Source organism: Pseudomonas sp. NPDC098740, from assembly GCF_044760065.1.
Taxonomy (GTDB): domain Bacteria; phylum Pseudomonadota; class Gammaproteobacteria; order Pseudomonadales; family Pseudomonadaceae; genus Aquipseudomonas; species Aquipseudomonas rossensis.
Map to the genome: position 1 here is coordinate 1 of NZ_JBIWAM010000017.1, position 103,819 is coordinate 103,819.

General features: G+C 59.9%; 68 protein-coding genes and 7 pseudogenes. 47 read left to right on the top strand and 28 right to left on the bottom strand.

What is annotated here, in order from left to right:
* Positions 1–162 precede the first annotated feature (162 nt).
* Positions 163–843 (bottom strand): LLM class flavin-dependent oxidoreductase, encoded by a 681-nt coding sequence (locus ACIQU2_RS20235; protein WP_403143567.1) that lies wholly within the window; start codon positions 841–843, stop codon positions 163–165.
* A gap of 514 nt (positions 844–1,357) precedes the next feature.
* Between ACIQU2_RS20235 and mrdA the strand changes: the two genes are divergently transcribed.
* Positions 1,358–3,250, top strand: a complete 1,893-nt coding sequence (gene mrdA / locus ACIQU2_RS20240; RefSeq protein ID WP_347802759.1) for a penicillin-binding protein 2 — start codon at positions 1,358–1,360, stop codon at positions 3,248–3,250.
* 12 nt (positions 3,251–3,262) lie between these two features.
* Here mrdA and ACIQU2_RS20245 read toward each other — a convergent pair.
* Positions 3,263–3,817 (bottom strand): annotated as a pseudogene (locus tag ACIQU2_RS20245) (substrate-binding domain-containing protein); the annotation flags it as partial.
* Here ACIQU2_RS20245 and ACIQU2_RS20250 point away from each other — a divergent pair.
* From ACIQU2_RS20250 to ACIQU2_RS20290, 9 genes and pseudogenes are all read left to right on the top strand, one after another.
* Positions 3,779–3,958 (top strand): annotated as a pseudogene (locus ACIQU2_RS20250) (hypothetical protein); the annotation flags it as partial. The pseudogenes ACIQU2_RS20245 and ACIQU2_RS20250 sit on opposite strands and share 39 nt — an antisense overlap.
* A gap of 32 nt (positions 3,959–3,990) precedes the next feature.
* Positions 3,991–4,173, top strand: a pseudogene (locus ACIQU2_RS20255) (MFS transporter); the annotation flags it as partial.
* A 24-nt stretch (positions 4,174–4,197) separates the two neighbouring features.
* A pseudogene (locus ACIQU2_RS20260) lies at positions 4,198–4,317 on the top strand (hypothetical protein); the annotation flags it as partial.
* Positions 4,310–4,580 (top strand): annotated as a pseudogene (locus ACIQU2_RS20265) (transposase); the annotation flags it as partial. The pseudogenes ACIQU2_RS20260 and ACIQU2_RS20265, both read left to right, overlap by 8 nt.
* Positions 4,581–4,706: 126 nt before the next feature.
* Entirely contained in the window at positions 4,707–5,732 is a 1,026-nt protein-coding gene (locus ACIQU2_RS20270) for a histone deacetylase family protein (protein ID WP_403143569.1), read from the top strand.
* 224 nt (positions 5,733–5,956) lie between these two features.
* On the top strand, positions 5,957–7,861 hold the full coding sequence (locus ACIQU2_RS20275; RefSeq protein WP_403143571.1) for a sigma-54-dependent Fis family transcriptional regulator: 1,905 nt from the start codon (positions 5,957–5,959) through the stop codon (positions 7,859–7,861).
* Positions 7,861–9,579, top strand: a complete 1,719-nt coding sequence (locus ACIQU2_RS20280; RefSeq protein WP_403143573.1) for an ABC transporter ATP-binding protein — start codon at positions 7,861–7,863, stop codon at positions 9,577–9,579. Before ACIQU2_RS20275 ends, ACIQU2_RS20280 begins: the two co-directional genes overlap by 1 nt.
* Positions 9,569–10,246 (top strand): S8 family serine peptidase, encoded by a 678-nt coding sequence (locus ACIQU2_RS20285; protein ID WP_403143575.1) that lies wholly within the window; start codon positions 9,569–9,571, stop codon positions 10,244–10,246. The genes ACIQU2_RS20280 and ACIQU2_RS20285 overlap by 11 nt, the downstream gene beginning before the upstream one ends.
* Positions 10,243–11,532 (top strand): FAD-dependent monooxygenase, encoded by a 1,290-nt coding sequence (locus ACIQU2_RS20290; protein ID WP_403143577.1) that lies wholly within the window; start codon positions 10,243–10,245, stop codon positions 11,530–11,532. The genes ACIQU2_RS20285 and ACIQU2_RS20290 overlap by 4 nt, the downstream gene beginning before the upstream one ends.
* 136 nt (positions 11,533–11,668) lie before the next feature.
* Here ACIQU2_RS20290 and ACIQU2_RS20295 read toward each other — a convergent pair whose 3' ends face one another.
* On the bottom strand, positions 11,669–13,159 hold the full coding sequence (locus ACIQU2_RS20295; RefSeq protein WP_403143579.1) for an aldehyde dehydrogenase family protein: 1,491 nt from the start codon (positions 13,157–13,159) through the stop codon (positions 11,669–11,671).
* 286 nt (positions 13,160–13,445) lie between these two features.
* Between ACIQU2_RS20295 and ACIQU2_RS20300 the strand changes: the two genes are divergently transcribed.
* The 5 genes from ACIQU2_RS20300 to peaD all read left to right on the top strand — a co-directional run bounded on the left by ACIQU2_RS20300 (position 13,446) and on the right by peaD (position 18,718).
* Positions 13,446–13,700 (top strand): DUF1652 domain-containing protein, encoded by a 255-nt coding sequence (locus ACIQU2_RS20300; protein ID WP_347802751.1) that lies wholly within the window; start codon positions 13,446–13,448, stop codon positions 13,698–13,700.
* A gap of 425 nt (positions 13,701–14,125) precedes the next feature.
* Complete coding sequence (peaA, locus tag ACIQU2_RS20305; protein ID WP_403143582.1) at positions 14,126–15,706, top strand: quinohemoprotein amine dehydrogenase subunit alpha; 1,581 nt, start codon at positions 14,126–14,128, stop codon at positions 15,704–15,706.
* A 95-nt stretch (positions 15,707–15,801) separates the two neighbouring features.
* Entirely contained in the window at positions 15,802–17,232 is a 1,431-nt protein-coding gene (gene peaB, locus ACIQU2_RS20310) for a quinohemoprotein amine dehydrogenase maturation protein (RefSeq protein ID WP_076028106.1), read from the top strand.
* Between the two features lies 1 nt (position 17,233).
* Positions 17,234–17,557, top strand: coding sequence for a quinohemoprotein amine dehydrogenase subunit gamma (gene qhpC, locus ACIQU2_RS20315; protein WP_347802749.1), 324 nt, complete (start codon positions 17,234–17,236; stop codon positions 17,555–17,557).
* A 42-nt stretch (positions 17,558–17,599) separates the two neighbouring features.
* Positions 17,600–18,718: a quinohemoprotein amine dehydrogenase subunit beta gene (peaD, locus tag ACIQU2_RS20320; RefSeq protein WP_403143585.1), complete on the top strand. Its 1,119-nt coding sequence runs from the start codon at positions 17,600–17,602 to the stop codon at positions 18,716–18,718.
* Positions 18,719–18,869: 151 nt separating this feature from the next.
* Here the strand turns inward: peaD and ACIQU2_RS20325 are convergent, their stop codons facing one another.
* Positions 18,870–19,271, bottom strand: coding sequence for a lysozyme inhibitor LprI family protein (locus ACIQU2_RS20325; protein ID WP_403143587.1), 402 nt, complete (start codon positions 19,269–19,271; stop codon positions 18,870–18,872).
* Between the two features lie 57 nt (positions 19,272–19,328).
* Positions 19,329–19,727 (bottom strand): GFA family protein, encoded by a 399-nt coding sequence (locus ACIQU2_RS20330; RefSeq protein ID WP_403143589.1) that lies wholly within the window; start codon positions 19,725–19,727, stop codon positions 19,329–19,331.
* Positions 19,728–20,005: 278 nt separating this feature from the next.
* On the opposite strand from ACIQU2_RS20330, the gene ACIQU2_RS20335 reads away from it, so the two are divergent.
* The 3 genes from ACIQU2_RS20335 (at position 20,006) to ACIQU2_RS20345 (ending at position 21,735) form a co-directional block, all read left to right on the top strand.
* The gene (locus ACIQU2_RS20335) at positions 20,006–20,494 is read left to right on the top strand and encodes an SRPBCC family protein (protein ID WP_282480961.1); all 489 of its coding nucleotides are present in this window, start codon (positions 20,006–20,008) and stop codon (positions 20,492–20,494) included.
* Positions 20,495–20,501: 7 nt separating this feature from the next.
* Positions 20,502–21,302 (top strand): aminoglycoside phosphotransferase family protein, encoded by an 801-nt coding sequence (locus ACIQU2_RS20340; RefSeq protein ID WP_403143591.1) that lies wholly within the window; start codon positions 20,502–20,504, stop codon positions 21,300–21,302.
* 181 nt (positions 21,303–21,483) lie between these two features.
* Complete coding sequence (locus ACIQU2_RS20345; RefSeq protein ID WP_403143593.1) at positions 21,484–21,735, top strand: hypothetical protein; 252 nt, start codon at positions 21,484–21,486, stop codon at positions 21,733–21,735.
* A gap of 103 nt (positions 21,736–21,838) precedes the next feature.
* Here ACIQU2_RS20345 and inhA read toward each other — a convergent pair whose 3' ends face one another.
* Positions 21,839–22,534 (bottom strand): isonitrile hydratase, encoded by a 696-nt coding sequence (inhA, locus tag ACIQU2_RS20350; RefSeq protein WP_403143595.1) that lies wholly within the window; start codon positions 22,532–22,534, stop codon positions 21,839–21,841.
* 90 nt (positions 22,535–22,624) lie between these two features.
* Between inhA and ACIQU2_RS20355 the strand changes: the two genes are divergently transcribed.
* A complete protein-coding gene (locus tag ACIQU2_RS20355) occupies positions 22,625–23,608 on the top strand; it encodes a GlxA family transcriptional regulator (RefSeq protein ID WP_403143597.1) in 984 nt (327 codons plus the stop codon).
* On the opposite strand, the gene ACIQU2_RS20360 is transcribed toward ACIQU2_RS20355, so the two are convergent.
* The 4 genes from ACIQU2_RS20360 to ACIQU2_RS20375 form a co-directional block, all read right to left on the bottom strand.
* On the bottom strand, positions 23,577–24,479 hold the full coding sequence (locus tag ACIQU2_RS20360; RefSeq protein ID WP_347802742.1) for an alpha/beta hydrolase: 903 nt from the start codon (positions 24,477–24,479) through the stop codon (positions 23,577–23,579). The genes ACIQU2_RS20355 and ACIQU2_RS20360 overlap by 32 nt on opposite strands.
* 48 nt (positions 24,480–24,527) lie before the next feature.
* Positions 24,528–24,905 (bottom strand): hypothetical protein, encoded by a 378-nt coding sequence (locus tag ACIQU2_RS20365; protein ID WP_403143598.1) that lies wholly within the window; start codon positions 24,903–24,905, stop codon positions 24,528–24,530.
* Positions 24,906–25,239: 334 nt separating this feature from the next.
* Positions 25,240–27,066 (bottom strand): glycoside hydrolase family 15 protein, encoded by a 1,827-nt coding sequence (locus ACIQU2_RS20370; RefSeq protein ID WP_403143599.1) that lies wholly within the window; start codon positions 27,064–27,066, stop codon positions 25,240–25,242.
* Positions 27,059–27,859 carry a glucose 1-dehydrogenase gene (locus ACIQU2_RS20375; protein ID WP_403143601.1) on the bottom strand — a complete coding sequence of 267 codons (801 nt, stop codon included), beginning with the start codon at positions 27,857–27,859 and terminating at the stop codon, positions 27,059–27,061. Before ACIQU2_RS20375 ends, ACIQU2_RS20370 begins: the two co-directional genes overlap by 8 nt.
* Positions 27,860–28,122: 263 nt before the next feature.
* On the opposite strand from ACIQU2_RS20375, the gene ACIQU2_RS20380 reads away from it, so the two are divergent.
* The 6 genes from ACIQU2_RS20380 to ACIQU2_RS20405 all read left to right on the top strand — a co-directional run bounded on the left by ACIQU2_RS20380 (position 28,123) and on the right by ACIQU2_RS20405 (position 55,101).
* A complete protein-coding gene (locus ACIQU2_RS20380; RefSeq protein WP_347802738.1) occupies positions 28,123–29,295 on the top strand; it encodes an MFS transporter in 1,173 nt (390 codons plus the stop codon).
* 170 nt (positions 29,296–29,465) lie between these two features.
* Positions 29,466–30,200 (top strand): alpha/beta fold hydrolase, encoded by a 735-nt coding sequence (locus ACIQU2_RS20385; protein ID WP_347802737.1) that lies wholly within the window; start codon positions 29,466–29,468, stop codon positions 30,198–30,200.
* A gap of 266 nt (positions 30,201–30,466) precedes the next feature.
* Positions 30,467–41,455 carry an amino acid adenylation domain-containing protein gene (locus ACIQU2_RS20390; protein WP_403143602.1) on the top strand — a complete coding sequence of 3,663 codons (10,989 nt, stop codon included), beginning with the start codon at positions 30,467–30,469 and terminating at the stop codon, positions 41,453–41,455.
* Positions 41,455–53,217, top strand: coding sequence for a non-ribosomal peptide synthase/polyketide synthase (locus ACIQU2_RS20395; RefSeq protein ID WP_403143603.1), 11,763 nt, complete (start codon positions 41,455–41,457; stop codon positions 53,215–53,217). The genes ACIQU2_RS20390 and ACIQU2_RS20395 overlap by 1 nt, the downstream gene beginning before the upstream one ends.
* Before the next feature lie 179 nt (positions 53,218–53,396).
* Positions 53,397–54,353: an alpha/beta hydrolase gene (locus ACIQU2_RS20400; RefSeq protein ID WP_403143605.1), complete on the top strand. Its 957-nt coding sequence runs from the start codon at positions 53,397–53,399 to the stop codon at positions 54,351–54,353.
* Between the two features lie 385 nt (positions 54,354–54,738).
* Positions 54,739–55,101, top strand: coding sequence for a DUF6124 family protein (locus tag ACIQU2_RS20405; protein WP_403143607.1), 363 nt, complete (start codon positions 54,739–54,741; stop codon positions 55,099–55,101).
* Between the two features lie 236 nt (positions 55,102–55,337).
* Here the strand turns inward: ACIQU2_RS20405 and ACIQU2_RS20410 are convergent, their stop codons facing one another.
* The 5 genes from ACIQU2_RS20410 to pvdM all read right to left on the bottom strand — a co-directional run bounded on the left by ACIQU2_RS20410 (position 55,338) and on the right by pvdM (position 63,529).
* On the bottom strand, positions 55,338–57,803 hold the full coding sequence (locus ACIQU2_RS20410; protein WP_403143608.1) for a TonB-dependent siderophore receptor: 2,466 nt from the start codon (positions 57,801–57,803) through the stop codon (positions 55,338–55,340).
* 298 nt (positions 57,804–58,101) lie between these two features.
* Positions 58,102–59,751, bottom strand: a complete 1,650-nt coding sequence (locus ACIQU2_RS20415; RefSeq protein ID WP_403143610.1) for a cyclic peptide export ABC transporter — start codon at positions 59,749–59,751, stop codon at positions 58,102–58,104.
* A gap of 216 nt (positions 59,752–59,967) precedes the next feature.
* A complete protein-coding gene (locus tag ACIQU2_RS20420) occupies positions 59,968–60,846 on the bottom strand; it encodes a formylglycine-generating enzyme family protein (protein WP_403143612.1) in 879 nt (292 codons plus the stop codon).
* 22 nt (positions 60,847–60,868) lie between these two features.
* The gene (locus ACIQU2_RS20425; RefSeq protein WP_403143614.1) at positions 60,869–62,149 is read right to left on the bottom strand and encodes an aminotransferase class V-fold PLP-dependent enzyme; all 1,281 of its coding nucleotides are present in this window, start codon (positions 62,147–62,149) and stop codon (positions 60,869–60,871) included.
* 30 nt (positions 62,150–62,179) lie between these two features.
* Positions 62,180–63,529: a pyoverdine-tailoring dipeptidase-like protein PvdM gene (gene pvdM, locus ACIQU2_RS20430; RefSeq protein WP_347802729.1), complete on the bottom strand. Its 1,350-nt coding sequence runs from the start codon at positions 63,527–63,529 to the stop codon at positions 62,180–62,182.
* A 280-nt stretch (positions 63,530–63,809) separates the two neighbouring features.
* Here pvdM and ACIQU2_RS20435 point away from each other — a divergent pair, with 280 nt between their 5' ends.
* Positions 63,810–65,429: a PvdJ/PvdD/PvdP-like protein gene (locus ACIQU2_RS20435; RefSeq protein WP_347802728.1), complete on the top strand. Its 1,620-nt coding sequence runs from the start codon at positions 63,810–63,812 to the stop codon at positions 65,427–65,429.
* Positions 65,430–65,568: 139 nt separating this feature from the next.
* Here the strand turns inward: ACIQU2_RS20435 and ACIQU2_RS20440 are convergent, their stop codons facing one another.
* From ACIQU2_RS20440 to ACIQU2_RS20450, 3 genes are read right to left on the bottom strand one after another with little or no spacing between them, the layout of a single operon-like run.
* Positions 65,569–66,963 carry an efflux transporter outer membrane subunit gene (locus ACIQU2_RS20440; RefSeq protein WP_347802727.1) on the bottom strand — a complete coding sequence of 465 codons (1,395 nt, stop codon included), beginning with the start codon at positions 66,961–66,963 and terminating at the stop codon, positions 65,569–65,571.
* 7 nt (positions 66,964–66,970) lie between these two features.
* Positions 66,971–68,944: a MacB family efflux pump subunit gene (locus tag ACIQU2_RS20445; protein WP_347802726.1), complete on the bottom strand. Its 1,974-nt coding sequence runs from the start codon at positions 68,942–68,944 to the stop codon at positions 66,971–66,973.
* A complete protein-coding gene (locus ACIQU2_RS20450; protein WP_347802725.1) occupies positions 68,945–70,117 on the bottom strand; it encodes an efflux RND transporter periplasmic adaptor subunit in 1,173 nt (390 codons plus the stop codon).
* 441 nt (positions 70,118–70,558) lie between these two features.
* On the opposite strand from ACIQU2_RS20450, the gene ACIQU2_RS20455 reads away from it, so the two are divergent.
* The 13 genes from ACIQU2_RS20455 (at position 70,559) to ACIQU2_RS20515 (ending at position 88,433) form a co-directional block, all read left to right on the top strand.
* Complete coding sequence (locus ACIQU2_RS20455) at positions 70,559–71,041, top strand: sigma-70 family RNA polymerase sigma factor (protein WP_046048427.1); 483 nt, start codon at positions 70,559–70,561, stop codon at positions 71,039–71,041.
* A gap of 146 nt (positions 71,042–71,187) precedes the next feature.
* Positions 71,188–72,525 carry a SidA/IucD/PvdA family monooxygenase gene (locus ACIQU2_RS20460; protein ID WP_347802724.1) on the top strand — a complete coding sequence of 446 codons (1,338 nt, stop codon included), beginning with the start codon at positions 71,188–71,190 and terminating at the stop codon, positions 72,523–72,525.
* 523 nt (positions 72,526–73,048) lie between these two features.
* Positions 73,049–75,751, top strand: a complete 2,703-nt coding sequence (gene mgtA / locus ACIQU2_RS20465; RefSeq protein ID WP_403143618.1) for a magnesium-translocating P-type ATPase — start codon at positions 73,049–73,051, stop codon at positions 75,749–75,751.
* A 259-nt stretch (positions 75,752–76,010) separates the two neighbouring features.
* Positions 76,011–76,424, top strand: a complete 414-nt coding sequence (locus tag ACIQU2_RS20470) for a response regulator (RefSeq protein ID WP_347803897.1) — start codon at positions 76,011–76,013, stop codon at positions 76,422–76,424.
* 110 nt (positions 76,425–76,534) lie between these two features.
* Complete coding sequence (locus ACIQU2_RS20475) at positions 76,535–77,161, top strand: response regulator transcription factor (protein WP_347803898.1); 627 nt, start codon at positions 76,535–76,537, stop codon at positions 77,159–77,161.
* A gap of 12 nt (positions 77,162–77,173) precedes the next feature.
* A complete protein-coding gene (locus ACIQU2_RS20480) occupies positions 77,174–80,392 on the top strand; it encodes a transporter substrate-binding domain-containing protein (protein WP_403143621.1) in 3,219 nt (1,072 codons plus the stop codon).
* 393 nt (positions 80,393–80,785) lie between these two features.
* A complete protein-coding gene (gene sbnA / locus ACIQU2_RS20485; RefSeq protein WP_403143623.1) occupies positions 80,786–81,760 on the top strand; it encodes a 2,3-diaminopropionate biosynthesis protein SbnA in 975 nt (324 codons plus the stop codon).
* Between the two features lie 6 nt (positions 81,761–81,766).
* Positions 81,767–82,798: a 2,3-diaminopropionate biosynthesis protein SbnB gene (gene sbnB, locus ACIQU2_RS20490; RefSeq protein WP_347806420.1), complete on the top strand. Its 1,032-nt coding sequence runs from the start codon at positions 81,767–81,769 to the stop codon at positions 82,796–82,798.
* Positions 82,792–84,573 (top strand): FAD/NAD(P)-binding protein, encoded by a 1,782-nt coding sequence (locus ACIQU2_RS20495; RefSeq protein WP_403143625.1) that lies wholly within the window; start codon positions 82,792–82,794, stop codon positions 84,571–84,573. Before sbnB ends, ACIQU2_RS20495 begins: the two co-directional genes overlap by 7 nt.
* The gene (locus ACIQU2_RS20500) at positions 84,570–85,184 is read left to right on the top strand and encodes a glutathione S-transferase (RefSeq protein WP_347806418.1); all 615 of its coding nucleotides are present in this window, start codon (positions 84,570–84,572) and stop codon (positions 85,182–85,184) included. The genes ACIQU2_RS20495 and ACIQU2_RS20500 overlap by 4 nt, the downstream gene beginning before the upstream one ends.
* Before the next feature lie 17 nt (positions 85,185–85,201).
* Entirely contained in the window at positions 85,202–86,626 is a 1,425-nt protein-coding gene (locus ACIQU2_RS20505) for an L-lactate permease (RefSeq protein WP_403143627.1), read from the top strand.
* A gap of 27 nt (positions 86,627–86,653) precedes the next feature.
* Complete coding sequence (locus ACIQU2_RS20510; protein ID WP_347805841.1) at positions 86,654–88,132, top strand: PLP-dependent aminotransferase family protein; 1,479 nt, start codon at positions 86,654–86,656, stop codon at positions 88,130–88,132.
* 13 nt (positions 88,133–88,145) lie between these two features.
* Positions 88,146–88,433, top strand: coding sequence for a hypothetical protein (locus ACIQU2_RS20515; RefSeq protein WP_256661702.1), 288 nt, complete (start codon positions 88,146–88,148; stop codon positions 88,431–88,433).
* Positions 88,434–88,447: 14 nt separating this feature from the next.
* Here the strand turns inward: ACIQU2_RS20515 and ACIQU2_RS20520 are convergent, their stop codons facing one another.
* The 3 genes and pseudogenes from ACIQU2_RS20520 to ACIQU2_RS20530 all read right to left on the bottom strand — a co-directional run bounded on the left by ACIQU2_RS20520 (position 88,448) and on the right by ACIQU2_RS20530 (position 90,009).
* Entirely contained in the window at positions 88,448–88,732 is a 285-nt protein-coding gene (locus ACIQU2_RS20520; protein WP_256661703.1) for a YceK/YidQ family lipoprotein, read from the bottom strand.
* A 257-nt stretch (positions 88,733–88,989) separates the two neighbouring features.
* Positions 88,990–89,076, bottom strand: a pseudogene (locus tag ACIQU2_RS20525) (PaaI family thioesterase); the annotation flags it as partial.
* Positions 89,077–89,100: 24 nt separating this feature from the next.
* Complete coding sequence (locus tag ACIQU2_RS20530; protein WP_403143629.1) at positions 89,101–90,009, bottom strand: LysR substrate-binding domain-containing protein; 909 nt, start codon at positions 90,007–90,009, stop codon at positions 89,101–89,103.
* A gap of 104 nt (positions 90,010–90,113) precedes the next feature.
* On the opposite strand from ACIQU2_RS20530, the gene ACIQU2_RS20535 reads away from it, so the two are divergent.
* The 3 genes from ACIQU2_RS20535 (at position 90,114) to ACIQU2_RS20545 (ending at position 93,320) form a co-directional block, all read left to right on the top strand.
* A complete protein-coding gene (locus tag ACIQU2_RS20535) occupies positions 90,114–90,980 on the top strand; it encodes a pirin family protein (protein WP_347805842.1) in 867 nt (288 codons plus the stop codon).
* A gap of 128 nt (positions 90,981–91,108) precedes the next feature.
* Positions 91,109–91,735 carry an isochorismate family cysteine hydrolase YcaC gene (gene ycaC / locus ACIQU2_RS20540; protein WP_403143631.1) on the top strand — a complete coding sequence of 209 codons (627 nt, stop codon included), beginning with the start codon at positions 91,109–91,111 and terminating at the stop codon, positions 91,733–91,735.
* A 142-nt stretch (positions 91,736–91,877) separates the two neighbouring features.
* Positions 91,878–93,320, top strand: a complete 1,443-nt coding sequence (locus ACIQU2_RS20545) for a mechanosensitive ion channel domain-containing protein (protein WP_403143633.1) — start codon at positions 91,878–91,880, stop codon at positions 93,318–93,320.
* On the opposite strand, the gene ACIQU2_RS20550 is transcribed toward ACIQU2_RS20545, so the two are convergent.
* Positions 93,268–93,693: a hypothetical protein gene (locus tag ACIQU2_RS20550; RefSeq protein ID WP_403143634.1), complete on the bottom strand. Its 426-nt coding sequence runs from the start codon at positions 93,691–93,693 to the stop codon at positions 93,268–93,270. The genes ACIQU2_RS20545 and ACIQU2_RS20550 overlap by 53 nt on opposite strands.
* Positions 93,694–93,899: 206 nt before the next feature.
* On the opposite strand from ACIQU2_RS20550, the gene ACIQU2_RS20555 reads away from it, so the two are divergent.
* Positions 93,900–94,340 (top strand): carboxymuconolactone decarboxylase family protein, encoded by a 441-nt coding sequence (locus ACIQU2_RS20555; RefSeq protein WP_403143635.1) that lies wholly within the window; start codon positions 93,900–93,902, stop codon positions 94,338–94,340.
* Here the strand turns inward: ACIQU2_RS20555 and ACIQU2_RS20560 are convergent, their stop codons facing one another.
* From ACIQU2_RS20560 to ACIQU2_RS20575, 4 genes and pseudogenes are all read right to left on the bottom strand, one after another.
* Positions 94,341–95,933 (bottom strand): DHA2 family efflux MFS transporter permease subunit, encoded by a 1,593-nt coding sequence (locus ACIQU2_RS20560; protein ID WP_403143636.1) that lies wholly within the window; start codon positions 95,931–95,933, stop codon positions 94,341–94,343. It lies immediately after the preceding gene.
* Entirely contained in the window at positions 95,930–97,051 is a 1,122-nt protein-coding gene (locus ACIQU2_RS20565; RefSeq protein ID WP_403143648.1) for an HlyD family secretion protein, read from the bottom strand. Before ACIQU2_RS20565 ends, ACIQU2_RS20560 begins: the two co-directional genes overlap by 4 nt.
* A 111-nt stretch (positions 97,052–97,162) precedes the next feature.
* A pseudogene (locus ACIQU2_RS20570) lies at positions 97,163–97,341 on the bottom strand (helix-turn-helix domain-containing protein); the annotation flags it as partial.
* 271 nt (positions 97,342–97,612) lie between these two features.
* A complete protein-coding gene (locus ACIQU2_RS20575; RefSeq protein ID WP_403143638.1) occupies positions 97,613–98,539 on the bottom strand; it encodes a hypothetical protein in 927 nt (308 codons plus the stop codon).
* Positions 98,540–99,000: 461 nt separating this feature from the next.
* Between ACIQU2_RS20575 and ACIQU2_RS20580 the strand changes: the two genes are divergently transcribed.
* On the top strand, positions 99,001–100,143 hold the full coding sequence (locus ACIQU2_RS20580) for a hypothetical protein (protein ID WP_403143640.1): 1,143 nt from the start codon (positions 99,001–99,003) through the stop codon (positions 100,141–100,143).
* 280 nt (positions 100,144–100,423) lie between these two features.
* Positions 100,424–101,113, top strand: a complete 690-nt coding sequence (gene queC, locus ACIQU2_RS20585) for a 7-cyano-7-deazaguanine synthase QueC (protein WP_403143650.1) — start codon at positions 100,424–100,426, stop codon at positions 101,111–101,113.
* 46 nt (positions 101,114–101,159) lie between these two features.
* Here the strand turns inward: queC and ACIQU2_RS20590 are convergent, their stop codons facing one another.
* Positions 101,160–102,038 (bottom strand): queuosine precursor transporter, encoded by an 879-nt coding sequence (locus ACIQU2_RS20590; RefSeq protein WP_403143642.1) that lies wholly within the window; start codon positions 102,036–102,038, stop codon positions 101,160–101,162.
* Positions 102,028–102,624, bottom strand: a complete 597-nt coding sequence (locus tag ACIQU2_RS20595; RefSeq protein ID WP_403143643.1) for a helix-turn-helix transcriptional regulator — start codon at positions 102,622–102,624, stop codon at positions 102,028–102,030. Before ACIQU2_RS20595 ends, ACIQU2_RS20590 begins: the two co-directional genes overlap by 11 nt.
* Before the next feature lie 396 nt (positions 102,625–103,020).
* On the opposite strand from ACIQU2_RS20595, the gene ACIQU2_RS20600 reads away from it, so the two are divergent.
* On the top strand, positions 103,021–103,407 hold the full coding sequence (locus ACIQU2_RS20600) for a DUF6124 family protein (protein WP_403143645.1): 387 nt from the start codon (positions 103,021–103,023) through the stop codon (positions 103,405–103,407).
* Positions 103,408–103,440: 33 nt separating this feature from the next.
* Positions 103,441–103,707, top strand: a complete 267-nt coding sequence (locus tag ACIQU2_RS20605; RefSeq protein ID WP_403143647.1) for a hypothetical protein — start codon at positions 103,441–103,443, stop codon at positions 103,705–103,707.
* Positions 103,708–103,819 lie beyond the last annotated feature (112 nt).

A 103,819-nucleotide genomic window follows, 5' to 3' on the forward strand; every position in this document is an offset into this window, starting at 1 on the left:
GATGGTAGTGTGGGGTTTCCCCATGTGAGAGTAGGTCATCGTCAAGATTAAATTCCGAAACCCCTATCTGCGTATGCAGGTAGGGGTTTTGTTTTGCCCGCAGGAAAGTGGCGTGGCGAAAAAGGGATAGTCCATCGGCTATCCCAGGTTCCAGTAGCATCGTTAGTGAAACTTCGGCAGAACGTATTCAGCGATCTCTTCAATAACCTCGGCAACCGGTCGCTCGCTACGACGCAGATGCAAGCCAACGTGCTGCACACCGGCTTCACGCAAAGCCTGAAGCTCATCAATCAATGCCAGCCTCCCGCAGCTGCCGCCAAAACGTACACGTCGCATCGGTGCATGAGGATTAGCCGCCAGATCCAGGTGAACGAAGCTGATGTAGGGTTTATCGCCACCGACCTCCCGCCACAGTCCCACTCGGCGCCGATGCTCATCCGGAGTACCGGGGTAGGCGAGCCAGCCGTCCATGCGTTTGCCAATCCACGCAGGGGATTGCTGACCAAGGCCTGCAACCAGTAATGGCACTGGCTGATCTCGCTCCGGTAACAGACGAGCACCTTCGGGCAGGCGGCCTTCACCTTGGCTGCGCAACAACTCAACCGTCTCGCGAAAGATCTCTCCCCGCTGATCGTAGTCCACACCAAATAATGGATACTCCATAGGTCGGTCGCCGCTGGCCACACCCAGTAGCAGACGTCCATCACTCAGTTCATCAACACTGTTGGCTGCCTTGAGCGTTAACCAAGGTTGACGTAGCGGTAATACAACCGCCGCCGTACCCAGCATGATGTTGTCGGTGATCCCTGCCAGGTAGCCAAGGTAGGAAAAGGTTTCGAACACCTGTGCCGCATCACCAAAATTGGGATCATAACCGGCACATCGCGTACCCACAGAGCGTGGAAACCAGCCTTGTCTGCGAGGCGTGCCATAACGGCGTGCTGCTTCAGGTCCGGAACACCAAACGGCCGCTCCTCGGCAATTCGCAGCCGCTGCCCATCGCTGGACCAATCATTATCCAGCGGCAGTTCCAACCCAATGGAAAATCCAGTCGAGCCAAGTAAATGTTGAAATCGTGGATGCATGAAAGACTCCAAAAACACAAAACGGAATGACATGCACCCAGTATCTACAGGCCCTCCTTCAAGAAAAATGCATGAATGGGAATATCAATCTTGAGAAAAACGCACGAGTCATAAAGAAACCGAACGTCGTTTTAGTCTTCAAGGACAACCGTTAGAGGAAATCGCACTAAAGTGACCGTCCGGTTTTTGGTATGGTGCAGCTCGTTTTTTAACGGACTGATTTCAAGCCTACGGATCGGCACCCCCTTTACAGTCAAAGAGCTGCTGCAGAAATGCCCCAACCGATACCGATCAAGGACCACGAAAAAGAGACGCGCCTGGTCAACAAAAGACTGATGGCTTGTGCCCTGTTCGTTGTTGCCATTACCTGCGCGCTGGTAGTGCGCATGTATGTCCTGCAGGTGGTCGAATTTGACTATCACTCGACGATCTCCGAAAACAACCGAGTCCACGTCCTGCCGATCACCCCCACGCGCGGATTGATCTATGACCGCAACGGCGTAGTTCTGGCGGATAACCGGCCCAGCTTCAACCTGACCATCACCCGCGAACGCGCCTCCGATGTCAAAGAGGAACTGGATGAGGTGGTCAACCTCCTGCATTTACCGACCGAAGATCGCGCGTTGTTCGACAAGGCAATGAAGCAGACCCGGCATCCGTTCGTGCCGGTCACCTTGTTCTACGAGCTCAACGAAGAACAGATCGCCGTGTTGGCGGTCAACGAGTTCCGTCTGCCAGGGATCGACGTAGAGCCACAATTCGTTCGCCACTACCCGATGGGCGTGCACTTTGCGCATTCGATCGGCTACGTCGGTCGCATCAACGAGAAAGAGTCCAAAGCCCTGGACACGGTGGAATACCGTGGCACTCAATCCATCGGCAAGACTGGCATCGAAAAATTCTACGAGTCGCAGTTGCACGGCCAAGTGGGTTACGAAGAGGTCGAAACCAACGCTCAAGGCCGGGTCCTGCGAGTGCTCAAGCACACCGATCCGATCCCAGGCAAAAACATCGTACTGAGCCTCGACGTCAAACTTCAGGAAGCCGCCGAGGAAGCCTTGGGTGATCGTCGCGGTTCGGTGGTCGCACTCGATCCGTCGACCGGCGAAGTACTCGCGATGGTCAGCAAGCCGAGTTTCGACCCGAACCTGTTCGTCACCGGAATCAGCTTCAAGGAATACGCAGCGCTGCACGACTCCATCGACCGGCCATTGTTCAATCGCGTACTACGCGGTCTCTATGCACCGGGTTCGACCATCAAGCCGGAAGTGGCCATTGCCGGCCTCGACGCCGGCGTCGTTACCCCGCAGACCCGCGTCTTCGACCCCGGTTATTACCAACTCCCGGACTTCGATCACAAATACCGCAACTGGAACCACAGCGGCGATGGCTGGGTGGACATGGACGCGGCGATCATGCGCTCCAACGACACCTATTTCTACGACCTGGCCCACAAGCTGGGCATCGACCGACTGCATGACTACATGGCTATGTTCGGCCTCGGTGAGAAAGTCTCGCTGGACATGTTCGAAGAGTCTGCCGGCCTGATGCCATCGCAAGCCTGGAAGCGTGCCACGCGCCGTCAGGCATGGTTCCCGGGTGAGACCGTGATCCTCGGCATCGGCCAGGGTTACATGCAGGTCACACCATTGCAGCTCGCCCAGGCCACTGCACTGATCGCCAACAAAGGTGTCTGGAATCGCCCGCACCTGGCCAAAACCGTGGACGGTGTTGCGCCAGTGGATGAGCATCCAATGCCAAACATCCTGTTGAAAGACCCGCGTGACTGGGAGCAGGTTAACCACGGCATGCAAATGGTGATGCACGACGCTCGCGGGATTGCACGGGCGGCAGCGGCGGGGGCTCAGTACCGCATCGCCGGCAAGAGTGGTACCGCGCAAGTGGTGGCGATCAAGCAGGGCGAACGTTACAACCGGGCGAAAACCCTGGAGCGTAACCGCGACAACGCCCTGTTCGTCGGCTTTGCCCCGGCCGAGCATCCGAAGATTGTCATCTCGGTGATGATCGAAAACGGCGAGGCCGGCGGTCGCGTCGCAGGTCCCGTGGTGCGACAGATCATGGATGCCTGGCTACTCGATCAGGACGGTCACGTGAAGCCGCAATACGCCACACCCAGCAAAGCACCGGGAGATCCTCACGTCTAAGCGATCAAGGCTTTACAGCACAGGCTCACGAATACTGAGCATGTGCTGGAAGCTTTCGAGGAACACGGTTTCGGCCTGACTCATCTTCTGCTCGCGATTCCACAGCAGCTGGATATCGAAATCCACCACCCCATCTTCCGGCGGCAAGCGCCAGAGCAAAACCTGCTCGACATCCCTACGCACCAGGTGCGTCGGCAGACAGCCAATGCCGAACCCTGCGCAAATCAAGCGATAAATCTCTTCGAAACTCGTCGATGAAGCGACGATCTTGCCGGTAAAGCCTTGCTGGTCGCGGAACAATGCCAGGGGCGAAAGATTGCCCCCCAGTTGATCGCTGGTGAAGCTGACAAAGTTCTCCGTCGCGAGCTGTTCCAGAGTCAGATTCTCTTGCCCAAACAACCGATGACGCTGCCCACAAAAGTACGCATAAGTCTCACGAAACAGCACCCGTTGCTCCAGCCGCGGCTGCGGTAAACGGCACAGGCCGACGCCAATGGTCGCCGTCTTTTGCAGCAGTGAACTGATGATATTCGAGCTACCCATCACCTCGACTTCAAACTCGATTTTGAAGCCCCCAACTTCTCCTCAGCCGCGCCGCGCCGTGCGGCAGCCGCAGCCTTTATCGGCACCATGATCGAATGGAACGACTTTTACATTTATGCCACCGCCGCCGCGCTGGTATTCGGCGCGCTGTTCTTCCCGTCCGACGCCGGTGCTGCTGATTCTGCTGCGCATCGTTTTGTGGCGCCGTGGCCGGTGGCCTGACTCCGCTGACCGGCACCTTGCTGGCGCACAAATTCGCCGGCCGATGGTGGCCGATGGGGGTGTTCTACAGCCTGATTGCCGCGACTTCGCTGATCTGTGTCCTGTCCCTTGCCCGTCGCCATGCCAGCGCTGAACGCCTCGAAATGGCCAACGCTTAATTAACGTATTCCCAGGAGTAACTCATGTTGAACATTAATGGTGAACGCCTCTGGGCGAGTCTGATGGACATGGCCGAAATCGGCGCCACCGCATGTGGCGGCAGCTGCCGCCTGGCCCTGAGCGATGAAGACAAGGCTGGCAGGCATAGCCCCCTACAACGATGACAGCGGCAAGCATGAAGGTCCGCGCCATATTAGCGGCGGCAGGTTTGCTGCGCGTCGCGCGATGTACATGGCGTGCTGGGTTGGTGATTCAGCGACAGCCTGGGTTCAAAGCGCGGTATGACGCACTGCGTCGTAAGGGCAAATGCGCAAAAGTAGCGCTCATCGCCTGTATGCGCGTACTGCTGATACGGCTGAACGCCATGATCCGAGACCGAACTGAGTGGAAAGAACCCTTGGCCTAAAACGGGTCGCGGTGTTCCTGTAGGGCATCGCATGGCCTAAAGCTGTGGGAATTCAGCTGTCTTTCAATATGCCTTCAAAATAAAGATCATCAAGACAGTTGCTCCCACACTGACAGGTATTAACCCATGCGTAGTTTTTTCCACCCCGAACAATTGCTTCACCATCCACGCAGCTACTACTCCCGTGGGCAGATGCGCACACCACAGGAAGTGCCGGAGCGGGTCCAGCGGTTGGTCCAGGCGTCGCACTCGCTGGGCTTTAAAGTCGAGCAACCGACCGATGCCGGGCTCGATCCGCTGCTGGCGGTCCACGGCGCGCCGTACCTGACGTTTCTGCAGGAAGCGCATCAGCGCTGGAAAGAGATTCCCGAGGATTGGGGTGACGAGGTGATGTCGAACATCTTCGTCCGCGAACCTAATGCCCTGCGCGGGATTCTCGCCCAAGCCGCCCGCTATCTCGCGGACGGCAGTTGCCCGGTAGGTGAGCAGACCTGGCGTTCGGCCTATTGGTCGGCACAAAGTGCGATCGCCGGGGCTCAGGCGTTACTCGATGGTGAGCCGGCCGCTTACGCTTTATGTCGCCCGCCGGGTCACCACGCCCGGGCCGAAGCGGCCGGGGGCTTCTGCTATGTGAACAATGCTGCGGTGGCCGCGCAGGTATTGCGTGCCGGATTTGAGCGCGTCGCGGTGCTCGACACCGACATGCACCACGGTCAGGGGATTCAGGAGATTTTCTACGACCGCGATGACGTGCTCTACGTCTCCGTGCATGGCGATCCGACCAACTTCTATCCGGGGGTTGCCGGGTTCGCTGATGAGCGGGGTGTCGGGAAGGGCGAGGGCTTCAACCTCAACTTGCCGATGGCGCATGGCGCCAGTGAGGCGGACTTCCTGGGTCAATTGGACGTGGCGTTGGCGGCGGTGAAAGACTTCGGCGCCGAGGTGTTGGTGCTGTCCCTGGGGTTCGATATTTTCGAGCTGGATCCGCAGAGCAAAGTGGCGGTGACCCGTGAAGGGTTTGCGCGGCTGGGCGAGCGGATTCGCAGCCTGGGGGTGCCGTGTCTGATTGTGCAGGAGGGCGGGTATCACCTGGAGAGTCTGGAGGATAATGCGCGGGCGTTTTTTGTGAATGCCAAGGTGTGGCAGATCTGAGATCTTTGGTGTCTGGTAGATCGCTTTCGCGAGCAGGCTCGCTCCCACAAGATTTTTTGCGCATGACCTGTGGGAGCGAGCCTGCTCGCGAAGAACGATTACGCGGTCCACTTGACGGAACACAAGCGCCGTAAGGCACTTGCCATCGCCCTGACGTTAACGTAAAGATTGCGGCAGGGCGCTGATCTTAAAAAAGCGCAAAGCGGACCGATCCGGAGCGCTTGATGACGCTAATAAAAACAACTCCTCCCAAACTTCACCGCGAAGCCAGGCTGGCCCGGGAAAAGCTCCATCTCGAGGGCGAAGTCCCGGATGGCGTGTTGCGGGCGGAAATCGATGCGTCGTGGCGGCGTAGCCTGAGCCATGGCGTGCATTTCAATGCCAAGCACGAACTGGCGCTGGAATCGAGCGAGAGCCTCGACGTCCTGTTGGCGAGCAATCGGCTGCTGATCGATGCGGCATTGCCGGCCATCGATTACCTGGCCGAACGTCAGGGCAAGGAAGGGCTGATCATCCTCGCCAATTCTGACGCCACCATCCTCGCCGTCGAAGGACGCGCCGATCGCTTCAAGGGCAGCGGCCTGCAAGACATCACCCTCGGCGCCTGCTGGAGCGAAGTCGCTCGCGGCACCAACGCGTTGGGCACCGCACTGGTGGAAGCCCGGCCAACGATGATCGATTGCGGTGAACATTACCTCGATCGCCTGACCGATTTCTCCTGCACCTCGGTGCCGATCCGTTGCCCCCAAGGCGACATCCTCGGCGTACTCGACCTGACGCGCGAAGGCCCGCTTGGCCGCGTTCACGACAGCACCGCGTTGCTGGCCATGGCCGTCAGCCAGATCGAAAGCCGGGTGTTCAACGCCAGTTATCCAGACGAGATCGTCCTGGCCTTCCATAGCCGTCGGCAATACCTCGAATCCCCTTGGCAGGGCTTGTTGGCAGTGAGCCTTGGCGGACAGATTCTCGCGGTCAGCGCCCAGGCCTGTCAGTTGCTGCATGCCGAGCGCTCGGCGCTGGTCGGTCGACGTTGCGAAGAGTTTCTGGGCGTCGATGGCCTGCAACTTCTGTCGCGTCTGCATCAGGGCGGTGTCGGTAGTTTGCAAACGGCCAAGGGCGAGTTCTTTTACAAAACCCTGCGTGCGCCGCAGCGTTCGATCAATGTCAGCACGCCGCCGCGCAGCACAGCGAAAACCGCCAAAGCACAACCGGATCTTGAATCCCTGGCCGGCAGCAATGTCCGGTATGCCCGAGCCTTGCGCATGGCCCGCCAAGGCCTGGCCAATGAGCTGCCGGTGTTGCTGCTGGGCGAAACCGGCACCGGTAAGGAAGTCATCGCCCGCGCCCTGCACTTGGCCGGCACCCGCTGCGACAAACCCTTCGTCGCCGTGAACTGCGCGGCGATCCCCGAAGGCTTGATCGAGTCGGAGTTGTTCGGCTACCGCGAAGGCGCGTTCACCGGCTCCCGTCGCGGCGGCATGATCGGTCGTCTGCAACAGGCCCATGGCGGCACCTTGTTTCTCGACGAAATCGGCGACATGCCGCTGGCCTTGCAGGCCCGTCTGTTGCGGGTGTTGCAGGACCGCAAAGTGGCACCGTTGGGCGCCGGCGAAGAGCAAGACATCGACGTCGCATTGATCTGCGCCACCCACCGCGACCTCAAGCGACTGGTAGAAGAAAAACACTTCCGCGAGGACCTGTTTTATCGGGTCAACGGCATCAGCGTGATGCTCCCGGCCTTGCGCGAACGTGAGGATTTCAGCGGTTTGGTCGCTCGCCTGCTGGCCAAACTGGATGCGCCGGCGATGGTCCTGCATGACGATTTGAACCGCTTGCTCGGCGGCTATCACTGGCCAGGCAACATTCGCCAACTGGAAATGGTTTTGCGCACCGCGTTGGCCATGCGCGAGCCGGGAGACACCGTACTCACCCTCGACCACTTGCCCGACAGCATGCTCGACGAGTTGACCGTCAGCGAACGCCCTCAGGCCGGCAGCATTCGCGAGAATGAACTGGAGCTGATTCGCCAGTCCCTGGACACTCACCAGGGCAACGTCTCGGCCGCCGCCGACGCCTTGGGCATCAGCCGCGCGACCTTGTATCGCAAGCTCAAACAGTTGCGCTCGTGATGCAGCGCTTGATCGTTCGGCTGATCGACAGCCAAAACCCCGAAGCCCTGCAAGCGGCCTTGCGCTGGCTCTATAGCTTCGTGCGGCCCCATCGTCTGGCGATTGCCGGGCTGCTCGGGTTATCGGTCTGCGCCTCGTTGCTGGTGTTGGTCCAGCCTTGGCTGACCAAGCTGCTGATCGACGATGGTTTGCTGGCGCGCAACTTTCCGATGCTGGTGCTGATCGCCGGGCTGATGATCGTGGCCGGGCTGCTCGGAACGGGGCTGTCGGGGATCAACCGTTACCTGCACACGCGGCTGTCAGGGAGGATTCTGTTCGCCCTGCGCGATGACCTCTATCGGCATTTGCAAACGCTCTCGCCGAGTTTCTACGGCCAGCGCCGAATCGGTGACTTGATGTCGCGCCTCGATGGCGACGTCGCGGAGATTCAGCGCTTTGCCGTGGACTCGTTGTTCTCGGCGGTATCGAGCGTGATCGGTCTGGTCTGCGCCGTGGCGATGCTGCTGACCCTGTCGTGGAAACTCTCGTTGCTGGCACTGGTGCTGATTCCCCTCGATGTGCTCTGGCTGCGCTGGATGCGACGCAAGGTCGAACGGGATGTGCGGCAGTTACGCGAGCGCTCGGCGGACATGTCCTCGTTCATGGTCGAGACCTTGCCGGTGATGAAGTTCATCCAGTCTGCCGGCCAGCAACAGCGTGAATCGCGGCGCCTGGAGACGTTGGGCCAAGGCTACATGAGCCAGTTGCTGCGCCTGCAAGTCACCGAGTTTTTCACCCAGGCTGTGCCGGGCACACTGACGTCTCTGTCCCGTGCCTGCGCGTTCCTGATCGGCGGATATTGGGTGGTGCAGGGGACCTGGCAATTGGGTGCGCTGATCGCGTTTTCCACCTATCTAGGCATGGCCGTCGGACCGGTGCAGAGCCTGCTGGGGCTCTATGTCGCGGTCCAACGAATGACCGTCAGCCTCGGACGCGTGATGGAATTGCGCGGCGAAGAACCAACCGTTCTCACACCGGTCACGCCGCAGCCGATGCCGACCTCCGGCGAACTGCGTTTCGACGATGTGCACTTCAGTCATCCCGGTCGCCCGACAACTTTGCGCGGGATCGAAGCGCGAATTCCCTACGGTTTGAAAGTCGCCCTGAGCGGCGGCTCCGGGGTCGGCAAATCGACCCTGATCGACTTGCTGCAACGGCACCACGATCCGCAGTCGGGCCGGGTGTTGCTGGGAGAGGTTGATTTGCGCGAACTGGACCTGTTCCAGCTGCGTCGACGGATTGCCGTGGTCAGTCAGGACATCGTGCTGTTTCGCGGCAGCCTCGCCGACAACCTCGCCTATGCGATGCCGGACGCCAGCCGTGAAGCGATTGCCGAAGTGGCGCGGCTGGCGCAACTCGACAGCCTGATCGAGTCTTTGCCCGAAGGCCTCGACAGTCCGTTGGGCGAACGCGGTCAGCAGTTGTCCGGCGGGCAGAAACAGCGCATCGCCATCGCCCGGGCGCTGTTGCAGGATCCATTGATTCTGGTGCTGGACGAAGCGACTTCGGCGGTGGATGAAGCCACCGAACGTGAAGTCATCGAGGCCATTGATCGTCTGTTTGCCGGGCGTACGCGGATCCTCATCAGCCACCGTCCTTCAACCTTGGCCGATGCCGATTTGCGCTTCGAAATGCTCGACGGCGTACTCACTTCAAAAACGGTGCTGCATGAAGCCTGAGCTGCGGATTGGTGTGGTGGACAGTGGTCACTCGGCGGCGCAGCGAGTGCAGGTTATCGCCGGGCGGCGCTTTTCGTTGCTGGCGGATGGATTGGCCGAAAGCGATTTGCGCGACGATCCGCTGGGCCACGGCAGCGCGGTGATCGAGGCCATCGGTCGACGGGCGCCTTCGGCGGTATTTTGCGTGGCTCAGGTGTTCGGCCAGCGTGGCGTCACCAGCGCGTTGCAGATCGCCACGGCGATTGATTGGCTGGTGGCGCAGGACGTTCGGCTGATCAATTTGAGCCTCGGTTTGCGTCAGGATCGCAGCCTGTTGCGGGAAGCCTGCAGGTTGGCGGTAGCGCGAGGTGTTTTGCTGTGTGCGTCTAGTCCGGCTCAGGGCGAGGGCGTGTTTCCGGCGAATTATCCACAGGTGCTGCGAGTCACCGGCGATGCGCGTTGTGCCGAACAGGAATGGTCGTGGCTCAACAGCGCTCAAGCGGATTTCGCCGCGTGTGTGCATGGAACCTATCCGGGGCAGTCTGGCGCCAGTCTCGGCTGTGCGGCGTTGAGCGGGCACATTGCGGGTTTCCTGGTTGCACATCCCGAGGCGAGCAACGAACACATCATCGAATGGCTTCGGGAGAATGCCCGTTATCGCGGCCCTGAACGGCGCTTTGGACCATGATTTTGATTCTTGGCGCAGGGCCAGCGGGAGCGGCGGTTGCCTTGGGTTTGCGCCGGCTCGGTTATCCCGTGACGCTGGTCAGCGAATGGCGGCGGTTTGCGGCGCTGGAGGGCGTTTCCATTCGGGTGCTGGAGGCCTTGCGTGGCGCGGGGCTTCATCAGGCGCTGGCGGATGCGGCGCTGCCGTCCCAACGACAGGTGTCATGGAACGGCCAGCAGCATGCGCAAAACATCGAATTTTTACTGGATCGCCCAAGCTTTGATCGAGGCTTGCGCGAGGATCTGCGCCTGGCTGGCGTTGAGCTGATCGAAGGCCGAGTGCTGACGGTGCAGTCATCGGTTTCGGGGCATCGGATCGAGGTCGAAGGGCGCGAGGCGCTGCTGGCGGATTTTCTGGTTGAGGCGCGTGGGCGTCAGGCACCTGCGCTCGGCAAAGGCCTGCGCGGGCCGGAGACGGTCAGCCTGCTCAATCGCTGGCAAGGCACGCCGGGCAGCACCGCCAGCGCCGTGGAAAGTCTTGAGGACGGCTGGGCCTGGATGGCCCGGCGAGCTGACGGTCAGTGTTACTGGCAATGGACGGTGGACGTGGCCAGTGCTGAATTGCCGGGCAAGGCGCAGTTGCTCGATTACTGTCGGGAGCGACGTCAGGGTTCGGCGTTGGCGCGGGCTTTTTTCGGTGTCGAGCCTGAGATCGATCTTCAACTACATGCTCGCAGCAGCACGGCGATTCTTTGCCCGCAGGTGTGTGGCGATCACTGGATTCGGGTAGGCGATGCGGCGATGGCGGTGGATCCGCTGTCGGGTAACGGGATTTTTCAGTCATTGTCCTCGGCGTTACAGGCGCCGACGGTGATCAACACGTTGTTGCGCAAACCCGAGCGAGCGGCGCTGGCTCAGCGCTTTCATCAGCAACGGGTGGAACAGTTGTTTTTGCGTTTTGCGCGGATCGGGCGGGATTTTTATGCCGATGAGCAGCGTTGGCTGGATCAGCCTTTTTGGCAGGCGCGGCGGCAGTGGCCGGATGCTGAGGTGGCCCATGCCCAGGCGGATTTTTCCTTGTTGAGAATCGAGCGAGCGCCGGTGTTGAAAGAGGGTTTTGTGGATGAGGCCGCGGTGGTGATCACGGCGGATCAGCCGCTGGGGATCTGGCATGTGCAAGGGGTTGAGTTGGCGCCGTTGGTGCGGCGGTTGGGCAGCGAGCCTGCGGATCAGGTGTTGGCGGGATTGACGGTGGAGCAGGGACGGGTGGTCCGGAGTTGGTTGTTGGCCCAAGGCTTCAAACCCTGAGATTCTTGTTGTCTGGGCTGGCCCTATCGCGAGCAAGCTCGCTCCCACATTGGTTCTGTGTCGATCACAAATCAAATGTGGGAGCGGCGGTGCGACGATTCGACTTGCTCGAAGGCGGCCTAACAAACGCCGACAATCACAACTTGATCAACACCGACTTCAACTCGGTGTAATGCTCAATCGCCGCATACCCCATTTCGCGTCCAACCCCGGACATCTTGTAACCACCAAACGGCAGCGCCGGGTCCAGCGCGCTGTGGCAGTTGACCCACACCGACCCAGACTTGATCCGCGGAATCATCCGGTGCACCGCCGCCAGATCGTTCGACCAGATACTCGCCCCCAGCCCATACGGACTGTCGTTGGCCATGCGCAACGCATCGGCTTCGTCATCGAACGGAATCGCCACCAGCACCGGCCCGAAGATCTCCTCCTGCACCAGCGAGTGCTTCTGATCGACATCCACAATCACCGTCGGTTTGACGAAAAAGCCTGGCCCGAACTGTTCGCCACCACAGGCGATGGTCGCGCCACTTTCCCGGCCCTTTTCGATGTAACCGTAAACCCGTTCCTGTTGGCGTGCGGAGATCAGCGGGCCCATGTCGACACTCGGGTCCATGCCGTTACCGAGCTTCATGGCGTTGGCGATGTCGGCGATTTCCGCCACCACATTGTCGAAATGTTTTCGCTGCACATACAGCCTGGAGCCTGCGCAGCACACCTGGCCCTGATTAAAGAAAATCGCGCTGGCGGCGCCGGCTGCGGCGCTCTTCAGGTCGGCGTCGGCCATGACGATGGTCGGCGATTTGCCGCCCAGTTCCAGGGTCACCCGGGTCATGGAGTCCATGGCGATCTTGCCGATCTGCTTGCCCACGGCGGTGGAGCCGGTGAAGGTCAGCTTGTCCACCAGCGGATTGTGGGTAAGGGCGGAACCAGTGGTGATGCCGGTGCCGGTGACCACGTTGAACACACCTTCGGGGTAACCGGCTTCCAGCACCAACTCGGCAAGTTTCAGCGCGGTCAGCGGGGTTTCGTCGGCGGGTTTGAGTACCACGGTGCAACCGGTGGCCAGGGCCGGGCCGAGTTTCCAGCAGGCCAGCAGCAGCGGGAAGTTCCAGGCGACGATGGCGCCGACCACGCCCACCGCTTCGCGGCGGATGAAACTGTGGAATTGATCGTTGGGCATCAACGGCAACGACACTTCAACGCTGGAACCTTCGATCTTGGTCGCCCAACCGGCCATGTAGCGCAGGAAGTCGATGGACAGTTGCACGTCCATCACCTGGGCTACCGCCGCGCTTTTGCCGTTGTTCAGGCATTCCAGTTGCGCCAGCAGTTCGGCGTCGCGCTCCATCAGGTCGGCGAGTTTCCACAGCAGGTTCTGCCGCTCCCGAGGTCGGGTGCGGGTCCAGGCCGAATCGTCGAAGGCCTGACGGGCGGCGAGCACGGCGCGGTCGACATCCTCAGGCGTGGCCCGCGGCACGACGCACAGCACTTCGCCGGTGGCCGGGTTGTGCAGGGGCATGGTCTGGCCGTCGGCGGCCTCGACCCAGTCGCCGCCGATGAGCATGCGCGGGGCGCGCTGGATGAATGCCGAAGTGGCGGGAAGCCGATAAGGGAGGGGCATTTGGCGAGACCTCTTGTTGTTCGTGAAAACGTGGCTTTCATAACGGCTGGCAATGGCTGTGCCAAGTGCCCGCAAAGGCAGGACCGCCCTTGATCGGCGGGGTTTTGGGGCACTCAAGGGAATCGCGGGCGCTGTGAGATTGTTGCAAATTGCGACAGCTATGAGACGACGAGCAACCGGGTTGCGACCTTGAGGTACCCGTTATTGAGGGCTAGAATTTTCAGGATCGGTGGGTGAAGTGACGGACCGTTCATCCGGCAATACATCTGGCGTGAGGGAGGTAACGATGTTCCTTTCAACCCTGGAAATTCAAAACATCATTGAACACAGTTTTCTGCCCTCCGTGTGCACCTGCACCATGGCGGCGGACCAGTCCCTGACGATTCGGGTCTGCGACTGCATGACCGGCAAAGTGGATATAGTGGCCACCCACGTTCCCCTGTGGACACTGGACAGTCCCCATGCGATCGCGTCGCTGGTGGCGGACATGCAGCACGAGATCGACGTACACAAAAGCGTTCCCCCCACCTTTGACATCTGAACCGGCGTCACGCCGCACCGTGGAAAACGGTGCGGCCCGCGCCGATTATTCAGGCTGCAAGCTTCCGGGAAATTTCTTCGAACGTGTTGCCATCCACAGAGGCCAACAGCTTTCTGTCGTCCTTGAGCGTCGCCAGAAAGTTCAATCGTCGACCGACGAACTGTTCCGGTCTGGCCATCTATGCTGTCTCAGACTGCAACACCTGTCGCGATATTAGACGCAGACGATCTCGTTCAGCGATGGCACAACACAGTCATCTTCACGCAACGGCTTGATTTAAAAGCTAATCGGCAAGCTGGCACGCTCCGTGTATTGCTCATCGCAGACGTTTCTCTTGCCTCCGTCAGCGGTGCGCCGCCGACGGCAGAAACCATAAAAACGATAAGCCACAAAAATAAGAAAGCACCGTGCGAGGTTCGACGTTGATGAAGAGAAAACTCCGATCAGGCCTGAGTGCCAGCCTGCTGGCCGTGGCCGCTTGTGTGGCGCTGCATTCGCCTTACAGCCTGGCAGCCCGCGACGCTCAGACCATCCTCAAGGAAACCTGTCAGGGCTGTCATACCCCCGAAGCCGATAACGCCCTGAGCCGCATCAGTCACCAGCGTAAAACTCCGGAAGGCTGGCTGATGAGCATCGCCCGCATGCAAATCATGCACGGTTTGCAGATCAGCGATGACGACCGCCGAACCCTGGTCAAATACCTGGCCGACACTCAAGGCCTGGCCCCAAGCGAGACTGATGGCGTGCGTTATGCGCTGGAGCGTCGACTCAATACCGTCGAGAAGTTCGACGACCAGACCAGCCAGATGTGCGGCCGCTGCCACTCCGGTGCGCGGGTCGCGCTGCAACGGCGTCCGGCCCAGGAATGGGAGCGTCTGGTGAACTTCCACCTCGGCCAATGGCCGTCTCTGGAATACCAGGCGCTGTCTCGCGACCGCGACTGGTTCGACCTTGCTCGAAAAGACATGGTGCCGCTGTTGGCCAAGCGTTATCCGCTGGACAACCCGGCCTGGAAAAAATGGCTGAGCACCGCGCCGAAAGCTGAAGCGCTGGTGGGCGACTGGAGCTTTAGCGGTCACTTGCCGGGCAAGGGTGAGTTGGCCGGCGTGATGAGCGTCATGGCCGATGGCAGCGACACGTTCAAGGTCAGCGTCAAAGGCCAATACGCCGATGGCAGCCCGTTCAACGGCGATGGCAGCGCGATTCTCTACACCGGTTACGAATGGCGCGGCAACGTGACCATCGACGGCGTGACCATGCGCCAGGTGTTCGCCGCCCAAGGCAACGCCATGCAGGGCCGGATGTTCGAGGCCGAGCATGATGAGCGGGGCCTGGACTTCGTCGCCGCCAAACAGGGTTCGAGTCGTTTGCTGGCGGTGCAGCCGGGTTACCTGAAGGCTGGCGCCGAAACTGAAGTCACCCTGATCGGCAGCGGCCTCACCGGCAAACCGAACTTTGGCAAAGGCGTGGAAGTGGTCGAAGTCATCGAGCAGAGCCCGGAGCGCATCAAGGTCAAACTCAAGGCCGCCGCCAATGCTCAACCGGGTCTGCGCAACGTCACCGTCGGCACGCTGAAAGGCCCGACCCTGTCGGTCTACAGCAAGATCGCCGGAGTCAAAGTCGTGCCCGAGTTCTCGGTGGCACGGATCGGCGAGGGCGGTGGTTCGACGCCGAAAGTCCAGGGCCGTTTTGATGCCGAAGCCTGGGGCAAGGGCGCAGACGGCAAGCCGTATCGCATCGGCGTGTTCCCGGCGCAGTGGTCGGTCGAAGCCTTCGACGACCGCGCCAAGGAAGACGAGGACGTCAAGTTCGCCGGCACCATGCAGGCTGACAGCGGCGTGTTCACACCGGGCGATGCCGGGCCAAACCCGCAGCGCAAAATGTCCACCAACAATGCCGGCAACCTCAAGGTGATCGCCGCGGTCGACGACGCAGGGAAATCCCTGACCGGCGAAGGCCACATGATCGTCACCGTGCAACGCTGGAACAATCCACCCATTCCATGATTTTGAAAACGTGAGCTGGCTGACTTCAACGGCTTCAGACATTTTTTTGGAATGACCGTGAGCCCCGTAGAACGGGGTTTGCACAGGAGGTTGCAATGGGCGCTATTTTGAATCTGGTTGAGCGGAACCTGCACGAAGTGCACGTCGATGCCGACCGCATGCTGTTTCACATCCCCAGCAGTTCGCTGTTCGCCAGTGATGAGCTGACCGGCACCATCATCGATACCTTGCGCGGTCCCGGCTGTTCGTCGGACGACCTGATCCAGCGCCTGGCCGCTCGCTTCAACGGCGAAGAAATCACCGAGACTCTGCGCGAGCTGATGGCCCTGGAACTGGTCAGCGACGGCTCGCCGCTGACCCCCGATATCGGCACCAAACGGGTCGAGCGCACGGCGATCAATACCGTGGTGCTCAACGTCAACACCGGCTGCAATCTGAGCTGCACCTACTGCTACAAGGAAGACCTGGACAAGCCATCTGCCGGCAAGAAAATGGACGTCGAAACCGCGGTCGCTTCGGTGGAAATGCTGCTGCGCGAATCCCCGGACGAAGAGCGTTTCACCGTAGTGTTTTTCGGTGGCGAGCCGCTGAGCAATCGCAAGCTGATCGAGTACATGGTCGACTATTGCGAGAAGCGTTTCCGCGAGGCGGGCAAGTTCGTCGAGTTCGTCATGACCACCAACGCGACGCTGCTCACCGAAGAGACCGTGGACTACCTCAACGCCCACCGTTTCGGCCTGTCGGTCAGTATCGACGGACCGAAAACCGTGCACGACCGCAACCGCATCACCGTGGGCGGGCAGGGCACGTATGACGTGGTGCGGCGCAAGGCTGAAATGCTGCTGTCGCGCTACAACAGTCGTCCGGTCGGTGCCCGCGTGACCCTGACGACCGGCGTCACCGACGTCGAAACCATCTGGGATCACCTGTTCAACGAACTGGGTTTTGCCGAAGTCGGGTTTGCCCCGGTGACCTCCGGCGACATCAGCACCTTCAACCTGTCCAGCGACGAACTGATCGAAGTCTTCGCCAACATGAAGAAGCTCGGCCGGCGTTATCTGGAAGCGGCGCTGGAGCACCGCAATATCGGTTTCTCCAACTTGCACCAGTTGATCACCGACATCCACGAAGGCCACAAAAAAGCCCTGCCCTGCGGCGCGGGCCTGAAGATGCTGGCGGTGGATCACAAGGGCGAATTGAACCTGTGCCACCGCTTTACCGGTTCATCGTTGCCGACCTTCGGCAACGTCCACAGCGGTGTGAAGCAGGTGGAGTTGAACGACTTCCTGTCCCAGCGCCTGGACCGTACCAACACCGGTTGCGAGGACTGCCAGATCCGCAACCTCTGTTCCGGCGGCTGCTACCACGAGAGCTATGCCCGTTACGGCGACCCGACCCACCCGACCTATCACTACTGCGAACTGATGCGTGACTGGGTCGACTTCGGCATCGAGGTCTACACCCGGATCATGGCCCACAACCCTGCGTTTATCAGCAGCTACATCACTCCGCGCAAGGCTCACTGATATGAGACATCTCAAGGCAATCAATAATAAAGCGCTGAAACTCGATGAGGCCGCGGCCGAAAACCGCATCGAAGAAGTGGTGGCGATGAGTTCCGTCGCCGGCTGCGCCTCGACCACCGACCCGGGTTGGGAAATCGACGCCTTTGGCGGTGTGTCGTCGCTGTGCCAGCCGATGGAAGCCGACCTTTACGGCTGCTCCGATCCTTGCTGGTGGCCGGCCCAGGTGCCCGACATGATGAGCACCTATCCGGACTGGAACAAGGATGCCCAGGCGTCCAACGACAACTGGCGCAACCTTGGCACTGTCTTTCCTAAAGACAAATGATCGTCCATAGAAAGCAGTCGGACAAAGAAGAAGGATTCCAGCATGCCTAGTATCAAAGCCTGCGGCCTGACCGCATTCGCCGTCCTGAGCGCCTGTTCGCTCAACGTTCTGGCCGATGAAAACACTGCACTCGAAACCGGTCACGAGTACATGGTGACTACCAATTACCCGAACAACCTGCACGTCATCGACCTGGCCACCGACACCTTGTTCAAGACCTGCAAAATGCCGGATGCCTTCGGTCCCGGCACCGTTCAGTTGTCGCCGGACCGCAAGACCGCTTACGTGCTGAACAATCACTACGCGGATGTCTACGGCGTTGAACTCGACAGCTGCAAGCAGGTGTTCCACGCCAGCATCACCCAGAAACCGGGGGAGAAAGCGAAGTCAATGTTCGCCTTCACCCTCAGCCACGACGGCAAGGAATTGTTCACCATTGCCAACCCGACTTTGATGCTCAACGACCGCTACGAAGTGCAGCAACCGCGGCTCGATGTGTATGCCACCGACGCCGGCATGGACGCCAAACCCGTGCGCAGTTTCCCGGCGCCACGGCAGTTGACGATCATGCAGAGCGGTGACGATGGCACGCTGTATGTAGCGGGGGCGGACGTCTACAAGGTCGATGTGAAGACGGGCAAGTTCGACGTGCTGATCCCCAGCCGCCACTGGAAGCGCCCGAACTACAGCGCACCGGACGTGCTTTACGTGTGGAACCAGCAGACTTATCGCCATGACTTTTCGCTGCTCTACACCGCGGCGAAATTCAAGGACAAGAAGCAGGATCCAGCGACCGCCGAGTACCTCTACGGACTGTTCAGCATCGACCTGAAAACCGGCAAGACCGAAACCACCGACTTCGGCCCTCTGACGGAAATCTACTTCAGCGGCATGCGCTCGCCGAAGGATCCGAACCTGATGTTCGGTGTGCTCAACCGTTTGGCGAAGTACGACATCAAGGAAAAGAAAATGCTCCAGGCAGCGACGCTGGATCATTCCTACTACTGCATTTCCTTCAACAAGGACGGCAGCAAGATTTATCTGGCGGGGACGTTTAATGACGTGGCGATCTTTGATCCCGAGAGCATGAAGCAGATTGGCAGCATCAAGTTGCCGGGTGGGGATATGGCGATCACGACTGCGCAGATATTTGTTCGATAACCTCGGTGCCTGAACTGGCGCCTTCGCGGGCAAGCCCGCTCCCACATTGTCCAGCGTTGAATGCAAATCTGCGTTTCAACTCGGTCATTGTGGGAGCGGCGGTGCGACGATTCGACTTGCCCGCGAAGAGGCCCTGATAGACGCTAGAGAATCAAGCCCCAGGCACCGGACAACTCATATCCCCCTCCTGACACTTCAAGTAATTCTTGAAAGTCTCCACCCGCGCCTTGGTCAACTCAGTGATGCAGTTGCTGTAGATCAGCGGATACACACTCCCGCCTTCCACCCCGGCGCTCGAGAACTTGCACTCGGCATCCCGAAACGCAATCCACGAACGCTGCGCCCCGATCAGCAGCTTTTTGCTTTCGGGGGTGCTCTTCAAACGCTCGTTGATCTGCTGGTAAAGCGCATTCAACTCCTTGTCCGCCGTCTTGTGCTGCTGTGCCGCGCACTGATTCATCGTGGCCTGATCGGTGGCGTTATCGCAGTCCACCGCATAAGCGGCGGTAGTGAACAGCAGAGGCGTCAGTGCCAGAAGAAAGCGTGGGTGCATGGGGATTCTCGCTGTGACAGGAAAGTTGGGGTGCAGTTTAGTGCCGTATTCGACCCTTTATGTTTGCCATTCAGGGCATTTTTTTATCGATTCATAGGCAAGCCACGGCACGTCATGTGTCGTCCAGATATGCGCCTGAGGCGTCATTTTCGGGTCATCGTCCAGTGTCGCCACACGAACGATAACGTGGGGTTGGGCCAAGCGTTCAGCCACCAAGTGTGAACCGCAGAACGAACAGAAATGCCGAAGCTTGCCTGGTGACGATTCGTAGCTGCTCAGTCGGTCCTGGCCTTTGATCCAGCGAAAATGTTCGCGCATGACCCCGGCTGTCGAGGCGAATGCCGCCGCGTGTGCCTTGCGACAGGTTTGGCAGTGGCAATGACTGATGGGCATGTCGAGGCTATCGACTTGGTACTCGACGGCTTTACACAAACAGCTGCCATGCAGGCTATTCATCGCGTGCTCCTGATTGTGTGAGGGTGCCGCTGGCCAGGCCCAGCAGGGCTCCGCGATAACGTTCCGTAAGTGAAAGCTGCATGAATCGTCCTTGTCTGAGTCAATTTCGTTTTTAACGTTAGTAGTTTCGGTCTACTCGTTTTGTCTTCAAACCAGCAGTTACACTTCGAAATGCAGCTGAGTATTTCGTACTGGGTTGATTGAGATACCCGATTGATACAACTTTAGGGTTGGTCTTGTGGTCTTACAGGCCTACTGTTCAGTACAGGAGGTGACTTATGAATCCAGCATCAGATCGCATTGAAAGGAAGATCCTGCTCAAAACGCCGCGCTCGCAGGTCTGGCGCGTGCTGGCCAATGCCGAAGCTTTCGGACAGTGGTTTGGCGTGGCGCTGGAAGGCAAGCGTTTTGTCGCCGGTGAGTGGACCCAGGGGCAGATTACGTACCCGGGTTATGAGCACTTGCTGTGGAACGTTCTGGTGGAGCGTGTCGAGCCGGAACGGGTGTTTTCGTTTCGCTGGCACCCGTATGCCGTGGAGCCTGAGCTCGATTACTCTCAGGAGCCCACCACACTGGTGAAGTTCGAGCTCGAAGACATGGATGAAGGCACGTTACTCAAGGTCACCGAGTCCGGTTTCGATCACATCCCTCAGACGCGCCGACTCAAGGCGTTCCGCATGGACAGCCGCGGTTGGGATGAGCAGATGAACAATATCGAAGAGTTTCTCAAAGTCAGTGCCAAGGCGCGCGAGCGTCAGGAAGAGTGATGGCTGCATGTTCGAACCTTGGCTGAAACGCTGGGCGCTGGTGCCGGACGGTGATCCGATCATCACGCCCGGCAGTCGTTTGTTGCCGGTACGCATGGGTGATGTGCCGGCGATGTTGAAGATTGCTGTCGATGCCGAAGAAAAGTTCGGCAATCTGTTGATGACCTGGTGGGGCGGCGAGGGCGCTGCCCACGTCTATGCCCATGACGGCGACGGGTTGTTGATCGAGCGTGCCATGGGCCAGCGATCGCTGATGCACATGGCGCTCAACGGTCAGGACGACGAAGCCAGCCAGATACTGTGTGCGACATTGGCGCGGCTGCACGCGCCGCGGCCGTCGCCACCACCGCTCCTGGTTCCATTGGCGCCATGGTTCAAGTCGCTTCGTTTGGCGGCTGAACAGTTTGGCGGCCCTTATTCCCTCAGTCTCGCCACTGCCGAAGCCTTGTTGGCCGAACCGCAGGACGTCGTGGTGCTGCACGGCGACATGCATCACGACAATGTTCTGGACTTCGGCCCGCGGGGTTGGCTGGCCATCGATCCCAAGCGGGTGATCGGTGAGCGCGGATTCGATTACGCCAACCTGATCTGTAATCCGGACTTGCCGACGGTGACTGATACGCAACGTTTCCACAGGCAGATAGCGGTGGTGGCTGACGCCGCCGACCTCGAGCGTCGACGGTTACTGCAATGGGTGTTGGCGTTTGCCGGATTGTCGGCAGCCTGGTTTCTCGAGGATGACGACGCCCTGGCGGCCGAAGGTCAGCTACAGGCCGCAAAACTCGCGGCTTCAATGCTCGATACCTGAGCCGTCTAAGGGTTTTCGGAAGGGCGGCTATAGCGAATGTCCTACACGCGATGGTAGCTATGTCGTCTGTTGCACATTGGATCCGAAGCGTAATCTAGCTTCATCAACCGAAGCACAGGAAGTGCTCGGGATCACGGATGATCGACCATAAGCAAGGAATCGCTGCCGACAGGGAGTCGTAATGGTCTTGGGAAAAACCCGCTTCGGCGGGTTTTTTTTCGCCTGTCGAAAAGGCTTCGGCAGTTGCTACAAGAGAGGGCTTCAAGGCTGGAATGGTCAATGGCTTACTCCAGAGCGCTGGTATGTCCTCTGTTTACGCTTCACCGATGTGTTTATTCTGGATCCATCAACTGAGTCGCAGGAAGCGCTCAGGATCAAGGATGATCGACCATTGGCCAAGATGGCTGCCGACAGGATGTCGAAATGGTCTTGAGAAACCCGCTTAGGCGGGTTTTTTTATGGGCGATGGAAAATCCTCGGCGCATCATTCTGGCCGGGGGAACGGTAGCCAGGCACTGGCTGCCGGTCAGGATGGATCAGTTAGCTGACAACTGATCGAGTTTCGCCGCTACACGTTCAGTGATTTCCGAGCGCAGCTTCAATGACCCGGCAGCACGTTTGCGGGCCTCCTCCAGCACACTGACCGGAGCCGTCTCAGGGTTGCCCGACGCAAACGGCGGCGCCGGGGCGTATTCGAGCTGCAACTGCACCAGCTCTGCCGTGTCCTTATCGAACAGCTCCGCGGCCAGGGTCAGGGCAAAATCGATGCCCGCCGTAATCCCGCCACCGGTCAACAGATTGCCGTCGCGCACCACCCGATCCTTCACCGGGATCGCCCCTAAAGGCGCCAGCAATTCGTGATAAGCCCAGTGAGTGGTGGCGCGCTTGCCCTTCAGCAGACCCGCCGCACCGAGCACCAGCGCGCCGGTACACACCGACGTGACGTAACGTGCGGTGGCGGCCTGCGCCTTGATGAAGGCCAGCGTCTCTTCGTCCTCCATCAACGGCCCGACGCCGCTGCCGCCGGGAATGCAGATCACATCCAGCGGCGGGCAATCGTCGAACGTGGTGGTCGGTTTCAGCACCAGGCCCGTGCTTGCGGTAATGGGCATCAGGTCCTTCCAGATCAAATGCACCTTCACGTCCGACAGCGAGGCCAGTACGTCGTAAGGGCCTGTGAGGTCCAGTTGCTGAACCTGTGGAAACAACAGAAAACCGATCTGCAACGTCATGGCTTTTTTCTCATGAAGTGGGTGGACGACTTCACTTTAGGCTCGTAGGATTTGGCGTATACGCCAATAACCCCACGAATTACGCCAATCATGCCGAAAACCATTCACGTGCTCGCCTTTGCCAATGTGCAATTGCTCGACGTCACCGGGCCATTGCAGGTGTTCGCCTCGGCGAACGATATTTCCCGCCAGCAAGGTTTTCCGCCACCTTATGCGCCGTCGGTGATTGCCAGCGGCGGTGGGGCGGTGATGTCGTCGGCGGGGCTGGCGCTGTTGGCCGAGTCATTGCCCGAAGAGGGCAGTGACACGTTGATCATTGCCGGTGGCTGGGGCGTTTACGACGCGGCCGAAGATCAACCGCTGGTGGCGTGGGTACGTGAACACGCGACGGGGTGTCGACGGGTATCGTCGGTGTGCACCGGGGCATTTTTGCTGGCGGCCAGCGGCTGGCTCGATGGCCGGCGGGTGGTCACTCACTGGACCCGTTGCGAGCAGTTGGCGCAGCAGCATCCGCGGCTGCAGGTTGAGCCCAATCCGATTTTCATCAATGACGGTCCGGTCTGGACCTCGGCCGGGGTCACCGCCGGTATCGATCTGGCGCTGGCCATGGTCGAAGAAGATCTTGGCCGCGCGATGGCCCTGGAAGTCGCGCGGCAACTGGTGGTGTTCCTGAAACGCCCCGGCGGCCAGTCGCAGTTCAGCGTGACCCTCTCTTTGCAAAAGGAAGGCAACCGTTTCGACGAACTTCATGCCTGGATCAGTGAAAACCTCACCAAGGATTTGGGCATCCCGACCCTGGCCTTGCAGGCCGGCATGAGCGAACGCAGCTTCGTGCGCCATTACCGCGCCGACACCGGCCAGACTCCGGCCCGGGCCATCGAACTGATTCGGGTCGAGACCGCCCGACGTTTGCTCAGCGATACCGGCGTGCCGATCAAACGGGTGGCGGTGCAATGCGGATTCGGCAGCGAAGAGACGCTTCGACGCAGTTTTCTGCGGGCCATGGGCGTGACCCCGCAGGCCTATCGCGAGCGTTTCAGCGTCAGCCCTCCAGCAGATCCAGTAATGCTCTGAGCGTTGCCTCGGGTGCTTCTTCGGGAATGTTATGCCCGACGCCCGCCAACACTCGCCGCTCATAACACCCGGTGAAATGGGCGATGTCTTCGTCTATCTCCGGTGCCGGTCCGACGCCATCGTCGGCACCGCACAGAGAAATCGTCGGTACGCTGATCGGCGGCTGTCGGGTCAGCGCTGCTTCGATCCACTCCAGCGCCGGCTCGCCGGGCGCGTACATGAACCGGTGGCGGTAGGAGTGAATCACCACCTCGACGAAATCCGGATTATCGAAGGCCGGTGCACTTAACGGATACAACTCAGGACCTTTTGCCCAAGTGGGTGACCACAGCTTCCAGAGTAATTCGCACAAATCCCGGCGACTTTTCGTCAGGCCTTCGACGCCGCGTGGCGTGTGGAAGTAGTACTGATACCAGAGGCGGTGCTCGGTTTCCGGGTCCAACGGTTCAGTGGAATGGGGAATGTCCTGAAGGTTGTAACCGTCGCCGGTCACCAGGCAACGAACCCGCTCGGGCCATAGCGCCGCCACAATACACGCCGCCCGACCGCCCCAGTCGTAGCCGCACAGGGCGGCTTGTTTAATGGCCAACGCATCCATCAGATCCAGCAGATCCTGAGCGAGGGCGGCTTGTTGTCCGGAGCGCAGGGTGTCGGGGTGGTTGAAACGGGTCGGGCCGTAACCGCGCAGGTACGGGACGATGACGCGGTAGCCCTTGGCGGCGAGGGTCGGGGCGATTTCGTCGTAGGCGCGCGGGGAGTAGGGGAAGCCGTGGAGGAGGATGACGGCTTCGCCGGTGGTAGGGCCGTGTTCTTCGTAGGCGAGCGACAACCCTGGCGTTTGGGTGAAGTGGATCAGCGCTTCATTGTTCATTCGACACTCCAGAAAGGGTTGTTTTTCGCCTGTTTCCTAGGCTTCGATTTACGCCACTTGATTGAAGTACTTCGACCGATCCGGCGTAAACGTCACCACCATGTTGGTCCGCGAACAGGTCAACGCCCGTTCTTCACCCACATCAATATCCAGATCTTCCCCGCGTAACCCTTGCCACTGAGCGAGGTACTTGAGGGATCCGTATTTTTCGAGTTTTTTCAGGCTGCGGCTGACGCCACCTTTCCAGCCCAGCACCGGCAGTTCGCCGGCAAGGCAGCGTTGGGCGAGTTCGGGGAAACGGGGGGCGCGTTGGCGGCCGATCTCCCAGCATTTGATCAGGCCTTTGTCTTGGGCTTCCCACAATTCGTCGCGGTTCAGTCCGGACCTGAGAGGGGTGTCGATGCTGCGGTGGATGCGCTGGGTCATTCTGGTTCCTTGAATTCGGGTTTTGTTGGACAGCTCCGCTGTACCCGTTGAGGGGGGGATGGTAGGTGGGGATGTAACGGCTGGCAACAAACGTTTTCAGGCTATAGAAATGAGGTGCTTCGTGCGATTGAACAGGTCTGTTTAGCGGTTGTAGGAGCTTTGCCTATACCGGCCACCGTTTCTTTCGCCGGTATTCAGTCGGTCTTGTGTTGTGGCTGATGGCGCATTCGCGAGCAAGCTCGCTCCCACATTTGATCTTTAGTGGCCACGAAATTTGTGTACGACCGAGATCAAATGTGGGAGCGAGCTTGCTCGCGAAAGGGGCAACACGGTCTCAAGGCTGCCAGAAGCTCTTCTCCCCGCTCAGTTTCCGATCCAGAAAACTGGCCGCACTGATCAGTGCCAAATGCGTCAGCGCTTGCGGCGTATTGCCCAGATGCCGCGCATGGCTGTCGAACTCTTCGGCGTACAACCCCAGCGGGTTGGCGTACCTCAGCAACTGTTCAAATTCCAGATGCGCCTTTTCCACCCGGCCGGCGCGGGCCAGGCATTCGACGTACCAGAATGAGCACGCGGCGAAGGCGCCTTCGGTGCCGTCGAGGCCGTCGATCCGGGTGTCGTCATTGCGATAGCGGTAAACCATTCCATCGCGCACCAGATTCTTTTCGATGGCGTCGAGGGTCGCGAGCCAGCGCGGGTCTTTGGCGCTGACGAAGCGCACCAGCGGCATCAGCAGCATCGAACCATCCAGCGCGGTGCCGCCGATGTGCTGGACGAAGTGCCCGCGTTCTTCGTTCCAGAAGTTTCCCCAGATATCAGCGTAGATCGCCTGTCGGGTCTGGTCCCATCGGGCGAACGGGGCGGGCAGTGAGCGTTTTGAGGCGAGGCGAATGGCTCGGTCCAATGCCACCCAGCACATCAGCCGCGAGTGCAGGAAATGATGCTGCTCGCCGCGCATTTCCCAGATGCCGACGTCCTTTTGCTCCCAGGTTTCGCAGACCTGGTCGACCACTTCCACCGTGTGTTTCCAGCCTTCATGGGAGATGGCGTCGCCGTATTTGTTGACCAGGTACACCGCGTCCATCAATTCGCCAAAGATGTCGAGCTGGACCTGGTCGTAAGCCTGATTGCCGATCCGTACCGGTGTTGCGCCGCCATGACCGGAGAGGTGCGAGAGTTCGGTTTCCGGCAGTTCCTGACGGCCATCGATGGCATAGAGGATATTGAGTTTCATCGGTTTGCCGTGGCAATCGCTGACCCGCCCGCGCAGCCAGCGCATGTAGTCATTGGCTTCCTGAACGAAGCCCAGGCGCATGAACGCATAGACGGTGAACGAGGCGTCGCGGATCCACGTGTAGCGGTAGTCCCAGTTACGCTCGCCGCCAGGTGTTTCCGGCAGGCCGAAGGTGGCGGCGGCGAGGATTGCGCCATGCTTGCGGGAGGTCAGCAGCTTCAACGCCAAGGCCGAGCGATTGACCATCTCCCGCCAGCGGCCGCGGTAGTTGGATTGGCCGATCCAGTCACGCCAGAACTTCAGGGTCCGTTCCAGGCAGATCGCGGCGGCGCCTTCCTTGAATCGCGGATCGTCGATACCACCCAGCATGAACTCGGCGCTCTGGTCCTGTTCGAGGGTGAATTCGGCGACTGCCGCATGGCCGTCGATACGTAAAACCTGGTCCGAAGAGAGGCGCAGGGACGGCTGATCGGCGGCCTCGAAGGTCACGTCTTCTTCATCCATGCGTGCGCGGGTCTTGGCGCGAGCGTAGTCATGGCGCACGGCGCAGCGCATATGAAACGTCGCCTGGCCGCTGACCACACGCACCCGGCGCATCAGCACCGGCGTGGCATCTTCGCTGTCGCCGATGGGCAGCAGGTCGGTGACTTCGACCACCGCGCAGTCGCTGAGCCAACGGGTTTGCAACACATTGGTGTCGGGCAGGTAAATCTGCTCGCGGCGAGCGTCGGGTAAATCCGGGGACAGTTGGAAAATCCCGGCTTCAGGGGTGTCCAGCAGCGAGCAGAAGATCGACGGGCTGTCGAATTCGGGCCAGCAGAAAAAATCCACACTGCCCTTGTCGTTGACCAGCGCCGCGCTGCGCATGTCGCCGATGATGCCATGGGCATCGATAGCGCTTTGTCGTTCGGGATGATGATCAGCCATTGCCGCGAAACTCCGGATAAAGGCTCATGCCGCCGTCGATGAACAGCGTGGTGCCGACGATGTAGTCGGAGGTATCGGAGGCGAGGAAGACCACCGCGTTGGCGACGTCCTCGACATCACCGACCCGGCCGTAAGGAATGAGTTTGAGCAGCTCCTGCTCGTGATCGCCGTCGGTGGCGGCGCGATTCATCGCCGTGCGAATGGCGCCCGGCGCGATGCCGTTGATGCGGATGCGCTGGTGGCTGACTTCCTGGGCGAGGGTTTGCATGAGCATGTCGACGCCGCCCTTGGACGCGGCGTAATTGACGCGACCGGCCCAGGGAATGCGCTGGTGCACCGAACTCATGTGGATGATCTTGCCAGCAGCCCGCGAGACTCCGTTGCGAATGCCTTGTTGGTTAAAAATTCGCAGGGCGGCGCGGGCGCAGAGGAACTGGCCGGTGAGGTTGACGCCGATCACCTGGTTCCAGTCGTCAAGGCTCATGTCCACGGCCGGTGCGTCTTTCTGCATGCCTGAGTTGGCGACCAGAATGTCCAGAAAACCGAAGGCTTCGAGGGTTTGTGCAAACAACCGTTCGACGTCTGCTTCTTTGGAGACGTCGGCGCCAATGGCGATGGCTCGACCGCCTTCAGCATTGATCTGGCGGGCCAGTTCCTCAGCGGGAGCGGCCTGGGAATTGTAGTTGATCACCACGGCGGCACCGGCGGCGGCCAGGGCCTTGGCAGCTCCGGCGCCGATGCCGGAACTGGCACCAGTGATCAGGGCGACTTGTTGGTCGAGGGAAATCTGCATGAAGTTAAAGCCTTGAGTCGAGGGCTTAACTAGCTGACTGGTTTGCGCGGTAGAGAGTTCATTTGGTGACTGCGCTGGCCGCATCGCGAGCAAGCTCGCTCCCACAATAGATTTTTGGTGTGCACACATTTTGTGTATGGCCGAGAACCCATGTGGGAGCGAGCTTGCTCGCGATGAAGGCTTCACATTCAACCAACAATTAGCTGCTTTCCCCTTGATCAGCCTTTGTGGCAACTTGCAGGCCCTTGTTGAGACCTGCACCTATGGCAAACCCTTACCGCGAACTGTTCAAAGCCCCAGGTAGCAGTGCTTTTGTGCTGGCCGGCATGATCGCGCGCATGCCGATTTCCATGACCGGCATCGGCCTGATCACCATGCTCTCGCAGCTGCAGGGCGGGTATGGATTGGCCGGTGCAGTGGCCGCCACGTTTGCCCTGGCCACGGCGTTTTGCGCGCCGCTGGTCTCGCGGTTGGTGGACCGCTTCGGGCAGCGTCGGATCTTGCCAGTCTCGGCACTGATCGGTGGCGGGGCGTTGTTGCTGGTGTTGCTTTGCACTCGCTTGCAGGCGCCGCAGTGGACGTTGTTTGTGTTCGCCGCGCTGGCCGGTTGCATGCCGAGCATGTCGGCGATGGTGCGAGCACGCTGGACCGAGGTGTATCGCGGCCAGCCTGAACTGCACACTGCTTATGCGCTGGAGTCGGTGCTGGACGAGGTCTGCTTTATCGTCGGACCACCACTGTCGGTGGGGTTGTGCGTGGTGGCGTTCCCCGAAGCCGGGCCATTGGCGGCGTTGCTGATGCTGGCGATCGGGGTGACGGCGTTTGTGCTGCAACGTGACACCGAGCCGGCGATTCATCCTCATGAAGACCATCATCAGGCCTCGATCATTCGTTCCAGCGAGATTCAGTTGCTGATGCTGTTGATGGTCGCCATGGGCACCATCGTCGGTGTGGTGGATGTGGTCAGCGTGGCGTTCGCCCAGCAGCAGGGCCAGCCGGCGGCGGCGAGCATTGTGTTGTCGGTGTATGCCATCGGCTCGTGCCTGGCCGGTTTGGCGTTCGGGGCGTTGCGCTCGAAACTGCCGTTGCCGCAACTGTTCCTGTACGGCGGGGTGGCGACGGCGGTGACCACGCTGCCGTTGCTGCTGGCGACGAACATTCTCGGGCTGTCGCTGGCGGTGTTTGTCGCTGGGTTGTTCTTTGCGCCGACGCTGATTGTGGCGATGGCGTTGGTGGAGCGCATCGTGCCGCCGGCCAAACTCACTGAAGGTCTGACCTGGCTGGTGACCGGGTTGAGCATTGGCGTGGCGATCGGTGCGGCCAGTTCCGGGTGGCTGGTGGATGCGTTTGGGGCGCGGAGCGGGTTCTGGGTGGCGATTGCGGCTGGCGCCGTGGTGCTCGGTTCCGCAGTCCAAAGCTTCCGCCACTTGAAATGATGACTAAATGTGGGAGCGAGCCTGCTCGCGAAAGCGTTCTGTCAGTCACATGCTCGTTGCCTGATATACCGCTATTGCGAGCAGGCTCGCTCCCACAGGGTTATCTGTACGACTAATTCTCCCCGGCGATCATCCGTTCTCTTAACAGACAACTTTTCGAGGTAACCCCGGTGACCCAGCTGACATTGCTCTGCCTGCCCTATTCGGGCGCGAGTGCCATGGTCTACAGCCGCTGGCGGCGCAAGCTGCCGGAGTGGCTCAAGCTGCAACCTGTGGAACTGCCGGGGCGTGGCGCCCGGTTTGGCGAACCCTTGCACACCGACATGCGACGCCTGGCGCTGCAACTCGCGCAGGAACAAAAAGCCACGCTCAAGACGCCGTATGCGCTGTTTGGTCATAGCCTTGGCGCGTTGCTCGCCTGTGAGATGGCCCATGCGTTTCGCTCGCTGGGCTGCCCGGAACCGGTGGCGCTGTTCGCTTCGGGCACCGCCGCACCGACCCTGCGTGCCGACTACGACCGGGGTTTCGCCGAACCGAAAACCGATGCCGAATTGATCGAGCAATTGCGCACCCTCAACGGCACCAGTGAAGAGGTGCTGGCCAACGAAGAGCTGATGAGCCTGACGCTGCCGGTGCTGCGTGCGGACTTTCTAATGTGCGGACGTTTCGAACCGCAGCAGCGTCCCTTGCTCAAGTGCCCGGTTCACGTGCTTGGCGGCAAGGCTGATCGCGCCACCACCGAGCAGTTGATCGGCTGGAGCAAGGAAACCCACGGCAGTTTCTCGGTGGACATGCTCGCTGGCGGTCACTTCTTTATCCACGAGCACGAAGCCAAGGTGTTGCGGGTGATCAAGGATCAGCTGGACGTTCACCATCGGCGGCATGGATTGATGGCTGTCAGCTAAACCCGAACATCACTCACCCCCTGTGGGAGCGAGCTTGCTCCGGGCGGCGTTCCGACGATGGCGGCCGGATAGTCAGCATCTATGTCGCCTGTCATGGCCCTATCGCGAGCAAGCTCGCTCCCACAGGGGTCATGGGTCACCTCACTATCCTCGCCATACCCCTCCTTTCTGATACTTGTTCTCATTCGCTAATTTTTCCGGTCTGGATTCGTTTTATAGGGACGACGTGCCTTTGTGCTTCCCGCCACTGATCCGGATGCTTAGAAATGAATGCTGAAGACTCCTTGAAACTTGCTCGCCGGTTTATCGGGTTGCCCCTGGAAAAGCGCCAGAGGTTCCTTGCGGCCTTGCAAAAGGAAGGCGTTGATTTCGCCCGGTTTCCCATTCCTGCCGACGCCTGCGCCGAGGATCGCCAGGCGTTGTCGTACGCCCAGCAGCGCATGTGGTTTCTCTGGCAGCTGGACCCGCAAAGCGGTGCGTACAACCTGCCGGCCGCGGTGCGTCTGACCGGGCGTTTGAACCTGTCAGCGCTGGAGCAAGCCTTTGCCAGCCTCGTTGCGCGCCACGAAACCCTGCGTACAGTGTTCCAAAGCCAGGTCGACGACACCTTGCTGCAAGTGCCGGCCAGCGCGCCGTTGGTCATCGATCAGGTGGATTTCAGCGCGTTACCGGCTGAGGAGCGCGAACGGGCAGTCGCCCAAGCGGCCGAGCAGCAATCCGTGCTGCCCTTCGATCTTTCGGTCGGCCCGCTGTTGCGCGTCACCTTGCTCAAACTCGCCGAGCAGGAACACGTCCTGCTGCTGACCCTGCACCACATCGTTTCCGACGGCTGGTCGATGAACGTGCTGATCGACGAGTTCATCCGCTGCTACGACGCTTTTGAGGCAGGCGCACAACCGCAACTCGCGCCATTGCCGATCCAGTACAGCGACTATGCGTTGTGGCAACGCCGCTGGCTGGAGGCGGGCGAACAGGCGCGTCAACTCGACTACTGGCAGGCGCAACTGGGCGACGAGCACCCGGTGCTGGAACTGCCCACCGATCATCCGCGCCCGGCGATGCCGAGCTATCGCGGCACCCGTTACGAGTTCGCGGTCGACGGTCAATTGGCCGAGCAACTGAGGGCCACGGCGCAGAAACTCCACATCACCCTGTTCATGCTGTTGCTCGGCGCCTTCAACGCGCTGCTGCATCGCTACACCGGGCAGACCGACATCCGCGTCGGCGTGCCGATCGCCAACCGCCACCGCGCCGAAATCGAAGGCCTGATCGGTTTCTTCGTCAACACCCAGGTCCTGCGCACTCAACTTGACGGTCAGACCCGTGTCGACGAGTTGCTGCAAGCGATCAAGGAAACCGCCCTCGGTGCCCAGGCCCATCAGGACTTGCCGTTCGAGCGCCTGGTCGAGGCGCTGAAACTGGAGCGCAGCCTCAGCCACACGCCGCTGTTCCAGGTGATGTACAACCACCAGCCGCAAGTCGCGGACATTTCTACGGTCAGCACCGCGTCCGGTCTGGCGCTGGGCGTGATCGAGTGGGAAGGGCGCACCACCCAGTTCGATCTGACCCTGGATACTTACGACCTCAACACCAATGAGAAGCGCGGCAAGCTGCACGCCGCGCTGACTTACGCCAACGACCTGTTCGACGCGGCGACCATCGCGCGCATGGCGCAGCACTGGACGCATTTGTTGCAGGGCATGGTCAGTGATTCGCAGCAGCGCATCAGTGATTTGCCGCTGCTGGAGAACGCCGAATATCAGCGGATCGTGCATGACTGGAACCGTGCTGACGAAAGCTTCCCGCAGGACCTGTGCATTCATGAGCTGATCAGCGAGCAAGTCGCCGCGAACCCGAATGCATTGGCGGTGACCTTTGCCACGAAGCAGATGACTTACTCCGAGCTCGATAATCAGGCCAATCGCCTGGCTAACAAGCTGATCGAGCTGGGCGTCGGCCCGGAAGTCCGGGTCGGCGTGGCGATGCAACGTTCCGACAACCTGTTGGTGGCGTTGCTGGCGGTACTCAAGGCCGGCGGCGCTTATGTGCCGTTGGACCCGGATTACCCGGCCGAACGCGTTGCCTACATGCTCGAAGACAGCCGCGCCCTGGTGCTGCTAACCGAGCAAGCTGTCGCCTCAACATTGACCGTCACCGCCGACACCCAAGTGTTGCTGATGGACGATAGGGCGTGGGCCACTTACCCAGGCAACGCACCGGCGACCCGCGTCACGCCGGATAACCTCGCCTACGTGATCTACACCTCCGGCTCCACCGGCAAACCCAAAGGCGTGGCCATCGCCCATCGCAACGTGCTCGCGTTGATCGACTGGTCTAAATCGGTTTATAGCCGTGAAGACATTCAAGGCGTGTTGGCCTCGACATCGGTGTGCTTCGACCTGTCGGTGTGGGAGCTGTTTGTCACGCTGGCCAACGGTGGCTCGGTGATCATCGCCCGCAATGCCCTGGAATTGCCGAATCTGCCGGCCCGTGATCAGGTGCGCCTGATCAACACCGTGCCGTCGGCGATCAATGCGTTGCAGCGCGACGGGCAGATCCCGCCGAGCGTGCGCATCATCAACCTCGCCGGCGAGCCGTTGAAGCAGAGCCTGGTGGAGGCGCTGTATCAGCAGTCGACCGTCGAGCATGTCTACGATTTGTACGGTCCGTCGGAAGACACCACCTATTCGACCTGGACCCGCCGCGAGGCCGCTGGCCGCGCGAACATAGGCCGGCCAGTCAAGCACACCGCCAGCTACTTGCTGGACGCTGACCTGCAACCGGTACCTCAAGGCGTGTCTGCCGAGCTGTTCCTGGCCGGCGCGGGCATCACCCGCGGTTACCTGGCACGTCCGGGCATGACCGCCGAAAAATACGTGCCGAACCCGTTCGCCAGCAATGGCGAACGCCTGTACCGCACTGGCGACCTGACTCGTTATCAGGCCGACGGCGCGTTGCAATACGTCGGTCGTATCGACCATCAGGTCAAGGTGCGTGGTTTCCGTATCGAACTCGGTGAAATCGAAGCGCGGCTGTTGCAGCAAGAGGCCGTGCGTGAATTGGCGGTGCTGGCTCAGGACGGCGTCAACGGTCAGCAACTGGTCGCCTATATCGTGCCGGCCGATCCAGCGTTACTGGACGACATCGACGCTCAAGCGACCCAGCGTGAAACCTTGAAAGCCGCGCTGCGCCAACACCTGCCGGACTATATGGTCCCGGCGTTTCTGCTGTTCCTCGAACAGCTGCCACTGACCCCCAACGGCAAACTCGACCGCAAGGCCCTGCCTGAGGTGGACGGCTCGCAGCAACAACGCGAACACGTCGCGCCGCGCACGGCGATGGAACAATCCCTCGCGGCGATTTGGCAGGACGTGTTGGCCATCGAAAATGTGGGTCTGGAAGACAACTTCTTCGAACTGGGCGGCGACTCCATCGTTTCCATGCAAGTGGTCAGCCGTGCGCGTCAGGCCGGCATCGTGTTGAGCCCCAAGGATCTGTTCCAGCACCAGACCATCCGCAGCTTGGCCCAGGCGGCCCGTAGCGGCGAGCAATCGTTGATCGATCAAGGTCCAGCGGTTGGCGCGGTGGCGTTGGCGCCGGTGCAACAGTGGTTCTTCGAGCAAGCGATCCCTGAGCGTCAGCACTGGAACCAGTCGCTGCTGCTGGTACCGCGCGAGGCGTTGAATGGTGATGCGCTGGATCGCGCTTTAGAGCAATTGCTGACCCATCACGACAGCTTGCGCCTGCGTTATGAACAGACCGCCGAAGGTTGGCAGCAAGCCTACGCCGCGCCGACCACTGAATCAGTGTTGTGGCAGCGTCAGGCGCAATCGGTCGCGGAACTCAACGCCCTGTGCGACGAAGCCCAGCGCAGTCTCGATTTGCAAAACGGCCCGCTGATGCGCGCGCTTCTGGTGACGATGGCCGACGCAACTCAGCGTTTGCTACTGGTCATTCACCATCTGGCGGTGGACGGTGTTTCCTGGCGCGTGCTGCTGGAAGACCTTCAGCAGTTTTACAACGGCGGAAGCGCGTCGTTGGTGAAAACCAGCACCTATCAACGCTGGGTCGCCCGTCTGCAAGCTCATCTTCCAGCCTCTGAAAACAGCCTCGGTCACTGGCAAACCCAACTGCGCGACGCAGCATCCGATCTGCCATGCGATCGCCCGAACGGCGCGCTGGAAAACCGCTTCGAACACAAACTCGAACTCAAACTCGACACCGAACAAACCCGCAAACTGCTGCAACAGGCCCCGGCGGCCTATCGCACCCAGGTCAACGACCTGTTGCTGACCGCCCTGGCGCGGGCGGTTTGCCGCTGGAGCGGGCAGGGCAGCACGCTGATTCAGCTTGAAGGTCATGGCCGCGAAGACCTGTTCGACGACATCGACCTGACCCGCACCGTCGGTTGGTTCACCAGCCTGTTCCCGCTCAATCTGATGCCGTCCAGCGATCTCGGCGCTTCGATCAAAACCATTAAAGAACAGCTGCGCGCCGTGCCGGACAAAGGCGTGGGCTACGGCGCGCTGCGTTACCTCGGCACCCCGGCGATTCGCACCGAATTGGCGGCGTTGCCGCAACCGCGCATCACCTTCAACTACCTGGGGCAGTTCGACCGTCAGTTCGACGACGCGGCGATGTTTGTGCCGTCCACCGAAGGCAACGGCATCGCGCAAGATCCATCGGCACCGCTGGGCAACTGGCTGACAGTCGAAGGTCAGGTCTACGGCGGCGAGTTGTCGCTGAGCTGGGGTTTCAGCCGCGAGATGTTCGACACCGCGACCATCCAGCGTCTGGCGGACGATTACGCGCTGGAACTCAATGCGTTGATCAATCACTGCTGCGCCGTTGAAGCGCCGCAAGCCACACCGTCAGACTTCCCTTTGGCGCGCATCAGTCAGGCGCAACTCGATGCAATGCCGGTTGCTGTTTCGACCCTCGAAGACCTTTATCCACTGTCGCCGATGCAGCAGGGCATGCTGTTCCACACCCTCTACGAACCCGAAGTCGGCGCCTACATCAGTCAGTTGCGCCTCGACATTCAGGGCCTCGATCCGCAGCGATTCGCTCAGGCCTGGCAAACCGCGCTGGAACGTCACGACATCCTGCGCAGCAGCTTCCACTGGCAAGGCCTCGACACCGCGCACCAGGCGATAGTCCGCCACGTCGCGTTGCCGCTTGAAGTGCTTGAAGCGACCGACACCGATGCGCTGGCCGACGCCGAGCGCGCCGAAGGTTTTGAGCTGGGCACCGCGCCGCTATTTCGCTTGAAGCTCGTCCGCACGGGCGCCAATGACTGGCACTTGATCTACACCAGCCACCACATTTTGATGGACGGCTGGAGCAACGCACAGTTGCTGGCCGAAGTGATCCAGCACTACGCCGCCGGGCAATCGCTGCCGGCACCGACCGGGCAGTACCGCGATTATCTGAGCTGGTTGCAGCAGCAATCGGCCACCGGGGGCGAGCAGTTCTGGAAAGCGGCATTGGCGCCGCTGGAAGCACCGACGTTACTGGCCGAAGCCTTGCGACCTCCGGTGGGCACTGAGGGTAGTGAGGAATACCGCGTCACCCTCGACAGCCGCGCGACCCAGCGTCTGGCCGAGTTCGCCCGTCAGCAGAAAGTCACCCTCAACACCTTGCTGCAAGCGGCCTGGAGTCTTTTGCTGCAGCGCTACACCGGTCAGGATTGCGTCGTTTTCGGCGCCACGGTCGCCGGGCGTTCGGCGCCGCTGCCGGGGATCGAAGAGCAGCTCGGCCTGTTCATCAACACGCTGCCGCTGGTGTGCGCGATGACGCCGGATCAAACCGTCAACCAATGGCTGGGCGAGTTGCAAGGGCTGAACCTGGCCATGCGCGAGTTCGAGCATGTGCCGCTTTACGACATTCAGGGTTGGGCGGGGCAGCAGGGGTCGGCGCTGTTCGACAGCCTGCTGGTGTTCGAAAACTTCCCGGTGGCCGAGGCGCTGAAGCAGGGCGCACCGGCCGGGTTGTCGTTTGGCAACCTGCACAACCACGAGCGCACGCACTATCCGCTGACCTTGGGCATCGAACTCGGCGAAGGCCTGAGCCTGGACTTCAGCTACGACGCGGCACGGTTCAGTGCGGCGCAGGTCGCTGAGTTGTCGGCCAATTTGCAGCATCTGCTGACGCAATTGGTTGCGCTGCCGGACGCGGCACTCGGTGCGCTGGAACTGCTCGATGTCGCTGGCAAAGCCGTTGTGCTCGCGGTCAGCCAACCGGCCACGGTTCAGTTATCCACAACGCTTTTGGTCCACGAACAAATCGCGGCTCAGGCTGCCGCCACCCCTCAAACATTGGCATTGCAGGTCGACGGTCAGTCCCTGAGCTATGGCCAGTTGAACGCTCAGGCCAACCGCCTGGCCCATCGCCTGATCGACAACGGTGCCGGCCCCGGCAAGCGCGTCGGTCTTGCGCTGAACCGTGGCCCGCAACTGATCGTCAGCCTGCTGGCGGTGCTCAAAACCGGCGCGGCCTATGTGCCGCTGGACCCGAAATACCCGGCTGAACGCCTGGCGTACATGATCGACGACAGCCATCTCGACGTGCTGCTGTGCGAGTCCGGTTTGCTGGAAAATGTGCCCGGCGTGCTACGTCTCAGCCTCGACGACAACGCCGGCTACTCCGACAGCAATCCGCCAAACCATGCGGTCGCCGAAGACCTGGCCTACGTCATCTACACCTCCGGTTCCACCGGCCAACCCAAAGGCGTGGCCATCGCCCATGCCGCGCTGCGCGAGTTCTGCCAGACCGCCGCCGACTATTCGGTACTGTCGGCGTCGGACCGCGTATTGCAGTTTGCGACCTTCAGTTTCGATGGTTTCGTCGAGCAATGCTTCCCGGCGTTGTGCGTCGGCGCGGCGTTAATTATGCGCGGCGACGATGTGTGGGATGCCGGCCGCCTCGCCGCCGAAATCGTCCAGCAGGGCGTGACCGTGGCGGACTTGCCGGCGGCTTATTGGTACTTGCTGGCCCGGGAATGTGCGAGCGGTGTGGTGCGCAATCTCGGTGAGTTGCGCCAGGTTCACGTCGGCGGCGAAGCGATGTCGGTCGAAGGTCTGCGCTTGTGGCATCAAGCAGGTTTGAGTCATGTGCGTTTGCTCAACACCTACGGCCCGACCGAGGCGACGGTGGTGTCCAGCGTTCATGAATGCCGTCTGATCGATGCCAGCGACGCGTTCGGCATCCCGATCGGTCGAGCCATCGCGGGTCGGGCGCTGTACGTGCTGGACGCTGCCGGTCAACTGCTGCCCAACGGTGGCGTTGGCGAATTGTGCATCGGTGCCCCGGCCAGCCTGGCTCAAAGCTACTTCGACCGCCCGGCGCTGACCGCTGAACGTTTCCTGCCAGACCCTTTCGCCCGTGAACCGGGCGCGCGGCTGTACCGCAGCGGCGACTTGGCGCGCTACAACGCTGACGGGAATCTGGAATACGTCGGCCGCATCGACCATCAAGTGAAGATTCGCGGTTTCCGCATTGAAATGGGCGAGATCGAAGCCTGCCTGCAAGCCCGTGAGGACGTGGGCGAAGCGGCGGTCATCGCTCAGGACGGCACGCAACTGGTGGCGTATATCGTGGCCAACGGCGCGGTGGTTTCAGAAACGGAATATCTGGATGGCCTAAAAGCCGTCTTGCGTCAGTCGCTGCCGGAATACATGGTGCCGAATCACCTGATCCTGCTGGCCAAACTGCCGCTCAACAACAACGGCAAACTCGATCGCAGAGCCTTGCCGCGCGCTGAAGCTGGCGATGCACAACGTGACTTCGTAGCCCCGGCCGAAGGGCTGGAAACGCAACTCGCGCAGATCTGGCAGGAAGTGTTGCAGGTCGAACGCGTGGGCCGTGACGACAACTTCTTCGAGCTGGGCGGGCACTCGTTGCTGGTGCTTCAGGTGATCTCTCGCGTGCGTCAGCAGTTGCAGCTCGAACTGTCTGTGAGCAGCCTGTTCTCCGCCGCCAATCTGGCGGAATTTTCCGAGCGTGCAGCACTGGCGAATGTCAGCGGCCAACCGGTCCTGCTACGTGCAACAGACGATCAGCCACAAATTCTGTCGTACGCCCAGCAGCGTCAATGGATTCTCTGGCAACTGGACCCACAAAGCTCGGCCTACAACATTCCCGCCGCGCTGCGCCTCAAGGGCTCGCTGAACCGCGAAGCCCTGCGCGAAGCCTTCACTCAATTGCAGGCCCGTCACCAGACCCTGCGCACAACCTTTGAGCAGGACGGCCAGCAGGCGCGTTCGGTGCTGCACGACAATCTGGCGCTGCAACTGGATGAGCGCACGCTCGATCAGTCGTCGATCGACAATGCCGTAGCCGAAGAAATCTCCCGGCCGTTCGACCTGCGCAACGGTCCGCTGTGGCGCGTGTTGCTGCTGCAAGTGAACACCGACGAACACGTGCTGGTGCTCACCGTGCACCACATCGCCGCCGATGGCTGGTCGATGCAGGTCATGGTCGATGAGTTCAGCGCGCTGTATCAGGCCGCCGTCGAAGGTAACGCCGCCAACCTCAACAGCCTGCCGGTGAACTACAGCGACTACGCCCGTTGGCAGCGTGACTGGCTGGAGGCCGGGGAGGGCGCACGCCAACTGACGTGGTGCAGCGAGCAACTGGCTGGCAGCCATACACCGCTTGAATTGCCGAGCGAACTGACCCGGCCGGCCCGTCGTACCGAGCGCGGCGCCAGTCTGGCGCTGAACGTTGACCGCGAATTGCTCGCCGGTTTGCGTCAACGTGCCCAGGAACAACAGGTGACGTTGTTCATGCTGTTGCTGGCGAGTTTCCAGACGTTGCTGCATCGCCAGAGCGGGCAGCCCCGCATCAGCGTCGGTGTGCCGAGTGCCGGTCGTTCGCGCCTGGAAACCGAAGGCCTGATCGGCTTCTTCATCAACACTCAAGTGCTGCGTGCGGAGATCGATGGGCAGCAGTCCTTCAGCACCTTGCTGCAACAGGTCAAGCGGGTTGCATTGGGAGCTCAAGCGAATCAGGACTTGCCATTCGAGCAATTGGTCGACGCCTTGCAGCCGGATCGCAGCCTCAATCACAGCCCATTGTTCCAGGTGCTCTACAACCATCAGCAGCAGTTGGGTGCGAGCGTCGAGCGCAGCGTCGCCGACTTGCAGGTTGAGCGTCTGCACTGGCAGCAACACACCACGCAATTCGATCTGGTGCTCGACACTCAAGAGCAGGGCGAAGCGCTGGATGCCAGCCTGACCTACGCCACGGATCTGTACGACGAGGCGTCGATGAACCGCCTCGCCGAGCAGTGGCTGAACCTGCTGCGAGCGGTGGTCGCCGATCCGCAGCAGCGCGTCGCCGAACTGCCGTTGCTGCAAGCGCCGCAATGCGATGCGTTGATCCAGCACTGGAACCCGACGTTCCAGGCGCAACCGCCGTCGCCAACCTTGCACCACTTGTTTGAAGCCCAGGCTGCCGAACGACCGAACGCAATCGCGCTGGCCTATGAAGGCGAGCAACTGACCTACGCCGCGCTCAACGCTCAGGCCAATCGACTGGCGCGCAAACTGCGCGAGCAGGGCGTCGGCCCGGAGGTGCGCGTCGGCATCGCCACCGAGCGAGCGATGCCGTTGGTGGTTGGGTTGCTGGCGATTCTCAAGGCCGGTGGCGCCTATGTGCCGCTCGATCCGCAATACCCGGCCGAGCGCCTGAGCTACATGATCGAAGACAGCGGCATCACGCTGCTGCTGACCCAACAACACCTGATCGATGGCTTGCCGGCCCGCGACGGCGTGCAAGTGCTGAGCCTGGAGTCGTTGCAACTGGATGCCTTCAGCGCCGACAACCTGCCAGCGCTGGCAATCCCGGACAACCTCGCCTACGTGATCTACACCTCCGGTTCCACTGGCCGGCCTAAAGGCGCATTGCTCAGTCATGGCAACGTCGGGCGTTTGCTCACGGCGACCGCTGCCGAGTTCAACTTCGGCCCGGATGATGTCTGGACGCTGTTCCATTCCTACGCCTTCGATTTCTCGGTGTGGGAACTGTTCGGTTCGCTGTGCACCGGCGGGCGCTTGGTGATCGTGCCGTATTACATCAGCCGCGAGCCGCAAGAATTCCACCGCTTGCTCTGTGATGAAGGCGTGACGGTGTTGAACCAGACCCCGACCGCGTTCCGCCAGTTGTTGCCGATTGCTTGCGCCAGCGAACGAAGCATGTCGCTGCGTCAGGTGATTTTCGGCGGTGAAACGTTGGAAGTCGCGAGCCTGCGTCCATGGTTCGAGCGCTTCGGCGACCAACAGCCAACCCTGGTCAACATGTACGGCATCACCGAAACCACGGTGCACGTGACCTACCGCGCCATCCGCCTGGCCGACCTCGACGGCAAGGCCCAAAGCCCGATTGGCCTGCCGATCCGCGACCTGCGCTGGTACCTGCTCGACAGCCAGTTGCAACCGGTGCCGGTGGGCGTGGCGGGCGAGTTGTACATCGCCGGCGCTGGTTTGGCCCGTGGTTATCACGGGCGTTTCGGCCTGACTGCCGAGCGCTTCGTGCCGAGCCCGTTCGATGCGTCGCAACGCCTCTATCGCAGCGGCGACCTGGCGCGTCAGCGTGCCGACGGCAGCATCGATTACCTTGGCCGGATCGACCAGCAAGTGAAGATCCGTGGCTTCCGCATCGAACTGGGTGAAATCGAAGCCGCGCTGCTGGCGCAACCGGGCGTGCGCCAAGCGGTGTTGAGCGTGCATTCGAGCGACGGCGGCGCGCAGCTGTGCGCCTACGTCGTGGCCGAGCACACCCCGCATGACCCGATCGCCTGGCGCGACAACCTGCGCGCCGCGCTCAAGGTTGAGCTGCCGGACTACATGGTGCCGAGCCACTGGTTGCTGCTGGATGCCTTGCCGCTGACCGGAAACGGCAAGCTCGACCGCAAGGCTTTGCCAGTGCCTGACGCGCAGGAATGGCAACGCCCGTTCGAAGCCCCCGAGGGCGACCTCGAACGGCAATTGGCAGACATCTGGGCCAGCGTGCTGGGCGTGGCGCAGATCGGCCGGCGCGACAACTTCTTTGAATTGGGCGGGCATTCGCTACTCGCCGCCCAGGCCAGTGCCCGCGTGGAACTGGAACTGGGCATCGAGCTGCCGCTACGCGCGCTGTTCGAATCCACCGACCTTCAGGCTTATGCCGCCATGGCCGGGCAACACGCCCCGGCTGACAACGATGCACGTCTTGATGCGCTTGAGTCGCTTCTCGACGAGATGGAGATCAACTGATGGAACACACCACTGCCCAGCGTATCGCCACCCGCTTCGCCGGCCTGCCTGCCGACAAGCGCCGCGAGTTTCTGCAACGCATGCAAGAGCAGGGCGTGAGCTTCGGTCAACTGCCGATTCCACCCGCTGCCGAGCCGCAAGCGACGTTTGAACTGTCGTATGCGCAGCAGCGCCAATGGTTTCTCTGGCAGCTTGATCCACAAGGCTCGGCGTACAACATTCCAGCCACCCTGCGTTTGCACGGGCCGCTGAATGTCGCGGCGTTGCAGCAGAGTTTTGACGTGCTGCTGGAGCGGCATCAGAGTTTGCGTAGCCGTTTCGTCGAGGATGACGGTCAGGTGATGCAGACACTGGCCGGGTTCACTTCGCTGCCGATCGAACAGATCGACCTGCGCGATGAACCTCAGGAGCAGCGTCTCGATCTGGCCATGAAAACGGTCGAGCAGGACATCGCCCGGCCGTTCGATCTGCAGCACGGTCCGCTGCTGCGGGTCAGCCTGTTGCAGCTCGACGCCGAAGACCATGTGCTGTTGCTGACCTTGCACCACATCGTCACCGATGGCTGGTCGATGGGTGTGTTGGTGGAGGAGTTTTCCCGGCTCTATGCCGCGCATTGCCAAGGGCAAAACGCAGCGCTGGAAGCGTTGCCAATCCAGTATTCCGATTACGCCCTGTGGCAGCGCCGCTGGATGGAAGCGGGCGAGCTGGAGCGTCAACTCAACTGGTGGCGCGAAACACTGGGCAGCGAACAACCGCTGCTGGAATTGCCGACTGATCGCCCACGCCCGGCACAACCGAGCCAGCGCGGTGCGCGTCTGGATTTCGCCCTCGATGCGACCTTGGCCAGCGGTTTGATGAGCCTGGCCAAACAGCGCGGCGTCACGCCGTTCATGCTGTTGCTGGCGAGTTTCCAGGCCTTGCTCTATCGCTACAGCGGTCAGTCCGACCTGCGCGTCGGCGTGCCGATTGCCAACCGCAATCGTGCGGAAACCCGTGGCCTGATCGGCTTCTTCGTCAACACCCAGGTGATGCGTGCTGAACTGGATGGACGTCTGCCATTCAGCCAGTTGCTCGACCAGACCCGCGCTGCTTCGCTGGATGCTCAGGATTATCAGGACTTGCCGTTCGAGCGTCTGGTGCAAGCCCTGCAAGGTGAACGCAGCCTCAGCCACAGCCCGCTGTTCCAGGTGATGTTCAACCACCAGCAAGCCAAACCTGCGGCGGTCAGCGGTTTGCTCGCAGGGTTGCGCGTCGAGGCGCTGAACGCCACGGCGCATACCACGCAATTCGATTTGCAACTGGACACGCAGGAAGAGGGCGACAAGCTGTTCGCAAGCCTGACGTACGCCACCGATTTGTTCGATGCTGAACGCATCGAGCATTTAGCGCGTCATTGGCGGAATTTGTTGGCCGGTGTGCTGGCGAACCCGCAGTGCCCGCTAGCCGAGTTGCCATTGCTGGAGGCCGACGAGCGTCTGCGCATCCTCGACGACCTCAACGACACAGCTCAAATCTATCCGGGCGAAGTCTGCGTGCAGCGGCATTTTGAAGCGCGCGCGATTGAAAACGGTGAGGCGACAGCGCTGGTGTTCCAGGGTCAGAGCCTGAGTTACGCCGAGCTGAATTTGCGTGCCAACCGTCTGGCCCACCATTTGCGCGCCCAGGGTGTCGGCCCGGAAGTGCTGGTGGGCATTGCCTGCGACCGCTCGTTTGAAATGGTCGTCGGCCTGTTGGCGATTCTCAAGGCCGGTGGCGCTTATGTGCCGCTGGACCCGGAGTACCCGATTGATCGCCTGAGCTACATGATCGAAGACAGCGGCATTTCGCTGTTGCTGACTCAGGAACATCTGCTGGCGCAACTCCCGACCCCGGACAACGTGCGCACCTTGTGCCTGTACAGCGAAGCCGATTGGCTGAGCGATCTGCCGGGCACCGATCTATCAAACCTCGCTGTCGCAGAAAACCTTGCTTACGTGATTTACACCTCCGGTTCCACCGGCGAACCCAAGGGCGCGGGCAACCGTCATGTGGCGCTGCACAACCGTCTGGAGTGGATGCAGGAGGCCTACAACCTGCTGCCGAGCGACCGCGTGCTGCAAAAGACGCCGTTCAGTTTCGACGTGTCGGTGTGGGAGTTTTTCTGGCCGCTGATGAAGGGCGCCACGCTGGTCATCGCCGCCCCCGGCGAGCACCGCGATCCGCAACGTCTGGCCGCGTTGATCGTCGAACAGGCGATCACCACGCTGCACTTTGTGCCGTCGATGCTCTCGGCGTTTATCGGTGCCGACGAGGCGCTGGCCTGCACCTCGCTGCAACGGATCATTTGCAGCGGTGAAGCGCTGCCGATGGAACTGCAACGCCAAACCTTGCGCAGTCTGCCGCAAGCGAATTTGTACAACCTGTATGGCCCGACCGAAGCGGCCATCGACGTGACCCACTGGACCTGCGTGGAAGAGGGCCGCGACAGCGTGCCGATCGGCCGGCCAATCGCCAACCTGCGCACCTGCATCCTCGACAGCGAACTGCAACCGTTGCCGCTGGGCGCGGTGGGTGAGTTGTACCTGGGCGGTGTCGGTCTGGCTCGCGGTTATCACCGCCGTGGCGCGCTGACTGCGGAACGTTTCGTGGTCGACCCGTTCGGCAGCGGCGAGCGCCTGTACCGCACCGGTGACCTGGCGCGCTATCGCGCTGATGGCGCCATCGACTACTGCGGGCGTATCGACCACCAAGTGAAGATTCGAGGTTTGCGCATCGAACTGGGCGAAATCGAAGCGCGTCTACAAGAACATGCCGACGTGCAGGAAGCGGTGGTGCTGGCCCTCGATGGCCCGAGCGGCAAGCAACTGGTTGCGTACATCGTGCCGCAAGATCGAGCCTTGGTCAGCGCCGATGCCGAGCAGCAAGGCGCGTGGCGTGAAACCCTGAAAAGCCATCTGCTGGCGAGCCTGCCGGACTACATGGTGCCGACGCAGACCGTGCTGATCGAACAAATGCCGCTGAGCCCCAACGGCAAACTCGACCGCAAACGTCTGCCGGCGCCGACCGCACAGGTCAGCCAACGCGCGTTCGAAGCGCCACGCAGCGAACACGAACAAGTGCTGGCGCAGATCTGGCAAGACGTGTTGGGCGTGGAGCAGGTCGGGCGTCAGGACAATTTCTTTGAACTGGGCGGCGACTCGATCATTTCGATTCAAGTGGTCAGCCGTGCCCGTCGTGCAGGCCTGAGCCTGCAACCGCGCGACCTGTTCCAGCAGCAAACCTTGCAAGCACTGGCTGCCGTGGTCAAAGAACAAGCGGCGCCGCTGGCGCAACAAGGGCCGGTGGACGGCGTGCAAACACTCACGCCGATCCAGCGCTGGTTCTTCGACGAGCCGATTCCGCAACGCGCGCACTGGAACCAGGCGGTGCTGCTGGTGCCGCGTGAAACCCTCGAATTGCCGCGGCTGCAAGCGGCGCTGCAACGTCTGCTCAAGCAGCACGATGCGCTGCGTTTGCGCTTCAGTCAGGTCGATGGCCAATGGTCGGCGCGTTATGTCGGGGCCGACAGCTGTGATGTGATCGACATGCTCTGGACCGCCCGCGTGGCCAGCGATGCCTCGCTGGAATCGGTGTGCGACGAAGCCCAGCGCAGCCTCAGTCTGCAAGACGGTCCGCTGCTGCGCGTGGCGTTGATCGCCCAGGCGGATGGCTCGCAGCGGTTGCTGTTGGTGATCCACCACTTGGCGGTGGACGGTGTTTCCTGGCGGGTGTTACTGGAAGATTTGCAGGCCGCTTACCAAGGGCAAGAGCTGCCACCGAAGACCAGCGCTTTCCAGGCTTGGGCCGACAAACTCGATGCCTATGCACGTTCCGAAACTGCCGCTAGCGAATTGAACTGGTGGCAGGCGCAACTGAGCGCTGCCAATGATTCGCTGCCAGCCGCCAACGCTCAAGCCAGTCAGGCCGGGTATCTGCGCCAGGGCGTCAGCATCGGCCTGGACCGCGAGCAGACCCGCCAGTTGCTGCAACAGGCGCCAGCGATCTACCGCACTCAAGTCAACGACCTGCTGCTGACCGCTCTGGCCCGCACCCTTAGCCGCTGGACCGGCGATGCATCGGCTCTGATTCAGCTCGAAGGCCATGGCCGCGAAGAACTGTTCGACGACATCGACCTGACCCGCACGGTTGGCTGGTTCTCCAGCCTGTTCCCGGTACGCCTGACGCCGACCGCAGACCTTTCGGGTTCGATCAAGGCGATCAAGCAGCAACTACGCGAAATCCCCGGCAAAGGCATGGGCTACGGCCTGTTGCGCTACATGGGCGATGCTGCGACCCAAGCGGCGTTGGCCGCGTTGCCGCAAGCACGCGTGACGTTCAACTACCTCGGGCAGTTCGACCAGAGTTTTGCCGAAGACGCACTGTTCACCCCAGCTCGGGAATCCAGCGGCGCCGCGCAATCAGCTGACGCACCGTTGCCGAACTGGCTGTCGGTGGACGGTCAGGTCTATGGCGGTGAACTGAAACTCGACTGGACCTTCAGCCGCGAGTGCTTTGACCAGCGTGAAATCGAAGCGCTGGCCGCGGATTTCCGCAGTGAGTTGCTGGCGCTGATCGCTCATTGCCTGAGCGATGGCGCGGGCGGCGTGACCCCGGCGGACTTCCCGTTGGCGCGTCTGACTCAGGCGCAACTCGACGGTCTGCCGGTGTCACCGGCGCAGATCGAGGACCTGTATCCGCTGTCGCCGATGCAGGCCGGTTTGCTGTTCCACAGCCTGTACGAGTCGGAGTCCGGCGCCTACGTGAACCAACTCAGCGTCGAAGCCCGTGGCCTCGATGCCGAACGGCTGGGCCGCGCGTGGCAAGCGGTGCTCGACACCCATCCGATCCTGCGCAGCAGTTTCCACTTCCCCGACGGCTTCGAAGCGCCGGTGCAGTTGGTGCATCGTCATCTGCAATTGCCGATGACCTGCCTCGACTGGCGCAGCCGCAACGATCAGGCCGAAGCGTTGGTGCAGCTGATCGACAGCGAACGCTTGCAGCTCGACTCGACCCGGGCGCCGTTGATGCGTTTGACCCTGGTGCGACTCGACGATGAGCGTCAGCAACTGATCTACACCCACCATCACTTGTTGCTCGATGGCTGGAGTAACTCACTGCTGTTGAGCGAAGTCCTGCAGCGTTATGCCGGGCAGGACGTGCAGGCACCGACCGGGCGTTTTGCCGATTACATTGGCTGGCTGCAACGTCAGGATGCTCATGCCGATGAGATCTTCTGGCGCGAGCAACTGGCGGTCCTCGACAACCCAACCCTACTGGCCCAGAGCCTGGCCCATGGCGACAGTAAAAACCTGTCGACGGCGGAATTCGCCGACCACCGTCAGACCTTCGATATCGCCACCAGCAAACGCTTCAGCGAGTTTGCCCGTCAGCAAAAGGTCACCCTCAACACCTTGGTCCAAGGTGCCTGGGCACTCTTGCTGCAACGCTACAGCGGTCAACGCAGCGTGGCGTTTGGCGCCACGGTGGCGGGGCGGCCGGTGGACTTGCCGGGGGCTGAAAGTCAACTCGGCCTGTTCATCAACACCTTGCCGGTGATCATCAGCCCGGACGCCGTTGAAAGCGTCGGCCAGTGGCTGACCCGCTTGCAGGCGCAGAACCTGGAACTGCGTGAGCATGAATTCACCGCATTGGGTGACATTCAGCGTTGGGCCGGGCGCGCCGGTGAGCCGCTGTTCGACAGCCTGCTGGTGTTCGAAAACTTCCCGGTGGCCAAAGCGCTGCAACAAGGTGCGCCGGCCGGGTTGAGTTTCTCCATCCCGCAGAACCATGAACGCACCAACTTCCCGCTGACACTGGCGGCCACTGCCGAAAGCCTGCTCAGCCTGAACTGGAGCTACCAGTGCGCCCACTTCAGCGCCGACGCCATCGCCCGCATGAGCGAGCATTTGGCCGCGCTGCTGGCGGCGATGGTCGCCGCGCCGCAGGCTGCATTGAGTGAACTGGACCTGCTGACCGCGCCGGAGCGCGCGCAACAATTGGTCGAGTGGAATCCCGCATTCACCGCGACGGAAAACCCGCTCTGCGTGCATCAGTTGATCGAGGCTCAGGCCGTTGCTCGCCCGGACGCCACGGCGCTGATCTTCAACGACCTGGAACTGAGCTTCGACCAACTCAACCGCCGCGCCAACCAATTGGCCCACCGCTTGCGCGCACTGGGCATCGGCCCGGAAGTGCGGGTCGGCCTCGCGATGCAGCGTTCGCCGGAAATGATCATTGGCTTGCTGGCGATCCTTAAGGCCGGCGGCGCCTACGTGCCGCTGGACCCGGCGTATCCGGCCGAGCGCCTGCATTATTTGATGGAAGACAGCGGCATTTCGCTGCTGATCAGCCAATCGTGGCTGCGAGAAAAACTGCCACTGCCGGAAGGCTTATCGGTGCTGGAAATCGACCGCGAGCCGCTGGAATTCATGGCGGACACCAACCCGGTCAACCTCACCTGCGGCGAAAACCTCGCGTACCTGATTTACACCTCGGGCTCCACCGGACGACCGAAAGGCGTCAGCGTGGCCCTTGGTCCGCTGGCCATGCATTGCCTGTCGATCGGCGAGTTGTACGGCATGACCCCGGACGATCGCGAGCTGCAATTTGCCTCGATCAGCTTCGACGGCGCCCACGAGCGTTGGCTGACGCCGCTGGTGTTCGGTTCGGCAGTGATGCCCCGCGACGACGAGTTGTGGAGCGTGGAGCGCACCTGCGCCGAGATCGAAAAGCACGGCATCACCATCGCCTGCTTCACCCCGAGCTACCTGGCGCAGATCGCCGATTTCATGGGCGAAGCGGGGCGTGATCTGCCGATCCGCTCTTACACCCCGTGCGGCGAAGGCATGGCTAAACATGCGTTCGATGAAGTCCAGCAGGTGCTGCAACCGAAGCGCCTGATCAACGGCTACGGCCCGACCGAAACGGTGATCACGCCGCTGATCTGGCTGGCGTACCCGGACACCGAATTCGACTCGGCGTTCATGCCCATTGGCCGGCCGGTCGGTAACCGCAGCGCCTATATTCTGGATGGCGGTTTGCAGCCATTGCCGGTTGGCGTGGCGGGCGAGTTGTACCTGGGCGGCGAGGGCGTCGCGCGGGGTTACCATCAACGTCCGGACCTGACGGCTGAACGCTTTGTGCCGGATCCGTTCGTGCCGGGCGCACGTTTGTACCGCAGTGGCGACCTCGCGCGGTTCCGTGCCGACGGTGTCGTTGAATACCTCGGTCGTATCGACCAGCAAGTGAAGATTCGCGGGTTCCGTATCGAGCTCGGTGAAATCGAAGCCTGCCTGCTGGAACACGAAGGCGTGCGTGAAGCCTTCGTGATCGATCGCGATGGGCCGGTGAGCCGCCAGTTGGTTGGCTACGTGGTGCCCCGCGACCCGCTCGCCGACGAGCACGATTTGCGTGAAGCGCTGACCCTGCACCTGCGCAGCCGTCTGCCGGCGCACATGCTGCCGGCGCATTTGATGTGCCTGGCCGCGTTGCCGCTGACGCCGAACGGCAAGCTTGATCGCCAAGGCCTGCCAGCGCCTGAAGCCACTCGGCAGAACCACGATCAAGTGGCTGCCGCGTCGCCGGCCGAAGCGTTGCTGGTGGAGATCTGGCAGCAACTGCTGGGGCTGGAGTCGGTGGGCGTCACCGAGAACTTCTTCGAGCTCGGCGGTGACTCGATCATCTCGCTGCAAGCGGTGAGTCGTGCCGGGCAGCGCGGGCTGGTGTTCAGTCCGAAGCAACTGTTCGAGCAGCAGACCATTCGGGCACTCGCTGCGGTAGCGACCAGCCGCGAAGCGGCGTTGGTTGAAGCGCCGAAAGTCCCTGCTTTTGCGTTGGTGCCGCACATCGACATCGCCGCCCGTGAAGGGCTGCAAGATCTCTATCCGCTGTCGCCGATGCAGCAAGGCATGCTGTTCCATTGCCTCGATTCACCGGAGCTGAACCCCTACGTCAACCAGTTGAGCGTAGCGGTGGACGGTTTGCAGGTGCCGCGTTTCCGCGCGGCGTGGCAGACGCTGGTCCAGCGGCATGAAGTGCTGCGCGCGGCGTTCCGCTGGCGTGATGGCTTGGCCGATCCGCTGCAAGCGGTGTTCGCCGACGTCGAGTTGCCGATCGAAGAGCTCGATTGGCGTGACCGCAGCGACACCGAGCAGGCGCTGAGCGAACTGGCGGCTGCGGAACAGGCCAAAGGCTTCGACCTGAGCTGCCCGCCGTTGATGCGTTTCATCCTGGTGCACCTGGGTGATGACCGTTACCAGATGATCTGGATCTACCATCACCTGTTGCTGGATGGCTGGAGCGCCTCGCGCCTGTTGGGCGACATGTTGCGCCTGTACCACAACGACAGCCTGCCGACCCTGACCGGTCGTTACGCCGACTACATCGCCTGGCTGCAACGTCAGGATGGTGCGCAGGCGCAAGGGTTCTGGCGCGAGCGCCTGGCGTTGCTCGAGGAACCGACCATTCTGGCCAAGGCTTCCGGTGCGACAGGCTCCGGTCACGGCGTGATGTACAGCAACCTCGACGCCGAAGCGACGCGCAAACTGCACAGCTTCGCCAAGCGTCAGCGCGTGACCCTCAACACACTGGTGCAAGGCGCGTGGCTGTTGCTGCTGCAACGCCACAGCGGCCAGCGCAGTGTCGCGTTCGGCGCCACGGTGGCGGGGCGTCCGACCGGGTTGGCCGGCGCGCAGGACATGCTCGGCCTGTTCATCAATACCTTGCCGGTCATTCAGACGCTTGATCCGCAACAACCGTTGGGCGAGTGGCTGCGCGACTTGCAGGATTACAACCTGATGGTGCGCGACTACGAGCACACGCCGTTGTCGGACATTCAACGCTGGGCCGGGCAGGGTGGTCAGGGCTTGTTCGACAGCATCATCGTATTCGAAAACCATCCGGTGGACCGCGCCTTGAAAGGGGGCGAGGAAGGTGAGCTGCGCTTTGCCGAAGTCGGCAGTGGCGGGGTGACCAACTTCCCGATGGACTTGATGGTCAGCGCCAACGAAGAAGGCCTGGAAGTCGAATACCTGTTCCTGCGTGATCGCTTCAGTGAAGTGGAAGTTGAGCGGATTCGTGCGCAGCTCGAAGGTTTGTTGCGTGCGTTGCCGGAGGATGCCACGCGTCTGCTTGGCAACATTGGCTTGCCTGAAGCACTGATCAGCCTGCCGCAAGTTTCTGAAGGCAACGCCGATTTGCTGCACGCGTTCAATCAGCATGTACGCACGCAACCGGAGAAAATCGCCTTGATCTGCGAGGATCGGGAAGTCAGTTATGCCGAGCTTGAGGCACAGGCCAATGGGTTGGCGCAGCAACTGATCGGTCGCGGCATCGGGCCGGAAAGTCTGGTGGCGGTGGCGTTGCCGCGTTCCGAACGCACCATCGTTGCGTTCCTCGCGGTGCTTAAAGCAGGGGCGGCGTATCTGCCTTTGGACCTCGCGTACCCGGCTGAGCGGCTGGCTTATATGTTGAGCGATTCGGCGGCCAGCCTGTTGCTTTGCGACAGTGATCTGGGCGAACGGCTGACCCTGGCCGACAGTCCACCGCGTCTGCTGCTCGATCAGTTGGCCGTTGCTGGCAACACCGAATGCCCGGTTTCCCAACCGCTGCCGGGGCATCTGTCGTACCTGATTTACACCTCCGGTTCCACCGGCCAGCCTAAAGGTGTGGCGGTGGCGCGTGGACCGATTGCCCGGCATTGCCGCGGCATCATCGAGCTCTACGAACTGGCGCCGCGCAGCCGCGAATTGCACTTTATGTCGTTCGCCTTCGACGGTGCTCAGGAGCGCTGGCTGAGCGTGCTGTTGGCTGGCGGCAGCCTGGTGATCCGCGATGACAGTTTGTGGACGCCGGAGCAAACCCTGGAAGTGTTGCAGCGTCACGCCGTCACCGTGGCCTGCTTCCCGCCGGCGTACCTGCAACAGATGGCCGAGGTGGCTGAACGTCTGGGCAATCCACCGGCGGTCGAGGTGTATTGCTTTGGCGGTGATGCGGTGCCGGAGGCCAGTTTCGAGCAGGTCAAACGGGCGCTGCGTCCGCAGCGTCTGGTCAACGGTTACGGCCCGACCGAAACCGTGGTCACGCCGCTGCTGTGGCGTGCCGAGGTCAGCGAAACCTGCGACGCGGCGTATGCGCCGATTGGTCGTGGTGTGGCCGGGCGTGGGTTGTACGTGCTGGATGCTGACCTCAATCCGTTGCCGGTCGGTGTCAGCGGCGAGTTATACCTGGGCGGCGAATGCCTGGCGCGCGGTTACCACCAGCGTCCCGGCATGAGCGCCGAGCGTTTCATCCCCGATCCGTTCGAGGCCGGTGGCCGCATGTACCGTACCGGCGACCTGGTGCGCCAACGTGAATGCGGGTTGATCGACTACCTGGGGCGACTCGACCAGCAAGTGAAGATCCGTGGTTTCCGTATCGAACTGGGCGAAATCGAAGCCCGTCTGCGCGACTGCGCCGGGGTGCAGGATGCCGCCGTGGTGGTGCACGACACGCCGACCGGCAAGCAATTGGTGGGTTATGTGGTGGCGGCCGGTGCAGTCGGGCTGGACCGTCGCTTGAAGTCTGAACTGCAAGCGCAACTGCCGGACTACATGGTGCCGGCGCGAATCTTGGTGCTGGAGCGTTTCCCGCTGTCAGCCAACGGCAAGCTCGACCGTCGCGCGCTGCCTACACCTGAATGGGCGCTCGGCGGTTATCGTGCGCCGCGCAACGCGCTGGAGCAGGCGCTGACCGCGATCTGGCAAGACGTGCTCGGCGTGCCGCAAGTGGGCATCGACGATAACTTCTTCGAACTGGGCGGCGACTCGTTGCAGGTGCTCAAAGTCATTTCGCGGGTAAGCAGTCAGCCGCAACTGGGCTTTGAATTGAAGCTGCGGGATCTGATGCAGAAGCCGTGCATCGCCGAACTCAGTGGCTATCAGGCTGCCGAACCGGCGTCTGCGCCGGACCCGTTGCTGGCGCTCAATGCGCGAATCCCGAACGTGCCGGCGCTGTTCTGCCTGCACGCCGGTTTCGGCACGGTGTTCGACTACGAACCGCTGGCCCGTCGACTGGAAGGCCGGCGCACGGTGTACGGCCTGCAATGCCGGATGCTGCTTGACCCGCAATGGCAGGACGAGTCACTGCTGGCCATGGCTCAAGCCTATGCGCAACGGATTCGCAGTCAGCAGGCCAAGGGGCCGTATTACTTGCTGGGCTGGTCGTTGGGCGGAGCGTTGACGCAACTGGTTGCTCACGAACTGGAAACCCAGGGTGAGACGGTCGCGTTTGCCGGGCTGGTCGACAGCTACGTGGCGGGCACCGCAGAAGCGGGGGACTGGCGCGAGGACCTGGGCGACTTCCTGAAATTTGTGCTCGGTCTGCCGGCCGATGAGGCTCAAGCGCTGACTGCGCTGAAAGCCGCTGACTTGAATGAGCGCGAAGGTTCCACGGCGGTGATCGAGGCGGCCATGCACGGTTCCAATGAACAAGCTGCGTTGGGCGTGGGGGAACTCACGCAGATCTTCGCCACCGGCTCACGCCTCAAGCAACTGGCGCTGGCGCATCGGCAACTGCCGGCGATTCAGATTAAGGCGCATCGCTGGTGGGTGGCCGAACGCGACGATGAACGTCGGGTGTTTGAGGCCCAGGTCGGTAGCCATGGTGTAGATCGCTTGTTGGCGGGCGGGCACTACGAACTGCTGCGCGGTGATGAGTTGCTGGATGAGCTTGAAGACCTGTTGGAACGCCGATTGGCAATCGCATAAACGGGAGCACCACGGTCCCCTGTAGGAGCTGTCGAGTGAAACGAGGCTGCGATCTTTCGATCTTGTTTTTTAAGATCAAGATCAAAAGATCGCAGCCTCGTTTCACTCGACAGCTCCTACACAAGCGTCGTTCGTATCAGGATTTTGTATTGACCTCTTTGTGTAGAAGGATTCGTCCCATGGCTGTGTTGCCAGAACTTGAAGCATTTCTAGAACTCGCCGAGTTCGGCCGGATGACCGGCAAGAGTCGCGCGATGCATGAACAGTCGCCGCAACAGGCGCGGATCGATTTCGAAGCGTCGTCGGGGTTTCTCGATGTGCCGCTGGACAGCGTTGCCTGCGAAGACTTCACCCTCGCCGCGCGAGATGGCCACAGCCTGTCGGCAAGGGTGTATCGCGATGGGCAAACGGTCGATGGGCTGCAACCGGTGGTGTTGTATTTTCATGGCGGCGGCTATGTGGTCGGCAGCCTCGATTCCCATGATGCGCTGTGCCGGCGGCTGGCCTCCCAAGGCGGATTTGCCTTGTTGACGGTGGATTATCGACTGGCGCCGGAATGGCGGTTCCCGACGCCGGTGCAAGATGCCTGCGATGCGGGGAACTGGCTGGTGCGCGAGGGCGCGGCACATGGCCTGGACGCAACGCGAGTGGCCGTGGCCGGTGACAGCGTGGGTGCGACGCTGGCGACAGTGTTGTCGATCATGGCGGTGCGTGAACCTGAGGAACTGGCGTTGAAACCGAAGGCGCAATTGCTGGTGTACCCGGTGACGGATGCCACGACCAAGCGCGCCTCGCATCGGGACTTTGCAGAAGGGTACTTGCTGGAGACGCCGACGCTGGATTGGTTCTATGCGCATTACTGGCGTACGCCAGAGGATCTGGCTGATTGGCGCTGCTCGCCGTTGCTGGCGGAGGATCTGTCAGGCGTGGCGCCAGCACTGGTGTACTTGGCCGGGCATGATCCGTTGCATGACGAAGGGTTGGCGTATGCCGAGCGGCTGCGTGCTGCCGGGAATGAGGTGACGTTGCTGGAACAGCCTGGAATGACCCATGACTTTTTGCGTATGGCGGGGTTGTTGGGAGAGGTTGAGGGGATTCATGCGGAAGTGGCGGAGTGGGTGCGTTCGCGGCTTTGATCTGAAGTCTGGCTCAGATCGTTAAACGTCGTTTGATCGCGCTTGTTTAATTCCCCGCAGCGTTACTTCATGAAAGCTACAACGCCTTGCGTCGTTGCCTACAGTTACGCCAGAATCCGCCGGCTTGTGCGCCTTGGGGCTGCTCGGTAACTTGGTTCCCGTCACTGATTGTCAGTGATTGGGTTTAGTAGCCCGGCTAAGGTAATTGCGGTCGCATGAGCATCATCAGTCAGGTTTCCGCCTGCGCTTGATGGTAGCTGTGCGCATGGCGTCCTCGGACGCGCCGGTTTTTGCTTACCTTTCCGGTCTACTAACTTGCGCACAGCTGCCACCCTTTCGTGTAGTAGCGAGATGGTTGCGGCCCAACTACCAAAGGGAAGCATCTATGTTCAAACCGACACCGAATCCGCCGGACACCGATCCGGCATCCCCGTACGAAAGCCCCGATTCAAAAAAACTCCACGAAGCCGCCGACCGCGCCCTCGATTACCACCTCAACGCTGCCGCTTTCATCAACGCCACCCCACGCAAACTCAGCACCATGTTCATCGTCAACCCGCAGCTCGATACCGAAACCCTGCTGGCCCATGCGTGCGAGTCGCTGGCATCGGCCAATGTCATGGCCATGGATCTGGCGGACCATATGGATGGGCCAAGTCGAAATTCCCTGCTGGGCATTGCGCAAGTCATCATGCTGGGGGAGCTGGCGGTGAACCGGGCGCTGGATAGGCTTGATCCGTCTGACTAGTTACTGCCGGGTTTTTGTGTTTGATCAGTGGGATCTCTGGAGGGGCGACTACCTATATCGCGAGCAAGCTCGCTCCCACAATTGATCTAGGTCGTGCGTAGGTGTTGTATCCACCCAAGATCCACTGTGGGAGCGAGCTTGCTCGCGATATAGGCATCACAGTCGACACAAATCTCACAGCCATAAAAAATGCCCGTATCTCACGACACGGGCATTTTTCATTTCAGCTCAGCAACTCAGAAATCATACTTCGCGGTGAGTTGCAGGTTACGTGGCTCGCCGTAGAGCGTGGTATCGAAGTTGCCCAGGCCCGTCAGGTACGTCTTGTCGAATACGTTTTTGGCATTGACGGTGAAGCTCAGGTGTTCGTCGACCTGGTAACGGGTCATCAGGTCCACGAGGGTGTAGCCGCCTTGCTTGATCTGGGTGTAGTCGCCCACGGTAGGGCTGTAGATCTTGCCGTAGAAAGCGCTCTGCCAGCTGACGCCGCCACCGACGGTGAACTTGTTCAGGATGCCTGGCAGACGGTAGGTCGTGAACGTACGCACGAGGTGTTCCGGCCGGGTAGTGGACAGCGGGTATCCGAAGATGCGTTGCTCATCCTGGTCACGGGTACGGGCGTAGGTGTAGCCGGCGGACAGGTTCCAGCCTTCGGCCAGTTCACCCGCCAGTTCCAGTTCCACGCCTTTGGTGGTAGCGCCGTCGATGGCTTTGTAAATGCCTTCGTTGGTGACCGGGTTGGTGCCGATCGATTCGGCGACATTGTCCTGCTCGATGCGGAAGAAGGCCAGGCTGGCGTTCAGTTTGCCTTCAAAGTAAGCCGCTTTCAGACCGGTTTCGTAGGCGTTGCCTTCCACCGGTTCCAGGGTCGAGCCATTGGCGTCCTTATAGATTTGTGGCTGATAGATATTGGTGTAACTGGCGTAGGCCGAGTACGTATCGTTCAGGTCATAGACCACGCCGGCATACGGTGTGACGACGCCATGTTCCTTGTAGCTGGCGTGAGTGTCGCTCAGGGTGCCGCCCGGATAGTAGGAGTAATCCTCGTTGTACTTGAAGGTGCTCAAACGGCTGCCGAGGATGAACGACAGATCGTCGGTCGGACGGAGGCGGGTGGCCAGGTAAATACCGTTTTGGCTTTGGGTGCGTTCGTATTTGCCGTTTTTCGGGAACTCCTGTTTAGGCAGATTGCCTTCCCAGTCATAGATGCTGCCCGGGACCATTTCGAAGGCGCTGGTGTCGTATGTCGAGCCGGTCTGGCGCGAGTGCGATGCCATGACTCCGGCAACCACTTCGTGTTCGCGACCGCCGAGGGTGAACGGGCCGGAGACGTTTACGTCAGCGGTGTTCTGCACGCGATGACCTTCCCAGCGACCCCAGTAAAGGAACATGCCTTCACCGGTGGTGCGGTCCGGATTGCCGCCGCTGGCCGAGGCCAGTTGGGTGTCGTGATCGGTAGTTTTCTGGTCCAGGCTGACTTTGAGTTTCCAGTCATTGGCCAGCGCTTGTTCCAGCGAGGCGAAGTAAGTGGTGCTCTCGAAATCACGACGGCTCCAGTCGGCGCCTGGGTTGAAACTGCGAGAGAAGTCGGTACGGCCGCCATCGGAGAAGTACGTCGGGTTACCCGTCCAGGATGTACCGCGCGGGGTGGCGCTGGATTTGTCGATGCCGAAGGTCAGCAGGGTGTCGTCCGTGAGGTCGGCTTCGAGGATGCCGTAAAACAGGTCTTTTTTCTGGCTGTAATGATCCAGGTAAGAGTTGGCGTCCTGATAGGTGCTCACGAAGCGACCACGCACGTTGCCGGAATCGGTCAGCGAGCCGGAAATATCGCCTTCTGCGCGGTATTTATCCCACGAGCCGGCGGTGGCGCTGACCGAGGCCTTGAATTCCTTGGTCGGCTTCTTGCGGATCAGGTTGACCGTGGCGGAAGGGTCGCCGGTGCCGGTCATCAGGCCGGTAGCGCCTTTGATGACCTCGATATGGTCCAGGCTGGCAGTGTCGTCGCTGTTATTTGGGTTTTCACCGTAAACACCGTCGTAGATGGTGTTTACGCCATCGTACTGAAAGTTGGTAATGGCCTGGCCACGGGCGGAAAACTCGGTACGGTCGCTGTCGTACTTCTGCGACGAAATGCCGGGGGTATTGCGCAAGGCGTCGCCGACACTTTGTACACCGCGATCGTCCATTTGCTGACGCGTCACCACGGTCACCGATTGCGGGGTTTCGCGAATGGTCAGCGGCAGCTTGGTCGCGGTGGTGGTCGCGCCGGTGGTGTAGGAACCGGTGTCTTCAGTGGTCAGGCCCAGGGCCTGGCCGGAAATGGTGGTTGCGCCCAGTTGCAGGCTCGAGCCGCCGCCGGATACCAGTGTGACGGTATTACCGCTGATCTGGAACGAAATGCCGGTGCCTTTCAGCAGGGCGGCGAGGGCGTCGGACGGTTCCAGTGAACCGGACACCGCGCGGGACTTGATCCCTGCAACCTGATCCGGGCTGTAGAGGATTTGCAGGTTGGTCTGCATGCCCAGTTCGGTCAGCGCGTTGGAAAGCGATTGACCTGCAATGTTCACTTTCACAGGTGCAGCATTGGCCATCGAGCTCCCCAGCAAGGTGGCGGTCAGCAGTACGCTGGTGAACAGGGTGCGATGCAAAGTCGGGCGCTGTACGGCCAGCGCGAGAGGTGTGCGGCGTGTTTGAGGTCGCATTACTTACCTGAGCTCCTGAAAAAGTGTTGTGCAGAGTTTTTGTTAATAGGAATGATTATTAGACGCAGCACGAACGTAAAACCGGAAAGAAACCCGTTAAATAAATTTATGAAGGCCGCCGCAACGCGATCTATGTAGCAGCTGGCGAAGCCTGCGTTCGGCTGCGAAGCAGTCGTAAAACCAGAATCCGCGGTGCATCAGGAGACCTCGCGAGCTGAATTGGCGACTGCTGCGTCCGAACGCGGCCCGAACCGAACGCAGGCTTCGCCAGCTGCTACACAGACCTCGGTTTTCTGTTTCAGGCGGGGGCCAGTTCGGTGACGACCCGTCCGCTTTCCATGCGCACCAGTTGGTCCGCCACGTCGAAATAACGGTCATCGTGGGAGATCACGATGATGGTCTTGCCCAGACGCTTGAGGTCCGGCAGCAGCTCGGTGTAGAAGATCCGGCGGAAGGTCGGGTCCTGGTCGGCCGCCCATTCATCGAACACCAGCACCGGACGTTCCTCCAGCCAGGCATTGACCAGGGCCAGGCGTTTGCGCTGGCCGGTGGAGAGGTCGGTGGTGGTGAAGTTGCCGTCCTTGACGCTGACCTTGTGCGCGATTTCCAGCCGTTGCAGGTATTTGTTGGCGTCTTCGGGGATGTGCGTATCGCCCTGGACCACATCATCGAACAGGTAATAGTCAGCAAAAATCGTGGTGAACAACTGGCGATAGTCATCGCGGTTGGCGGCGTCGATCACTTCGCCATTGACGTGGATTGCACCCTGCTGCGGCGTATACAGGCCCAGCAGCAGTTTGATCAGCGTGGTCTTGCCGCAGCCGTTCTCACCGACAATAAAGGTGATGTCGCCTTGCTTGATCGTCAGGTTCACCGGCCCGAGCTGGAACGGTGCAGCGCCTTCGGCAGCCGGGAAGCTGAAACGTACATCGGCCAGTTTCAGTTCGTGCACCGCTCGCTTGACGTTGCCTTTATCGCTGAGCAGCAGATGAGGTTCCGGGGTGGAAAACTGCTCCGACAATTCGGCGATGCGGCGGAAGGCAATCTGCGCGCGGCTGACGATGGGCAGGGTGCTGATCAAATGCTCCAGCGGGCCTTTCATATAAAGCAACACCAGCACGAAGCCGCTCATCACGGTTTTGTCGGCACTCGGCCAAAAGGTTTGCAGCGCCAGGGCCAGGCCGATGACCACGAAGAACAGCATCGAGCCGAAGGTCTTGGCAATGACGAACGTATTGATCGAACGCACCTGGGTGTTGCAGATGAATTCCGCCGTAGCCTTGATGCCCGAGACGAACATACGCTGGCGGCGTGGACGATGAATGCGCAATTCCTTGGCGCCTTCGGCAATCGCGTTGTAGTGCTTTTGCAGCTCATCTTCGGCCTCCCGGGCGGCCATGAAACCCTGAACACCTTTGCTCTGGGCGTAGGCCTGAATCGCCGTGCCGATCAGGATCGCAGCGACCATGATCAGGAACATCGGCCACGACAGAATGGCCAGGTAGCCCATGCAACCCAGGGTCACGGTGACGGAAATCGCCAGCGGCGCGAAAGCGAAAGCGAAGTCGCTGATGGTGTCGACGTCGTGGGTCAGCACCGGAATCAGACGGTGGCTGCGATAGCGCTCGATTTGTTCGATCGGTGCCGACAGGACCTTTTCACCCAACTGTTTACGCAGCTTGGCGATGATGTGTTGGCCGACATAGTTGGTGCCGATGTCCGAGCAGATCGAACTGGCCAGTGCCAGCAGGCACAGACCGGCGAACAGGGCGACCACGCCCTGGGTCAGGCCGGTGTCCGAATGCAGGGCGTTGTTGATGGTCGCCAGCAATACCGTGACGCTCAGGCCGCCGACCATGCCCAGGAAAATGGATGCGGCGACGATGAGCCGAAAGGGTTTCAACAGGGCGAACAATTCGCCGATGGCGCCACGGGTAGGCTGGGTCATGGAAGACAGTTCCTTGGATCGTGAAGGCAGATACCCAGTAGAACGTCTGGTGGAAGGCTTAATTTAGAAGGGCGCCGACTGGCGGCGATCGCGACTCAAACACATGACCCTGTGGGAGCGAGCTTGCTCGCGATAGCGGACTGACAGTCGACATATCTATCGACTGTGATGCAGTCATCGCGAGCAAGCTCGCTCCCACAGGATTGGGGGTGTGTCTTAGAGGTCACGCACGATACGGAATCCCATCCAGTCGCCGCGCTCTTGTGGGTACTGGCTGTTGCGGTTGCCGGAGCGGGAGAACACCGGTGCTTCACCCCAGTCGTTGCCGCGAATCCGCACGGCTTCGCAAGTGGGCTCGACCCAGGCGCTGCCATCGGTGGGGGCACCGACGTAATCAGGGTGTTCGCAGTCTTCTACCCATTCGTAAACGTTGCCATGCATGTCGTACATGCCGAAGGCATTCGGCGGGTAGCTGCCCACTGGCGAGCTGTAGCTGTAACCGTCCGCCGGGCCATAGGTGTTGGCGTGCTTGGCGATGCTGTATTCCTTGCCCTCATCGAACGGGAAGGGGAACGGCCCTTTGCTGCCGCCACGCGCGGCATATTCGCGTTGGGCTTCGCTGACCATGTGGTACGTCTGCCCGGTCTTTTTCGACAGCCAGGCGACGTAGTTCTTCACGTCATCGAAGTTCATGCACACCGCCGGCTGACGCGGACTTTGCGGATAGCGCGGCTTGCTGGCGACGCACTCGCGACCCGGCCGGGTGTCGCCATTGGCGATGGTCACGCCACTCTCGCGCACGTAGCTGTCCCATTCACCGGCGGTGACCTGGAAGCGGCTCATGGCGAACGGCTTGGCGAAGGTCACCTCGTGCATCGGACTTTCATCAGGCTCGCGCCCGACTTCGTCGCCCGGCGTACCCATGGTGAAAGTGCCGGCCGGCAGCACGACCATTTCCGGGCAGTCCCGGCAGTCCTTGAACACCTTGCCCGGTTGCGCGGTTGCCGCGGCTTGCGCGGTAACAGGCAGCAGGCCGGCCATGAGGGCTGTCAGTGTGAGTGCCTTGAGCGGCAGGGTTAGCAGATATCGGTTCATGAATCATCTCGATTAAAGGAAATCACAGGCTCTTGCTCAATGCGGCCATGAAACGGTCGATATCGTTCTCGGTATTGAGCAGGCCGGGGGCGATGCGGATCACCGGGCCGACGTCGCGGTCCACCGAGTCGCAGACCACGCGGTTTTCCATCAGTTGGGCGGCGACTTTTTCACAGTCCCGATCCTTGATCCGGAAGAAGGTAAAACCGGCCGACAGGTCCGGGCTCTTTGGCGTCACCAGCTCGATCTGCGGGTGTTCCAGCAAGCGGTTTTTCGCATAGGTATTGAGCGCGTGGATGCGCGCCTGCACCTCGGCCTTGCCCAAGTCCAGGTGCAGCTTGAAAGCCTCATTCAGGGCCCAGCGATGCTCAAAGCTGTGATAGCCGCCGGGGGTCATGGTGGTTGAAAAAGTGGTGGCTTCGGAGAACGTCGGGATGGTCGGCGTCACGTCCTTGAGCTCGGTCGAACGGGCGCAGATGATCCCGGTACCGCGCGGGCCGAACATCCATTTGTGCGTGCCGGCGATGAAGAAATCGCAGTGCATGTCGGGGAAGTCGAGGTCCTCGACGCCGAAGCCATGGACGCCGTCGACCACATACAGGATGCGGTCCTTTTCTGCGCGGTTGCGGTTCTGCTCGTCCACCAGTTTGCCGATCTCGCTGATGGGCAGTTTCACGCCGCTGCCCGATTGCACCCACGTCATGCCGAGCACTCGGGTTTCGGGGCGAATGCCTTTGGCAATCGAGCCCAGCACTTCATCCACGGAAATGCTGTGGCTGTTCTCGAACAGCTGGAGCTTGCGAACCTTGACGCCGTCCTTTTGCTGGCGATATCCCAGCGCATAGTTCGTCGCGTAGTGTTCGTGTTCGCTGGTGAGGATTTCCTGATCAGGGCGCACATGAATACCGCCGTAAATCAGCGACAGGCCTTCGGTGGTGCTGCCGGTGAGGGCGATCTGCTCGGGCTTGGCCTTGAGGTAACGACCGGCCCAGACGCGCACTTCCTGCTCGCGCCTTTCGGTTTCCCCCAGGTCCCAGTCCATGGCCAGGCCAGGATTACGGTCGAGGTTGGCGCGGTGCAGGTCGATCGCTTCACGCACAGGTTTGGGGTGTGAGGTCACCAGAAAATTGGCGAAGTGCAGGTAGTCCGGGTCCTGATTGAACAGCTGGCGTAGTTGCGCCCATTTATCCTTGGGCAGCGGCGCCGGATGGGCGGCCAGCGCCGGCAGGTTCACGGCTGCGCCCAAGGGCAGGCCGGCCGCGAGAATACCGGCCTGCTTGAGGAATGAACGACGGTTGGTCATGAGCTCGGTTCGCTTCTGCAAAAGAGAGAATCAGTTTTTCGCCACAGGTTTGGAGGACTTCTGCACCTGGTCCCAGACCCGCAGGAAGTTGCCGCCCCAGAGCTTGGCGATATCGGCTTCGCCATAGCCGCGACTGATCAGCTCGGCCGTTACGTTGCGTGCCTCGCTGACGTCTTTCCAGCCGTCCAGACCTCCGCCGTCGTTGAAGTCGGAACTGATGCCGACGTGGTCGATGCCGATTTTCTTCACCGCGTAGTCGATTGCGTCGCCGTAGTCCTTGAGCGTGGCCTTGGGCTCCTCGTCGACGATGGCATAGAGCTGACTGGCGTACTCGCCGAAACGTTGCTCGGACCAGACGGTGATCACCGGGTCCCCCGGCATCAGCGCCATCTCCAGGCCTTGCAGCGGTTGCAGGTCAAAGCGTGCGCGCAGAGCGTTGAGTTTGTCCTGGGTGGCCTGGCTGAGTGGGCGGATGTAGGTCGGGAAACCGACGATCTGCACTACGCCGCCGCTGTTCTTGATCAGCTGCATTTCCTGGTCGCTGAGGTTGCGCGGGATGTCCACCAACCCTCGCGGTGCCGAGTGGGACGCGACCATCGGCGCACGGCTCAGCTGGGCAACTTGCTCCAGCGCCTTGGTCGACATCTGCGAAACGTCGATGATCACGCCAAGGTCGTTGAGGCGGTGCACGGCCTGCTGGCCAATCTCCGAGAGGCCGCCGAGGGCGTCGCGGGAATCGTTGAAAAACGGCAACGGCCGGGATGAGTCAGCCCAGGCGTTGTTGCCCACATAGCTGAAGCCGAACATGCGCATGCCGCGGGCTGCCCACTTGTCCAGGGCGTTCAGGTCGTTGCCCAGCGGATAGGCGTTGAGCATGCTCATGAAGATCGCGAACTTGCCTTCGCCATGCAGGCGTCGGAAGTCGTCGGGGGTGTAGGCGATGGCAACCTGATTGGGGAAGTCGCGAACCAGTGTGCTGATGATTTTGTAGCGGGTTTCCTGCTCGAACCGTGCTTCGTCGACGAAACCGGCGGTTGGGCGGTGCGGGGCGTTGGCACCGTTCCAGATTTCCGGCCAGCCAAAGATGGTCAGCGCCGCGCCGGACAACCGTCCACGCCCGGTTTTGACCAGGTCGAACTGCCCGGTGCCGTCCTTGTCCGCTTCATTGCCGGCGGTGCCGAAGTCCAGCGGGACGGTGACGTGGCTGTCGAAGGAGAGGATCCGCTCGTGCAGCTCATCGGCCTGTTTCATCACCTTGACCGGGTACCCGGGATTATCCTTGAACCAGTAATCCCAGGCCGCAAAGCCTGCACCGGCGCTGATCGCCAGGGCCAGCGGCAGGCCGATGTAAAGAGCCTTTTTCGAACGTGGTTTTGTCATTGCCGTCTCAGTCAGGTTCGCCGTTGGGTGCAGGCACAGGGGCCTTAGCTATCTGGGAAGAACGAGTGACCGACCAGGAAATTTAGATCTCCCCCGAAAAGATCGTCCGAACGCGGCCCGAACCTTCGGCAGCTCCTGCATTGGGGCTGCGTACACCTGTAGGAGCTGCCGAAGGTTCGGGCCGCGTTCGGACGATCTTTTCGAGGCACCATAAATTTCGGAGGGCAACAAACGTTCTAGCTTGGATAAAGCCTGCTTCATGGCTGACACAGGTAGGGCAATGACGATTTCTCGACGATGGTTCATGGCAGGCCTGGCGCTGACCGGCGCCGCCGTGCCTGCGGCTTTTTATGGGCATCGTGAATGGACGATAGCGGATCCGACGATCACCCCCGGCGAAGCGTCATTCGATGTCGCGGATGTCGCTAGCCAGCACTTGGCGAACACCTTGCGCGGTGTCTGGCAGATCCGTTTCGAGGGGCCTGACGCCGGCATCGAAGGACTGCCACGGGACGGGCTGGAGGTGTTCCTCGACATCGGCCACAAAGGTCGCGGTTTGAGCGGGTTCCTCGACACCGCCGAGCGTTTGCGCTCGAACGAAACGCCGCGTTACCGGGTGCTCGGCGATCTGGCCGGCGCCAAACCGACGCAATTGAGCTGGCGATTGCTCAGCGCCAGCGGCACAGCGGATTACGAATTCAGCCTGTTGCTGGACGAAGTCTGGGCCGGTTTCGGCAATGCTGGCAGCGGCACCCTCAGTGGTCGGGTGGTGAATCTGGACCGTCCGCTAATGCTGACCGCCCAGGACAATCGCTTCATTGCCGTTAAACGCGTGTTCCCCGAAGCCCGCGAGCGAACCGGTCTCAATCCGACGCTGCTGGCCTGGCTGGTTTCACCCGAGCATCGGCTGTTTCACCAGCTCTGGCATGCCTCCCGGGACAAATGGCACACGCTGTCCGAAGACAAACACGCAGCCCTGCGCGGCATTGGTTGGCAGCCTGGCCCGCGCGACAAGGAGCGTGATGCGCGTGGCGCGCGCAAGGATCGTAACGGCTCAGGCGTGGATTTCTTCTTCATGCACCGGCACATGCTAGGCAAGGCGCGCTCCCTGCAGGACTTGCCGTCCTGGCAACACTTCCCATTGCCACAGCCGGAACTGGCGCGTGATCGCGTTGGGTTCGCCCGTTATTTCGACAACCATGACGGCACCGCGCTGCCACCTACCTGGCTGGCCGACGACGATGCCGAGTACTCGCAATGGGTCAGCGACATCAAGACCGCCGAGACCTACCACAGCAATTTCCAGGTCTGGGAATCGCAGTACCGGGATCCGCGTTATCTGTCGAAATTGACCTTGGGTCAGTTCGGCTCAGAGGTGGAGTTGGGGCTGCACGACTGGCTGCACATGCGCTGGGCCTCGGTGCCGCGTGATCCGTCAAACGGCCAGCCCGTGCCCTTTGCCCGGGATCCGGCGGACTTTTCCGCGCGTTGGTATGCGCCGGAAAATGACTTCCTCGGCGATCCGTTTTCGTCTCATGTAAACCCGGTGTTCTGGCATTTTCACGGCTGGATCGATGATCGACTGGAAGACTGGTTCCGGGCGCACGAGCGCTTTCATCCGGGGGAGGTCAGTCGGCTCGAGGTCAATGGCGTGGCGTGGTTTGCGCCTGGGCGTTGGGTCGAGATCGACGACCCGTGGCTCGGCCCGAGCACCCATGGTTGCAGCACCACGCCGGGGTTACAGGCCGGCAAGTCGGTGGAGATGGACCCGGAAACCATGAAGCTGGCGTTGCGGATTACCTTTGGTGATGACGAGAAGAAACTGGCGGATCTGTTCCGCAAAGTGCCGCAGAGGCCTTGGTATGCGCGGCATTTGAAGGCCAAACCGATTACCAGTTAATCAATAAGACCGCGTTATCGTTCAATCGCGGGCAAGCCCGGCTCCCACAGGTTATGCGTCGTGCCCAAAATATGCGGCACACATAAAACCCTGTGGGAGCCGAGCTTGCTCGCGATGGCGGATTCACTGGCGCCGCAAATTACAACGCTTGCCACCCGCCGCCGAGCGCCTTGTACAGCGCAATACTCGCCTGCAACCGCGACAACCGCAGCTGCACATTCAAATCCTGCGCCGCATACAGCGTGCGCTGTGTCTCCAGCACCGTCAGCAAATCCTCGGCACCGGCCTGATAACGGCTTTGCGCAATGTTGAATGCCGTCTGCGCCTGGTTCAGCTCTTCACCTTGCCACTGCCGCTGCTCGTCCAGACCGCGAATGCTGTTCAACGCTTTTTCCACATCGGCGAAGCCATTGATGATCGCCCCGCGGTACGTCTCCAGTAGTTCTTCCTGACGGGCCGTGGCCTTGTCGCGCTCGGCGCTCAGGCGACCATTGTTGAAGACCGGTGCGAGCAGTCCGGCGGTGAGGTTGTAGAAAGGGTTGCGCAGGATGTCGGCGGCGCGGTCGGCACCGGAGCCGATATCTGCGCTCAGGGTTACGGCCGGCAACATGGCGGCGCGGGCGACGGTGACGTCGGCTTGTGCGGCGGCCAATTGCGCTTCGGCGCGGGCGATGTCCGGGCGACGGCTGATCAGTTCACTGGGCACGCCCGCTGCGATGGTCGGCCATGACAGTTGATCAAAGCGTTCCTGACCCAAAGACAATTCCTGCACCGGCCGGCCAAGCAGGGCGGCGAGGCTGATCTGTGCGTCCTGAGCCTGTTGCTGCACCAACGGCAATTGCCGCTGTTGCGCGGCGACCAGGCTCTTCTGCTGCGCCAGTTCCAGCGCGGTTGCCGAGCCTGAGTCAAAACGCGTCTGCACCAGTTTCAATACATTTTGCGCGTTCGCCAGATTCAGCTCGGCGATGCGACTTTGCTCACGCAACGACAAGCTTTGCGCGTAGCTGTTGGCCACACCGCTGAGCAGCGTCAACTCCACTGTCGCCTGATCGAATTCGCTGGCCTGCAAGCCGAATTGCGCACGGTCGCGGGAGGCGCGTTGGCCGCCCCAGAAGTCGACTTCGTAACTGGCGCTGAGGTTGGCGTCGAAGTAATCCACGGCCTTGTTGCTGCTGTCGGCATCCAATTGGCTGTAGCCGTTGCCGCGCAGCAACTTCTGGCGATTGGCATTCAGGGCGGCCGTGACCTCAGGCAGTAGCGTGCCGCCGGCGACGACCGTATCGGCCTGAGCCTGGCGCACCCGAGCGATGGCGGCGGCCAGGTCGTAACTGCCGACCCGGGCCTGTTCGATCAGGCGATCAAGCTCCGGGCTGCCGAACTGCGTCCACCATTGCAGGTTGCTGCGAGTAGCGCTTTGAGTGTGTGGCGATTGCCAGGCGGCGGGCGGCTGGAGGCCGCTGTCCGGACGCTGGGCGGGACTGCCGCAGGCGCCGAGCAACAGGCATAGGGTCAGCAGGCTGAGTTGCGGCTTCATAGATCGATCATTCACTGGTAAGGGCCGTGACCGGGTCGAGTCGGGCAGCTTTGCGGGCCGGCATGAAGCCGAAGACAACACCGGTGACCAGGGCGCAGCCGAAGGCGCCGAGTACCGCTATCAAGGAGAACGCGACGGCGACTTCGCTGAGGATCAGCACGCCGCCGACGATCAGTGCCAGGGCGATTCCGGCGAGCCCGCCGACCACCGAAAGCATCACCGCTTCGGTGAGGAACTGGCGCAGGATGTCGCGTTGTCGGGCACCGGTAGCCATGCGGATACCGATTTCGCGGGTGCGTTCGCGCACGGTCATGAGCATGATGTTCATCACGCCGATCCCGCCCACCAGCAACGAAATCGCTGCAATCGAGCCGAGCATCAGCGACAGCGTATTTTGCGTGCGTGCCTCGGCCTGAATCATTGCGGCGTTGTTGGTCAGCTCGAAATCCTTCTTGCCGTTGTGCAGGCGCAGCATCAATTGCTCGATGGCTTTTTCCGTCTCTTTGACCTTGCGCGCATCGGCGGCGGCGATGGCCACGTATTCGGGGTTGTGGGTGCCGAACAGCCGCACGCTGGCAGCGGAATAGGGGATAGCGATGCGGTCGTCGCTGTCGGAGTCGCCGGAGCTGGCGCCTTTTTCGGCAAGCACGCCGACCACCTGGAACGGCACGTTCTCGATCAGGATGTACTGGCCGATCGGGTTGGCGACGTCCTTGAGCAACTTGGTCCGCACCTTGTGGCCGATCACCGCGACCGCCGCCGCATTGTGTTCATCGTCCTGGGTGAAGTAGCTGCCTTCCACCACCGGCCAGTTGAAGATCGCCGGGAAATTGGTGTCGTTGCCGCCGACGTAACTCAAGTGGTCGAGGTTGCCGAAGCGCACCCCGGCCTCTTGGCCGTTGACCGGCATGATCCGTGTCACTTGCGGCAGGCTTCCCACCGCCGCGACATCATCCAGGGTGACGATGCCCAGCGGCGTTCGCGGGTTCGGTGACGAGCCACTGAGGTAAATGATGTTGGAGCCGAACGCGCCCATTTGCGCCATCACCTGACGCTTGCTGCCTTCACCGACGGCCAGCATGACTACCACCGACGCGACGCCGATGATGATTCCGAGCAGCGTCAGCGCGGTGCGAAAGCGGTTGATCCACATCACCCGCCACGCGGCTTGCACCGCATCGACCAGTTCGCCTTTCCAGGCCCCGGTGGCTTCGGCGCCTTCGGTCAGGCGCTTGCGCAGATCCACTGCTTGCAGCGCGCCAGGGTTAGCCGAGGTCTGCGCTTCGGGATTGTCCCGGGCGCTGTCGCTGATGATCAGCCCGTCGCGAATTTCGATGATGCGTTTGGCCCGTGCCGCGACTTCTCGGTCGTGGGTAATGAGGATCACCACGTGGCCCTGGCTCGCCAGTTCGTCGAGCAGGGTCATGACCTCGGCGCCGCTGTGGCTGTCGAGGGCACCGGTGGGTTCGTCGGCGAGGATGATGTGGCCGCCGTTCATCAACGCGCGGGCGATGGACACCCGTTGTTGCTGGCCGCCGGAGAGCTGGTGCGGACGGTTGCCGGTGCGTGAGGCCAGGCCGAGGCGGTCGAGCAGGGCGGCTGCGCGGGCGTGGCGTTCGGCGGCCGGAGTGCCGGCGTAGATGGCCGGCATCTCGACGTTTTCCTGGGCCGAACCGGACGGGATCAGGTGATAGCCCTGGAACACAAAGCCGAAGGCTTCGCGGCGCAGCCAGGCCAGTTCGTCACTGTCGAGTGCGGCGACGTTTTCCCCGGCGAAGCGATATTCGCCCGACGTGGGGCGGTCGAGGCAGCCGAGGATGTTCATCAGCGTCGACTTGCCGGAGCCGGAGGCACCGACGATCGCCACGAATTCCCCGGCATGGATCGACAGGTCGATGCCGCGCAGTACGTGAACTTCCGGTGAATCGCCGCCACCGTAGGCTTTGCGGATGTCGTGCAGGTCGATCAGGGGCGTCAGCATTCAGCCGCCACTCCCGTCGACCGGACCGATCAGCAGGTGATCACCTTCCTGCAAGCCGTCGAGGATCTGCACCCGCAGGCGATCGCTAATGCCGGTGCGCACGTCGCGCTGCTCGATGCGGCCGTTTTTGGCGACGACTTGTGCCGTCTGGTTTTCCGCTCCAGTGCCGGCTTGCAGGGCCGCGATGGGCGCGGTGAGGACGTTTTTCGCCTGCTCGGCGACGAAGAATACTTGCGTGGTCATTTCCGCCATCAGCGCGTTGTCGGCGTTGTCGACGTCCAGCAATACGGTGTACAGCACCACGCGAGCGCTGCCGCTTTTGCTCGAACTGGCGGGGCTGCCACCGCCCTGGCTGGTCTGGTCCAGCGGCTTGGGCGGCACCGGCAGAATCTGCCGTACGGTGCTGTTCCAGCGACGGTTGCCACCGCTGAGGGTGGTGAACCAGGCCGTCATCCCGGGTTTGACGTGACCGATGTCGGCTTCCGACACCTCGGCCCAGACGGTCATCGGCGACAACTTGGCGATGCGCAGAATCAATGGCGTCTGCTGCTGGGCGTTGAGGGTCTGGCCTTCACGGGCGTCGAGTGCGACGACGGTTCCGCTCATCGGCGCATAGATTCGGGTGTAACCCAGTTCCGCCTGATCGCTGCGCAGGCTGGCCTGGGCCTGGCGGATCTGCGCCTGGAACATGTCGATGCGGGCCTGGGTGGCGCGCAGTTCGGCCTCGGCGGTCTGCACGTCTTCTTCGCGGGTGGCGCCACCGGCCTTGAGGTTTTGCTGGCGCTGGAATTTCTGCCGGGCGAGGTCGTGCTGCGCCCGTTGTTCCTGCAGCTGTGCCTTGAGGTTTTCGATGGAGAAACGCCCGGCGTCGAGTTTGGCCTGTTGCGTGGACGGATCGATTTCCACCAGCAACTGACCTTCCTGCACCACATCGCCGACTTCCACGTGGAGCTTGTGGATCTGCCCGGACGCCTGGGCACCCACGTCGACATAGCGTCGAGGTTGCAGGGTGCCCAAGGCCGTGACGCTGCTTTCAATGTCGGCACGGGTGACCTGGACGGTGGCGAACTGGTCTCGACCGGGCGGGATGATCTGCCAGGCGGCGACGGCGATAACGGGGATCAGACAAAGTGCTACAAGCAGGGCGCGTCGGGTCTGTCGGGGACGTTTCATGCAGGGTTCCGGCCAATGAATATCGGCCCGTCGCTCAGCCTGCGCACAAAATCGGGCAACAGCAGAGCGCTGTCGGAGGGCCGACAGAGACGGGAAGCTGTCCTGTAAACGATGAAAGTACCGGGGGATTTAGCCCTCGACATATGGAGTAACACCTGTAGGAGCTGTCGAGTGAAACGAGGCTGCGATCTTTTGACTTTGATTTTTTAAGAACAAGATCAAAAGATCGCAGCCTCGTTTCACTCGACAGCTCCTACAGATGATGCAGTGTGCAGCCGCTCGATCTTGACTATTTGTCGGGCAAGGTGAAGCAATACTTTAAATCTATATGAGAATTACTATAAATTACGCACCTCGAACTGCCACTATCGTGCCACTGCCTATTTCGGCGGTCGCCGGTCTGGCTCAAGGACAGAAACCGCACCCCTGCGGCCGGGAGTCATGTTGGAAAACTACTATCGCGAGCTGGTGTGTTTTTTGAACGCCAAGCTGGGCAACCGTCAGGTGGCCGAAGATGTGGTGCATGACGCTTATCTGCGGGTATTGGAGCGGTCCAGCGACACGCCGATCGAGCAGCCTCGGGCATTCCTGTACCGCACCGCGCTCAATCTGGTGATCGACGACCATCGGCGCAATGCCCTGCGTCAGGTCGAATCGCTGGAAGTGCTCGACAACGAAGAGCGCTACTTCACCCCGTCCCCTCATCACAGCCTCGATCACGGCCAACGCCTGGAGATGCTCCAGCGTGCATTGGCGGAATTGCCACGGTTGTGCCGCGAGAGTTTCCTGCTGCGCAAGATCGATGGCCTGTCGCACCCGGAGATCGCCGAACACCTGGGCATTTCCCGGGCCCTGGTGGAGAAACACATCGTCAATGCGATGAAGCATTGCCGGGTGCGGATGCTGCAATGGGATGCCCATTGATCCGACCCGATCAATCAAGCTGCATTAAATTTTTTTTCATTGTCCTCGTTCCCTTCAACAGACGATCTGCTGTCCTGCTCAAGGCCGGTCAGGTCACTTAGGCTTACTCCCCGCTGCTTCGGGGGTTCATCCAGAGGACACTGGAAATGACACAGGCAATTGCATCGCCCATCGTTCACGACCTGATCGGCGTCGGTTTCGGCCCTTCGAACCTGGCGCTGGCCATCGCTCTGCAAGAGCGCGGGCCGAGTCAGGGCGAGCTGGATGTTCTGTTTCTCGACAAGCAGGCCGACTACCGCTGGCACGGCAACACCCTGGTGACCCAGAGTGAGTTGCAGATCTCCTTCCTCAAGGACCTGGTGACCCTGCGCAACCCGACCAGCCCGTATTCGTTCGTCAACTACCTCAAGCACCACGGCCGTCTGGTGGACTTCATCAACCTGGGCACCTTTTATCCGTGCCGCATGGAGTACAACGATTACTTGCGCTGGGTCGCCGGGCAATTTGCCGAGCAGAGCCGCTACGGCGAAGAAGTGCTGACCATCGAGCCGGTGTTGCACAACCAGCAGGTCGAAGCGCTGCGGGTGATCTCGCGCGATACCCAAGGCCAGCAGCACGTTCGCACCGCCCGTTCGGTGGTGGTCAGTGCCGGCGGTACACCGCGCATTCCCGAAGCCTTCAAGGCGCTCAAGGGTGACAGCCGGGTGTTCCATCACTCCCAGTACCTGGCGCAGATGGCCAAGCAGTCGTGCGTGAACAACCAGCCGATGAGCATCGCAATCATCGGCGGCGGGCAGAGCGCGGCGGAAGCGTTCATCGATTTGAACGACAGCTTCCCGTCGGTGCAGGTGGACATGATCCTGCGTGGCTCGGCCCTGAAACCGGCGGACGATAGCCCGTTCGTCAACGAAGTGTTTTCGCCGGAGTTCACTGACCTGGTGTTCCAGCAGGCGAGCAGCGAGCGCGAGCGACTGGTCAACGAGTACCACAACACCAACTATTCGGTGGTGGACATCGACCTGATCGAACGCATCTACGGCATCTTCTATCGTCAGAAAGTGTCGGGTATCGCGCGCCATGCGTTCCGCACCCTGACCACCATTGAAAATGCCACCGCCACCGAGCGAGGCATCGAGTTGGCAGTACGCAACAACGCCACTGGCGAAGTCACCGTCCGTCATTACGACGCCGTGGTACTTGCCACCGGTTACGAGCGTCAGATGCACCGCAAACTGCTGGCGCCGCTGGAGCAATACCTGGGTGACTTCGAGGTCGACCGTAATTACAAACTGATCACCGACGAGCGCTGCAAGGCCGGTATCTATATGCAGGGCTTCTGCCAGGCCAGCCACGGCTTGAGCGACACCTTGCTGTCGATCCTGCCGATTCGTGCGGATGAGATTGCCGGTTCGATGTATGACCATGGCAAGGCACGTGGGCATGGGCGGTCGGTGATGGATTTACTGTTGGCAACTGCCAGCTAAGATTCCTTGCGCCTGATAGTCAGTCTTCGCGAGCAAGCCCGCTCCCACAATAGATCTTCGGTGAACACAGTTTTTGTGTAAGACAGAGATCAAATGTGGGAGCGAGCTTGCTCGCGATAGGGCCCTCAATAGCACCACAAATCCCGAATCCTGAACCCTTCCTGAAGAACCCCGCGATTCCCCCTCCACCCGCCTTTGCTTGGTTTACTCTCCAGAAATCGGGGCGTAAGCTTCGCGCGTTTTCAATCAATAGCGGAGACCCACAGTGGGTACTTGTTCGAGTGACAGTAGTCGGCCGGTTTCGATAACCGGCACCTTCCCGGCAAGATAACGCGCCACTTTTTTGTGCCGTTGTCTCGCCGAAAAGCGAGCAGCGGCATCCTGATCGCGGCCAGTCCTGGTCCGTGTCCCGACGTCCCGCTCATCGACGCTGAACCGTGCGTGATGTTCGACTTTGTGTCGTCATCGCGGCGCATCGACACGCCTGCTTGAAGGTTTCCCGGCTGACCCTGGGGGAACTGCCATGAACCTGACCCTGCTCAAAGAATTCTTCGCCGGATTCCTGCGCACCCGTCACATCGCCCGACACTTCCGTCGACTGGCGCTGCTGGAAAACTTCACTGACACCACGGTCAGCCGCGAGGTGCCGCCCACCCTGGCGCAAACCCTGGTGAGTGCCGCCAACAGCGACACCGGCCAACTGCTGAACAACCTCGGCAGCCATACCGATGGCCTGAGCGAACTCGAAGCCGATGCACGGCGCGCGCAATACGGCCTCAACGAAGTCGAGCACGAACAGCCGCTGCCGTGGTGGACCCACCTGTGGCACTGCTACAAAAACCCGTTCAACCTGCTGCTGACGTTGCTCGCGGTCATCTCCTGGCTGACCGAAGACATGAAAGCCGCCATCGTGATTTTCTCCATGGTGGTGCTCTCGACCTTGCTGCGCTTCTGGCAGGAAACCAAATCCAACCAGGCCGCCGACGCGCTCAAGGCGATGGTGAGCAACACTGCCACGGTGTTGCGTAGGGATGCGCAACGCACCGAGCTGCCGATCAAGCAGTTGGTGCCGGGCGATCTGATCGTATTGTCGGCCGGCGACATGATTCCCGCCGATTGCCGGGTGCTCGGCGCCAAGGACTTGTTCGTCAGCCAGGCCGCGATGACCGGCGAATCGATGCCGGTGGAAAAATTCCCCCGTCAGCAGGACAGTGACACCCGCAACCCGCTGGACCTCGACAACATCCTGTTCATGGGCACCAACGTGGTGTCCGGCACGGCCATGGCGGTGATACTCACCACCGGCAACAACACCTATTTCGGCGCCCTGGCCCAGCGGGTTGGCGCTACCGATCGCGCACCCACTTCATTCCAGACGGGCGTCAACAAAGTCAGCTGGCTGCTTATCCGTTTCATGTTCGTCATGGCGCCGCTGGTGTTGTTCATCAACGGGTTCACCAAGGGCGACTGGACCCAGGCGCTGCTGTTCGCGCTGTCGATTGCAGTAGGCTTGACCCCGGAAATGCTGCCGATGATCGTCACCTCGACCCTGGCCAAGGGCGCGGTGTTCCTGTCGCGTAAAAAAGTCATCGTCAAACGCCTCGACGCGATCCAGAACTTCGGCGCCATGGACGTGCTGTGCACCGACAAGACCGGCACCCTGACTCAGGACAAGATCTTCCTCGCACGCAATGTCGACGTCTGGGGTGAAGACTCCGATGACGTGCTGGAAATGGCCTACCTCAACAGCTACTACCAGACCGGCCTGAAAAACCTGCTGGACGTGGCGGTGCTCGAACACGTGGAAATCCACCGTGAACTGAAAGTCGGCACAGCGTTTCGCAAGGTCGACGAGATCCCGTTCGACTTCACCCGCCGACGCATGTCGGTGGTGGTCGCCGAGCGCGATCATTCGCACCTGCTGATCTGCAAAGGCGCGGTGGAAGAAGTGCTGGCGGTGTGCACGCGGGTGCGTCATGGCGTTGTTGATGAAGCGTTGAGCGATGAACTGTTGGCACGGATTCGTCAGGTGACCGCATCGTTCAACGCCGAAGGACTTCGTGTCGTCGCCGTCGCCGCACGGCCAATGATTGAGGGGCGCGACACCTACAGCCTGGCGGATGAACAGGCGCTGACGCTGATCGGTTACGTGGCGTTTCTCGATCCACCCAAGGAAAGCACCGCGCCGGCCCTCAAAGCCCTTGCCGCTCACGGCGTGGCCGTGAAAGTGCTGACCGGTGACAACGAACTGGTGACCGCGAAGATTTGTCGCGAAGTCGGCCTGGAACAGCAAGGCCTGCTGATGGGCAACGACATCGAGCGCATGAGCGACGCCGAACTGGCGGTAGCGGTGGAGACCACCAACGTTTTCGCCAAACTCACCCCGTCGCACAAGGAACGCATCGTGCGTTTGCTTAAGGGCAACGGCCATGTGGTCGGTTTCATGGGCGACGGCATCAACGACGCGCCAGCGCTGCGCACCGCCGACATCGGCATCTCGGTGGACAGCGCCGTCGACATCGCCAAGGAAGCAGCGGACATCATCCTGCTGGAGAAAAGCCTGATGGTGCTGGAGGAGGGCGTACTGGAAGGGCGCCGGACCTTCGCCAACATGCTCAAGTACATCAAAATGACCGCCAGCTCGAACTTCGGCAACGTGTTCTCGGTGCTGGTGGCCAGTGCGTTCATCCCGTTCCTGCCGATGCTGCCGATGCACCTGCTGGTGCAGAACCTGCTCTATGACATTTCGCAGATCGCCATCCCGTTCGATAACGTCGACGAGGACATGCTGAAAACACCACAACGCTGGCAGCCGGCGGACGTCGGGCGTTTCATGCTGTTTTTCGGACCGATCAGCTCGATCTTCGACATCACCACGTTTGCCTTGATGTGGTACGTCTTCGACGCCAATACCCCGGACCATCAAACCCTGTTCCAGTCCGGCTGGTTCGTGGTCGGTCTGCTGACCCAGACGCTGATCGTGCACATGATCCGCACACCGAAAATCCCGTTCCTGCAAAGCCGCGCAGCGATGCCACTGATGGTGATGACCGGAATCATCATGGCCGTCGGCATCTTCTTGCCGATGGGACCGCTGGCGCACTACTTCAAATTACAGGCGCTGCCGTCGCTGTACTTCGTGTTCCTGCCGGTGATTCTGCTGGCATACATGGGCCTGACGCAGGCGATGAAAGGATTTTATGTTCGCCGGTTTGGCTGGCAGTAATGCTGCCAAACGTAGGAGCTGCCGCAGGCTGCGATCTTTTGATTTTGATCTTCTGGCGCAAATTGCCGAGAAGCCAGATCAAAAGATCGCAGCCTGCGGCAGCTCCTACAGAAGTACCGTGTTCGGACGTTTTTTTGACTTTAACTTCCCAGTTCACCGGAAGATGGGCGCGGTTTTTAGGAAAAGTCCTACAGAAAGCTCGACGGGTCTTCCGTAGCCTTGCGCCCTCACGAATCTGACACTCTCCTGGGGGCCCACGTTGTCGAACAAAGCCTTACGTATCCTGATCGCCGACGAGTTGCATTTTCACCGCATGAAGGTCGAGCGACTGTTCAATCAACTCGACTACTACCGGATAGCACCGGTGCACAGCCTTGAAGAGCTGTTGACCCTGGTCGAATACGGTTGCGAGCCATTTGATCTGGTGGTCATCAATGCCTCGCTGGCGGGCGGAGCGTTGAACCTGTTCGATTTTTTCCTGGATAACAAACAGGTTCATCACGCCTTGATCTATGACGGTCAGCAGGCGCAACTGCCGCCCATTCCTGCCTGCGTTCAACAGACGGTCGAGGTGAGCCACGCAATGCTGCCTGATCTGGCGTCCATTGCGCGGCTGATGGCGATCATCGACCCTCGTCTACCGTTCGTCGGTACTGTCATTTCTGTCAGGTAGTTGCGCCCGGTTTTCCATGCAAAAGTCTTTGCGCAGCCGGTGCGTTCAACCGGGCCGGGCTCATGGGCATTGATTGCTCAATCGTCGTTGTTGTTGCACAGGGAGTTGCCATGAAGTCAGTGCTGATTGTGGACGATCATCCGGTGGTTCGCGCCGCAGTCAAAATCGTACTGGTGCAGGAGGGTTTCAAGCAGATATACGAAGCGGCGAGTGGTAATGAGGTCTTGCCGAAGATCCGCGAACACAAGCCTGATCTGGTGGTACTGGATCTGGTGATGCCCTCGCTCGACGGGCTGGATGTGCTGGCGCGGATCAAGACCAGTGGGGTGCCCTGCCGAGTACTGGTCTTCACGTCCCAGGAACCCATGTTTTATCAGGATCGTTGCATGCACGCCGGCGCCGCAGGCTATATCGCCAAGTCCAATGACTTGCAGCATTTGCACAGAGCCGTGCACGCCGTGATGGGCGGTTACACCTATTTCGCCCAGCTACCCTCGGCGTCGGTGTCGCTGAACTCGATACAACTGAGTGAAAAACAGATGATCGATAAACTCTCCGACCGGGAACTGACGATCTTTCAGCATCTGGCCCGGGGCATCAGTAACAAGGCGATCGCTGAAGTCATGCACTTGAGTCACAAGACCGTCAGCACCTACAAGACCCGTCTGGTTGGAAAACTCAACGTGGAATCGGCGGTGTACCTGAGGGATTTTGCCAAGCGTAATCATCTGATCTGAGTGAGCCCGATCATGCGCGATTGTTTGTGGGCTCTGTTGCTGTTCTGTGGACTGGGAGCACCGGTGACGGCGGCCGATGAGCCAACGCTTTTGCATGTGCTGGGGCGTTCCGCGGTGGAGGGTTATCAGGTCCAGCTGGATGAAAAAGACTGGCAGTGGTTGCGTGGCAAACGAGTCTTGCGCCTCGGGGTGTCGGGGCCGGACTACCCGCCGTTCGAGATCACGCGTAACGTTGATGAGCTGGAAGGCATCACCGCAGACTATGCCGCACTGTTGGGGCAACTGCTGCACGTAAAAATCGACGTGCTTCGTTATCGCACGCGCGAGGCGGCCATGGATGCGCTCAAACGCGATGATCTGGACCTGCTCGGTACGTCCAACAACTTCGAGGCGGCTGACCCCGAGCTGACCCGATCCAGCGCCTATGCCGAAGATCAGCCGATGCTGGTTACCCGCCTGGACGACTGGATGCCCGTCGATCTCGCTGGCAAACGCATCGCCATGGTCGATGACTATCTGCAGGCGCAGACTGTCGACGCCTTCTATCCCGATGCGAGCTTGCAACGCTACCCCTCCGCACTCGACGCGATCGGGGCTGTGGCGTTCGGGCAGGATGATGTGTACCTCGGGGACTTCATCAGCGCCAATTACCTCATCAATAACAACTACCTCAGTAACGTACGCCTGGTGGGGCCTTCCGGCCTGGACGCCAATCCGTTCGGCTTTGCCTTCAGCCGGGGCAACCCACGTCTGAAGAGCATTGTCGATAAGGCGCTGGCGGCGATCTCCATGGATCAGCGCATGGCCATCGAGCAGCGCTGGAGTGCCGGAAGAGCCAACATGGCGGGTCAAGAGCGAGTACGTTTGAGCGCCAGTGAACAACGTTGGCTGGATCAACATCCGACGGTGGAAGTGGGTGCCATCGAGAGCTTTGCACCGCTGACTTTTTACGATGCACAGGGACAACTCAGCGGGTTGACCGCGCAATTGCTGACGCTGATCAGCCAGCGCAGCGGCTTGACCTTCAAGGTGCAGCGGGGTAACTCCCTCGATCAGCAGATCCAGCAACTCAAGGACGGCAAGATCGACGTGTTGCCGGTGGTCACGCCCGGTATCGAGCGCGAAGTCGATCTGCGTTTCACTCGGGCCTACTTGAACAATCCGTTTGTACTGGTCAGTGCGACCACCCCGGGAAGCCCCAGGACCCTGGATGATATGGCCGGTAAACGCCTGGCGATTTATCGCGGTCATCCGTTGCTCGGGTTCATCCGCGCTCGGGAGCCCAATGTACGTCTGGTCGAAGTGCAGAGTCCGGCGCAGGGTATGGAATGGGTGATCAAGGGCCAGGCCGACGGGGTAGTCAGCTCATTGATCGTGGCTCGGTATCTGATCACCCGGCAATACCGCGAGCGTCTGCGGATCAGCAGCACCGTGGGTGATGAACCGGCGCGTATCGCTCTGGCCACCAGCCGTGGTGCGCTGGAGTTGCACTCGATTCTGAACAAGGCACTGCTGAGTATTTCGCCCCGGGAGATGGATGAGCTGTTAGCCCGCTGGAGCAATGATGTGGTGGTCGATGACAGCTACTGGTTGCGTCATCGCCAAGGCATTCTCCAGGCGTTTGCCGCTGCGGGCGCTTTGCTGTTGCTCGCACTGGCCTGGATTGCCTGGCAGCGTCGGCAGATAACTCAACGCCAACAACTGCTCGGGCAATTGCAGGATGCCAAGAACGCCGCCGACGATGCCAACCGCGCCAAAACCACCTTTCTGGCGACCATGAGTCATGAAATCCGCACACCGATGAATGCCCTGATCGGCATGCTCGAACTGGCGCTGAAGCGAGCGGAAGAAGGCTTCACTGATCGCTCCGCCATCGAAGTGGCATCCAACGCCGCGCAGCAATTGCTGGCGTTGATCGGCGACATCCTGGACATCGCCCGCATCGAGTCCGGGCATTTGTCGCTGACCCCTGAGCGGGCCAATCTACGCACGCTGGTGGAGTCGGTGTGCCGGGTTTTCGAAGGCCTGGCACGGCAGAAGAACTTGCAGTGGCGGGTCGAATTGGCCGAACACAGCGATTGTGACGTGTTAGTCGACCCCACGCGCTTCAAGCAGGTGCTGTCCAATCTGCTGAGCAACGCGATCAAGTTCACCGGTGAAGGTGAGGTGAGTCTGACACTGCAAGTAGAGCCCGGTGTGTCGGGGCATCTGGCAGTCAGTGTGCGTATTGAGGACAGCGGCATCGGTGTCAGTGTGGTCGATCAGCAACGACTGTTCAGCCCGTTCGTGCAGGCCGGTAACAGCCAGCAGTCAGGCCACAATGGCTCCGGTCTGGGACTGGTGATCAGCCGCACTCTGTGCGAAATGATGGGCGGCCGATTGCAGCTCGACAGCGTCCTCGGACTGGGTACGCAGGTCGACATCAGCTTTGATCTGATTGCGTTGCAACCGTTGACCTGCGGCGAGTGGGCGGATAGCGGATTGCAGGTGGCCACTCGGCTGCTGACGATTCTGGTGGTCGACGATTACCCGGCCAATCGATTGTTGCTCTCACGGCAGCTGAGCTACCTGGGGCATCAGGTGCTGGAGGTTGAGGATGGCGAGCGTGGTCTTGCGCAGTGGCGCGAGCATGAGCTCGATTTGGTCATCACCGATTGCAACATGCCGGTGGTCAATGGTTATGAATTGGCGGGTGCGATACGCGATGAAGAGCGCGCTAATGGCTTGCCACCCACGCTGATTCTTGGGTTTAGCGCCAATGCGCAGCCGGAGGAAAAGATCCGTTGCCTTGAAGCGGGCATGGACGACTGTCTGTTCAAACCGATCCGACTGGCAGATCTGAGTGCCTGGCTGGCGTCCCGATTTGTGAATGAGCCGCCAGCGCCGGTTGAAGAGCAAGCAACGTCCGAGATCGACTTGACCGGCCTGGAGCTCTACGTCGGTGAAGACCGGACGCTGATCAATCAGTTGTTGCGCGAACTGGCCGAGACCAATCGCTACGATCGCGATGATCTGCTTGCAGCGCACGTCAGTGGCAATCGTCACCGGCTGCAAGACCTGGCGCACCGCATCAAGGGCGGTGCGCGAATGGTCCGTGCAGAGCGTTTGATCGAGTGCTGCGAACATCTGGAGTGTGCCTGCGCCGAAGGGCGCGCGGCGTTGATCGACGTGGCCGTCGATCAATTGCAACACGCCATGGCACGCCTGGATCAGAGCCTCAAGAGAGACTGAGGTTTAATCCCAGTGGGGGGCGAGGCCTTTGGGAATGGACACGAGTATCCCCGGCTGCACCGGGGGATACACCCCAACCTCAGCTGTACTGGAAAAAACCCGAAATCTGTATCTCTCCCCGCGTAGGAAAATTCGCCAGTATTTCTACAAGCCTTGGCGAGCCAATGAATGGCTCTACTTTGCACCCCGCAACACGCTCGACGACTTACAGTCGGCAGAGCGCAATACCTGATTTTTTGAATAGATCGGCGTCCACCGCAAGGTCACTTCCTGTCCAGCTAAAAAATCTAAAAACAAACCCAACAGGCGAACTGCTTTTACTGCTTTTCAGACATTCCAGGATGAATGCTGGCGCCCCCGTGCGCCCGGCATAAGAGGCGAAACGGACGACGTATGATCAAGCAACTTATCAATGAAGATAGTTATGTGCAGATTGGGGATCTTTGCAGCGCAACGATCCAACTGAAAATCGAAGGACTGAATCCTGCCGGATCAATAAAACTCAAAACCGCCCACGCCCTCGTTACGGATCTGGAAAACCAGGGCCGGATTACCCATAAAACTCGGCTGGTCGAATCTTCGTCGGGGAATCTGGGGGTCGCGCTGGCCATGGTCTGCGCCGCCAAGGGTTACAAGTTTGTCTGTGTGATCGACCCCAATATTTCTGCGCCGAACAGAAAGCTCATGCAGGCACTGGGTGCCGAGATGATCATGGTTGATCAGCGTGACGAGAACGGCGGCTACCTTAATTCGCGCATTCGTTTGATCGAGCAAATGGTCGCGCAAAACCCGGACTACATCTGGCTCAATCAATACAAGAATCCGACCAACCCCTTCGCTCACTATCAAGCGACGGCCAGGTCCATTGCCCAAAAGTTTCCACACGTGGATTACTTGTTTGTCGGCGCTGGCACGACCGGCACGCTGATGGGCTGCAAGAACTACTTCGCCGAACATCATCCGCACACCAAAGTCATCGCCGTCGATACCGTCGGCTCGGTCACGTTTGGTCTACCGGGGGAGACGCGCCATATTCCGGGGCTCGGCACCAGCCGCCTGCCGGAGATATTCGAGCCGTCCGGTATTCACGACTTCCTGTCGATTCCCGAGGAACAGACGATCAAGGTCTGCCGCTGGCTGGCGCAACGCTACGGTCTGCTCTTCGGCGGCTCCACCGGCACTGTCCTCGCGGGTATCCAGCAATGGGCGCCGAACATTCGTCCCGACGATGTCGTTGTGACGATCTCTCCGGACATGGGTGAGCGCTACCTCGAAACCATCTATTCCGACGACTGGGTTTCCCAGCGCATCGGCGCAGCAGCGCTGCATCCACTTTTCCCAGAAATCGCTCTGGCACTTTCGGCGTAATTCCCAATGACCACTCAGACTTCGATTCAACCGTTCCACGTCATTCCCGGCGCAGTCGTCAAGGACATACTCAACGGACTTCGTCAGGAAGCCATCGAGATCGTCGCGCAGACTTACCTGACCCATGAACGCGGCGAAACCGTTAACCCCGACAGTTACTTCCTGCGTTTTCCGGCGGAACCGGCGAACCGGATCATTGCCTTGCCGGCGGCGATCGTCGACAGCGAGGGCGATCAATCGGTCTCCGGGATCAAGTGGATTGCCAGTTATCCCGATAACATCAAGTCGGGCATTCCGCGCGCGTCGGCGGTGCTGATCCTCAACGATCCGGACACTGGCTATCCCTATGCCCTTCTGGAAGGCGCGTTGATCAGTGCGGTGCGCACGGCGGCATCCGCGGTGCTCGGCGCCTGGTGGCTCAATGGCCAAAGCCGCAGCGCGCCAAGGCTGTCGATCATTGGTGGCGGGGTGATTTCCCGTAACATCCTTGAGACGTTCATCGCCGACGATTGGTCTTTCGACAGTGTCGACATTCATGACCTCAACCTCGAATCCGCTCAAGCGCTGGCCACATTCGGCGAACAACTCGGCCTGCCGGATGTGCGGCTGTTGTCGCTTGCAGACGCACTGACCGCCGACATCGTGGTGTTCGCCACCAGTGCCGGCGAGCCTTATGTCAAAGGCAGAGGGACATTCCGCCCGGGGCAGATCGTGCTGAACATCTCGCTGCGTGATATCGGCGCAGAAATCATCGAGGAAAGTTACAACTACTTCGACGACGTCACCCATTGCCTGAAAGCCAATACCTCGCCGCACCTGGCCGAGCAGAAGTATGGTCATCGCAAGTTCGTCACCGGCACCGTGGCGCAGCTGATTCGCGGCGATCTGCAAGTCGCCACGGACAAACCGCTGATCTATTCGCCGTTCGGCATGGGCATTCTCGATCTGGCGATTGGCCGAATGATCCACGACATCGCGGTCAAGGACGGTTCGGCTGTCGCCATTCCATCCTTCTTCGGGGAGGAGCGCAGATGGTGAAGGCGCCTCTGCACATCGGCCTGGTCGGCTGCGGATCGCGCGGGCTGTCGATTTTCGAACGCCTGTTGAGCCTTGCTGAAGAGCGCCCGGAGCAACCCGTCGTCATCGACATTTTCGATCCCAATGTGCTCGGTAGCGGCGCGCATTGGCCGGACCAACCGGACTACCTGCTGCTCAACACCGTTGCCGGCCAGCTCGGGGTATTCCCGGATGCGGTAGCATTCGGGAACCTTGCGGATGCACGGGAACGATCGGGTCCGGATTTCCTGACGTGGTGCCGCGCGCAACGGCTCAAAGTCGATCCGGACAGCGGCTTGCTCGCCGCCGATGGGCGCGATGTCGAGCCGCAGGACTTCCTGCCGCGTCATTTGCTTGGGGCTTACCTGGCAGACGCTTTTGCACAAATCCTCGCCACAGCCCCGCAGTGGGTGAGCGTGAATCTGCATCAGCAAGCTGTCACGGCTGTCGAGCGCAATGACGGTCAACAGTACGTTCTGCAAAGCGCCTCCGGGGCTGCGGTGACGGTGGACCGGCTGATCCTGACGGTCGGCCACACCGGTCGCCTGCAAACTGCTGATCACAAACGCGTCGAGAACATCTATCCGCTGCCTCGCAGCCTCGATGCCATTGAGCCCGGCGAAACCGTGCTGATCGAAGGTCTGGGACTGGGCGCGATGGACACCTTGGCGGCGCTCACCTCTGGACGGGGCGGACACTACAAGCGGATGGCCGACGCCAGTCACGCCTATGAACCGTCAGGTCGCGAGCCGGTGATCTTTATTCAGTCGCGGGACGGGCTGCCGTTTCGAACCCGTCCCAATGGCCTGATAGAAAATCCCCGCCACCAAGCCGTGCTGCTGACGAGTGCGCGCATCGAAGCCTTGCGCGCGAATGCACAAAACCGACAACTGGATTTCGAGCAGGACATCCTGCCGCTCATGCTGCTGGAGATGCGGGCTGCAGCCGTCGCCGTCCTGCACGGCCAATCAGGGCCGGAGCAGGTGCTGGCACAACTCAGGGCCATCAGTGTTGCGGGCAGTCCGGGGATTGTCGCTTGCGAAGCGATGCTGCGCGATTACGAAGCTACCTGCGGCTCGATCAATCCGCAGGCGCTGATCTGGCACGCAATGCCCGACGACGTGACGCCTTACAACTATCACGCCTGGATCTACGACACGATCGAAGCTGACCTGTACGAATCGCGGCTTGGGCGTGGGGAATCGGCGATCAAAGCGGCCATCGAGGTCTGGCGCGATCTGCGTGACCGACTGCGCGAAGCCGTGGATTTCGACGGGCTGACCGACGCCTCGCATCGCCAGTTCTACGGCCGTTGGCACAAGGCGATCAACCGCCTCGTCGCTGGCCCGCAGAAAGAGCGCCACGCCGACCTGCTCGCCCTGTGTGACGCGGGCCTGCTGACGTTCCTCAAGCCCGGCTCACGACCTGCGATAGACAACTTCCGGCGTGTTGCCGGCTATGTCCAGGGCAGTGGCGTGACCAACAGCGACTGCGCGCCGGTGCGCGATCTCGCGCGACTGGGCCTGATCCGTCCGAGGAGCAACGAGCCGGGCATCGACGGCATCGATGTCGATGCGGCGTGTCATCCCAAGTCGATTTCGGGCGAACCGGTACGCAACATCTGGGTACTCGGCCCGCTCGCCGAAGGCTCTTGCTACTACAACCACTACGTCACCTCGGCGGGTACGCCCTCGCGTTTGTTCATGGACGCCCATCGCGCGGCCACTGCAATCCTCCAGGCAGGTACTCCAGCATGAAACTTTTCTACCAGACGCATTCGCCCTACGCCCGCAAAGTACTGGTGCTGGCTCACGAACTCGGGATTGCTTCGAACCTGGAAGTCATCCACCACGAGACCAGCCCGACGTCGCCGAATGAGGTCATCTACAAGGCCAACCCGTTGGGCAAAGTACCGGTGCTGATGCTGCCCGACGACACGGCGCTGTTCGACTCCATCGTGATTTGTGAATACCTCGACGACCTGAGCGACGGGCCGAAACTCATCCCGGCAAGCGGCCCCGAGCGCTATAAGGCGCTGCGCCTTCAGGCCTTGGCGCAGGGCATGTGCGATGTCGGCATCAAGCTGCGTTGGGAAGTCGAGCGTCGCCCGGAGGCCTTGCGCTATCCGGCCTACGCCGACGGTCAAGCCTTCAAACTCAAAGAGGCTTACCGCTTCATCGAAGAACACGTCGACCTCAATGGCCCGATCACCATCGGCCACATTGCCCTGGCGACTGCGCTCGACTGGATTGCCTTTCGCCAACTATCGGACTTTTGCGCTCAAGCACGCCTGACCGAGTGGTATCAGACTTTTTGTGAGCGCGCGTCCATGCGGGCGACCGAGTACAGCGGGCAGACTCACGATTAAGTTAAGGAAAACTGTGTATGAGCTCTCTCTTGTTGCAAATGTCGCCGATCGCTCTGGTGATCGCATTGATCCTGATCGTCCGCCGGCCACCGGTACAAGCCGCGCTGGCGGGTGTGGTGCTGGTGCTCGTGCTGTGGGCATTGGGCGCGGCCGGGCCTGTGTCCACGACGATCGCCGCGGCGATCTTTCAGGACACCACGATCCTGTTTCTCAGCACCGCGTGCGTGATCGTACCGGGGCTGGCCTTCGTCATCCTGGTCGAGCGCGGTGGTGCGCCGCAGGCCATCGGCGCCTGGGTCAAGGAGCTCGGCTGGACGCCACCGGCACAAGTCATTTTCATCGTGCTGGGCCTGGCGCCGCTGCTGGAAGCGATGACCGGTTTCGGTGTCTCGCTGATCGCTACCGTGCCCTTGCTCATGGGCCTGTTCACGCGTCAGTCGGGGATGAAAATTGCCCTGGCCGGCATGGTCATCATGCCATGGGGCACCTTGGGTCTGGCCACGGTGATCGGCGCGTTGCTAGCGCACTTGCCGGCGGAAACCCTTGGCAGCCATTCGGCGCTGATCAGTGCGCCGGTGTTCCTCTGCCTGGCCGCCATCGCCATGTGGCAGGGCGGCATCCGCACCGTCTCGCCGTGGCTCGGGCTGATTGTGGTGACGGCACTGTTCGTCGCCGTGCTGTTTTCCATCAACCTGTGGATCGGCCCGGAAGTCTCCGGTGTGCTGGCCGGTCTTGCCGTGGCCTGCGTAGGTCTGGGCATCTCGTACGCGCAACGCAAGAAACTGGTGCGTTGGCCGAGCGCGGCATGGCCTTATCTGGCCTTGCTGGGGGTGATCGTGGCGTCGCGCGGGTTGTTTGTCATGTCGGGCTGGGATGCGCTGTGGATCGTCAAGGGCGAGCACGTTTCGTGGAAGCCATTGGCATCCCCGGGCCTGGCGCTGCTGATTGTTACCCTGCTGATGGCGATCAAACAAAGCGCCGCAGCGGGTTTCCCATGGCGCGCGCTGTTCAATCGGGCGAAGTTTCCGGTCACGACGATTTTCCTGTTCCTGCTGCTTTCTCAGGTGATGGTCAACGCCGGTTTTCTCGTCGAGGCACAGCGCACACTGCAATCGTTGTCGGGGATTTCCCTGGCGCCGACGATCGCCTTGCTGGCGGGTATCGCCGGTTACGTCACCGGTTCCAACGTCGGCGGCAACACCCTCGTCATGCCGTCCATCGCCGCGCTGACCAGCGAACACGGGGCGTGGCTGGCCGCGATGGTCAACAGTGCCGCCGGGCATGGTGCACTGGGGTCGCTGTCGATTCTGTCGCTGATCACCGGGCTGGCGGGCGCCAATCGGCATGAAGAAAACAACCTGATTCGATTCGCCTTCGGACTGGTCGCCCTCAACATCGTCATAGTTGCTGCAACGGGAGTCGTTTTGCTCTACTTTCTCTGAATTGTTTCGAGAAATAACAGAGAACTTATGGACAGGTTTGATTTACCGGACAAACGCTGGCGGATAGTCAAGGACTGGATTATTCGTCAGATCGAAAGTGGTGATTGGGCAGCAGAAACAAAACTGCCCTCGATCCGCACCCTGGCGCGAATGTTTGAAACCAGCATCACTACCGTTCAGCGCGCCTTGGCTGATCTGGAAGCCGATGCCTATGTGTCGACCGTCCCTCGTGTCGGCTATTTCGTCTCGGCCTCCGGGCAGGCCAAACCCGCCAGCGGGTTTGATTTCTCCAGTGTCACGGTCAACGTCAATCATGCGGTGGTCGCGATGCTCTCCCAAGCGGCCTCGCGGACCACCGCGTCGTTGAACTCGGCGGTCCTGCACAGCGACCTCACACCGAATGTGCTCCTCAACAAATGCCTTTCAGTGCTGGCCGGCAAGTCTGACAACTCGCTGACCGGACTGGTCGCGCCGCCGGGCCTGCCGGCGTTGCGACGGCGCATCGCCGGGCTGATGCTGACTCGCGGCGTGGTCTGTGGGCCGGACGATATCCTCGTGACCTCGGGTGACACCATTGCCCTGGAACTGGCCCTCGAAGCCGTCGCGCCAAGAGGCGCTACGGTCGCCATCGAAACGCCGACCTATTACGGCATCTTGCAGACCATCGAACGCTTGGGCATGCGCGCCCTGCCGATCCGCACTCACGGCAAACTGGGCCTGGACGTCGATCACCTCGAAGAAGCGTTGAAACTGAAAAAGGTCGCGGTGATCTTTCTCAACCCAACCCTGCAGAATCCCCGTGGTTTCATCATGCCCGATGAAACGCGCGCACGACTTTCACAGATCGCGCGCGAAGCGGACGTGCCGATTATCGAGGACGACATTTTCTTCGACCTGGTGCCGGAAACAGAGCGCCCGCGCGCCATCAAGAGCTACGACACCAGCGGGCAGACGATTTACTGTTCGTCATTCTCCAAAACCATCGCACCCGGTTATCGCGTCGGTTGGTGCCTGGCCGGCAAGTACCGCAATGCCATTCTTGCGCAAATGTTTTCGCGCAACCTGGCGGTTTCCAGCCTTGCGCAAAATGTTCTCAACGAATTTATCGGGCGCGGCTACATGGAAGAACACTGCGCCAGGCTCAGGTCGCAACTGTCATCGCTGGCGAGCTTTGTCGAAGCGCTGGTGCGCACAGATTTCCCTTCGGGAACCGTGTACGTGCCACCGCGCGGAGGCTTCATCCACTGGATCGAAATGCCCGGGCACACCGACATGCCCGCACTGCAACAGTTGGCCACCGAACGCGGATGCCACGTGGCCGGCAGCGGGATCTTTTTCGCTGATGGCCATGCAACCACAGGCGTGCGCATCTGCCTTGGCACAGCGCTGACCCCTGGCGTGATCGAGATTCTGAAGGTGATTGCCGAGTGTGCGCACCTCGCCGGGCGACCGTCGAATGTGCGACAACCACTGATTGAGCAACAGGAAGAACCGGCGCTCTCCTGAACGCCAAAGCCGCGTGACGTTTTGGCTGACCGTGCTGGTTGGCGTGCTGATTGCCTTCGCCATCGGTGCCTCGATCTACAGGCTGATCGACAGCTGGATCAGCGGCTCCATCACCACCAACAACCGCGGCCCGCGCGACACCTATACGCTGGCCTTGCAACCACGACGGTTCTGGGTCGAGTTCGTGTCGCAATGCATAGGAACCGTGTTTATTTTGCTTATTGGCGTGTTCGGGGTGTGGGTTTATCGCAAAGTGCAGGACCCCGCGCAGAAACCGAAGGCCAAACGCCCTCGACGATAAACGGAGGGCCGACTTCAGAGGGTGTTGACGTAGTCGACTGGCAGCAGAACGGTGTCGAGTGCGGCGTCTACCGGCAGGGACACGACGGTGATCAGCGGACAGACAATCATGATGTAACAGATGATCGCCGCGGGTTTGCTTTCCTTTCCTGTCACGCCGAGGAGCTGCAAACCGCCGTCGACGCCTTTGTAATAATCCACGTCCGACATGCCATTGCTGACGCGCCCGATCATGGTTCCACAACCGGCCATCATGACGACAAGGCCCGCCAGACAGCCAACACGCAAAATCCCTTTCAAACCCGCACTTCCTTTGCCACTCACTATGAGGCGTGGGATTGTACCCGCGCCATCCCATGAGAAAAACCGCTGGATCGGCAAAGCAATGTTTACCGCAAGTCATGAATCGGGGTGGCAGAAGGCTTTGTGGTGTTTGATCTGGCGCCTTCGTCGGAACGCCGCCCGGAGCAAGCTCGCTCCCACAGGGGATCTGTGGTGTACGCAAATCCAATGTGGGAGCGAGGTTGCTCGCGAAGGCCGCGACTCGGTTTAAAGCCTTACCCCCGCGCCTCAAGAATCATGCAGGTGGTCGACCCCGTCGCGTACAACCGCCCATCCACGTCATAAATCCGCCCCTCGGCCAGCTGCTATGGAGTGTGTACGGGCTTCTAAGCAATATCGCTGTGGCTGAATTCCTCGCCCAGAAAGTCGATCAATGCACGCACCGACGGCAGCAGCCCACGGCGTGACGGGAAGATCGCATGCACGATCCCGCATTTGGGTGCCCAGCCCGGAACCAGTTCCACCAATCGGCCCGCCGCAATGTCATCGCGCACCACCACGCTGGGCAGGTGAGCGATGCCAATCCCGGCCACCACGGCGTGACGCAACGCCAACAGGTCATCGGTGACCATTCGTGGAGCATGCCGAATCACCGCGCTGGCGCCGTCCGCCCCAAACAATTCCCACTGATATTCACGCTGCGCCGCGCCCCAATGCAGGCTTGGCAAACCGCTGAGGTCAGCCGGGGAGGCCGGTGAAGACAGGCGCGACACAAAGGCCGGGTTGCCCACCAGGCACTGGGTGCTGTTGCCCAGCACCTTCATCACCATGTCGGTATTTTCCAGCGGCGGAAAGCGCACCCGCAGGGCGATGTCGAACCCCTCGTGGATCAAGTCGACCCGGCGGTTGGTGCTCTCGATGAACAACTCCACCAGGGGGTACTTGAGCATGTAGCGGGTCAGCATTGGCCCGACCCAGGAGTTGAGCAGCGCAGTCGGGCAACTGATGCGCACCAGGCCCTGGGGTTCGGAGCGGTTGCGTTCGATCAGTTCGGCAGCGCTTTCTGCTTCCACGCGCATCGCCAGGCAGCGCTGGTAATAGGCCTGACCGATTTCCGTCAGTGAACAATGCCGGCTGGTGCGGTGCAGCAGGCGTACGCCGAGGCGCTCTTCGAGCTCGGCAATGCGTCGGCTCAGCTTCGACTTGGGCATGTCCAGCGCACGGCCGGCCGGGGCGAAACCGTGGTGCTCCACCACTTGGGTGAAGTAGTAGAGGGTGTTGAGGTCTTCCACCATCGTTCTCCATATAGAACGCTAAGGCTGATTTTTGCAGTCTAGTGCATCAAAGGGTTCAGTTTTAAGCTTTGTCCATCGCGTCACTCACCAGATTCGGAGGCGGAATGAAAAACATCATCGGTATCTACACCAGCCCACGGACCCATTGGGTTGGCGACGGTTTTCCGGTTCGCACGCTGTTTTCCTACGACAACCTGGGCAAACACATCAGCCCGTTTTTGCTGCTCGATCATGCCGGTCCCGCTGAATTCACCCCGACCACCGAGCGTCGTGGCGTCGGCCAGCACCCGCACCGCGGTTTCGAGACGGTGACCATCGTCTACAAAGGCGAGCTGGAACACCGCGACTCCACCGGCAGCGGCGGCAAGATCGGGCCGGGCGACGTGCAATGGATGACCGCAGCCTCGGGGATTCTCCACGAAGAATTCCACTCCGAAGGTTTCGCCAAGCGCGGCGGCACTCTGGAAATGGTGCAGCTGTGGGTCAACCTGCCGGCCAAGGACAAGATGGCCGACGCCGGTTACCAGACGATTCTCGATGGCAACATCCCGAGCATCGCGCTCAAGGACCAGGCTGGCAGCCTGCGCTTGATCGCCGGTGAGTTCGACGGCCACACCGGCCCGGCGCGCACGTTTACCCCGATTGACGTCTGGGACCTGCGCCTCAACGGCGGCAAGTTGCTGACCCTGGATCTGCACGAAGGTCGTAACACGGCACTTGTAGTGTTGCGTGGCACGGTTCAGGTCAACGGTGTGGAACTGGTGCGCGAAGGGCAGTTGGCGTTGTTCGAACGCAATGGCCAGCAGCTCAGCCTGGAAGCCAATAACGATGCCGTCGTGTTGCTACTCAGTGGCGAACCGATCGACGAACCCATCGTCGGCCACGGCCCGTTCGTGATGAACAGCGAGCAGGAAATCCACCAGGCCTTTGCTGACTTCCAGTCGGGCCGGTTCGGTCGGATGAGCGGTTGAACTCATTGTTGTAACGCTGTGGCGTGCCGGGCGAGGGCGACTACCCTTGCTTGGCCGCGTTTTAACGAATTATCAGGTTTCTCTCACGCCGGCCCGTTCGGCATCGATAAAAAGCGAGGATTACACCCATGGCTACCTCTTACAAACGTCTCGACAAGGATAACGCTGCCGTTCTGTTGGTCGATCACCAGGCGGGTCTGCTTTCTCTGGTGCGCGACATCGAGCCGGACCGTTTCAAGAACAACGTGTTGGCCCTGGCTGACCTGGCCAAGTACTTCAAGCTGCCGACCATTCTCACCACCAGTTTCGAAACCGGCCCCAACGGCCCGCTGGTCCCTGAACTCAAGGCGCTGTTCCCGGACGCGCCGTACATTGCCCGTCCTGGTCAGATCAATGCCTGGGACAACGAAGACTTCGTCAAGGCGATCAAGGCCACCGGCAAGAAACAATTGATCATCGCCGGCGTGGTGACCGAAGTGTGCGTGGCGTTCCCGGCGCTGTCGGCACTGGCTGAAGGCTTCGAGGTGTTCGTGGTGACAGACGCTTCCGGCACCTTCAACGAACTGACCCGTCAATCGGCCTGGGACCGCATGTCGGCCTCCGGCGCACAGTTGATGACTTGGTTCGGCCTGGCCTGTGAGCTGCATCGCGACTGGCGCAACGACGTGGAAGGCTTGGGCACCTTGTTCTCCAACCACATCCCGGACTACCGCAACCTGTTTACCAGCTACAACGCGCTGACCAACAGCAAGTAACCCCGGCGCACATCGCCCCCTTGTAGGAGATGGCGAAGCCTGCGATCTTTTGATCTTCTTGGATTGCCAAAAGATCGCAGGCTTCGCCAGCTCCTACAATCCGTGCGATGTTTGCGTCATTGGTCCTTGCTGGAGTTGCTTGATGCTGTCACTGCTTACCGATCACCCGTTGCTCTGCGCGATGGCTTTGGTCCTTATCGATCTTGGGCTGTGGCGCCTGCTCAGTGCCAATGGCAGCAACTGGAAACTGGTGGTGCGGCTGGTGATTTTTTCGTTGTTCAGCGTCCTGCTGTTCAACGAAGGCCTGAACCCCATGGAGCCGGCGCCCTGGGTCGACAACGTCCCGCTGCACCTGGCGGCCACCGGATTGCAGATCGGCTGGTGGCTGTTCGGTGCGCGTACCCTGACGGTGCTGATCGGCGCGGTGATGATGCAACGGGTCGGGCACACCGGGCGCTTGCTCCAGGATTTGCTCGGCGCGGTGATTTTCCTGATCGCGATCATCGCGGCGCTGGCGTATGTCCTCGATCTGCCGGTCAAGGGTGTGCTGGCGACCTCCGGTGCGTTGGCAATCATTGTCGGCCTGGCCTTGCAAAGTACTCTCAGCGACGTGTTCTCCGGGATCGTCCTGAACACCACCAAGCCCTATCAACTGGATGACTGGATCTCGATCGACGGCACCGAAGGTCGGGTCACTGATATCGACTGGCGCGCGACGCGCCTGCAAACGGCCCAGGGCAGCATGGCGGTGATCCCCAACTCCCTGGCGGCCAAGGCCAAGATCATCAATTTCAGCCGGCCCAGTGACATTTTCGGCGTCTCCATCAGCTTGCAATTGAGCCCGCACGCGCGTCCGCAAACCGTCATTGAAGCACTGGAGCGGGCGATGGAGGGTTGCCGTTATCTGTTGAACAAACCGGCGCCGTGTGTCGCGCTGAAAGGCTCCAGCGCCACCGGCGTGGAATACGAAATCGGTGGTTTCGTGGTCTCCATGGACCAGAAGCGCATGGTCCGTAATCAACTGTTCGACCTGGCATTCCGGCACTTGCAGGCCAGCGGTGTCAGCCTGTTGTCGAACGTCGAACCGAACGCACCTGCCAACCTGTCGCGGCCACGGGCATTGCTGGATGCGTCGAGTATTTTCTCGACCCTGCGTCAGGAAGAGAAAGAAACCTTCAGCCAGAACATGACCCTGCAAAACTTCCGCGCCGGTGAAATGATCCTGCCGGCAGGGGAGGTCAGCGATCATTTGTTCATCATCGAATCCGGCGTCGTGTCGGTGGAGCTGAGCCGTGGTGGGGTCAAGTTCGAGTCTGGGCGCATGGGCCCGGGTGAGGTGATCGGCGAGGCTGGGATTTTGTCCGATACGGCGCTACCGGCGGACTTCAGCGCCAAGACGTTCTGCAGCTTGTACCGGATCGAGAAGGAGTACCTCAAACCGTGTCTGGATGCGCGACATGACATCAGCGAAGCGATGAAGGCGTTACTGGATTTCCGCTTGAACAAGGCTCAGACGTTGACTCAGGAAGCGCCTAGGGTTGTGCAGAAGAAGGGATTTTTGCAGTGGCTGCGCAATCGAGCGTAGGGGCTTGAAGGTCATGGGTGCGGGTGCAATCGAGTGAGCCGTCGGCAGGCGCCTGGCGAACAATCTGTGCGCCGACCAGGGTACGGTCATGACTGTTCCAGTACTCGAGCGGCGCATGTTGCCAAATCATGCCAACGGGGCCGGCGATCAACAGCAAGGCTAGATAAGCCAGGGTTTGTCGACGCGTCAGGGGTTTTTTGCACGCCGACCGCCGCGCTGCGATCCGGGCGCGGCCATGTCCATGAATCTGGGCGAGCAGAAAGGCTTCGCGCGCCTGTTCCGGCATTTCCCACAACATGGATTCCAGGTGCCAGCGCGATTCGTAATCCGGCGAAGTAGCAGGAGGCAAAGGCATTTCGGATGAGGACGACATGGGCAGGAGGTACTCGTTTCCGGCATCCTGGCCGCGTTATCAAGAATGAATCGCATTCTAGTGGTGTCGGTGCGGTGATGGCAATTACCCATATAGATTATTTTCAAGCCCGCCCATTGGCATCCTCATCTTCCCGGTAATTGGCTATTTGCTGCAGGTTAGTGCGGGATTAACGTAGCTCCGCACCCATTTGACTGGAGCCCACCATGCAACCGCGTATCGATTTCTACACCGCTTCCCCAGATGCACTCAAAGCCATGATCGCGCTGGAAACCGCTGTGTCGAAGCTGCCTCTGGAAAAATCGTTGATTGAACTGGTCAAGCTGCGCGCCTCGCAAATTAATGGCTGCGCCTTCTGCCTGGATATGCACAGCGCCGATGCCCGCAAGGGCGGTGAAGACGAGCGCCGTCTGTACACATTGTCGGCCTGGCGTGAAACGCCGTTCTTCACTCCGCGCGAACGTGCGGCGCTGGCCTGGACCGAATCCCTGACGCTGCTGAGCCAGACTCACGCACCGGATGAGGACTACGAGCTGGCGGCGTTCGAGTTCAGTCCGAAGGAGTTGGTCGACTTGACCGTGGCCATTACCACGATCAACGCCTGGAACCGTCTGGCGGTTGGCTTTCGAAAAATGCCTCAGGCCTGATCAATGAGCGTCTGCTGACGGCGCGGCCGGTGGTTGCACCTTGCGCATCAGGGGCACCATCGCCGTGGCGATGATGAAGCAGACCATGATCATCAGGAACGCATCGCCGTAAGTCTGCGTCTGCGCTTCGCGGTAGGTCAGCAGCCACAGCTGATGCAGGCTGGCGGTGACACCCACGTCACCGCTTTGGCCGAGGGCGGCGAAGTTGTTGCCAACCTGGGACAGCCATTGGTTAAGTGCTTCATTGGTGCTGTTGAGGTTTTCCGCCAACCGGGTGAAGTGCAGGTTAGTGCGGTCATTCAGAATGGTTGCGCACGCAGCGATGCCGATGGCGCCACCCAGGTTTCGCATCAGGTTGAACAACCCCGAAGCATGTTTGAGCCGCGCCGGTGCCAGACCACCCAAGGTCAACGTCACCGCCGGCGGCACCGCCAGTTGCTGGGCAATCCCGCGCAAGGCTTGTGGCAGCATCAATTCCTTAGCCCCCCAGTCATGGGTGATCGGGCTGAAATCCCACATCGACAACGCGAACAACCCGAGGCCGATCATCATGATCCAGCGCAGATCGATGCGGTTGGCCAGAAAGGCGTACAGCGGAATCGCCATGATCTGGAACACCCCGGTGGAGAAAACCGCCAGACCAATGTCCAGCGCGCCATAGCCACGCACCCGACCGAGAAACAGCGGCGTCAGGTAAATGGTGGCGAACAGGCCGATCCCGGTGACGAACGAAAAGAAGCAGCCAAGGGCGAAGTTACGGTCTTTCAAGGCACGTAAGTCGACGATCGGGTTGGCGACGTGCAAGGTTCGACCAATGAACGCCAGGCCGGCCAGTCCGCTGATCCATGCCGTGGTCAGAATCGTGCTGTCGCTGAACCAGTTCCAGCGCGGTCCTTCTTCGAGGGTGTATTCCAGGCAACCGAGAAACAGCGCCATGAACACCATGCTCAAGTAGTCGGCACCTTTGAGCAGCGACAATTCCGGCTGGTCGATTTTCACCAGCATCGGCACCGCCACCGCGACGAAGATCCCCGGCACCAGGTTGATGTAGAACAGCCAGTGCCAGGATGAAATGTCGGTAATCCAGCCACCAATTACCGGCCCCAGCGTCGGTGCCAAAGAGGCCACCGCGCCAATGGTTGCAGCAGCGATCACCCGTTGCTTGCCGGTGAAGAAAAAGAACGCGGTGGTGAACACCAGCGGGATCATCGAACCACCGAGAAACCCTTGTAGCGCGCGGAAGGCGATCATGCTCTGAATGTTCCAGGCCGCGCCGCAGAGCAGGCTGGCCAGGGTGAAACCCACTGCTGAAGCGCAGAACAGCCAACGTGTCGAGAACACTCGGGAGAGCCAGCCGGACAGCGGGATCACGATGATTTCGGCGATCAGGTAACTGGTTTGCACCCACGCGGTTTCGTCGGTGCCGGCCGAGAGCCCGCCGCCGATGTCACGCAACGACGCCGAGACGATCTGAATATCCAGCAGCGCAATGAACATGCCGATGCACATGGTGGCGAAGGCGAACACCTTGGTCGCCGTTGTCATGTCCGCGGCATTGAACGGTTGCGCGGGAGCGGCGAGGGCGCGGCTCATGGCGTGCTGGCCACGGCCGGGGTTGCAGGTTCCTTGCGAGTGTCCACTTCAGCGGTGACCGACAGGCCTGGACGCAGATGGCCGAGCACGCCATCGGCCGGATCAAGCACGATACGCACCGGCACCCGCTGAACGATTTTGGTGAAGTTGCCCGTGGCGTTTTCCGGCGGCAGCACGCTGAACTGTGAACCACTGGCCGGCGCGAGACTGTCCAGATGACCGTGGAATTCCTGCCCCGAGAGCACGTCGGCATGAATGGTCACCCGTTGCCCCGGTGTCATTCGCGATAGCTGATCTTCCTTGAAATTGGCATCGACCCACAGCCCGCTGGCCGGTACCACCGACAGCAGTTGCGAACCGGCCTGTGCATAAGCGCCGACCCGCGCCCGGCGATTGCCGATCACGCCGTCCACCGGGGCCTTCAGTTCGGTGTAACCCACGTCCAACTGTGCCAGATCACGTTCGGCAAGAGCCTGCATCAGCGCGGCGCGGGCTTGTTGTTTCTGGGTTGCGATCACGTTCAGCTGACGTTGCGCGGCGAGCAATTCAGCCTGGGCCCGGGCGCTGAGGGCCTGGGCGGTCTTGAAGGTGGCGTTGGCGCGTTGGGCGCTTTCCACCGAGACGGCATTGCTGCCGACCAGTTTTTTGTAGCGAGCATCATCATCCCGGGAACGGACGGTTTCGGCGCCGGCGGCATCGATCCCGGCGCGGGCCTGGCCGATCACCGCGTGTTGCAATTGTTCGGTGGCATCGAGATTGGCGAGCAGCGCTTCTTCGGCGGCCACTGCGCCTTCGGCCTTGGCCAGGTTGGCGCGGTAATCGCGGGAGTCGAGGCGAATCAACACATCGCCGGCCTTGACCTTCTGGTTGTCGGTCACCAGCACTTCTTCGATGTAACCCGCCACCTTCGGCCCGATCACCGTTACATCGCCGCCGATGTAAGCGTCGTCGGTTTCTTCGATGAAACGGCCGGCGGTCCACCAGTGAGTCGCGTACAGCCCGGCGAACACCAGGGCAGCAATGACCGCAGCCAGCAAGATCAACCGTTTGAGCAGGGGAGGCCTGGGTGTGCTCACCGGAACAGCAAGGTCGGGTTCAAGGCTGGGCATGCTGGTCATGGAGATTACCTGTGGGAAACGGATCTTTATTACGTGTGTAATATTACGTAGGTAATATTTGGTGGCAATTAATTTCTGGTGCCGGTCGTCAGGTGGTTGTTTGAACCGGGCACCCGGAGTGATGCCGGTCATGTCCTTGAAGAAGGCGATGAACGCGATTCACTGGCAAACCCCAGGTCGAAGGCGCTGTAGCCAAAGTTCCGCCCGGTCGCGAGTAGTTCGATGGCGCGCATCAGTCGCCATTGCTGATAACTCATGCCGGTTTCACGCTGGAAAACTCGCCCGATGGTTCCGTTGCGTCAACGGCCAGCCATACGAGCGTTTCGCCAATCTCTTTTTGAAGCTGAATGTCGGTTCAAAAGTCGGAGCTGTTTGTCCTGTTTATCGAGTGCATTCGCTAGCACTGACATCAAAAAATAGCAGCCGCGACAGCTCCTACTGGGGGATCAGTTCCATGTAGAAACTGTCGCAGGCGTCTTTGCGACAGGTGCTGTGGAACAGGCGTATTAACCAATCGCGGTCCGATTGCTCTGTGACATCAGTAAGTAGTTACTAACGGAACTACTCGTGTATTGGGCTTACGCTCACGGCTGGGCTAAGGAAGTCTATGTGATAGCCGGAAGATCCATCACCAATAGCTAAATGAACCCCACTGATACCTTCATTCATCTGTGAGTTGATCTTGTAATCAATACTTGGCGCGATAGCCTCGTTTACCCCGATAGCGAACTCGGTTAGCTTAAGTCCGCGAGAACCAGCAGCAAGATCCAAAAGTTTTATATGTTCCTCGTTTTTTACTTTCAGTGAGGTGATGATATTGTCTTCAACTGATAAGAGTGCCCCTTCCTCCGATATGCGATCACTCAGCCATTTTAGTGAGGTTTTTAATCCTTCTGGCAATATCGGGTTAGGTTTTCTCAGTACTGTCAGTATTCCTGCGATTTTCAAGGTTCCTCTAAAAGAAAACGGACAAGGTTCTTGTGGATTTATATGTGCATAGTGAACTTCAAAAAATTCTGCCACGGACTGAACAAAGTCGTGTTCTATGTCTTCGGCAAGTAGTGCGTATGGCTGTGCGTGGGGGAAAATAGTGACCTGCGCATCATCTTCATTACCAGAAAGGAAAAAGGATTCATTTGAATTTAGCATGTTCAACACGGATCGCTGTGTGCATAAGGCATGTTCAAAATTGCTGCTCAGCAAGAGCTTTAGGCTGTAGAGTGCACTAGCTAAGGAAGGCTCGAACACTTGTGTTGCGCAAAAAATACTTTTTTTAGTTTTTGTGTTTTTTGCGATATCAAACGTCAATTTTGCCGCGTCGTTGCTAAAGGAAAAAATAATACTATTTCTTGGTAGTTTCTCAATCTCAGAAATATTTGCCGTATTGAAACCTTGATGCGCACATTCTCTGAGGAAGTCTTTTGAGTCCGAAATTATTGATAACTCCCCCTGACCAAAGAGCGTCGATTTCATTTTTGATGTTGGCATAAATCGTCCTCTTCTTTTCAATGAGCGGTAAGAGAGTTCTTGCCGCTCATTGGTGTTATTTACTCTCCAGTGTGAGCCCACGCCAGAGGTGCCCACCCAAAATTATCCGGGCCAGAAGTGATTCGGTTGAGTTTTTCTTTGACGATAATTTTCTTTTTCATCTGATCTTCCTTTTTCATTTTGTTGGTTTGTGCTCCCTGAAGTGTTTGGGAGTGGAGTAATTAATACAGGGTTTTTTGATGTGTTAAATGATTTGTTTGGGGGTTTTTAGAATTAATTTGACTGTTGTGGCTCTCGTAAAGCTCTATAGGTTATTTGTGTAGGGCGTGTCTGTAATCATGTTCTGAAAATTTAATATTTTCTTTTTTTTGGTTGTGGCTGATGGCCTGATGTAGTTAGGTTTGTTTATGAGGTTTGTTTTTTGAAGGCTAAATGTTCAACTGTTAAAAGAGGGTTAAATAGTGCATGCATCAAAGAAATACCTGACAGATACGTCTGTCCATCAAGCCCTGCTACTGGTTGATCTTACCGAGGCGAGCGCTCCCGATCACGCCGTCCGACTATTGTTAAATGAAGTTCTTCAGGGGCTTGCTGAAAAAGGCTGGCCCCAAGCGCAACTTCAGACCGGACCGCGAATTGTGTCCGCTGAAGAAAATTACGGTTTGCTGGGTTATGACCCAGCAGAAGTCACTCTTGGGAGTGAACACACCCGTTGGGTCGATGAGTGTTCCCTTTTGCGTACACAAACCACCAGTCAAATTCCGGCGGCACTTCAGCGTGCAGCTCATGTGCGGCAACCGGGGGAGACGATATTGCTGGCCGCGCCAGGTATCACTTTTCGTCGAGATAGTAGGGATCGTTGGCATTGCGCAGAACCACATCAAATGGATATCTGGGTGCTAGGTGATCCGGAACTGTCGACGCATGACCACTTGTTGCGTCTCGTCAGCGATATCCTCAAATCAGCCGTTCCTGACAAGCGTTGGGTCTACAGCGATAGTCCACATCACTACACGGAGGGCGGAATAGAAGTGAATGTGGTGAATGACGGCTCTCCGGTCGAGGTGCTGGAGTGCGGTCGTATTGCTACGTCTTTGTTAGAGCGCTTGAAGATTGATCCGCAGCGTCATGGAGGGCTGGCGCTCGGGATGGGGTTGGATCGACTGACCATGCTGCGCAAGGGAATTCCGGATATTCGCTTGCTACGTGATCAGAACGTACGAGTACAGGCGCAGATGCATGATTTGAATCCCTGGAGCGCTGTATCACGTTTGCCTTCGATTGCTCGTGATATTTCGTTGGCGGTAACGCCAGGGTTAAGTGAGGAAGTGTTGACCGAGAGGATGTTACAAGCTGCTGGCGACAACTCTGACTGGATCGAGGAGATGCAGGTCAAGGGACGTTGGGGATTCTCGGATTTACCTGTGCAGGCAATTGAACGCCTCGGACTGCTGCCGGGCCAGGAAAATGTGCTTCTGCGCGTTGTACTGCGTGATTGTTCGCGATCAATCACTACCCACGAGGCGAACGCCTTGTATGCGAACATTCAGTCGGCGTTACATGAAGGTGCGCCGGGGGCGGGTTACAGAATGGATCTTCCATAGGCTTGAAACCGCCATTGTCGAATTGCCTAAGTAATCACTGAGACACCGTGTAATCGTTCATCGCGAGCAAGCTCGCTCCCACAGGGACCGCGTAACTGCCGTTTGAAGCGGGTCATCAGTGATGACTGGTTGGAAAATCCCTCGGGAGTCCAGCATGGAAATGACACAAACGGAAACCGGAGACGGTCATTTCGGAAACCTCCCACACCCAGAGTTTGAGCATCCCGGTAGGGTCAACGGCCCCGGCACCCTGCCGGGACACCCCAAGGAAGAACGAACCATGACCAGAAAGGCCGTTATCGTTTTCAGCGGTGGACAAGACTCAACCACTTGCTTGATCCATGCATTGCCGATGTACGATGAAATTCATTGCATTACGTTTGATTATGGCCAGCGCCATCGTGCGGAAATCGAAGTGGCGCAACAGCTTTCAAAACAGCTTGGCGTGAAGGTGCACAAAGTATTGGACACTTCATTGTTAAGCGAACTGGCCATTAGCAGTTTGACGCGCGACCACATTCCAGTTGCAAGGAGTACGGGGGACGGTGTGCCTGATACGTTCGTGCCTGGCAGGAATATTCTATTTTTAACGTTGGCTTCTATTTATGCCTATCAAGTAGGCGCTGAAGCTGTCATCACAGGTGTTTGTGAAACTGAGAGCTCTGGTTACCCGGATTGTGGTGATGAGTTTGTTAAGGTGTTGAACAGCGCCATTCACTTGGGCATGGACTATAAAATACGAATCGAGACGCCACTTATGCGGCTTAATAAAGCTGAGACTTGGGCATTGGCTGATTATCATGAGCAGCTGGATTTGGTTCGGTACCACACGTTGACTTGCTACAACGGAATAATTGGAAGCGGGTGCGCCGACTGTGATGCGTGTGCTCTTCGTGCGAAAGGATTGAGTGAGTTTTTGGAAGGCCGAGAAGAGGTTTTAAATAGTCTGAAAATCAAACTAAAACTATAGAAGCAATTTGCTGCAGGTAGGGAGCGTTAATGGCTGCCCCCTATCGTTATGCCACTTGGGCTGCACCTACGTAGCGTTTAAATAATGATCTTGCTCCGTAGGCAGGAAAAACATTAAATACAGCAAAGCACATTTTAATAGCTATTTGGGCGTAAACCATATTTAGTATGTCGCTGTTCTGCATTGTGCCATAAAACGCAATAAAGCAAAAAAGAATGCTATCTATTATTACTGCGAAGAAAGTGCTGAAAAATACGCGTAAAAATAGAAATCTGGAATTTGTGAGCTCCTTTATTTTACAAAGTAAGTAAGAGTTTACGTATTCCGAGAAAAGGAACGAAACTGATGATGCTACTAGAACTGATGATACGTGAGTGACGATTTCTGTATACGGCACATCAAGTTTCCATCCGGGTAATCCAGGGAGGTAAATGACTGCGTTCATCAGTAAAACGATTAGAGCGTTACTCGAAAAAGCAAATAGCAGGGCTCTCCTTGCCAGTCTAAGTCCGTAAGTCTCGTTCAACAAATCAACGACTAAAAATGTGAGAGGATAAAGAAAAACAGCAGGAGGTATGACAAGATCAAACCATTGCAAATAGATAAGTTTAGTCGCGGCAATATTTGTGGAGATGTAAAGTGAAAGCAGAAGTACATTTAGAGTTACATAGATCATCCAGGATCGTTCATGGCGATCATGCATTTCGTAGGTGGTTGGCGCGGTTCCCCCAGAATAATATTTCCGGTATATGTCCTTGATTTCCAGCTTGCTTAGGTTGTCTATTATTTCGCTTTTTAATACCTCGCCTATCTTTATTTTTATAATTTTTCCTGTGGAGATAACCATAATAATGACTAGGTTTTTATTTTTTTCAAATCCCAACAATTTGTATTTGCTGTTTTCGACTTCGTTGTTAATTACCATTGAATCTTTCCTCGATCACTGTTCCAATAATGTAGCTAGTGTCAGTGTCAAAGCCGTCACTGATAATACGTAGTTTTTTTGTTGTTTTATCGTATGCCAGTTTTTCTCCAGCGCCACTTGACGGGCCCTTCTTAACTATCAAAATATCTCCTGGTTCGTTCATTCCACTAATTTCATTCTCCAGAAGAACGCCTATTAAGTTGCAGGCTGTGCCGAAGCAATATGTCAGCGGATGCGTGATGGCTAACTCACCAATTCTTTTGTCCAGACTTTCGATCAACAGGCACTCTTTGATAACCGGGACTGCTGCAGGATTCATATTCCCTTGTGGTGAGATACTACTCTCTATTGTTTCTTTCTCTTCAAAATCTATTGTCTCTATCTCTTTATAAGACACACCAAAAAAATCCGATATTTTTCGAATGGTAGATTGTTGTACATGGACAACCCTTCCTTCCAAAATGTTATAGATGGTCGTTCTGGTCAATCCGCTAGCATTGCACAAGGAAAGTCGAGTCTCTCCACGGCTCTTTATCAGGTACTTGATGTTGTTTTTTAATTTTTCCGTTCTGTCTTTCTTGTGCATTAAATATTTACCATTTGCTTGTCGTTGCAATAGATCGCACGTAGGGAGGTGATTCGCTTTGAGTGCAGCATCCTACACGCCTGCACCCTAGACAAAAAAGATAATTTTTCACACGGGTTAAACAACTGTGGAATATTTTCTATTGCCGCGATGGAGTTCTGACATTGAATGTAAGACGCTGCCTACTCAGGCTATAGAAGTTTCTTACAGTAACTAGGAAGAGCCAAAAAACATTAATCTGGCGAGAATCATTTAATTACACAGATGTTCATTTATTTGATTAATTAAATGGAATTTTCTGGTAATAAATCTACCGGTCCGCCCTGTATAGCCGTCACCCAATCCTGGTTGAGGGCAAGAGACGGACGCTTTCTTACCCTTGCAAGGAGCTCTGTTATGAAAAAGATCACCTCAATCGCAACCGAATCGTCAGGCCTTCCAGCCGACGACACCGTCGATTCATCCCGTCCCGCCAAAGTCACCGAACAACTCGTCAGCGTGCCCCTGCGTACTCACACACGTCCCGCGTCTGCCAGCTATTTCTTCGCCGTCGTTCCGGATGTCGACACGGAATCCCTGCTCTGTCACGCCTCTGAAACCCTCGCCTCCCTCAGTGTCATGGCCACCGATCTCGCCCGTGAACTGGAAGGCCCTCGTCGCCATGTCATTGTGGGTATTCAGCAGCTGTCCGCGCTGGGCGAATTGCTGGTCAATCGAGTGCTGGACAACCTGGAACCGCCCCGGGGATCGTCTGAAGATCGTCCAACTGCCAACGCTGAATAATCGTGTGCCTTTACCCAATGGAGGTTTTTCATCATGGATCGATACATGCCTATCACTGGCATCGACTGCAACGTCCCATCATTGCTGATCGACACTGAAGCACCACTGGACGTGTTGCATAAAACCGCGGCCTACCGCATTCGTACCGCAACGCAGCTGCTGGAGAACATTGCGTTTGGCGAAGGTGTCCACAGTGAGCTGGCGCGGGTGTTGGTGACTTCACTGCGCGATGGCTGTGATTTGATGGATGTCGTCGGACGACGATTGCAGGGGCAGGTTTCAGTACAGGAAAACATGTAGTGCCGATCAATTAAGCGGTAACACGATCTGTAATTGGATGGACTCGCCCAAGCCGAGGCGTCAATGCGCCACGGTGGCAGTCTAATCAGCCAACGACAGCGAGGGCGAGTCC

Excerpts from the sequence above, each read along its gene's own strand:
- ACIQU2_RS20510 (WP_347805841.1), top strand. The coding sequence starts at position 86,654 with ATGGACAGGTTTGATTTACCGGACAAACGCTGGCGGATAGTCAAGGAC.
- ACIQU2_RS20505 (WP_403143627.1), top strand. The coding sequence starts at position 85,202 with ATGAGCTCTCTCTTGTTGCAAATGTCGCCGATCGCTCTGGTGATCGCA.
- ACIQU2_RS20545 (WP_403143633.1), top strand. The coding sequence starts at position 91,878 with ATGCTGTCACTGCTTACCGATCACCCGTTGCTCTGCGCGATGGCTTTG.
- queC (WP_403143650.1), top strand. The coding sequence starts at position 100,424 with ATGACCAGAAAGGCCGTTATCGTTTTCAGCGGTGGACAAGACTCAACC.
- ACIQU2_RS20565 (WP_403143648.1), bottom strand. The coding sequence starts at position 97,051 with ATGACCAGCATGCCCAGCCTTGAACCCGACCTTGCTGTTCCGGTGAGC.
- ACIQU2_RS20435 (WP_347802728.1), top strand. The coding sequence starts at position 63,810 with ATGACGATTTCTCGACGATGGTTCATGGCAGGCCTGGCGCTGACCGGC.
- ACIQU2_RS20395 (WP_403143603.1), top strand. The coding sequence starts at position 41,455 with ATGGAACACACCACTGCCCAGCGTATCGCCACCCGCTTCGCCGGCCTG.
- ACIQU2_RS20550 (WP_403143634.1), bottom strand. The coding sequence starts at position 93,693 with ATGTCGTCCTCATCCGAAATGCCTTTGCCTCCTGCTACTTCGCCGGAT.
- ACIQU2_RS20530 (WP_403143629.1), bottom strand. The coding sequence starts at position 90,009 with ATGGTGGAAGACCTCAACACCCTCTACTACTTCACCCAAGTGGTGGAG.
- sbnB (WP_347806420.1), top strand. The coding sequence starts at position 81,767 with ATGACCACTCAGACTTCGATTCAACCGTTCCACGTCATTCCCGGCGCA.
- ACIQU2_RS20365 (WP_403143598.1), bottom strand. The coding sequence starts at position 24,905 with ATGACCCAGCGCATCCACCGCAGCATCGACACCCCTCTCAGGTCCGGA.
- ACIQU2_RS20330 (WP_403143589.1), bottom strand. The coding sequence starts at position 19,727 with ATGAATAGCCTGCATGGCAGCTGTTTGTGTAAAGCCGTCGAGTACCAA.
- qhpC (WP_347802749.1), top strand. The coding sequence starts at position 17,234 with ATGAGACATCTCAAGGCAATCAATAATAAAGCGCTGAAACTCGATGAG.
- ACIQU2_RS20360 (WP_347802742.1), bottom strand. The coding sequence starts at position 24,479 with ATGAACAATGAAGCGCTGATCCACTTCACCCAAACGCCAGGGTTGTCG.
- pvdM (WP_347802729.1), bottom strand. The coding sequence starts at position 63,529 with ATGACAAAACCACGTTCGAAAAAGGCTCTTTACATCGGCCTGCCGCTG.
- ACIQU2_RS20380 (WP_347802738.1), top strand. The coding sequence starts at position 28,123 with ATGGCAAACCCTTACCGCGAACTGTTCAAAGCCCCAGGTAGCAGTGCT.
- ACIQU2_RS20285 (WP_403143575.1), top strand. The coding sequence starts at position 9,569 with ATGAAGCCTGAGCTGCGGATTGGTGTGGTGGACAGTGGTCACTCGGCG.
- ACIQU2_RS20370 (WP_403143599.1), bottom strand. The coding sequence starts at position 27,066 with ATGGCTGATCATCATCCCGAACGACAAAGCGCTATCGATGCCCATGGC.
- ACIQU2_RS20345 (WP_403143593.1), top strand. The coding sequence starts at position 21,484 with ATGGTCTTGGGAAAAACCCGCTTCGGCGGGTTTTTTTTCGCCTGTCGA.
- ACIQU2_RS20420 (WP_403143612.1), bottom strand. The coding sequence starts at position 60,846 with ATGAACCGATATCTGCTAACCCTGCCGCTCAAGGCACTCACACTGACA.
- ACIQU2_RS20280 (WP_403143573.1), top strand. The coding sequence starts at position 7,861 with ATGCAGCGCTTGATCGTTCGGCTGATCGACAGCCAAAACCCCGAAGCC.
- ACIQU2_RS20450 (WP_347802725.1), bottom strand. The coding sequence starts at position 70,117 with ATGAAACGTCCCCGACAGACCCGACGCGCCCTGCTTGTAGCACTTTGT.
- ACIQU2_RS20300 (WP_347802751.1), top strand. The coding sequence starts at position 13,446 with ATGTTCCTTTCAACCCTGGAAATTCAAAACATCATTGAACACAGTTTT.
- ACIQU2_RS20405 (WP_403143607.1), top strand. The coding sequence starts at position 54,739 with ATGTTCAAACCGACACCGAATCCGCCGGACACCGATCCGGCATCCCCG.
- peaB (WP_076028106.1), top strand. The coding sequence starts at position 15,802 with ATGGGCGCTATTTTGAATCTGGTTGAGCGGAACCTGCACGAAGTGCAC.
- ACIQU2_RS20270 (WP_403143569.1), top strand. The coding sequence starts at position 4,707 with ATGCGTAGTTTTTTCCACCCCGAACAATTGCTTCACCATCCACGCAGC.
- ACIQU2_RS20480 (WP_403143621.1), top strand. The coding sequence starts at position 77,174 with ATGCGCGATTGTTTGTGGGCTCTGTTGCTGTTCTGTGGACTGGGAGCA.
- ACIQU2_RS20425 (WP_403143614.1), bottom strand. The coding sequence starts at position 62,149 with ATGACCAACCGTCGTTCATTCCTCAAGCAGGCCGGTATTCTCGCGGCC.
- ACIQU2_RS20495 (WP_403143625.1), top strand. The coding sequence starts at position 82,792 with ATGGTGAAGGCGCCTCTGCACATCGGCCTGGTCGGCTGCGGATCGCGC.
- mrdA (WP_347802759.1), top strand. The coding sequence starts at position 1,358 with ATGCCCCAACCGATACCGATCAAGGACCACGAAAAAGAGACGCGCCTG.
- peaA (WP_403143582.1), top strand. The coding sequence starts at position 14,126 with ATGAAGAGAAAACTCCGATCAGGCCTGAGTGCCAGCCTGCTGGCCGTG.
- ACIQU2_RS20595 (WP_403143643.1), bottom strand. The coding sequence starts at position 102,624 with ATGCACAAGAAAGACAGAACGGAAAAATTAAAAAACAACATCAAGTAC.
- ACIQU2_RS20535 (WP_347805842.1), top strand. The coding sequence starts at position 90,114 with ATGAAAAACATCATCGGTATCTACACCAGCCCACGGACCCATTGGGTT.
- ACIQU2_RS20410 (WP_403143608.1), bottom strand. The coding sequence starts at position 57,803 with ATGCGACCTCAAACACGCCGCACACCTCTCGCGCTGGCCGTACAGCGC.
- ACIQU2_RS20275 (WP_403143571.1), top strand. The coding sequence starts at position 5,957 with ATGACGCTAATAAAAACAACTCCTCCCAAACTTCACCGCGAAGCCAGG.
- ACIQU2_RS20460 (WP_347802724.1), top strand. The coding sequence starts at position 71,188 with ATGACACAGGCAATTGCATCGCCCATCGTTCACGACCTGATCGGCGTC.
- ACIQU2_RS20440 (WP_347802727.1), bottom strand. The coding sequence starts at position 66,963 with ATGAAGCCGCAACTCAGCCTGCTGACCCTATGCCTGTTGCTCGGCGCC.
- ACIQU2_RS20415 (WP_403143610.1), bottom strand. The coding sequence starts at position 59,751 with ATGACCCAGCCTACCCGTGGCGCCATCGGCGAATTGTTCGCCCTGTTG.
- ACIQU2_RS20375 (WP_403143601.1), bottom strand. The coding sequence starts at position 27,859 with ATGCAGATTTCCCTCGACCAACAAGTCGCCCTGATCACTGGTGCCAGT.
- ACIQU2_RS20335 (WP_282480961.1), top strand. The coding sequence starts at position 20,006 with ATGAATCCAGCATCAGATCGCATTGAAAGGAAGATCCTGCTCAAAACG.
- inhA (WP_403143595.1), bottom strand. The coding sequence starts at position 22,534 with ATGACGTTGCAGATCGGTTTTCTGTTGTTTCCACAGGTTCAGCAACTG.
- ACIQU2_RS20575 (WP_403143638.1), bottom strand. The coding sequence starts at position 98,539 with ATGCCAACATCAAAAATGAAATCGACGCTCTTTGGTCAGGGGGAGTTA.
- sbnA (WP_403143623.1), top strand. The coding sequence starts at position 80,786 with ATGATCAAGCAACTTATCAATGAAGATAGTTATGTGCAGATTGGGGAT.
- ACIQU2_RS20590 (WP_403143642.1), bottom strand. The coding sequence starts at position 102,038 with ATGGTAATTAACAACGAAGTCGAAAACAGCAAATACAAATTGTTGGGA.
- ACIQU2_RS20295 (WP_403143579.1), bottom strand. The coding sequence starts at position 13,159 with ATGCCCCTCCCTTATCGGCTTCCCGCCACTTCGGCATTCATCCAGCGC.
- mgtA (WP_403143618.1), top strand. The coding sequence starts at position 73,049 with ATGAACCTGACCCTGCTCAAAGAATTCTTCGCCGGATTCCTGCGCACC.
- ACIQU2_RS20600 (WP_403143645.1), top strand. The coding sequence starts at position 103,021 with ATGAAAAAGATCACCTCAATCGCAACCGAATCGTCAGGCCTTCCAGCC.
- ACIQU2_RS20340 (WP_403143591.1), top strand. The coding sequence starts at position 20,502 with ATGTTCGAACCTTGGCTGAAACGCTGGGCGCTGGTGCCGGACGGTGAT.
- ACIQU2_RS20355 (WP_403143597.1), top strand. The coding sequence starts at position 22,625 with ATGCCGAAAACCATTCACGTGCTCGCCTTTGCCAATGTGCAATTGCTC.
- ACIQU2_RS20475 (WP_347803898.1), top strand. The coding sequence starts at position 76,535 with ATGAAGTCAGTGCTGATTGTGGACGATCATCCGGTGGTTCGCGCCGCA.
- ACIQU2_RS20560 (WP_403143636.1), bottom strand. The coding sequence starts at position 95,933 with ATGAGCCGCGCCCTCGCCGCTCCCGCGCAACCGTTCAATGCCGCGGAC.
- ycaC (WP_403143631.1), top strand. The coding sequence starts at position 91,109 with ATGGCTACCTCTTACAAACGTCTCGACAAGGATAACGCTGCCGTTCTG.
- ACIQU2_RS20500 (WP_347806418.1), top strand. The coding sequence starts at position 84,570 with ATGAAACTTTTCTACCAGACGCATTCGCCCTACGCCCGCAAAGTACTG.
- ACIQU2_RS20325 (WP_403143587.1), bottom strand. The coding sequence starts at position 19,271 with ATGCACCCACGCTTTCTTCTGGCACTGACGCCTCTGCTGTTCACTACC.
- ACIQU2_RS20400 (WP_403143605.1), top strand. The coding sequence starts at position 53,397 with ATGGCTGTGTTGCCAGAACTTGAAGCATTTCTAGAACTCGCCGAGTTC.
- ACIQU2_RS20390 (WP_403143602.1), top strand. The coding sequence starts at position 30,467 with ATGAATGCTGAAGACTCCTTGAAACTTGCTCGCCGGTTTATCGGGTTG.
- ACIQU2_RS20555 (WP_403143635.1), top strand. The coding sequence starts at position 93,900 with ATGCAACCGCGTATCGATTTCTACACCGCTTCCCCAGATGCACTCAAA.
- ACIQU2_RS20445 (WP_347802726.1), bottom strand. The coding sequence starts at position 68,944 with ATGCTGACGCCCCTGATCGACCTGCACGACATCCGCAAAGCCTACGGT.
- peaD (WP_403143585.1), top strand. The coding sequence starts at position 17,600 with ATGCCTAGTATCAAAGCCTGCGGCCTGACCGCATTCGCCGTCCTGAGC.
- ACIQU2_RS20605 (WP_403143647.1), top strand. The coding sequence starts at position 103,441 with ATGGATCGATACATGCCTATCACTGGCATCGACTGCAACGTCCCATCA.
- ACIQU2_RS20290 (WP_403143577.1), top strand. The coding sequence starts at position 10,243 with ATGATTTTGATTCTTGGCGCAGGGCCAGCGGGAGCGGCGGTTGCCTTG.
- ACIQU2_RS20455 (WP_046048427.1), top strand. The coding sequence starts at position 70,559 with ATGTTGGAAAACTACTATCGCGAGCTGGTGTGTTTTTTGAACGCCAAG.